Annotated in this window: 102 protein-coding genes, 1 tRNA gene and 2 pseudogenes (1 of these 105 running past the window's edge); 39 read left to right on the top strand and 66 right to left on the bottom strand. The window is 67.8% G+C overall.

Annotated elements, in window-relative coordinates; genetic code table 11:
* Positions 1-111, bottom strand: the 5' end (the start) of a protein-coding gene (locus AB0J95_RS31320) for an NACHT domain-containing protein (RefSeq protein WP_364765787.1). It extends 2,439 nt beyond the left edge of the window; the window shows 111 of its 2,550 coding nt (coding positions 1-111); its start codon is at positions 109-111; the stop codon falls past the left edge of the window.
* A 283-nt stretch (positions 112-394) separates the two neighbouring features.
* Here AB0J95_RS31320 and AB0J95_RS31315 point away from each other — a divergent pair.
* Together AB0J95_RS31315 and AB0J95_RS31310 are read left to right on the top strand one after the other, a co-directional pair.
* Positions 395-1,479 (top strand): annotated as a pseudogene (locus AB0J95_RS31315) (IS701 family transposase); the annotation flags it as partial.
* A gap of 246 nt (positions 1,480-1,725) precedes the next feature.
* Positions 1,726-2,820, top strand: a complete 1,095-nt coding sequence (locus AB0J95_RS31310; protein ID WP_364765785.1) for an IS630 family transposase — start codon at positions 1,726-1,728, stop codon at positions 2,818-2,820.
* Between the two features lie 2 nt (positions 2,821-2,822).
* Here AB0J95_RS31310 and AB0J95_RS31305 read toward each other — a convergent pair.
* A pseudogene (locus AB0J95_RS31305) lies at positions 2,823-3,017 on the bottom strand (transposase); the annotation flags it as partial.
* Between the two features lie 184 nt (positions 3,018-3,201).
* Between AB0J95_RS31305 and AB0J95_RS31300 the strand changes: the two are divergent.
* Positions 3,202-3,414, top strand: a complete 213-nt coding sequence (locus AB0J95_RS31300) for a hypothetical protein (protein ID WP_364765784.1) — start codon at positions 3,202-3,204, stop codon at positions 3,412-3,414.
* A gap of 141 nt (positions 3,415-3,555) precedes the next feature.
* Here AB0J95_RS31300 and AB0J95_RS31295 read toward each other — a convergent pair whose 3' ends face one another.
* On the bottom strand, positions 3,556-4,149 hold the full coding sequence (locus AB0J95_RS31295) for a hypothetical protein (RefSeq protein ID WP_364766270.1): 594 nt from the start codon (positions 4,147-4,149) through the stop codon (positions 3,556-3,558).
* On the opposite strand from AB0J95_RS31295, the gene AB0J95_RS31290 reads away from it, so the two are divergent.
* The 3 genes from AB0J95_RS31290 (at position 4,048) to AB0J95_RS31280 (ending at position 5,613) form a co-directional block, all read left to right on the top strand.
* Positions 4,048-4,284, top strand: a complete 237-nt coding sequence (locus AB0J95_RS31290) for an integrase core domain-containing protein (RefSeq protein ID WP_364766248.1) — start codon at positions 4,048-4,050, stop codon at positions 4,282-4,284. The two genes, AB0J95_RS31295 and AB0J95_RS31290, sit on opposite strands and share 102 nt — an antisense overlap.
* Positions 4,285-4,412: 128 nt before the next feature.
* Complete coding sequence (locus tag AB0J95_RS31285; RefSeq protein WP_364765783.1) at positions 4,413-5,288, top strand: site-specific integrase; 876 nt, start codon at positions 4,413-4,415, stop codon at positions 5,286-5,288.
* A 58-nt stretch (positions 5,289-5,346) separates the two neighbouring features.
* Positions 5,347-5,613: a tyrosine-type recombinase/integrase gene (locus AB0J95_RS31280; RefSeq protein ID WP_364765782.1), complete on the top strand. Its 267-nt coding sequence runs from the start codon at positions 5,347-5,349 to the stop codon at positions 5,611-5,613.
* A gap of 143 nt (positions 5,614-5,756) precedes the next feature.
* Here AB0J95_RS31280 and AB0J95_RS31275 read toward each other — a convergent pair.
* Positions 5,757-5,830: transfer RNA gene (locus AB0J95_RS31275), tRNA-Pro, on the bottom strand.
* Between the two features lie 681 nt (positions 5,831-6,511).
* On the opposite strand from AB0J95_RS31275, the gene AB0J95_RS31270 reads away from it, so the two are divergent.
* From AB0J95_RS31270 to AB0J95_RS31260, 3 genes are all read left to right on the top strand, one after another.
* Positions 6,512-8,776, top strand: a complete 2,265-nt coding sequence (locus AB0J95_RS31270) for an Orn/Lys/Arg decarboxylase N-terminal domain-containing protein (protein ID WP_364765780.1) — start codon at positions 6,512-6,514, stop codon at positions 8,774-8,776.
* Between the two features lie 93 nt (positions 8,777-8,869).
* Positions 8,870-9,226 carry an STAS domain-containing protein gene (locus AB0J95_RS31265; RefSeq protein ID WP_364765778.1) on the top strand — a complete coding sequence of 119 codons (357 nt, stop codon included), beginning with the start codon at positions 8,870-8,872 and terminating at the stop codon, positions 9,224-9,226.
* A 190-nt stretch (positions 9,227-9,416) separates the two neighbouring features.
* On the top strand, positions 9,417-10,388 hold the full coding sequence (locus AB0J95_RS31260) for a winged helix-turn-helix domain-containing protein (RefSeq protein ID WP_364765776.1): 972 nt from the start codon (positions 9,417-9,419) through the stop codon (positions 10,386-10,388).
* Positions 10,389-10,440: 52 nt separating this feature from the next.
* On the opposite strand, the gene AB0J95_RS31255 is transcribed toward AB0J95_RS31260, so the two are convergent.
* On the bottom strand, positions 10,441-10,755 hold the full coding sequence (locus tag AB0J95_RS31255) for a hypothetical protein (protein ID WP_364765774.1): 315 nt from the start codon (positions 10,753-10,755) through the stop codon (positions 10,441-10,443).
* A gap of 72 nt (positions 10,756-10,827) precedes the next feature.
* On the opposite strand from AB0J95_RS31255, the gene AB0J95_RS31250 reads away from it, so the two are divergent.
* Complete coding sequence (locus tag AB0J95_RS31250) at positions 10,828-12,240, top strand: phospholipase D family protein (RefSeq protein ID WP_364765772.1); 1,413 nt, start codon at positions 10,828-10,830, stop codon at positions 12,238-12,240.
* Between the two features lie 32 nt (positions 12,241-12,272).
* Here the strand turns inward: AB0J95_RS31250 and AB0J95_RS31245 are convergent, their stop codons facing one another.
* From AB0J95_RS31245 to AB0J95_RS31230, 4 genes are all read right to left on the bottom strand, one after another.
* Complete coding sequence (locus AB0J95_RS31245; protein ID WP_364765770.1) at positions 12,273-13,451, bottom strand: substrate-binding domain-containing protein; 1,179 nt, start codon at positions 13,449-13,451, stop codon at positions 12,273-12,275.
* Positions 13,448-13,858 carry a hypothetical protein gene (locus AB0J95_RS31240; RefSeq protein ID WP_364765767.1) on the bottom strand — a complete coding sequence of 137 codons (411 nt, stop codon included), beginning with the start codon at positions 13,856-13,858 and terminating at the stop codon, positions 13,448-13,450. Before AB0J95_RS31240 ends, AB0J95_RS31245 begins: the two co-directional genes overlap by 4 nt.
* The gene (locus AB0J95_RS31235; RefSeq protein WP_364765764.1) at positions 13,845-14,342 is read right to left on the bottom strand and encodes a DUF6313 family protein; all 498 of its coding nucleotides are present in this window, start codon (positions 14,340-14,342) and stop codon (positions 13,845-13,847) included. The genes AB0J95_RS31240 and AB0J95_RS31235 overlap by 14 nt, the downstream gene beginning before the upstream one ends.
* A 101-nt stretch (positions 14,343-14,443) precedes the next feature.
* Positions 14,444-15,046 (bottom strand): TetR/AcrR family transcriptional regulator, encoded by a 603-nt coding sequence (locus AB0J95_RS31230; RefSeq protein WP_364765761.1) that lies wholly within the window; start codon positions 15,044-15,046, stop codon positions 14,444-14,446.
* 48 nt (positions 15,047-15,094) lie between these two features.
* Here AB0J95_RS31230 and AB0J95_RS31225 point away from each other — a divergent pair, with 48 nt between their 5' ends.
* Positions 15,095-16,561, top strand: a complete 1,467-nt coding sequence (locus tag AB0J95_RS31225) for an FAD-dependent monooxygenase (protein ID WP_364765758.1) — start codon at positions 15,095-15,097, stop codon at positions 16,559-16,561.
* Positions 16,562-16,594: 33 nt separating this feature from the next.
* On the opposite strand, the gene AB0J95_RS31220 is transcribed toward AB0J95_RS31225, so the two are convergent.
* Positions 16,595-18,625, bottom strand: a complete 2,031-nt coding sequence (locus tag AB0J95_RS31220; RefSeq protein WP_364765755.1) for a serine/threonine-protein kinase — start codon at positions 18,623-18,625, stop codon at positions 16,595-16,597.
* Positions 18,626-18,735: 110 nt separating this feature from the next.
* Here AB0J95_RS31220 and AB0J95_RS31215 point away from each other — a divergent pair, with 110 nt between their 5' ends.
* The 3 genes from AB0J95_RS31215 to AB0J95_RS31205 are packed head-to-tail and all read left to right on the top strand — an operon-like array spanning position 18,736 to position 21,211.
* On the top strand, positions 18,736-19,710 hold the full coding sequence (locus AB0J95_RS31215) for an ABC transporter substrate-binding protein (RefSeq protein WP_364765752.1): 975 nt from the start codon (positions 18,736-18,738) through the stop codon (positions 19,708-19,710).
* Positions 19,711-19,724: 14 nt separating this feature from the next.
* Positions 19,725-20,456: an ABC transporter ATP-binding protein gene (locus AB0J95_RS31210; RefSeq protein ID WP_364765749.1), complete on the top strand. Its 732-nt coding sequence runs from the start codon at positions 19,725-19,727 to the stop codon at positions 20,454-20,456.
* Positions 20,453-21,211 (top strand): ABC transporter permease, encoded by a 759-nt coding sequence (locus AB0J95_RS31205; protein WP_364765746.1) that lies wholly within the window; start codon positions 20,453-20,455, stop codon positions 21,209-21,211. Before AB0J95_RS31210 ends, AB0J95_RS31205 begins: the two co-directional genes overlap by 4 nt.
* Positions 21,212-21,230: 19 nt before the next feature.
* Here AB0J95_RS31205 and AB0J95_RS31200 read toward each other — a convergent pair whose 3' ends face one another.
* Entirely contained in the window at positions 21,231-23,537 is a 2,307-nt protein-coding gene (locus AB0J95_RS31200) for a hypothetical protein (RefSeq protein ID WP_364765743.1), read from the bottom strand.
* Positions 23,528-24,106 (bottom strand): DUF2238 domain-containing protein, encoded by a 579-nt coding sequence (locus AB0J95_RS31195; protein ID WP_364765740.1) that lies wholly within the window; start codon positions 24,104-24,106, stop codon positions 23,528-23,530. Before AB0J95_RS31195 ends, AB0J95_RS31200 begins: the two co-directional genes overlap by 10 nt.
* A gap of 160 nt (positions 24,107-24,266) precedes the next feature.
* On the opposite strand from AB0J95_RS31195, the gene AB0J95_RS31190 reads away from it, so the two are divergent.
* Complete coding sequence (locus AB0J95_RS31190; protein ID WP_364765737.1) at positions 24,267-24,851, top strand: TetR/AcrR family transcriptional regulator; 585 nt, start codon at positions 24,267-24,269, stop codon at positions 24,849-24,851.
* Here AB0J95_RS31190 and AB0J95_RS31185 read toward each other — a convergent pair.
* The 4 genes from AB0J95_RS31185 to AB0J95_RS31170 form a co-directional block, all read right to left on the bottom strand.
* The gene (locus AB0J95_RS31185) at positions 24,848-25,636 is read right to left on the bottom strand and encodes an enoyl-CoA hydratase/isomerase family protein (protein WP_364765734.1); all 789 of its coding nucleotides are present in this window, start codon (positions 25,634-25,636) and stop codon (positions 24,848-24,850) included. The two genes, AB0J95_RS31190 and AB0J95_RS31185, sit on opposite strands and share 4 nt — an antisense overlap.
* Before the next feature lie 14 nt (positions 25,637-25,650).
* Entirely contained in the window at positions 25,651-26,637 is a 987-nt protein-coding gene (locus tag AB0J95_RS31180) for a zinc-dependent alcohol dehydrogenase family protein (protein WP_364765731.1), read from the bottom strand.
* A gap of 74 nt (positions 26,638-26,711) precedes the next feature.
* Positions 26,712-27,281: a hypothetical protein gene (locus AB0J95_RS31175; RefSeq protein ID WP_364765728.1), complete on the bottom strand. Its 570-nt coding sequence runs from the start codon at positions 27,279-27,281 to the stop codon at positions 26,712-26,714.
* A 76-nt stretch (positions 27,282-27,357) separates the two neighbouring features.
* The gene (locus tag AB0J95_RS31170) at positions 27,358-27,954 is read right to left on the bottom strand and encodes a hypothetical protein (protein ID WP_364765725.1); all 597 of its coding nucleotides are present in this window, start codon (positions 27,952-27,954) and stop codon (positions 27,358-27,360) included.
* Between the two features lie 219 nt (positions 27,955-28,173).
* Between AB0J95_RS31170 and AB0J95_RS31165 the strand changes: the two genes are divergently transcribed.
* The 4 genes from AB0J95_RS31165 (at position 28,174) to AB0J95_RS31150 (ending at position 31,580) form a co-directional block, all read left to right on the top strand.
* Complete coding sequence (locus tag AB0J95_RS31165) at positions 28,174-28,446, top strand: hypothetical protein (RefSeq protein WP_364765722.1); 273 nt, start codon at positions 28,174-28,176, stop codon at positions 28,444-28,446.
* Positions 28,447-28,520: 74 nt separating this feature from the next.
* Positions 28,521-28,694, top strand: coding sequence for an FxSxx-COOH cyclophane-containing RiPP peptide (gene fxsA / locus AB0J95_RS31160; protein WP_364765719.1), 174 nt, complete (start codon positions 28,521-28,523; stop codon positions 28,692-28,694).
* Positions 28,695-28,701: 7 nt separating this feature from the next.
* Complete coding sequence (locus tag AB0J95_RS31155; protein WP_364765716.1) at positions 28,702-29,829, top strand: FxsB family cyclophane-forming radical SAM/SPASM peptide maturase; 1,128 nt, start codon at positions 28,702-28,704, stop codon at positions 29,827-29,829.
* Complete coding sequence (locus AB0J95_RS31150) at positions 29,826-31,580, top strand: HEXXH motif domain-containing protein (protein WP_364765713.1); 1,755 nt, start codon at positions 29,826-29,828, stop codon at positions 31,578-31,580. The genes AB0J95_RS31155 and AB0J95_RS31150 overlap by 4 nt, the downstream gene beginning before the upstream one ends.
* Here AB0J95_RS31150 and fxsT (AB0J95_RS31145) read toward each other — a convergent pair.
* Positions 31,538-34,759: an FxSxx-COOH system tetratricopeptide repeat protein gene (gene fxsT / locus AB0J95_RS31145; protein ID WP_364765710.1), complete on the bottom strand. Its 3,222-nt coding sequence runs from the start codon at positions 34,757-34,759 to the stop codon at positions 31,538-31,540. The genes AB0J95_RS31150 and fxsT (AB0J95_RS31145) overlap by 43 nt on opposite strands.
* Before the next feature lie 176 nt (positions 34,760-34,935).
* Entirely contained in the window at positions 34,936-35,595 is a 660-nt protein-coding gene (locus AB0J95_RS31140) for a hypothetical protein (RefSeq protein ID WP_364765707.1), read from the bottom strand.
* A 197-nt stretch (positions 35,596-35,792) separates the two neighbouring features.
* On the opposite strand from AB0J95_RS31140, the gene fxsT (AB0J95_RS31135) reads away from it, so the two are divergent.
* On the top strand, positions 35,793-38,477 hold the full coding sequence (gene fxsT, locus AB0J95_RS31135; protein ID WP_364765704.1) for an FxSxx-COOH system tetratricopeptide repeat protein: 2,685 nt from the start codon (positions 35,793-35,795) through the stop codon (positions 38,475-38,477).
* Here the strand turns inward: fxsT (AB0J95_RS31135) and AB0J95_RS31130 are convergent.
* On the bottom strand, positions 38,474-39,715 hold the full coding sequence (locus AB0J95_RS31130; protein ID WP_364765701.1) for a DUF1479 domain-containing protein: 1,242 nt from the start codon (positions 39,713-39,715) through the stop codon (positions 38,474-38,476). The genes fxsT (AB0J95_RS31135) and AB0J95_RS31130 overlap by 4 nt on opposite strands.
* A gap of 86 nt (positions 39,716-39,801) precedes the next feature.
* Here AB0J95_RS31130 and AB0J95_RS31125 point away from each other — a divergent pair, with 86 nt between their 5' ends.
* Positions 39,802-40,896 (top strand): ROK family transcriptional regulator, encoded by a 1,095-nt coding sequence (locus AB0J95_RS31125; RefSeq protein ID WP_364765698.1) that lies wholly within the window; start codon positions 39,802-39,804, stop codon positions 40,894-40,896.
* On the opposite strand, the gene AB0J95_RS31120 is transcribed toward AB0J95_RS31125, so the two are convergent.
* The 13 genes from AB0J95_RS31120 to AB0J95_RS31060 all read right to left on the bottom strand — a co-directional run bounded on the left by AB0J95_RS31120 (position 40,874) and on the right by AB0J95_RS31060 (position 56,895).
* Positions 40,874-42,817 (bottom strand): Ca2+-dependent phosphoinositide-specific phospholipase C, encoded by a 1,944-nt coding sequence (locus AB0J95_RS31120; protein WP_364765695.1) that lies wholly within the window; start codon positions 42,815-42,817, stop codon positions 40,874-40,876. The genes AB0J95_RS31125 and AB0J95_RS31120 overlap by 23 nt on opposite strands.
* Before the next feature lie 67 nt (positions 42,818-42,884).
* Positions 42,885-43,310 carry a hypothetical protein gene (locus AB0J95_RS31115; protein WP_364765692.1) on the bottom strand — a complete coding sequence of 142 codons (426 nt, stop codon included), beginning with the start codon at positions 43,308-43,310 and terminating at the stop codon, positions 42,885-42,887.
* Between the two features lie 87 nt (positions 43,311-43,397).
* Positions 43,398-46,094 (bottom strand): AAA family ATPase, encoded by a 2,697-nt coding sequence (locus tag AB0J95_RS31110; protein ID WP_364765690.1) that lies wholly within the window; start codon positions 46,092-46,094, stop codon positions 43,398-43,400.
* A complete protein-coding gene (locus AB0J95_RS31105; RefSeq protein ID WP_364765687.1) occupies positions 46,045-48,147 on the bottom strand; it encodes a LuxR C-terminal-related transcriptional regulator in 2,103 nt (700 codons plus the stop codon). Before AB0J95_RS31105 ends, AB0J95_RS31110 begins: the two co-directional genes overlap by 50 nt.
* Positions 48,148-48,253: 106 nt before the next feature.
* Positions 48,254-48,445: a (4Fe-4S)-binding protein gene (locus AB0J95_RS31100; protein WP_364765684.1), complete on the bottom strand. Its 192-nt coding sequence runs from the start codon at positions 48,443-48,445 to the stop codon at positions 48,254-48,256.
* Complete coding sequence (locus AB0J95_RS31095) at positions 48,438-49,613, bottom strand: cytochrome P450 (RefSeq protein ID WP_364765681.1); 1,176 nt, start codon at positions 49,611-49,613, stop codon at positions 48,438-48,440. Before AB0J95_RS31095 ends, AB0J95_RS31100 begins: the two co-directional genes overlap by 8 nt.
* Positions 49,614-49,621: 8 nt before the next feature.
* Complete coding sequence (locus tag AB0J95_RS31090) at positions 49,622-50,764, bottom strand: glycosyltransferase (RefSeq protein WP_364765678.1); 1,143 nt, start codon at positions 50,762-50,764, stop codon at positions 49,622-49,624.
* Complete coding sequence (locus AB0J95_RS31085) at positions 50,761-51,111, bottom strand: hypothetical protein (RefSeq protein WP_364765675.1); 351 nt, start codon at positions 51,109-51,111, stop codon at positions 50,761-50,763. The genes AB0J95_RS31090 and AB0J95_RS31085 overlap by 4 nt, the downstream gene beginning before the upstream one ends.
* Positions 51,108-51,836 (bottom strand): class I SAM-dependent methyltransferase, encoded by a 729-nt coding sequence (locus AB0J95_RS31080; RefSeq protein WP_364765672.1) that lies wholly within the window; start codon positions 51,834-51,836, stop codon positions 51,108-51,110. Before AB0J95_RS31080 ends, AB0J95_RS31085 begins: the two co-directional genes overlap by 4 nt.
* A gap of 9 nt (positions 51,837-51,845) precedes the next feature.
* Positions 51,846-53,336 carry an FAD-binding protein gene (locus AB0J95_RS31075; RefSeq protein ID WP_364765669.1) on the bottom strand — a complete coding sequence of 497 codons (1,491 nt, stop codon included), beginning with the start codon at positions 53,334-53,336 and terminating at the stop codon, positions 51,846-51,848.
* On the bottom strand, positions 53,333-54,019 hold the full coding sequence (locus AB0J95_RS31070; protein WP_364765666.1) for an antibiotic biosynthesis monooxygenase: 687 nt from the start codon (positions 54,017-54,019) through the stop codon (positions 53,333-53,335). The genes AB0J95_RS31075 and AB0J95_RS31070 overlap by 4 nt, the downstream gene beginning before the upstream one ends.
* Before the next feature lie 8 nt (positions 54,020-54,027).
* A complete protein-coding gene (locus AB0J95_RS31065; protein ID WP_364765663.1) occupies positions 54,028-55,065 on the bottom strand; it encodes a methyltransferase in 1,038 nt (345 codons plus the stop codon).
* A 198-nt stretch (positions 55,066-55,263) separates the two neighbouring features.
* The gene (locus tag AB0J95_RS31060) at positions 55,264-56,895 is read right to left on the bottom strand and encodes an MFS transporter (RefSeq protein ID WP_364765660.1); all 1,632 of its coding nucleotides are present in this window, start codon (positions 56,893-56,895) and stop codon (positions 55,264-55,266) included.
* 163 nt (positions 56,896-57,058) lie between these two features.
* Between AB0J95_RS31060 and AB0J95_RS31055 the strand changes: the two genes are divergently transcribed.
* Positions 57,059-58,063 carry a WYL domain-containing protein gene (locus AB0J95_RS31055; RefSeq protein WP_364765657.1) on the top strand — a complete coding sequence of 335 codons (1,005 nt, stop codon included), beginning with the start codon at positions 57,059-57,061 and terminating at the stop codon, positions 58,061-58,063.
* Here the strand turns inward: AB0J95_RS31055 and AB0J95_RS31050 are convergent.
* From AB0J95_RS31050 to AB0J95_RS30985, 14 genes are all read right to left on the bottom strand, one after another.
* The gene (locus AB0J95_RS31050) at positions 58,042-59,013 is read right to left on the bottom strand and encodes an NAD-dependent epimerase/dehydratase family protein (RefSeq protein WP_364765654.1); all 972 of its coding nucleotides are present in this window, start codon (positions 59,011-59,013) and stop codon (positions 58,042-58,044) included. The genes AB0J95_RS31055 and AB0J95_RS31050 overlap by 22 nt on opposite strands.
* 27 nt (positions 59,014-59,040) lie before the next feature.
* A complete protein-coding gene (locus tag AB0J95_RS31045; protein WP_364765651.1) occupies positions 59,041-61,038 on the bottom strand; it encodes an NB-ARC domain-containing protein in 1,998 nt (665 codons plus the stop codon).
* Positions 61,039-61,274: 236 nt separating this feature from the next.
* Complete coding sequence (locus AB0J95_RS31040; protein WP_364765648.1) at positions 61,275-62,234, bottom strand: acyltransferase domain-containing protein; 960 nt, start codon at positions 62,232-62,234, stop codon at positions 61,275-61,277.
* Positions 62,235-62,238: 4 nt separating this feature from the next.
* Entirely contained in the window at positions 62,239-63,171 is a 933-nt protein-coding gene (gene fabD, locus AB0J95_RS31035; protein WP_364765645.1) for an ACP S-malonyltransferase, read from the bottom strand.
* A complete protein-coding gene (locus tag AB0J95_RS31030) occupies positions 63,168-64,283 on the bottom strand; it encodes an FAD-dependent monooxygenase (protein WP_364765642.1) in 1,116 nt (371 codons plus the stop codon). Before AB0J95_RS31030 ends, fabD begins: the two co-directional genes overlap by 4 nt.
* Positions 64,280-65,236, bottom strand: a complete 957-nt coding sequence (locus AB0J95_RS31025; RefSeq protein ID WP_364765639.1) for an SRPBCC family protein — start codon at positions 65,234-65,236, stop codon at positions 64,280-64,282. The genes AB0J95_RS31030 and AB0J95_RS31025 overlap by 4 nt, the downstream gene beginning before the upstream one ends.
* A 3-nt stretch (positions 65,237-65,239) precedes the next feature.
* The gene (locus AB0J95_RS31020) at positions 65,240-66,019 is read right to left on the bottom strand and encodes an SDR family NAD(P)-dependent oxidoreductase (protein WP_364765636.1); all 780 of its coding nucleotides are present in this window, start codon (positions 66,017-66,019) and stop codon (positions 65,240-65,242) included.
* Positions 66,016-66,303, bottom strand: a complete 288-nt coding sequence (locus AB0J95_RS31015; RefSeq protein WP_364765633.1) for an acyl carrier protein — start codon at positions 66,301-66,303, stop codon at positions 66,016-66,018. The genes AB0J95_RS31020 and AB0J95_RS31015 overlap by 4 nt, the downstream gene beginning before the upstream one ends.
* A 14-nt stretch (positions 66,304-66,317) precedes the next feature.
* Complete coding sequence (locus tag AB0J95_RS31010) at positions 66,318-67,475, bottom strand: ketosynthase chain-length factor (RefSeq protein WP_364765631.1); 1,158 nt, start codon at positions 67,473-67,475, stop codon at positions 66,318-66,320.
* On the bottom strand, positions 67,472-68,731 hold the full coding sequence (locus tag AB0J95_RS31005; protein ID WP_364765630.1) for a beta-ketoacyl-[acyl-carrier-protein] synthase family protein: 1,260 nt from the start codon (positions 68,729-68,731) through the stop codon (positions 67,472-67,474). Before AB0J95_RS31005 ends, AB0J95_RS31010 begins: the two co-directional genes overlap by 4 nt.
* Positions 68,728-69,054, bottom strand: a complete 327-nt coding sequence (locus AB0J95_RS31000; protein ID WP_364765628.1) for a TcmI family type II polyketide cyclase — start codon at positions 69,052-69,054, stop codon at positions 68,728-68,730. The genes AB0J95_RS31005 and AB0J95_RS31000 overlap by 4 nt, the downstream gene beginning before the upstream one ends.
* Before the next feature lie 22 nt (positions 69,055-69,076).
* Positions 69,077-70,528, bottom strand: coding sequence for an FAD-dependent monooxygenase (locus tag AB0J95_RS30995; protein ID WP_364765626.1), 1,452 nt, complete (start codon positions 70,526-70,528; stop codon positions 69,077-69,079).
* Between the two features lie 181 nt (positions 70,529-70,709).
* Positions 70,710-71,330: an NAD(P)H-dependent oxidoreductase gene (locus AB0J95_RS30990; protein WP_364765624.1), complete on the bottom strand. Its 621-nt coding sequence runs from the start codon at positions 71,328-71,330 to the stop codon at positions 70,710-70,712.
* 19 nt (positions 71,331-71,349) lie between these two features.
* Positions 71,350-73,614 (bottom strand): ATP-binding cassette domain-containing protein, encoded by a 2,265-nt coding sequence (locus AB0J95_RS30985; protein ID WP_364766245.1) that lies wholly within the window; start codon positions 73,612-73,614, stop codon positions 71,350-71,352.
* 271 nt (positions 73,615-73,885) lie between these two features.
* Here AB0J95_RS30985 and AB0J95_RS30980 point away from each other — a divergent pair, with 271 nt between their 5' ends.
* The 4 genes from AB0J95_RS30980 to AB0J95_RS30965 are packed head-to-tail and all read left to right on the top strand — an operon-like array spanning position 73,886 to position 76,940.
* On the top strand, positions 73,886-74,920 hold the full coding sequence (locus AB0J95_RS30980; protein ID WP_364765622.1) for a hypothetical protein: 1,035 nt from the start codon (positions 73,886-73,888) through the stop codon (positions 74,918-74,920).
* A gap of 9 nt (positions 74,921-74,929) precedes the next feature.
* Positions 74,930-75,547 (top strand): NAD(P)H-binding protein, encoded by a 618-nt coding sequence (locus tag AB0J95_RS30975; protein WP_364765619.1) that lies wholly within the window; start codon positions 74,930-74,932, stop codon positions 75,545-75,547.
* Between the two features lie 14 nt (positions 75,548-75,561).
* Entirely contained in the window at positions 75,562-76,311 is a 750-nt protein-coding gene (locus AB0J95_RS30970) for an SDR family NAD(P)-dependent oxidoreductase (protein ID WP_364765616.1), read from the top strand.
* Positions 76,312-76,328: 17 nt separating this feature from the next.
* On the top strand, positions 76,329-76,940 hold the full coding sequence (locus tag AB0J95_RS30965) for a DUF1080 domain-containing protein (protein WP_364765613.1): 612 nt from the start codon (positions 76,329-76,331) through the stop codon (positions 76,938-76,940).
* Here the strand turns inward: AB0J95_RS30965 and AB0J95_RS30960 are convergent, their stop codons facing one another.
* The 4 genes from AB0J95_RS30960 to AB0J95_RS30945 form a co-directional block, all read right to left on the bottom strand.
* Positions 76,941-79,043 carry an NPCBM/NEW2 domain-containing protein gene (locus tag AB0J95_RS30960; protein ID WP_364765610.1) on the bottom strand — a complete coding sequence of 701 codons (2,103 nt, stop codon included), beginning with the start codon at positions 79,041-79,043 and terminating at the stop codon, positions 76,941-76,943. It abuts the gene before it with no gap.
* Positions 79,044-79,176: 133 nt separating this feature from the next.
* Positions 79,177-79,398 carry a hypothetical protein gene (locus tag AB0J95_RS30955; protein ID WP_364765607.1) on the bottom strand — a complete coding sequence of 74 codons (222 nt, stop codon included), beginning with the start codon at positions 79,396-79,398 and terminating at the stop codon, positions 79,177-79,179.
* A 60-nt stretch (positions 79,399-79,458) separates the two neighbouring features.
* Positions 79,459-79,773, bottom strand: coding sequence for a hypothetical protein (locus tag AB0J95_RS30950; protein WP_364765604.1), 315 nt, complete (start codon positions 79,771-79,773; stop codon positions 79,459-79,461).
* A gap of 31 nt (positions 79,774-79,804) precedes the next feature.
* Positions 79,805-80,230, bottom strand: a complete 426-nt coding sequence (locus AB0J95_RS30945) for a PPOX class F420-dependent oxidoreductase (protein WP_364765601.1) — start codon at positions 80,228-80,230, stop codon at positions 79,805-79,807.
* A 135-nt stretch (positions 80,231-80,365) separates the two neighbouring features.
* Between AB0J95_RS30945 and AB0J95_RS30940 the strand changes: the two genes are divergently transcribed.
* Positions 80,366-83,110, top strand: a complete 2,745-nt coding sequence (locus tag AB0J95_RS30940; protein WP_364765598.1) for a beta-mannosidase — start codon at positions 80,366-80,368, stop codon at positions 83,108-83,110.
* Here AB0J95_RS30940 and AB0J95_RS30935 read toward each other — a convergent pair.
* On the bottom strand, positions 83,096-83,461 hold the full coding sequence (locus tag AB0J95_RS30935; RefSeq protein WP_364765595.1) for a VOC family protein: 366 nt from the start codon (positions 83,459-83,461) through the stop codon (positions 83,096-83,098). The genes AB0J95_RS30940 and AB0J95_RS30935 overlap by 15 nt on opposite strands.
* 386 nt (positions 83,462-83,847) lie before the next feature.
* Between AB0J95_RS30935 and AB0J95_RS30930 the strand changes: the two genes are divergently transcribed.
* On the top strand, positions 83,848-84,261 hold the full coding sequence (locus tag AB0J95_RS30930) for a hypothetical protein (RefSeq protein WP_364765589.1): 414 nt from the start codon (positions 83,848-83,850) through the stop codon (positions 84,259-84,261).
* A gap of 94 nt (positions 84,262-84,355) precedes the next feature.
* The gene (locus tag AB0J95_RS30925; RefSeq protein WP_364765586.1) at positions 84,356-87,115 is read left to right on the top strand and encodes an RICIN domain-containing protein; all 2,760 of its coding nucleotides are present in this window, start codon (positions 84,356-84,358) and stop codon (positions 87,113-87,115) included.
* A gap of 43 nt (positions 87,116-87,158) precedes the next feature.
* Here AB0J95_RS30925 and AB0J95_RS30920 read toward each other — a convergent pair whose 3' ends face one another.
* The 6 genes from AB0J95_RS30920 to AB0J95_RS30895 all read right to left on the bottom strand — a co-directional run bounded on the left by AB0J95_RS30920 (position 87,159) and on the right by AB0J95_RS30895 (position 94,089).
* Positions 87,159-88,280, bottom strand: a complete 1,122-nt coding sequence (locus AB0J95_RS30920; protein WP_364765583.1) for an endonuclease — start codon at positions 88,278-88,280, stop codon at positions 87,159-87,161.
* A gap of 87 nt (positions 88,281-88,367) precedes the next feature.
* Positions 88,368-89,117: a type 1 glutamine amidotransferase domain-containing protein gene (locus AB0J95_RS30915; RefSeq protein ID WP_364765580.1), complete on the bottom strand. Its 750-nt coding sequence runs from the start codon at positions 89,115-89,117 to the stop codon at positions 88,368-88,370.
* A 74-nt stretch (positions 89,118-89,191) separates the two neighbouring features.
* Positions 89,192-91,576 (bottom strand): DUF6185 family protein, encoded by a 2,385-nt coding sequence (locus AB0J95_RS30910; protein WP_364765577.1) that lies wholly within the window; start codon positions 91,574-91,576, stop codon positions 89,192-89,194.
* Positions 91,577-91,649: 73 nt separating this feature from the next.
* Entirely contained in the window at positions 91,650-92,105 is a 456-nt protein-coding gene (locus AB0J95_RS30905; protein ID WP_364765574.1) for a pyridoxamine 5'-phosphate oxidase family protein, read from the bottom strand.
* Between the two features lie 64 nt (positions 92,106-92,169).
* Positions 92,170-93,186, bottom strand: a complete 1,017-nt coding sequence (locus tag AB0J95_RS30900) for a hypothetical protein (protein WP_364765571.1) — start codon at positions 93,184-93,186, stop codon at positions 92,170-92,172.
* Between the two features lie 72 nt (positions 93,187-93,258).
* Positions 93,259-94,089, bottom strand: a complete 831-nt coding sequence (locus AB0J95_RS30895) for an alpha/beta fold hydrolase (protein WP_364765568.1) — start codon at positions 94,087-94,089, stop codon at positions 93,259-93,261.
* A 73-nt stretch (positions 94,090-94,162) separates the two neighbouring features.
* Between AB0J95_RS30895 and AB0J95_RS30890 the strand changes: the two genes are divergently transcribed.
* The 3 genes from AB0J95_RS30890 (at position 94,163) to AB0J95_RS30880 (ending at position 98,876) form a co-directional block, all read left to right on the top strand.
* Positions 94,163-94,729: a TetR family transcriptional regulator C-terminal domain-containing protein gene (locus tag AB0J95_RS30890; RefSeq protein ID WP_364765565.1), complete on the top strand. Its 567-nt coding sequence runs from the start codon at positions 94,163-94,165 to the stop codon at positions 94,727-94,729.
* A gap of 75 nt (positions 94,730-94,804) precedes the next feature.
* Positions 94,805-95,737: a hypothetical protein gene (locus AB0J95_RS30885; RefSeq protein WP_364765562.1), complete on the top strand. Its 933-nt coding sequence runs from the start codon at positions 94,805-94,807 to the stop codon at positions 95,735-95,737.
* Positions 95,738-95,882: 145 nt separating this feature from the next.
* Positions 95,883-98,876: a family 16 glycoside hydrolase gene (locus AB0J95_RS30880; protein ID WP_364765559.1), complete on the top strand. Its 2,994-nt coding sequence runs from the start codon at positions 95,883-95,885 to the stop codon at positions 98,874-98,876.
* 80 nt (positions 98,877-98,956) lie between these two features.
* Here the strand turns inward: AB0J95_RS30880 and AB0J95_RS30875 are convergent, their stop codons facing one another.
* The gene (locus AB0J95_RS30875) at positions 98,957-99,898 is read right to left on the bottom strand and encodes a helix-turn-helix domain-containing protein (RefSeq protein WP_364765556.1); all 942 of its coding nucleotides are present in this window, start codon (positions 99,896-99,898) and stop codon (positions 98,957-98,959) included.
* A gap of 169 nt (positions 99,899-100,067) precedes the next feature.
* Between AB0J95_RS30875 and AB0J95_RS30870 the strand changes: the two genes are divergently transcribed.
* The 3 genes from AB0J95_RS30870 to AB0J95_RS30860 all read left to right on the top strand — a co-directional run bounded on the left by AB0J95_RS30870 (position 100,068) and on the right by AB0J95_RS30860 (position 103,506).
* Complete coding sequence (locus AB0J95_RS30870) at positions 100,068-100,658, top strand: DJ-1/PfpI family protein (RefSeq protein ID WP_364765554.1); 591 nt, start codon at positions 100,068-100,070, stop codon at positions 100,656-100,658.
* Positions 100,655-101,071 (top strand): hypothetical protein, encoded by a 417-nt coding sequence (locus AB0J95_RS30865; protein WP_364765551.1) that lies wholly within the window; start codon positions 100,655-100,657, stop codon positions 101,069-101,071. Before AB0J95_RS30870 ends, AB0J95_RS30865 begins: the two co-directional genes overlap by 4 nt.
* 131 nt (positions 101,072-101,202) lie before the next feature.
* Complete coding sequence (locus AB0J95_RS30860; protein WP_364765548.1) at positions 101,203-103,506, top strand: chitobiase/beta-hexosaminidase C-terminal domain-containing protein; 2,304 nt, start codon at positions 101,203-101,205, stop codon at positions 103,504-103,506.
* Here AB0J95_RS30860 and AB0J95_RS30855 read toward each other — a convergent pair.
* Complete coding sequence (locus tag AB0J95_RS30855; protein ID WP_364765545.1) at positions 103,503-104,396, bottom strand: SDR family NAD(P)-dependent oxidoreductase; 894 nt, start codon at positions 104,394-104,396, stop codon at positions 103,503-103,505. The two genes, AB0J95_RS30860 and AB0J95_RS30855, sit on opposite strands and share 4 nt — an antisense overlap.
* Before the next feature lie 32 nt (positions 104,397-104,428).
* Between AB0J95_RS30855 and AB0J95_RS30850 the strand changes: the two genes are divergently transcribed.
* Genes AB0J95_RS30850 through AB0J95_RS30840 form a run of 3 tightly spaced genes read left to right on the top strand, consistent with a single transcriptional unit; the run spans position 104,429 to position 106,857 of the window.
* Entirely contained in the window at positions 104,429-105,121 is a 693-nt protein-coding gene (locus AB0J95_RS30850; protein ID WP_364765542.1) for a hypothetical protein, read from the top strand.
* Between the two features lie 27 nt (positions 105,122-105,148).
* Positions 105,149-106,006, top strand: coding sequence for a hypothetical protein (locus tag AB0J95_RS30845; protein ID WP_364765539.1), 858 nt, complete (start codon positions 105,149-105,151; stop codon positions 106,004-106,006).
* Between the two features lie 20 nt (positions 106,007-106,026).
* Positions 106,027-106,857 (top strand): alpha/beta hydrolase, encoded by an 831-nt coding sequence (locus AB0J95_RS30840; RefSeq protein WP_364765536.1) that lies wholly within the window; start codon positions 106,027-106,029, stop codon positions 106,855-106,857.
* On the opposite strand, the gene AB0J95_RS30835 is transcribed toward AB0J95_RS30840, so the two are convergent.
* The 7 genes from AB0J95_RS30835 to AB0J95_RS30805 all read right to left on the bottom strand — a co-directional run bounded on the left by AB0J95_RS30835 (position 106,833) and on the right by AB0J95_RS30805 (position 114,593).
* Complete coding sequence (locus tag AB0J95_RS30835; RefSeq protein ID WP_364765533.1) at positions 106,833-107,813, bottom strand: class I SAM-dependent methyltransferase; 981 nt, start codon at positions 107,811-107,813, stop codon at positions 106,833-106,835. The genes AB0J95_RS30840 and AB0J95_RS30835 overlap by 25 nt on opposite strands.
* A gap of 61 nt (positions 107,814-107,874) precedes the next feature.
* A complete protein-coding gene (locus tag AB0J95_RS30830; protein ID WP_364765530.1) occupies positions 107,875-109,104 on the bottom strand; it encodes a class I SAM-dependent methyltransferase in 1,230 nt (409 codons plus the stop codon).
* A 66-nt stretch (positions 109,105-109,170) separates the two neighbouring features.
* A complete protein-coding gene (locus AB0J95_RS30825) occupies positions 109,171-110,166 on the bottom strand; it encodes a Gfo/Idh/MocA family oxidoreductase (RefSeq protein ID WP_364765528.1) in 996 nt (331 codons plus the stop codon).
* 47 nt (positions 110,167-110,213) lie between these two features.
* Entirely contained in the window at positions 110,214-110,873 is a 660-nt protein-coding gene (locus AB0J95_RS30820) for a dTDP-4-dehydrorhamnose 3,5-epimerase family protein (RefSeq protein WP_364765525.1), read from the bottom strand.
* Between the two features lie 32 nt (positions 110,874-110,905).
* Positions 110,906-112,030, bottom strand: a complete 1,125-nt coding sequence (locus AB0J95_RS30815; RefSeq protein WP_364765522.1) for a nucleotide disphospho-sugar-binding domain-containing protein — start codon at positions 112,028-112,030, stop codon at positions 110,906-110,908.
* A gap of 13 nt (positions 112,031-112,043) precedes the next feature.
* The gene (locus AB0J95_RS30810; RefSeq protein ID WP_364765519.1) at positions 112,044-113,453 is read right to left on the bottom strand and encodes an NDP-hexose 2,3-dehydratase family protein; all 1,410 of its coding nucleotides are present in this window, start codon (positions 113,451-113,453) and stop codon (positions 112,044-112,046) included.
* A 30-nt stretch (positions 113,454-113,483) separates the two neighbouring features.
* Complete coding sequence (locus AB0J95_RS30805) at positions 113,484-114,593, bottom strand: DegT/DnrJ/EryC1/StrS family aminotransferase (protein WP_364765516.1); 1,110 nt, start codon at positions 114,591-114,593, stop codon at positions 113,484-113,486.
* 251 nt (positions 114,594-114,844) lie between these two features.
* On the opposite strand from AB0J95_RS30805, the gene AB0J95_RS30800 reads away from it, so the two are divergent.
* A complete protein-coding gene (locus tag AB0J95_RS30800) occupies positions 114,845-115,213 on the top strand; it encodes a hypothetical protein (protein ID WP_364765513.1) in 369 nt (122 codons plus the stop codon).
* The last annotated feature ends 130 nt before the right edge of the window (positions 115,214-115,343 follow it).

Genomic DNA, 115,343 nt, shown 5'->3' with positions numbered 1-115,343 from the left:
GGCAACCTCCAACACGCGGTACAGCCCGTCTCGCACCGCCACCTGGTGCCGGTTGGTCCGGCGGCGATCGGAGAACCCTTCGATATCCACCACGAGAATCGTCCGATGCACCGCTGGACTGCATTGTGTTGTCTCGGCTGCCATCTGGCCTCGCTCGGTCAGCGCCCGTTCGTTGCGCTCGACCTTCGGCCGCGCTGTACAGCAGACGGAAGGGGCGCGGAGGTTATCCGTACAAGGCCGTACGGGACAACGGCTGGGCCCAAACCCAGAAGCCACTTGTGACGACCGTAGTCCCAGGGGCGGATCAGGTCGACTAGTACTCCAGCCGCACTTAGTGATCTTCATCGTGTAACTTGTCGATCTTGTGGTGACCGATGAGGATCTTGACGCCTGGGTGGACGGGCTGGAGGAGTTGTTCGCGGGGGTGGCGGGCCGGTTCTACCGGGTCGAACCTCGCGGCGGGCGCGCGCTTACGTGCGTGGTCTGCTCGCTCCGCTGGCGGGCAAGAACGGATGGACGCTGGCCGAGGCTGCCGGTGACCTCATCCCGGACGGGATGCAGCGCCTGCTCAACGCCGCCACCTGGGACGCCGAGGGTATCCGTGACGACGTGCGCGCTTACGCGGTCACACATCTGAGCGAGCGCGATGGGGTGCTGATCGTCGATGAGACCGGATTTCTGAAGAAGGGTACGAAATCCGCTGGAGTGCAACGCCAGTACTCCGGCACCGCCGGCCGCATCGAGAACTGCCAACTCGGCGTGTTTTGCGCTTACGCCACAAGCAAAGGCCGTACGCTGATCGACCGGGAGCTGTACCTGCCCAAGTCCTGGACCGGTGATCGGGAACGGTGCGGCGAAGCGGGGGTACCTGACGAGATCGAGTTCGCGACCAAACCCGTTCTGGCGCAGCGGATGCTCGCGCGGGCGCTGGACGCCGGGGTCCCGGCGAGCTGGGTCACCGCCGACGAAGCCTATGGCGGGGACTCGAAATTCCGCCGCTAGCTGGAGGATCGGCGGATCGGCTATGTCGTGGCGGTGCCAGCCAATCAGACCATCCCCGCGGTGGCCGGCGCCATCCCGGGCCGACGTGCTGGTCACGCACGCGCCCGGCGAGGCGTGGAAACGCCGCAGTTGCGGCGAGGGCGCCAAAGGACCACGGGTGTTCGACTGGGCGGTGGCCGAGTTACCGACCTATCCCGACACCACGCCACCCGTGTGGGGACGTTGGTTGCTGGCGCGTCGTTCCCTGACCCGCAACAGCAGGTCCGAGCACGAGATCGCCTACTACTTGTGTTGCGCCCCGCAGGAACGACCGATGATGATCTCATTCGGGTCGCCGGGACCCGCTGGGCGATCGAGGACTGTTTTCAGACCGCCAAGACCGAAGTCAGCCTGGACCATTACCAGGTCCGCCGCTACGACGCCTGGTACCGGCACATCACCCTGGCCATGCTCGCGCACACCTATCTGGCGGTGACCGCGGCGATTGCCCCAAAAGCCCTGGCAGCGGCCTCATCCCCATCACGCTGGGCGAGGTCAACCGTCTCCTGGCACACCTGATCACCACACCGTTCGATCGCGTCGTGACCTGGGCCTGGTCCCGGTGGCGTCGACGCCACCAGTACCGCGCCCAACAAGCCCACTACCAGCGCAGACAGGCCAGCTACTACGAAGTGCGGCTGGAGTACTAGTGTCCTGAGTCGTTGATTCATTGTATGGTCGGGTATGGGTAGTCGTGGACCGGCGTTGCCGCAGCTGGTTTTGTCCGATGTGGAGCGTCAGACGCTGGAAGGGTGGTCGCGTCGGCGTTCCACAGCTCAGGCATTGGCGTTGCGGGCGCGCATCGTGCTGGCGTGCGCCGAGGGCTTGTCCAACATGGATGTGGTGCGACAGTTAAGGGTCTCGCCGCCCACGGTGGGCAAATGGCGTCGCCGGTTTGTCGAACACCGCCTGGACGGGTTGGCTGATGAACCGCGGCCGGGCGCTGCACGCACGATCACCGACGAACACGTCGAGCGAGTGATCACCGCTACGCTGGAACAGGCACCGCCCAACAACGACTCGCACTGGTCCACCCGCTCGATGGCCACCGCGATGGGCATGTCCCAATCGGCGATCTCCCGGATCTGGCGGGCGTTCGAACTCAAACCCCACCTGGTACAGACCTGGAAACTCTCCACCGACCCCTGGTTTGTTGACAAGGTCCGCGACGTCGTCGGGCTCTATCTCGACCCGCCGGCCACAGCGATGGTGCTGTGCGTGGACGAGAAGTCCGGCATGCAGGCACTCGACCGCACCGCTCCTACCCTGCCGATCATGCCCACCACCCCGGCCCGCCGAACGCACGACTACGTGCGACACGGCACCACCAGCCTGTTCGCCGCCCTGGATATCGCTACCGGCACGGTCATCAGCCAGCACCAACGGCGGCATCGCCATCAGGAATTCCTGCGATTCCTCAAGACCATCGACGCCAACACACCACCCGAGCTGGATCTGCACCTGGTCTGCGACAACTACGCCACCTACAAGACCCCCGAGATCAAGACCTGGCTGATCCGCCATCCTCGCTTCCACCTGCACTTCACCCCCACCAGCGGTTCCTGGCTCAACCTGGTCGAACGCTGGTTCGCCGAGCTGACCAACCGCAAACTCCGCCGCTCGGCACACCGCAGCATCGCCGAGCTCGAAACCGACGTGAACGCCTGGGTCGCCGCGTGGAACGACAACCCGAAACCGTTCGTGTGGACCAAAACCGCCGACGAGATCCTCGACAACCTCGCCCGCTACTGCCAACGAATCAACGACTCAAGACACTAGGTGTCCTGAGGGAATCCGGTGTCATCGATCACCAGCGCCCGCGGGTCGACGAACTCACGCGCCCACACCGCCAACCGTCGCCGCACCTCGACGTGGTCCCACGTGGACGTGCTCACGAACTGCTGCAACTGCTGGTGATCAACCCCGAGCCGCTCGGCCATCGGCTGCATCGACTTACGCTTGCCTTCCAGTATCAGGGCATCGCCAACGCCCGACCACTACAACCGTCGCCAGAACGATCACCGATCCAACCCAGATCACCCAGCTCGACATCCGCCGACAACCACGGTTGGGAGGAATCCTCAACCAGTACCTGTGCCGCTCGAAAACCCGTCTCGCCTGGTCAGACACCTGAGTGAAGTCCGTTGGGATCATGCAGCAGTGATCGTGTCGCTGCTGTACCAACTGACTCGACGACTACTGTCGGTCCCTGCGGTGCTGTTGCGCCGTGACTTCGCCAGGGACGCCGAACTGCTCGTGCTCCGGCACGAGAACGCCGTCCTCCGCCGCCAGATCACCGGCCAAGTCCGGTACCAGCCAGCAGATCGGTTCTGGTTCGCCGCGCTGTCCTCGCTGCTCCCCCGACGCCGCTGACACGAGATCTTCCCCGTCCAACCCGCAACAATCCTGGCCTGGCACCGCAGGTTCATCGCCGCGAAGTGGAACTACAGTGCCCGCCGACGCCCCACCGGACGGCCATCTACCCACTCGACGATCAAGAAGCTCGTCCTTGACCTAGCCCACGACAATCCGCGTTGGGGACATAGAAGGATCCAAGGTGAGCTGGCCGGTCTCGGCCACAAGATCGCTGCGTCGACGGTATGGGAGATCCTGAACTCGGCCGGTATCGGTCCCGCTCCACGCCGAGCCGGTCCCACATGGAAACAGTTCCTGGCCAGTCAGGCCCGCGGCATCATCGCGGCGGACTTCTTCCACATCGACACCGCGCTCGGCAAACGCCTCTACGCCCTGATCTTCCTCGAACATGGCACACGGCGGCTGCACGTCGCGGGTGTCACCGCCCATCCGACCCAGGACTGGACGACACAACAGGCCCGCAACCTCGCTACAGATATCGATGGAGGGCTCGGCAAGCTCCGGTTTCTGCTTCGCGATCGAGACACGAAGTACTCGGCGGCCTTCGACGCTGTCTTCCAAGCAGAGGACATGGAGATCCTGACCAGCGCACCGCAGGCGCCGAAGATGAACGCGCACTGCGAACGGGTCATCAGGACCCTCCGCAATGAGGTATGCGACCACGTTCTCATCCTTGACGAGGCACACGCTCGTGAGGTACTCGTCGAGTACCAGCGGCACTACAACCAGCACCGGCCACACCAGGCCCGACAACAGCGACCACCCGAACCTCACCAACCTGAACAAGCACAAGCATTCAACACCCGTCAGTTGCTACGCACCCGCGTCCTCGACGGACTCATCAACGAGTACCGGTACGCGGCTTGACGTGCAGCAATGACTTTTCGAGCGGTACAGCCACCGTTCGTCCAGATCTCAGAGCGGGTGGTCATCTACTTGGCGGTAGATGTTGAGCAGTGGGTCATGAGCCGACGGACCGATCCAGGTGAGGCAGCATGACTGACAAGAAGGTCAACCTGCCGATCGGCGTGTCCATCTCGTGCGACATCGAACATCGGCCCGATCGGACGCTCCCGTACCGCGCTCGGGTCCGGTGGGTCGACCCCGCGACCAAGAAACGTCCGTCCAAATCGGAGGCATTTGAGTCAGAGGACGATGCCAAGGCGTGGATTGATCGCATGCAACGCGCTGCGGCTCACGGCGTTAGTCCAGCGACGGCGACGATGACCCTCGCCGACTACGGCAACGCGAACATGCCTTTGGCGCTGCGAGGGCTGGAGCCGAAGACGACGGATCCGTACATGGCTGGTGGGCGCAAGCGTGCTGTGCCAACGCTCGGGCACCTGGCGGTCACCATGATCACGAATGGAGTGGTCGACCGGGCGGTGCACAGCTGGATCGCGGACGAATGCAGCCGATCGACGGTCAAGAACACAATTGCTGTCCTGGTGCGGGTCATGGAACAGGCGGTGCGAGACGAGATCATCGACCGCAACCCGGCGAGAGTCACTGGGTGGCAACGGGAGTACAAGCGGGCTGAGGACGAACTGGATGACCCGCGTTCGCTCGCGCTGCCTGATTGGTACACGCTCACTCGGCTCGCTGACGCTCTCGTCGCCCGATCCGCTGACAACTACGCTGGTTGGGGCGATGTCGTGTTGTTCGCGGGCTGCACGGCGGCCCGGATCGGGGAGGTGTCCGGCTGTCGGGTCAAGGACATCGACACGAACGAGTGGACCTGGAACGTCCGGCGGCAGACCACACCGTCGCCTGGTGGCCTGGTCGACAAGGGCACCAAAGGCAAGCGAGCGAGAACCGTGCCGCTGATTGAGGACATTCGCGAACTGGTTCAGCGTCGAATTCGGCTGTGAATCGCGAACCGGACGCACGCCTATTCACCGGTCCTCGGGTGGCCGAATCACGACGGCCGTGCTGCGCGACGCGACACATTGGGACGAGGTGGTGGGCAAGCTCGGGTACGAACACCTGCGTCGGCATGACCTCCGGCACACCGGGTTGACGTGGAAGGCCGACGCGAGCGTACCCGTGCACCACCTGCGCAAGATCACAGGCCACGGGTCGCTCACCACGACCCAGCGCTACCTGCACCCCGACAAGCAGGCAGTCACCGACGCGGGCGACCTGCTGACCAAGCACCTGCGGTCCCCACGCAGGGCCAACCTGAAGGCCGTCTGATGTCTCACACCGTCTTACGCGTCGTGGTCCCCATGTGGTCCCCAGCGAGCGGCGGTGATGATCTTGTCCATGATCGTTCAGCTGAACAAAAGAAGCCCTCTGACCTGGTGTTTAAGCCAAGTCAGAGGGCTTCCGAGCAACCGTCGGGACGACAGGATTTGAACCTGCGACCCCTTGACCCCCAGTCAAGTGCGCTACCAAACTGCGCCACGTCCCGGTTGAGGTGCTGGAACGAAGTTTAGCGTATGGGGTCGAGGGGATTTGAGTGGGGTGCGCAGGGGGCGGGGGCAGATGGGTCTGCGGCTGGGGCGGGGCGGCGCGCATGCAGGTGGGGTGGGTGGCGGTGTTGGGTTTGAGGGCGGGTGGGGTGGGGCTGGGTTTTGTGAGCGGGGTGGGATGGACATGTGTGCTGGTTTTCGGAGGGATGACATGTGCATGGCCGAGGTCTGACTGGTGAGGGCGAAAGGGGCCGTGTCGGGCCAAACGGTGGTCACGGTGGGGTCCGCGGGGATTGGTGGGGCGAGGACTTGGGGGGTGGGTTCGGGGGTGTCTGATCGTCGGGGGTCGGCGTTGTGGGCGCGGGGGGCTGTGGGTATATGGCGCGTCTCATGGGGGTGAGGGTGGTGGTGGCTTGGCTTGGTTTGTTCGGGTGGGGGGCCGCTGGGAGGTTTTGTCACCGGCTGGGTTTTGTCTGGGTAGGACGGGGTGTGGGTATGGGTCCGGGCGGATACCACGGTGGTGTCCACTGTGGTCGGGGGATCACCCGTTTGGACGGGGACAATCACCCGTTGGGCCGCTGGCGCTTATCAGCCCTTTGCCCGATCGACGTTAGCCCGGACGGCGCTCTATACCTGGGAGACTAGGAGGTATCTCCGCGGGTTCGGGGAGGAGCGGTCGGGTGTCCACCATTCTCTTGGCTCTCAACGACATCGCCGATGGGTCGGTGATGGCCGGTCAGCTTGAGCGGATCTGCGCGCGGCTGGCTGAGGACGGACATGGTGTTGTGCGGGCTGGGACTGATGATGACGCGTTGGCGCTGGTGCAGACGCGTGCTGATCTGACCGCGGCGTTGGTGAGCTGGGATCTCACCGATGACGACGGCGTCCTGGCACGGCCGGCCGAGGGGGTTTTGACGGCGCTGTTGAAGAGGTTCACGCGGTTGCCGGTGTTCCTGGTGACCTCTGCGGCTTCTGTGGACGATTTGCCTTTGTGGGTATCGCAAGTGGTGTGTGGGTATGTGTGGTTGCTGGAGGACACACCGGATTTCATCGCGGGGCGGATCGGGGTCGCCGCGCGCCGGTACCAGGACGAGCTGTTGCCGCCGTTCTTCCGGGAACTACGGCGGTTTGACGACACGCACGAGTACTCCTGGCACACCCCGGCGCACGCTGGGGGTGTGGCGTTCCTGAAGTCGCCGGTCGGCCGCGCGTTGTTCGACTACTACGGGGAACGGTTGTTCCGCACCGACTTGTCGATCTCGGTGGCCGAACTGGGGTCCCTGTTCGAGCACACCGGGCCGATCGGCGAGGCCGAACGCAACGCGGCACGGATCTTCGGCGCCGACCTGACGTACTTCGTGCTGCACGGCGACTCCACCGCCGACCGCCTCGCCCTGCACGCCAGCATCGCCGACGGCGAACTGGTGCTCGTGGACCGCAACTGCCACAAGGCGATCTACCACGGACTCACCCTGACCGGCGGCCGCCCGGCCTATCTCGTGCCCACCCGCAACGGTTATGGCCTGATGGGCCCGATCCCGCCCGCGGCGATGACCCGGGACGCCATCGCCGGCCGCACCAAGGACGAAAACCCGGTGTACGCCGTGATCACCAACTCCACGTACGACGGGCTCTGTTACGACGCCGTGCGGGTCGCCGAACTGCTGGGCCCCAGCGTTCCCCGGCTGCACCTGGACGAGGCCTGGTTCGCCTACGCCCATTTCCACCCGCTCTACGCCCGCCGCTACGGGATGTCCGTGGGCGTTGTGCCCGACGAGATCCGGCCGACCGTGCTGACCACCCAGTCCACCCACAAGTTGCTGGCGGCGATCTCGCAGAGCGCCATGCTGCACGTGAAGAACTCGCCCCGCTCACCGGTGGACCACCGGCAGTTCAACGAGACCTTCATGATGCACGCGACCACGTCGCCGATGTACCCGATGATCGCCGGGCTCGACGTGGCCGCGGGCATGATGGACGGGCCGGGCGGCCAGTGGCTCACCGACGAGGCGATCACCGAGGCCATCCGGTTCCGGCAGGCGGTGGCGCGCCTCGGCCGCCGGATCGCCGCCGCGGGAGACCGGCCGCCGTGGTTCTTCGGTACCTGGCAGCCGGACGAGGTCACCGACCCGCACTCCGGCCAGCGGTATCCGTTCGCCGACGCCCCGTTGGAGCTGCTGCGCACCGAACCCTCCTGCTGGACCTTGGAACCCGGCGCGGACTGGCACGGCTTCCCCGGTATGGAACCGGGTTACTGCCTGCTCGACCCGATCAAGGTCAGCGTCACCTGCCCCGGCACCGACGCCAGGGGGACCCCGGGCGAGATGGGCGTCCCGGCCCGGATCCTCACCGCCTACCTGGAGACCCGGGGCATCGTCGTGGAGAAGACCGACGCCTACACATGTTTGATTCTTTTCTCGATGGGCATCACCAAAGGCAAGTGGGGCACCCTCATCGACGGCCTGCTGGACTTCAAGTCCCTCTACGACAACGACATCGCCCTCGCCGAGGTGCTCCCCCAGCTGGTCCGGCAGTTCCCTGGCCGGTACACCGGCCTGACGCTGCGCCAGCTGTGCGACCAGATGCACGGCCGGCTCCGGGCCGGTGAGCTGATTCCGTTGCTCGAGGCGGCGTTCACCCATCCGCCGCGGCCGGATCTCACGCCAGCGCAGACCTACCAACGGCTCTTGCGCGGCGGCACCGAACCCGTTCGGCTCAGCGAACTGGCCGATCGAACCGTCGCCACGCAGGTCGTCACGACCCCGCCCGGTATCCCGGTCCTGATGCCCGGCGAGAATGCGGGCGCACACGACGATCCGACCCTTCGCTACCTGCGCGCGCTGGAGGACTTCGACCGGAACTTCCCCGGTTTTCCCAGCGAGACCCATGGTGTCGCGCGAGACAACGACGGCGACTACTGGATCACCTGCCTACGTCGCGCTTAGGTCCACAGTGGACTGAACAATCGGTTCCGTGAACATCCCATTTCGGGTGTATTTTCGAGATTGGATGTCGGCGAGCGGAACGGGGACCGGACGATGACTGGGCAAGGCGCGGACACACGTCTGGACTGCCAGCTGGAGCAGCGGGCGCACGCGATCGTCGTATCGGTGACCGGGGCGGTCGACCTGACCACACAAGGGATCTTCGCGGACGCGGTGGCCGACGCGTTACGGGAGCGGGCGACCGTCGTGATCATCGACCTGGCCGAGGTGACGTTCATGTCCTCCCCCGGGCTGGCCGTCCTCGTGGACGCGCACGAGAACGCGATGCGCGCCCACAAGGTCGTTCATGTCGCGATCGGCACCGGGGTGGTCAAGCGGTCGATCGAGGTCACCGGCCTTGGCGAGATCTTGTCCCTGGTCCCCGACGTGCAGACGGCGTTGGACCGCTAGGGCGCCGACGGTGCACGCGGTCGGCTCGGCCTCGTAGAGCTGGATATTGTGTTGGCACTGAGGCATTTGGCCAGTGCCAGGTGGATCCTTGATCTGCCCCTGGCACGGGCCTAGCATCCACAACTGGGCCGGGCCTGGGGGAAAACGGGCCGGGACTGGGACTGTTCCTCTGACCCGTACTGGTGGCGTCGTGTTACGTGTCTATTTCACTCCGGAAGACCTGGCGAGAACGAGAATCAGCCAGGCACCGCAGCCGATGTGGGAGCTGGTGCTGAGCCTGCACCGGCTGCGGCGGCGGGATGACGGGATGGTGTTCGACGAGTGGCGCCGGGCCGCTCTGCCCAAAGTGCCGTCGTCCACGCGGATGCTCACCGACCTGGTCCCGCATTTCGGCTACTACGCGGACTTTCTCACGCCGATGCCGACTGTGCCGTCGGTCACCGCGGGCGTCTCGGTGCTGCTCGGCACGGCCAAACGCCAGCTGCGCACCGACGTCGCAACGCTCGCGCAGGCCCGCGGGTTGCCTTCGTGGACCACGAATCTGAGTGAGGGCGAACCGGACACCCTGCGCCGCTTGGGTCAGGCGGTCGACCAGTACTTCGCCGCGTGCCTTTCGCCGAGCTGGGCGCAGGTCCGGGCCGCGGTGGACCGGGAACGCGCCCAGCAGGCCGAGATGCTGGCCACCAGCGGCCTGGCCGCGGTGCTGCAGAACCTGCACCCCACCGCACGCTGGCAGTATCCCGTACTGGAGATGGCCTATCCGGTGGACCGGGAGCTGCACCTGCGGGGCCGTGGCCTGCACCTGGTGCCGTCGTTCTTCTGTCTCGGTACACCAACGACTTTCCGGGACGACGCGTTCGAACCCGTGCTGGTATACCCGATCCGGCACGAGGTGGGCTGGTCGCGCACCAGCGACGACGCGAGCAGGCCGCTGGCCGCGCTACTCGGCCCGACCCGGGCCAAAGTGCTCGAAGCCATCGGTGAGAGTCCGTGCACCACAAGCGATCTGGCCCGGCGGGCGGCGACGACGCTGCCGACCGCCAGCAGGCAGACCGCGGTACTGCGGCAGGCCGGGCTGATCAGCAGCCGGCGGGATGGCCAGTCCGTGGTGCATTCGCTTACCCCTCAAGGGCGTTGCCTGCTGGACGATCCGGCGCGCTGAGCGGGTAAGGACCCGGGCGTCTCTCCAAGGGTGCCCGTGGGGCGAAACAGGCTCAGGCTCGCCAGTCCTCGCGCCAGTCCGGGTGGGCATCGTAGACCGAGGCGACGAGCTTGAGGGTGTCCTTGTCCCGCATGGTGGAGGCCTCGCCGCGGAGCAGGGCGAGCTTGTCACGGAACGGAACGGGGATCCGTTCCTCGGGGTTCTCGACCGGGTCGGCGGCGATCAACAGGCCGACGCCGTCGTCGGTGGGCATGATCCGGATGCGGCCACGGCGTTCGGCCTCGTCGAGCAGGGGCAGTTCCCCGCGATCGAAACGCTGTTCGTCCTCGGCGAGGCGGGCCAGGACGAAGCCGGTGAGATCATCCATGCCCGCAGGATGCCCGCCCCGCCGCGCTCCTACACCGTTTGACGAGCCGGGTTTGCGGTAACCATGTCTGGTATGGGCTTTCTTGACCGGATCGACGATCGGCTCGGGGACGGACTCGAACACGTACTGTGCGCACACCATGCGCGCCGGTTACGCCGGTTGGGCTGGGGTGATGTGCTGTCACAGCCTGCGACGGGGTGGTTCACCCCGCATGCCCCGGTCCGGGCCGGCTGCAAGGTCAAGGTGCTCATCGACGGCGAAGAGGCGTTGCGGGAGATGGTCGAGGCCATCCGGGGTGCGCGGTCGCACGTGCATCTCGCCGGGTGGCACATGAGCCCCGAGTTCAGGCCTACGCGCGGTCACGACGCCGTGACGCTCCGAGATCTGTTGGCGGAGATGGCGGAACGCGTGGATGTGCGGGTGTTGATGTGGGCGGGGCCGCCGGTGCCCGCGTTCGAGCCGACCCGTGGGCGGGCGCGCCAGGCGTGTCAGGAGTTCATGCGGGACAGCCGGGTGCGATGCGTACTCGACGCGCGCGAGCGAACCCTGCACTGCCACCACGAGAAGCTGCTGATCGTCGACGACTCGATCGCGTTCGTCGGGGGCATGGACCTCACCGCGCTGGAAGGCGACCGGCACGACAACCCTTCGCATCCCGCCGACCGGCCGATCGGCTGGCACGACCTGACGATGCGCGTCGAAGGACCGGTGGTCGCCGATGTGGCGGACCACTTCCGGCTCCGCTGGGCCGAAGTGGCGGGTGAGAACCTCCCGGCGCCGCGCACACCCGATACCGCGGGTCCCTCTACTGTCCAATTTGTACGGACAGTCCCCGAGAAGACCTACCGGTTCGCGCCACGGGGCGAGTTCGGCGTGCTGGACGCCTACCTGCGCGCGCTGCGGTCCGCCGAAAACCTGGTCTACCTGGAAAACCAGTTCCTCTGGTCACCGGAGATCGCCGACGTGCTGATCAGCAAGCTGGCCGACCCGCCGCATGACCGCTTCCGGGTCGTGCTCGTGTTGCCCCGCAAACCCAGCAACGGTGCCGACACCACCAGGGGCCAGCTCGGCCGCCTGCTCGACGCGGACGACGGGAACGGCCGCCTGCTGGCCGTCACGCTGACCTCGCACGGCGCCGACAGCGCGGTGCCGGTCTACGTCCATGCCAAACTGGGCATCGTCGACGACACCTGGCTGACCGTGGGTTCGGCCAACCTCAACGAGCACTCCCTGTTCAACGACACCGAGGCCAACCTGATCACCAACGATCCCGGCCAGGCCCGGGACGCCCGGCTGCGGCTGTGGTCCGAACACCTCCAGCGCCCGGTGTCCGAAATAGACGGAGATCCGGCCGACGTCGTCGACCGCCTGTGGCGTCCCTTCGCCGAAACCCATGACCAGCACCGGCTCACCTTGCTGCCCGGCGTGTCCCGCCGGGCAGGCCGGTTGCAAGGCCCGCTGCGCGGCCTGCTCGTCGACGGGTAGCGGGTCACCGCCGCGAGCAGAGATCCTCGACATCACCGACGCAGCCGTAGTACCCGAAACCCGCCATCCTGCTGCGACCTTCGGCGGTCAGCAGGTAGTCGCGGAACGCGTCGGGCAGGGATCCCCGGTTCGGGGCGGCTGTAGGTGTAGACGTATTCGACGGTCCAGAACTGGTAGCCCGCGCGGATGTCCTCGAGGGTGGGGTTGCGGTGTTCGAGGGTGATCTTCTTGACGCCGGTGGCCTGTTCGACGTCGGAGACGTCGGCGTAGCCGATCGAGTCGTCCAATGTGGATACCCGGTCGATGAGGTCGGCGGTCGAGCCCAGCTCGCAGACGATCGGCTGGCGGTCGGTGAACTCGGGACGGCGGTCGCGGCAGGAGTCCGAGGTGGCCCCGGCCTGACGGACGGGCGAACCCGGCGCACCCAGGACATACTGCTCCAGAGTTCGGCGGGTGCCGGAGGTGGTCGAACGGCCAACCACCCGGATTTCGCCCGTGTCACTGGGGTTTCCGGTGACGTCGCTCCAGATCCGCGCCGAGCCGGTGAAGATGCGCCGCGCGTCCACAAGCGACAGTGTGTCGATCGGCACGTTGTCGCTGACCACGAACGTGAACGGGACGATCGCCAGCGGCTCGGGCACCAGCTGGGGGAACTCGTCGAACCGGCCGTCGGCGAGCGCCAGCTGTCTGGCCTGGCTCCCGGCGTCGACGAGCCGCTGCAGCCCCTCCCGGCTACCGGGTGTCCGCACCTTGATGGACGCGGCCGGGCAGTACGCGCCGTACGCGCCCGCCAGATCCGTTGCGGCGCGGCCGAAAGCGCTCGACCCCTCGGCGGTCAGCGCTCCCGGAACGCACGCGATGCCCTGCGGCAGCTTGGTGAACGGCGTGACATTGTTGAGCAGCAACACCACCGCGAACGCTCCAGCGCAGATCGCGGTCAGGCCACCCCAGAACAACGTGTCCGGCCGGATCCGCTCACGGCCCTGGCGGGTGGTGATCTGGCCGTCCCGCAGCTCGCCGTCCACCTCGACCTTCTGCTTCACGTCCGCGAGGGTCCCGGACAGCACGATCACGAGTTTGAAGGAGTGCCCGGGTTCGAGGCCGATCATCGGCAGCTTCACCAGGTCGTCATCGATGGCGATGTCCGGCAGCCCACGCATCACCCGTTGCAGCTCGGACGGCTCGAAGTCGGTGGCGTCGACCGAGATCACCTTCCGGCCGGGAACCTCAGCGAAAGCGGCGACACGTAGTCCTCGCCGCCGATCAGCGTGCCGCCGGTGTTCTTGACCCGCACCACCACGACCCCGGCGTCCGGCACCGCGTCGTGTTCCCCTTCCAGCCGAACGGTCTCCCCGATGTCCACGCCGAGCGCGACCGTCAAGGCGATCCGCGGGCTTCGACGGCGGCGTGGCGCGGCATGGTTGACCACCGTGTCCGACACCCGCCGGGCGCCCGGCGAAGTCGACGGGTCGGCCTGTTTCGCCCGGCTGATCCGTTGCCCCGCCAGCTTCGACTGCTCGTCGATCCACTCGACGCTCTGCTCGGGATAGGCCCTCTCGTGCAGGTCCCGGGTGAGCTCCTGAATGGTCCTCGGCATCTTCCCCTCAGGCGTGGACATCGGCGTCACCTCCTTGCGCCGCATGGCATAACGGGCACCGGCCGGACATCCCGTCCAGCACGTACGAGGCCTCCAGCACCGCTTCCCACATGACCTGCCTCGGTCCGCGGCCGCGGTCGGCCTCGCCGACGTTCAGGAACCGCTCGACGATGATCTCCCAGTGGTCCTGGGCGAGCTTCCAGTCGCCGTCGTGCCGCATCACGAACCGGATCGCGAAGTAGTGCGGGATCTCGAACCCGTGCCGCCCGTACTGCAGCCGGTCGAGCAACGGGATCGGCCCGATCCGCCGCACCAGGGACCGTCCGCGCAGGCGCCGGATGTTCCGGTTGTCCGTCACCTCGGTGACCACGTAACCGGCCACCGCACCCGCGAATCCGGTCACCACCAGCCATCCGGCGATCGACAAGGGCAGCGCCAGCGCGGGACTCGCCGTATCCCACGGCGACTCCCGCCTGGGCGAATCGACATCACCCGGTTCGCTCACATCCCCGTCCCTCGCAACCATGCCTGCCGCGAGGATATGTCTCACCTGCCGGGACCGGTCCCGTGTTCACTTTCACGACACCAGGAATTCCGGTTGTCCACTCAGGACATTCCGTCGGCCACCCGGTCGAAGGCGACGTTCAGTGCGGCGAGGTACTCCGCGGTCACGGTGTCCGCGTCGGCACCGGCGAGCATGCGGCGGATGCCGAACGGGTAGGTGGCGCGGATGATGCCGAAGGCGATGGCGGCGGTGAGCTCGGGGGTGGGGTCGTCGCTGGTGGTGGCGATGATCGCGGTGAGGGTGGTTTGCAGCTCGTCGACGGCTTCGCGGGCGCGGGCGACGAGGGCGGGCGAGTTGATCACCGTCTGCCAGAACACCGGGAAGTTGTCCCGGAAGCCGCCGAGCGGGTGCCGCTCCTCGGCGAGATCGATCAGCAGGCGCCGGATGGCCCGCAGCGGCGACTCCCCCGGCTCACGGTCGCGGACCGCGGCGGTCAGCAGCTCCTCGGCCTGCGGGGCGCGGTCGAAGAAGATGTCCTCCTTGCGCGGGAAGTAGTTGAACACCGTCACCTTCGACACGCCCGCGGCCTCGGCGATCTCGGCGATGGTGACGTTGTCGAACCCACGCGTCATGAACATCAGCGTGCCGTGGTCGGCGATCCGCTGCCTGGTCTCCGCCTTCTTCCGTTCCCGCAGTGAGGTCACCGTCATAACTATACCCGACTAAATTTTGAGTCGGGTATAGTTTTTGCCATGGACTACGACGTGATCATCTCTGGGGCCGGTCCAGTCGGTCTGATGCTTGCCTGTGAACTGAGGCTTCGTGGGGTTTCCGTGGCCGTGCTGGAGCGGCTCGAGGAGCCCGACCTAACGGTGAAGGCGGGGGCGATCAACATCCCCACCGTCGAGGCGTTCTACCGGCGCGGCCTGGTGCCCGCGCTCACCGAGGCGCAGCAGGCGGCGCTGAGCCGGTTCGGGGCGGGCGGACCACCGGCGGGGGCGCCTAGGTTCGTCGGCCACTTCGGCGCGATCTGGCTGACCGGCGACAAGCTGGATGAGTCCGATGTGGACTTCAACGGGCGCGGCGCAGCGGGCACTGTTGGTCTCGTTGCCCAGCAACAGATCGAGGCCATCCTCGGCAAGCACGCCGAGGAGCTGGGCGTGCACGTGCGGCGCGGCACTGAGCTGACCGGGTTCGACGAGGACGACACCGGGATCACCGTGCACGCAGGCGAAACACACCTGCGGGCGGGCTGGCTGGTCGGGTGCGACGGCGGGCGCAGCCTGGTGCGCAAGCTGGCCGGGTTCGAGTTCCCGGGCACCGGCCCGGAGATCACCGGCCACCAGGCGATGGCCGTGATGACCGGCCGGGAGAACCTGAAGCTGGGCTGGAACAGCACGCCCACCGGCATCTACGCGCACGGCCCGATGCCCGAGCGGATCCTCACCGTCGAGTTCGATGGCCCGCCCGCCGACCGGGACGCCGAGATCACCAAGGAGGAACTGGAGAAGAGCATCCTCGCGGTGTCCGGTGTGGACGTGAAGGTCACCGAGATCAAGTCGGCCACCAGGTTCACCGACAACGCTCGCCAGGCCACCACCTACCGGATCGGCCGCGTCCTGCTCGCCGGGGACGCCGCCCACGTGCACTCCCCCTTCGGCGGCCAGGGCCTGAACCTCGGCATCGGCGACGCGGTCAACCTCGGCTGGAAGCTCGCCGCGACCGTCCAGGGCTGGGCCCCGCCCGGCCTGCTGGACAGCTACACCACCGAACGCCACCCGATCGGCGCCTGGGTGCTGGACTGGACCCGCGCCCAGATCGCCATCATGCGGCCCGACCCGTACGCCCAGGCCCTGCGCGCCATCATGACGGACCTGGCCGGCACCACCACCGGCACGACGTACTTCGCCAAGAAGATCTCCGGCGTCTGGCAGCACTACGACCTGCCCGGCGACCACCCGCTGATCGGCCGGACCGTCCCCGGCCTCACTCTGGCCGACGGCACCCACCCCGCCGACCTGATGCACTCCGGTTCGGGCCTGTTGCTGGACCTCGGCCAGCTGCCGTCCCATGTGGACATTCCTGCCGAACGGGTGCGCAAGGTCGAGACCACCTGCGCGGAGGACCTGCCCGGGTTGCTGATCCGTCCGGACGGGGTCGTGGTGTGGGCCGGGGGCGAAGGCCTCGACGAAGCCCTGGCCACCTGGTTCGGCTGCTGAGCGGTTCACAACGCAGGCCCTGCGACTGACGAGTCAGCCGGCGATGTTCCAGATCCGGATGACCTTGTCGTCGCCCGCGCTGGCGAGGCGCTTTCCGCTGGGGTCGAACACAACCGTGTTCACCTTGGCGGCCGAGCCGACCAGGATGGCGCGCAGGTGTTTGCCGGCCACGTCCCACAGGTGGATGACATTGCCCAGGCCCCAGGCGGCGATCGTCTTGCCGTCCGGGCTGAACAGCACGTCGGTGGTGGTGATGTCCTCGACCCGGTCGAACACCGCTTTGCTCTGGCCGGTGGCGACATCGTAGATCTGCAGGGTGTTCTTGCCGTCGGCGTCCGGGACCGCGAGCGATTTCCCGTCGGGGCTGAAGGACACGTCGCTGCCGGTCGCGTCCTTGATCGTGCGGACCGTGCGGCCGGTCGCCGGGTCGGACAGCCGGATGTCGGCTTCCTTGTCGCAGTTGGCAAGCAGCGTGCCGTCCGGGCTGAAGGTCACGTTGCGGAAGCCGCCGCCGTCCGGAATGCCGATCTTGACCTGGCGGCTCGCCACGTCCCACACCTTGGTCGTGCCGCCGTGCGTGGCACCCGCGATCAGCTTGCCGTCGGGGCTGAAGGCCAAGGACTTCATGATGGAACCGCTGTCCGTCAACGCACCGATCAGCTGGCGGTCGGCGACGTTCCACAACCTGGTGCTGTCGCCGAGGAAGTTGCCACCGACGGCCAGGAGCTTGCCGTCGGGGCTGAACGCGACGACATCCGCGGAGGCGCCGCCGGTTCCGGGCGGACCGGTGAGCGTGGCGATCTGCTTGCCGCTCGACGTGTCCCACAACCGGGCCATCGGCTTTTCGCTCAGGTCGTCGTCGCCGCTGGCCAGCAGCTTGCCGTCCGGGCTGAACGACACCGAGGTGACGCGGTGCTCGTGTCCGGTCAGCTGGATGTGGTCGGTGATCTCGGCCGGCTTTCCGGGGTCGGTGGCCGCGCCCGTGTCGCTGGGCTCGGTCTCCCGGCTGGGCTTGGTGGTGGCGTTCGCCTTCTGGGAAGCCGGGTTCGTGCTGGCGGTGTTGGTGGACGCCGGGTTCTGCTGGTCGTCCTTGGAAGAGATCAACCATGCCGCCACGCCGATCGCGGCGAGCGCGCCACCACCGGCGGCGAGCAACATCGTGCGCCTGCGGACATTGCCTTTACTGGCGTCCGGGTACGCGACCGGCGCAGGCCCAACGGGGTACGCGCCGACCCGTTGTGTCTCAAGGTCGATGCCGGGGCTGGACAGCGCGACGGCGGCCTGTTCGGCGGTCGGGCGCCGGGCCGGGTCCTTGCTGAGCAGCGCGGTGATCACGCCGGAGAGGCGTCCGGCGCGCTGTGGTGGCGGTGGATCCGTGGTGAGCAGGGCCGACAGCGTCGCCATGACGTCGGCGCCTTCGAACGGCGGACGCCCTTCCACCGCCGTGTAAAGCGTGGCGCCCAACGACCACAGGTCGGACGCGGGCGTGCTGGCCGACGTGCTCGCCTGTTCCGGGGCCATGTACTGGGGTGATCCGACGACGGTGCCGGACACGGTCAGCTGGACCTCGCCGATCAGCCGGGCGATGCCGAAGTCGGTGATCACCACCCGGTCCTCGGCCAGCAACACGTTGGCGGGCTTGAGATCCCGGTGCACGATCCCGGCCTGGTGGGCCACCCGCAGGGCGTCCAGGATCTGCGTGCCGATCCGCGCGACCTGTTCGACCTGCAGACCGCCGTACGTCTGGATCGCGTCGGCCAGCGAGCCGCCGCGGACGAACTCCATCACGATCATCGGGGCGCCGTTGAACTCGACCACGTCGTGCACGGTGACGATGCCAGGGTGGCTCAGCCGGCCCGCGGCGCGCGCCTCGCGGATGGCGCGTTCGCTCAGCGAGGCCCGCTGCTGGTCGTCCAGGCCGGGTGGGAACAGCAGCTCCTTGATCGCCACCTCGCGGTCGATCAGCTCGTCGTGACCGAGCCAGACCCGGCCCATCCCGCCGGCGCCGATCACCCGCACCAGACGGTATCGCTGGGCAACAAGCATTCCCGGTGACTCGGTCATGGGGGCGCAGTGTAGGTCCGATTGGGCAGCGATCCGGCAAATCTCCCCTTTGTCTGCCCCATCAGGCTGCTCTAGTTTGGAAAAAAGTAACCAAGGGGGAGGAGACGCTCGTGAGAATCCGCCCAGTCGCCGCCGTCCTGCTGACCGCCGCCATCCTGGGCGGTTGTACAAGTACGCCACAGGGCAGCCCACGGGACAAGGTCTCGTACCTGACCTCGTTCAACACGTTCGGCCGCGACGCGTACGCCTACGTGGCCCTGGACAAGGGTTACTTCACCGACGCGGGCATCGACGTCACCATCACGCCCGGCACCGCGACCGTCGACGTTCTCAAGCTGGTCGCGGGCGGCCGGGCCGATTTCGGGGTCGGCGACTTCACCGCGACCGCGATCACGGTCGCCAAGGAGAAACTGCCGGTCACCGCCGTCGCCATGGTGCACCAGAAGTCCCTCGCCGCCATCGTCACGCTGGCCGACCGCGGCATCAGCAAACCCACGGACCTCCAGGGAAAGCAGATCGGCGACCAACCCGGCTCCACGAACCAGCTGATGTTCCCGGTGTACGCCAAAGCGGCCGGCATCGACCCGAACCAGGTCAAGTTCGTGCCGTCCGCTCCCCCTGCCCTGCCGCAACTTCTGGCCTCGGGCCAGGTCGACGCGATCGGCCAGTTCGTGGTCGGGACACCCCTCATCGAGAAGGCGGCACAAGGCCGCAAGACCTTCGTCCTGCCCTACGGCGACCTGATCCCCGAGCTGTACGGCAACGCCCTGGTCACCTCCAAGGACCTCGCCGCCAAGAACCCCGAGCTGGTCAAACGTTTCCGCGACGCCCTCCTCAAAGGACTGCGGTACTCCATTGACCACCCGGATGAAACCGGCCAGATCCTCCGCGAGTACCAACCCACCCAAGACCCGGCCGTAGCGGCAGCCGAAGTCAAACTGATGGCGCCCTACGTCCGCCCCGTCGGCGTCATCGACGAACTCCGCGTTTCCACGACCATCCAGCTGCTCATCTCCGCCGAGGCCATCCGCGCGGGCTCAGTGTCCGCACCGGACCTCGTATCGTTCGAACTGGCCCCCAAGTGATCGAACTTTCGGGCGTGACCAAGGTGTTCGACGGCAGGCGGCGGGCCGACCCTCTCGTCGCCTTGGACGGGATCGATCTCACCGTTGACACCAATGAGTTCGTGACGTTGATCGGCCGCTCCGGTTGCGGGAAGTCAACACTGCTGAGGCTGATCGCGGGCCTCCTGCCACCATCCGCGGGATCCGTTCTCGTGGACGGCGTCCCGGTGACCGGGCCACGCCGGGACGTGTCGTTCATGTTCCAGCAACCGGCGTTGCTGCCATGGCGGTCGGTGCTGGCCAACGTGTTGCTCCCGATCGAGATCTTCGGTCTGGACCAACGCAGCTACAAGAACCACGCCATCGAACTCCTGGATCTCGTTGGCATGAAGGGATTCGAGAAGCGGCTGCCGCGGGAGCTGTCCGGCGGCATGCGGCAACGGGTGTCGTTGTGCCGGTCGCTGATCCAGAGCCCCACGGTGATGCTCATGGACGAGCCGTTCTCGGCATTGGACGCCCTCACCCGCACCGAGCTTTCCGAGGAGCTGCAACGGGTTCATCGCGAACTCGAGACCACGGTCGTGTTCGTCACGCACTCCATCGACGAGGCGGTGCTGCTGGCCGACCGGGTCGTCGTGCTCAGCCCCCGCCCCGGCCGGGTCCGGTCGATCGTGGACGTTTCGGTTCCTCGGCCGCGGGTCCCGGGCGTCGAGGTCGCCAAGGTCGCCGATGAGCTGCACGAGTTGTTCAGGGGCGTGCACGGGTGAACCGGATCCTGTTGCCGCTCCTGGGAATCATGGCCGTCATCGCCCTGTGGTGGCTGGCCACGATCGTGTTCGCCATCCCCAAGTTCCTTCTCCCCAGCCCCCAGGACGTATTCGAGACCTACCAGGGCCAGCAGGCGTTCCTGTGGGAGCAGACCTGGGTCACCGTAACCGAAACCGTCCAAGGCTTCGCCTTGTCGATCGTGGTCGGCGTGCCGGTGGCGCTGTTGATCGTGTGGTCGACCATCCTCGAACGCATGATCTACCCGCTGCTGCTGGCCGTGAACGCGGTACCGAAGATCGCCATCGCGCCGATCCTCGTGGTGTGGCTGGGATTCGGCCAGCTGCCCAAGGTGATCCTGGTGCTGCTGGTGTGCTTCTTCCCCGTCGTGATCTCCACGGCCTCGGGGATGAAGTCGACACCCACCGAGTTGGTGGAGTTGCTGCGGTCACTGGCTTGTTCGCGGCGGCAGGAGTTCTTCAAGTTGCGGTTGCGGTGGGCACTGCCTCAGATCTTCGTGGGCCTCAAGGTCGCCATCTCCCTGGCGGTCATCGGCGCCGTCATCGCCGAGTTCGTCGGCGCCAGCGCGGGCCTGGGCTACGTCATCGTGCAGTCGGGCGCCGCCGCTGACACCTCTCTGGCATTTGCCGCCATGGTTCTGCTGGGAGTGATCAGCGTCGTGTTGTTCTACGGGCTAGTTGCAGTAGAGCGGTTCACATTGCCCTGGACAGAGGAAACAACGCAGGCGGACAATTGACACGCAAGTGCGGGGCACGCTATTCGGGGCTCAATTCTGCTGTCGCCACAACCGATTGGTTGTCGTCCGTGCGGGTGTAGTGGAGGCCGGTGGGGGTTTTCGTCAGCTCGACGGTCGCGGTACCGACACAGCGGACGTCTGTGGAGGGGCGGCGGGTCTCGCGGAAGGTGGCCTTGTCCGGGGTGGAGTCGGTGAGTTCCCACTGGCCATCGCAGCCGAAGCCGGGATAGAACACGTTGGCGCGCTGCTCGATCAGCTTGGTGGGCGTCAGTTCGACGTGAACTCGGTATTCCTTGGGGTGGGCCGGGTCGGTCACCGGTTGGGTGGAGTTCCAGGTGCGCGCGAACCCTGGTGGGAGGCCGGGGCTGCACTTGGTGTCGGTGAACGCCGTTTCGAGGTTGTGTTTGTCGATGGGACCGGTTTTGCCGGAGGTGAGGTCGAAGGCGGTGCGTTTGCCCCAATGACCGTGGTAGGTGTACCACGGCTGCTCTTTGACGCTCACAACGTCACGAGAGGTATTCCAGGCGAAGCCCTTGCCAGTCTCGTCCGTGCCCCACTGGGTGCCGTCGTAGACCGAGTACGTGCTCTCGCGCCCATAGGAACCATGCCCGCCCTTGGCGGAGAACACCACGGGATGGCCATCGGCGGTCTCAAGGTTGCCCCAGTCGAGCCGGCACGCGGGCGCCTCATGCTTCCAGAACGCGACCCCAGTCGGCTTCCCATCGGTCACCTGCACGGCAATGCGCTCCCAGTCGCCCTCATGGCTGCCGGGCGGATACGTGTCATTGCCGTAGAAGAACCAGTACAGATAGGCGCCGCGCCGACCGTCCCCGCCGTCGAGGTACTGCCAGTACACCGGCGCGTTCACCTGACGGTCGGCGCCAGGTTTGTCGCCGTGCAAGGCGTTGTCGTCGATATCGAGGTACCAGCCCGTGCCCTGGCCGACCGGCTGGTCCGTCTGGACCTTCTTGCCACCCTCGTCGTGCAGGCAGAAGCCGTCCTCGCCGGGCGTGACCACCGACGTGTGCTTGTACTCACCGCGTCCGAGTTTGGTCTCATCGAGCTGGGTGGCCACGGGGTCCCCGTCGCGGCAAACGTTCGCACCGTGGTCGAACCACAGTGCTGACTTGTGCACAAAGTCCACTGTGGACATCGGGAAGTCCGGCTCGTCCGGATGCAGCCACACCATCGGCGCCAGCCGGACGGCCATGTCCTGGTCGCCGGTGTTCGGTGGTGCGGCAGAACGCTGCGGAGGTGTCCACACGTTGCGGACATCGCGATCCAGCACGGTCCGCTGCCCCTTCTCCACCAGACCGAGCGGACTCCCCTTACCGTTGCTCTGCACGGAGTGCTCGACCGTGGAGCCGCCACCGATGTCACGTACCGACTCGTACTTCCGTGAGTCGACCTGACTCCACGCGGACCCATCGAACTTCCAAGGAGTGTGCGGCACCTTCTCGGCACACCTGTCATTCGGACGCAATGGATCAGAACTGGTGCAGGTCCACGTCCAAGCCGTGACATGCAGACTGCCGTCCGCCGCCCACCACAAATGGTCGCGCCCGCTGTTCCAGGCGTCCGCGGCCACCTCAGGAGACGTGGCGCGCAAGGGTTTGTCGTCGGTCTCCACCTGCTGCCCAGATGTGGTCGGATCGAACCAGTACACCGACGCCACCCCAGTCGAGGCACCAGTGGACCCGTTCACGGCGTACGCGAAAGCCTGTCTCCCCTGCCAGTTCCGCGGAGTGAAAGCCGCATCCACCACGCCAATCGCGCTACCCACCTTCGTCCGAGACCCATTCGCCGGATCAAGAACGACCACATCGGTCTCATCCCTCGCGCCCGTCGCCGTGATCAGGAACAGCACCACCCGATCCCCAGCGCCATCCACCCGGCTCATCTTGTGATCAAGCGGAACCTTGGGCCCAGGCCGCAAAGTGGCCGCGTCAAAGACCGCGACCTCCTGATCCCCATAGTTGCCAGCGAAAACCCTGCCCGCCGCCACCGCGATACTCGTGCACTTACACGCAGCCCTAGCCACAGCCCCACTCTTGGCGTCCACGGACACCAGCTCCGTCGAGGTCGCCGCCACGAACCGTGACCCGTCGGCGGCCCACTCCCCATCACTGACCACCTCGGCCGGTACCTGCGCGACCTGTGACGCTCCACGCATCACCCGCAACCCCGACCCCGTGGCGTACGAGTACACCGGCTGAGCCGGACTGTCCACAGGAGGCGGCGCGGCAGGTGGTGGCGGCTTCGGATCGCAAGCGACCACCCCGCCCAGCACCAGCACAACGCCCAGCAAACGACCTGTCAGCCCCACGGTGACCTCCCTGATTCCGAGAGGCTAACAACCGATGCCCGCCGCCGCCTGCCGATCGCCTGAACCACGACCGCGACCACCGCCCCGACCAGGGCAAGTGTCATGTCCTTCTGCGCATCCCACACATCCCCCTGCTGCCCGTTGTACGCCTCCACCATGTCGGGCGCGAGCGTCATCGCCACGCCCCATTCGAGCAGTTCATACGCCGCACTGGTGGCCAGCACCACCTCCAGGGACCGCAACGGCTTCCACCGCAGCATCATCGTGAGACACAAGCCATAGGTGAAATGCACCAGCCGATCGAAGTGGTTCCGGTGCCACCCGAACACATCCGACAGCCGGAACCCGAACAATGCCTGCGTCCACTCGTCATAAGGCACGTACGAGTACATCCACCGAGCCGCGATGGTGTGCACCCCAAGGAACACCAGCGCCCACACCCACACGCGCAACGGCAGCCCATACCGACGGTGAACCCAGCCCAACGCCACCAGAGCGACCACAGTCAGCGAACTGTGCAGAGCCTGCTCAACGGGCCACGGCGGATCCCACCAAGTGAGCGCGGCCACGATTGCGAACAAACCCCAAGCCCAAAGATGCCCCCGTGTCATCCACCCAGCGTGGCGAGCGCGCGTCGCGGCCAGGTCTCGGTTGACCGCACGGTTACCGAACCGGTACTCGACAGTGCCGACTAGACCGATTCGTCTAACGAGGGGGTATCCTGGGAACATGAACGCTCAGGCCACGCTGCCGCACCGGGAGCGCCTGCTCCGCGAAGGAACCAAGCTGTTGTACGCCAACGGCTTTCATGGGACCACTGTGGACAAGATCCTGGCCGAGACCGGCATCCCGAAGGGGTCGTTCTACCACCACTTCGGGTCCAAGGAGGCGTTCGCGCTGGCCGCGCTGGAGCGGTACATGCAGTTCCAGCACGAGTTGCTGGACCAGTGGGCCAACCGGGACGATCTGAGCACCGCGGACGCGATCGTCGGCTACTTCCAGGACATGGCGACCCGGTTCGTGCGGTCCAAGTACATGCGCGCGTGCCTGCTGGGCAAGCTCGCCACTGAGACCGCCGCGGGGTCGCCGGTGTTCCGCAAGGCGTTGGCCGGGTACATCGACGACTGGAAGCGCCGGCTCGTCGAACGCTTGCAGCAGGCGGGTGATATCCGCACGGATATCAGCGTCGAGCAGATCGCGGACTCGGTGCTGACGCTGATCCAGGGTGTGTTCGTGATCGCGCTCGCCGCCCGAGACCAGGGAGCCCTGGACTCGACGGCGGCGACCTTGCGGCTGGTGGTGGCGGGCGGCTAGGCGCCGACGAACTTGGTGTGCTCGCGGAACGTGCGGGCACCGTGCTCCATCAGGGCCGCGACCCCGGACTGCATGTCCATGGTGTCGAACAGATCCACGACGTGATCGAGCAGGAACGCGTCCGCCGCGCGGACTCCGCTGGTCGCGGTGATCCGGATCAACGCCTTGGCGGCGGCATGCGCCCGAGTCGGCCCCTCGGCGAGGTTCCGGGCGAATGTCAACGTGTGCTCGTCGAACTGGTCGGTGGGTACGACCTGGTCCACAATGCCCCACTCGGCGAACTTCGCCGCGTCGTACAGGGCCGCGCTGAAGCAGATGCTCCGCGCCCGCGCCACTCCCGCCCGCTGCGCAAGGCGTTGCGCCCCGCCCAGCAACGTCGACGTCCCGATGCTCGCTTCGGTCTGCCCCAGCTGGGTTCCCTCGGCGGCGATGATCAGGTCACAGGCCAGCGCCAGTTCCAAGCCACCGGCGAGGCAAAGTCCTTGCACAGCGGCGACTGTGGGTATCGGCGCGTCTTCCAGTTGCTGCACAACGGGAATCATGCGCCGGAACCAGCTGCGTGCCTGAGCCGACGTCGTGCCGTGGAACATCCGCACGTTGGCGCCGCCGGAGAAGTACGAGCCGTCGGCCCGCAGCAGGACAGCCCTGGCCGGGCCGGACAACGCCTCGTCAACGACGGCGGCGAACTGCTCGATCAACTCCTCGCCCACCAGGTTCAGTGGCGGGTCGGCCAGGGTGATCACCGCGAGTGACCCGTCGAGGTCGAGCTTTACCTTGCCGGACATGGCGGATTCTCCGATCAGCCGAAGGTGAACAGGATCTTCCCGGCGGTCTTGCCGGCCATCGCGTGCCGGAACGCGTCGCGGTAGCCGGCCAGCCGGTAGGTCGCCTCGATCGGCACCCGCAGCTCGCCGGACGCGACCAGAGCGCCCAGCCGGTCGTACATCTCGTCGATCTCGGCCCGCGGCGCCTCGCGCATCCAGTGCATCAGCCAGAAACCGGTCACGCTGATCCGCTTGAAGATCAGGTCCACCGCCAGGACAGCGGGATTGCGGCTGGGGATGCCCGCGTACGTCACGACTTTGCTGCCAGGCTTGAGGAAGTTCGCGACCCGGGACAGCGCCGGACCACCGGCGGCGTCCAGCAGCAGGCTCAGCTTGTCCTTGCCCAGCGCCGTCGCGATCTTCTTGCGAAGCTCGTCGTCATCCTCGAGCAGCACGACATCGCCGCCCGCGGCGGTCACCACGTCGGCGGCCTCGGGCCGGCGGACGATGTTGAGCGTGTGCAGGCCCTGTCGTTTGGCCAACGCGATCACGTACTGGCCCACTGCGGAATTGGCCGCGTTCTGGGCGATCCAGTCCCCCGGCTTCAGCGGTTCGAGGCGCAGCATCACGTCCGCGGTCGCCGGGTTGACCGCGAGCATGGCCTGCTGCAGCAGATCGCCGTCCTCGCTGACCGGGACCACGTTGCGCTGCTTGACGACAACGCGATCCGCCCACGTACCTTGTTCGTACGTGGGCATGATCATCACTCGGCGGCCGGTCAGCTCCGGCGGGACCTCGCTGCCGCATTCCACCACCCGGCCGACACCCTCACCGCCGAGCGGCGAGGGCAGTTCGGGTCGCACCCCGTAGAAGCCGCGGACCAGCAGCAGGTCCGACGCGTTCAGCACCGCCGCCTGCATCTCGACCAGCACCTCGTCCGGTCCCACCGCAAGCCCGGGATCATCGAGCAGCTCGACCGACTCCAGCGGGTCCCCAAAGGACGTGACAACCAGGCGCGGCATGGACAACTCCAGACGACGGCGTCGCAAGGCCAACGGACCTCACTAGACTAAGTCGTCTAGACCGAACCGTCAACTCAGGGCGTGTACCGCTCGCTGACCTTGGCGATGTGGTCGGTACCGTCCACCTTGATCTCGGCGACGAGCATGATGCCGTCCTTGAGCGACTTCAGCAGGACGTCCTTGGAGCACGGCGCGGTCCCGTTGCCCTTGCTGTCGGCGGACATCTCGTTCGACAGGCAGAGGGTCCCCACGCTCAGCACGGTCACGTTCGAGGCCAGCGGCAACCGGTGTACGCCCGTGTCACCAGGGACATCGACGTAGTGCCCGTTGTTGGGGCCGCCCGGCTGCCACTTGGTCAGCTTGAACTGGACCATGTCCACTTTGGCGTCATAGCCGGTCAGCCACACGGTCTGGGTGGTGTCCGGGAAGCGGGCCTCTGACTTGTCCACTGTGGACGAGTTGCTCGCGTCGACGGCGTCCCCGGAAGGCGTTCTCGCCGGCAGCTGCGGTACCTGCGCGGGCGTGGTCACCGTGCTGGTCGCGGGCGGCGGTGCGCTCGCGTTCTGGCTGGTACAGGCCGAAAGCAGCGTCCCCGCACCGAGTGCGATGCCGGCGGTGACGAGCTTGATGAACCTGGCACCCATTTCCTTCTCCCCCTTGCGTTCGTCTTGGTCTCTACAAACTCCAGACGTACAGCGCGGAAGGGGGTTGCTCGGGTGCTCAGAGGCAGGGCGGCCGGTACCCGTCGATCTCCAGGCCGCGGAACTCCAGCTTGTTCGCGGTCTTGCCGACGAACACCAGGCCACGGGCCTCGGGAAGCGCGGAAGCGAACGAGTACGTCGGCGTGCCCAGCTCAGGCAGCGACGTCCATTTCCTCGGCGAGAAGCTGAAGAACTTCCGGACCATCTTGCCGCCGGTGGACGGCACCAGCGTCAGCCATTTGTCCCCACCGCTCCAGTGCGACGCCGGGCGAAGCTGGACGTAGAGGTCTGCGGTGGCGCTGTAGGTCATCCAGAACCCCGACGACCGCGACAGATCCGCCTGCGCCTCGAACTTGTTGCCCAGCCAGACGACCGCCACATGCCACTCGGCGTTCAGGAACGTCACCTTGGCCGCGTACCTGTTGCCCTCACGGACGAGCAGGCTCCCGGTCGCCGGGACGGTCGTGCCTTCGCCGCTGGCCAGCCACTGCTGCAAACGGTCGATCGACGGCGTCGCGCATTCACAGCCCCGCTGGACGGTATCCGCCTGTGCGACCGTCCCCAGCCCGAGCACCAACACGGAAGCGATCGCGGCGAATACCGAACGTGAGCGCATGCCGGGAACGTAGCACACCCCGGCACCTGTTTGTCTAGACCAATCCCTGGTCCTGGTTCCCGATGGCGACCTCGACCGCGGGCAGCTTGGTCCTGGTCTCGGTGAGCACCGCGCGCACAAGTCCGGTTCGGTCTCCCACACGGCGAAAGCACGCCGAAAGCACCACTTTCGGGCAACTGGGGATCCCGGCCGAGATCGGCCTCGACGCCCCTCGCGGCGATGATCGAGGCCCAGGCCCGCCACCTCGTGGACCGCATCCACCACGTCCGCCGCACACGCGCCCGGTCCATCGAGGTCCGCCCGGAGACCCAGGCCCGCTTCACCGGCTGGGTCCGCGACCGGATGGCCGCCACCGTCTGGCAGTCCGGCGGCTGCCGCAGCTGGTACCAGGACCCCCGCACCGGCCACAACACCCTGCTCTGGCCGGACACCACCATCGTCTTCCTGCGCCGCACCCGCAGCCTTCGCCGTCCGGATTTCGTGCTGCGCTGAGACGTGGGAAACCGGCTCGCCAGGAAGTATGGTCTAGGAGAGTTCCGATTGGCCCTAGGGCGAGGGGGTTGAAAGTGGACGACTCCGCGGCCGCGCCGGAGAGCGACCTGGTCGATCTCACCGGTCTGCTGCTCGAAGCGCTGCCTTCGCTGGGTGACGCGCCACTGGCCCATTCGATCCGGCGGGTGCTGGCCGAGAGCCGGAGCACCACCGGGACCGTGGTGTCCGGGTTCGAGTCGAACATCTGACCCGGGAATGGTGCCGATCACGGACTACGTGCTGAAAGTCGCCAGCCGGTGCAACCTGGCCTGCGACTACTGCTACGTGTACACGATGGCCGACCAGAGCTGGCGGTCCCGTCCGGTCCTGATCGCCCCGGAGACCGCTCTCACCGCGGCACGGCGCATCGCCGAGCACGCCGCCGAACACCGCCAGCCGGTGACAACGGTTGTCCTGCACGGCGGGGAACCGCTGCTCGCCGGGGTCGGCCTGCTCGACGAGATCGCGTCGATCCTGCGCCGGGAGCTGGGCGGGGTCACTGGTCTGGATCTGCGGATCCAGACGAACGGCGTGCTGCTGGACGAGTCGTTCCGCGACCTGTTCGCCCGGCACGACATGCGGGTCGGGGTCAGCCTGGACGGCGGCCAGGCCCAGCACGACCTGCATCGCTTCCTGCCCAACGGACAGGGCAGCCACGCCGCGGTGGTGCGGGCGATCCGGTTGCTCGACCGGGCGAACTACGCCGGGCTGTTGTGCGTGGTCGACGTGGACAGTGACCCGGTCCAGACCTATGAGGCGCTGCTCGCCCTCGATCCGCCGATTGTGGACTTCCTGCTGCCGCACGGGAACTGGTCCGCGCCGCCGCCACGCCGCGCGGCCGGTGACCCGCGCACGCCTTACGCGGACTGGCTGATCGCGGTGTTCGACCGGTGGTACGGCGTGCGCAGCCAGGAGACCAACGTCCGGCTGTTCCAGGAGATCATCAACCTGGTGCTGGGTGGGCGAAGCCGGACCGAGCAGGTGGGCGCGAGCCCGGTCGCGTACCTCGTGATCGACACCGACGGGTCCTACCAGCAGGACGACTCGCTCAAGTCGGCCCGGGCCGGGGAACCGGAGACCGGACTGACCGTGTTCGGCCATCCGGTCGACGAAGTGCTCCGCCATCCGGCCGTAGCGGCGCGGCAGCAAGGGATCGGCGCGCTCGCGGGCGAATGCCAGCGGTGTCCCCTGGTGCGGGTGTGCGGTGGCGGCGACTACCCGCACCGGTTCCGGGAGGACACCGGGTTCGGCAACCCCTCGGTGTACTGCCCGGACCTGCAACGGCTGATCCGCCACATCGCCGCCCGGGTCCGGGCCGACGTCCTCGCCGGAGCCGGCCGTTGACCACCACCCACACCCTGCCCAGCGGGCTGGTCGAGTCGATGAGCGGAGCGGGTTCCCGCGCGGAGACGGATTTGTTGCGCGGCGGTCAGCTGAGCAAGCGGCTGGTGCAGCTGCGCGCGATCCTCGACCTGGCCGGGCAGGACGCTCCCGAGGACGCGCAGATCGCCGGTCTGCGGGAGAGTTTCGCGGCCCTGGCGGCGATCCAGCGGCGCGCCCCGGACGTGGTCGCCGGCTTGTTGAGCGGTCCGCAGGCCGGGGCGTGGGCCGCGCGGTGCCTGCATCGGCTGGCCGGTTCCCCGTCCCGGACGCCATTGTGGATCCACCTGGCACACCTCGGATCCATCGCGCTCGCGGCGGCCGTCCGGTCCGGAGTGGACATCGATGTGCTGGTCCCGGTACGCACGGGCAAGGTGAGCCTCCCCACCCTGGGACTGGCCACAGTAGACAGTGGGGGGCCGTGGGCTCTGGCCCGGGCCGCACCCGGCGATCCGGTGCGGCTGGATGGCGCGAAACCCTTGGACTGGCAACCGGTCCGCGCCCTTGAGACAGACGCTGTCACCGTGTACGTCGACGACGCCGACGCGTACTGGACCTGTTTCGGTCTTCCGGTGCGCTACCAGGTGCCTGGACCGGAGATCGACCGCTGGCGGCGGCACCTGGACGGCGCCCTGGCGGTGCTGGCCGAACGGCACCCGGACCGGCTGGCAGCCGTGACGTCCGCGCTCCAGTGCCTGGTCCCGGTCGACCAGCAAGGCCGGTTCGCCGGGGTGAGTGCCAGTTCCGCGCAGGCGCCCGGCGCCGTGGCGCTGACCGAGCCGGCCGGCCCGCAACGGTTCGCCGCCACCCTGGTCCACGAGATCCAGCACTTCCGGCTCAGTGCCCTGCACGATCTGGTTCCCGTGCACCAGATGGAGACCGGACCGCGGGTCTACTCACCGTGGCGCAACGACCCGAGGGGCCTGCCGGGGCTGCTGCACGGAACCTACGCTTTCCTTGGGGTCGCGGACTTCTGGAGCCGCGAGTGGCCGGGAGCGGGTCGAGCGGCCGAGCTGATGTACGCCAGAACCCTCAGGCAACTGTGGATCGCGCGCCGGATCCTGGCGACCGCGAGCGCGCTCACCCCGGCCGGGACGGCGTTGGCCGAAGCAGTCGGCGAACAGATCGACCGCCTGCCGGAAACCGGCCTCAGCGCTGACATCCGCAGGCTGGCCGGCGACCTGACCGCGCATCACCTGGCGCTCTGGCGGTTGCGGTACGCCGAGCCCGACCCCGCCGAGGTCGCCGCCGTGGCCGACGCCTGGGAACGCGGGGAAACCGTTGCGCCGCAGGGCGATCCGCTCTACCACACGACCGCGGAGTCGGCACCGGGCGGCGACAGCCCGTTGTTCCGGCTGGCCACCGAATGGGTCGAGGACCCGGCGACGCTCACCGGCCTGGCCGCCGACCCGGTCGCGTTCGCCGCACACTGCCCGGGCGCGAACCCGGGCGATCTTGCCTTGCTGGCAGGCGATTACCGGAAGGTGCAGGCCGAGCGGCTGGCTGACATCGCCGCGGGAACAACGGACGAGACGGGTTGGGCGTCCTTGTCGGTCGCCCATGCCAGGCTCTGCGCGGACCCGGACCGATCGCCCCTCGCCGTCCGGCCCGAACTGGTCCGGGCGGCGAGGGACGATCGGCGGTACCTGCCGTTGCGGGACATGGTGTCTCGCTACATCACCGGAACCTCCACATCGGACTCCATCCGGCGGTAGACGCCCGCGTTCATGGTCTCCGGGTGGTCGGTGCCCAGCTGCACGCCGAGCTGGTCGAGGGTCTCCCGGCGCAACCGGTTGGCCTCCCTCAGCTCGCCCAGCTTCTCCAGGTCCAGCGACAGGTTCGCGGCACAGGTCAGCGTGTTCACATGGTGTTCGCCGCGGACCAGGCGGGACCGTTCCAGGGTCTGCCGGCCGAGATCGATCGCCTCCTGCAGGCGCCCGTCCGTGGCCAGGTTGTTCGCCTTGGTGTGCGCGGCGCACAGCGTGTGCGGATGGCTGTCACCGAGCGAAAGGGTCAACGCGGCCAGCGCCTCGTCGGTCAGCGCGGCCGCCTCGGGGTTGCGGCCGAGCAACCGCAGCACGATGGCGACGTTGACCTGACAGGCGTGGGTGAACGGGTGCGACTGCCCGAGCACCTCACGGTAGGCGGTGAGCGCGCTTTGGCCATGCTCCAGCGCCTTCGCCAGGTTCCCGGTCACCCGGTAGGCGTTGCTCAACGTCAGCATCGCGGACAGCGTGTGCTCGTGGTGCCTGCCGAACTTCCGGCGGCAGTTGTCCAGCAGCTTCACGCTGGCCTCCAGCGCGGCCTCGTGATGCCCGGCCTTGCGCAGCAGGATCGCCAGGTTGCGCTTCGCCACCAGCACGTAGTTGTGGTTCTTCGGCAGCTTCTGCTCGTACACCGGCATCTTCTGCTGCGCGAGCTCGAGGGCGCTGTGGAACTGGCCCAGCCCGTAGAGGTCCCGGATCAGGCAGTTGTAGGAGATCAGGGTCCTGGGGTGGTCGTCGCCGAACATGTCCCGGCGGATGTCGACGTTGGCCTGGTCGAGCCGCAGTGCGGTGCGGAAGTCGCCGAGGATGCGGTGGTCGACCGCCAGGTTCGTCATGGCGCGCAGCGTGTTGGGGTCCCGCTCACCGAGCAGCGAGCGGTAGGACTCCAGGGTCTGCTCGTCGAGCCGGAACGCCGCGTGCAGCTCACCGGCCAGCCGCAGGTCCGCCGCCAGCAGGTTGGCCGTCTCCAACGTGTGCTCGTGGTCCGGGCCCAGCTCCGGCGAGGCGTTCATCCGCTCCAGCGTCGCCTGGTTGAGCCGCTTGGCCTCGTGGTACCGGCCGAGCATGCGCAGTGCGTTGGCCACGTGCCGGGTGGCCACCAGGGTCAGCACGTCGTCCGGGCCGCACCCGGCCCGCCATGAGGCCACTGTGGACTGTCCAAGGTCGACACTGCCCTGGTAGTCGCCGATCGCGAACAGGTACCGGATCTGGTCCAGCACCACCTGCCGCACGTCCTGCTCCAGCGAGTAGATCAGCCCGGAGGGCACCACGTGCGGGGCGATCTGGGCATGCTGGGTCCAGGTGGCCGACTCGTCCGGGTCCCGCGGGTTGGCGCCGGCCAGCAACGCGTGCGCGGACTGCTGCAGCGCGGTGCGTTCCTCGGTCGGGATGTTGTCCCGCAGCACGGCCCGGATCAGGGCGTGGATCCGGATGAAGTCGCGCCCGACGTCCAGCTGGATCAGCGCGAACCGGCCGAGGTCGCGCACCGCGCGGCGCAGCAGGATGTCGTCCTTGAGCTCCGCGACCGGCAGGGCGTTGCGGCCCCTGGACAGCAGGGGGATGGAAATCGGCTGCGAGGAAAGGAAAGTGCACAGCTTCAGCAGCGCGGCGGCGGCCGGTGAGCTTTCCTGGACGCTCTTGTAGGCCAGCTCCAGTGCGGCGGCCACCGAGCGCGGGTAGTTGGCCGGCGCGCCCTCGTCCATGATGACCCGAGGGCTCTTCTCCAACGCCCGCAGGTAGTCCGCGAGCGGCATGCCGGTCTGTTCGTGCACGGCGATGGCCTGTTCGAGGGCGAGCGGCAGGTGCCCCAGCTGCTCGGCCAGGGTCAGCGCCTCCTCCTCGGTGAGCTCCGGCCAGCGCTTGGCGAGCAGCTCGACGCTCTCCTCGGGGGCGAACACGTCGATCTCGATCGCGTTGGGCATCCCCGACCAGCTGCGGCTGCGCGAGGTCACCAGCACATGCCCGGGGCCGCTGGGCAGATACCGTTGCACCACCGACGGTTCCGGGGCGTTGTCGTAGATCAGCAGCCACTTCTCGTGCGGTGCGCCCAGCCGCAGCGCGTCCAGCACGCCGTCCACGATCTCCTGGACGTCCTCGCTCTCCGCCGTGCCGAGCCGTCGCGCGAGCGAGGACAGCGAGCGCCGGATCGACTGCTCGTCATCGCCCTGGATCCACCAGACCAGCTCGTAGTCGTACTGGTTGCGGTGGGCGTACTCGACGGCCAGCTGGCTCTTGCCGATCCCGCCGAGGCCGTGCAGCGGCTGCGGGACCAGCGTGGACTGGGAATGCCGGTGCAGCGATTCGTGGATGTGCCCGAGCAGGTCGGCGCGACCGGTGAAGTTGCTGTTGCGCGGCGGGACCCCGCCCCACACGCGGGGACGTACTCGTAGAGCGCGCGCGGACTCGTCGCTCCGGACATCGGGCGCGCTCACGTCGCCCCCTTCGGTTTCGGCATGGGCGGAACCTTCTGCTTGCGCCTCGGCCGCCGGACCAGGCGGGGTCGTCGAGGCCGTCTGAAGCGACTTACAGAGCCGGCGCACCTGCGCGGTCAGCCCGAGCCGCTGGGCAAGGTCATCTGTCAGGCGGTGCAGTTCCACGGCCGCGTCCCGCTCGAGGTGGTGGCCGACCACCTCGAGGAAGTGGATCACGGCCAGTGGGTCCGGCTGTGCGCGGAGCCACTGGTAGGTGTCTGTCGCCGTTCCGGGATCGGCCGGCGACAGCGAGCGGTAAGGCGTGAACGAATCATGCCGCAAGGCGATCTCGACGGCCTCCCGGGGCACAAGATCAAGAAGCCCGGAGACCTGCTCTTCGAGCCGGTCGTCCACCTCGCCCTGGAACAGCTCCGCCACCAGCGTCTCCAGCCGCCGCCACTGGGGCGTCTCGGCGCCGACGAACTTGAGCACGCTGACCAGCTCCGGCATGGCACCCAGCCGGATGCACTGGTCGACGATGACCCAGTTGTTGTTCTGCGCGCCGAGCGCGGCCGGGTCGAACGCGTCGCCGTACTCCTCGTGCAGCTGCTGGAGAACCTGCTGGCGCTGGTAGGAGTCGGTCAGCGCGGGCACGGAGTTGACCGCGTCCATCAGGCGCCGTTTGTCACCGATGGACAGCCCTCGACGCGGAACCACCGACGGCTCCGTCCGCCCGGTCTCGCCCGTCACCACACACCTCGCCCGTGGACCGATGCCACCATGCCGCCTACCCGTTCAGGCGAGGCCCGGCGCTTCGGATAGGAAGCTACTAGTAATCTTCAGTTGCGTACATGGAAGTTACGTACACCTGACCGGATGAGTTCAGTTCAAATCTAGTCGGCCACGATGAGAACATCACGGTCTCGGTCACCATGAGGTGTGTCCGTCACACCAATGGGTGAGCCTTGGCAGACATACCCCCAGTATGTCCTCCCCTTGATCTTGGCACGAATGGCGCGGAACCGGCCGGGTGACAGACCGTGGAACCCGGTGAGCACGATGTCGGTGAACAACTGCCGGGAGATGACCAGAACGAGATCCGTGGAATCGTTACCGGCCAGTGCTTGCTTCACCGGCGAGGAGTCCAGCAACCGGCAGGCCACGATCGGGGCGTCGCCGACCGGGCCGAGCTCGCCGCCCGCGAGGGGACCGTGGTGCATCGCGACGCGCAGCCGGAAATGAGGCTGCGCCAAGGCGTTCGAGCGCAGATCGCGCAGACCGTCTGCCAGCAGCTGGGTGTAGCGCGCCACCACCCAGGCCACATCGGTATCCGTTGGCAGTACAGCGAGTTCGCCGTCGCCACGGGGCTGGACGTACCAGCCCGACCGGGACAGCCCGGCACCGGCCGCCGCCTGCTCCATCAGCACGCCGAGCTGTGCCTGCGCGCTCGCCTGGTCGAGGATTCCCATCTTGCTGAAACCCTCGATGTCAACGGCGACCACGAGTCCATAACGCAGTTCGCCGCTTTTCGGTAAGGTCCTCCCGCTGCCCACGCCAACAATTGTCACTTCCCGCCCGGCGCGGGCGGCCGTACCGCGACAGCCCCGGACGATTCTTGACGTAAGTTGCTGTCAGGCGTTGTCGGCCGCACAACCGCCTGACATAATTTGACGGTATCTGACATGTCCCGCGTTTGGACGTGACCATGGCACCTGGCGTTCCGAGACCGGAAGGCCTGGCGCCTGGCCCGGTGCGTGACCTCGTCCACGCCCTGCACGACCTCTACCGCGATGCCGGGATCCCGAGCATGCGGATGATCAGCATCGCTGTGCGCCACCGCCCCGGCATGCCCGACACGGTGAGCCACGAGACCGTCGGCCAGATGCTCCGTGGGGAGAGTGTGCCCGGCTGGTCGAAGTTCGAGTGTGTCGTGCGGTACATGGCGGGCAAGAGCGTGCACGCCCCGGACGTGGAGGCGGAGGTCGAGCGGTTCCACCAGCTCTGGCTGGCCGCGGTCTCCCCCGGCACGGCGGAGACCACGCAACCGCAGGAAACCCGTTCCCTGCCGTCGCCGTCGATGGACCTGTCCGGTGAGCTGCCGCCGCGCAACGTCTGGTTCGTCGGCCGCGAACACCTGGTCCGGACCATTCATGAGGTGCTGCGCACCGGCGCGCCGGTCGTGACGGTCACCGGGATCGGCGGGGTGGGCAAGACCCAGTTGGCCATCGAGTACCTGCACCGCTATCGCGACCAGTACGACCTGGTCTGGTGGGTGCCCGCGGAGAACCCGTCGCAGCTGCGTACTTCCCTTGCGCTGCTGGGCAACCGGCTGGGTCTGCCGCGCAGCGAGGACGCCCAGCACCCGCCCCGGCAGGTGGTGGCCGCGCTGGCCCGCAGTTCGCTGCGCTGGCTGCTGGTGTTCGACGACGCCGGGTCCCCCGGCTCGATGCCCTCGTTGCGGGACCTCGGGTCCGGCCGGGTCCTGCTCACCTCGCGCGACCCGGACTGGGCCGATCATGGCTCGGTGCTTGAGGTCGGGGTGTTCGACCGGGCCGAAAGCGTCCGGCTGCTGGCCGACCGGGCCGACGTGACCAGGTCGGACGCGGAGCGCGTGGCCGCCCGGCTCGGTGACCTTCCCCTTGCGGTGGAACAGGTCGCCTGGCACCTGGCGACCGGCGTCCCGGTCGCCAGCTACCTCGACGACCTCGACAAGCAGCTGCACGCGATCCTGGACGACGACCGGACCAAGGCGGCCGGCTATCCGGCGACCGTGCCCGGGTTCCTCCATGTCGCGTTCACCCGGCTGGCCGAGTCCGCTCCGGCCGCCGCGCAGTTGCTGGAGTTGTTCGCCTGGCTGGGCGCCGAGCCGCTGTCGCTCACGTTGTTGCGCAGTGGCAGGCAGGGCGCGGTCACGGCCACGCTGCGCGAAGCCCTGCGGCATGCGCCCACGCTCAACCAGGCCGTGCGCGATCTGCGCCGGCACGGGCTGGTGGTGTTGATCGAGGGCGAACCGGAGCGGATCGGCGTGCACGCCGTCTTCCAGCGAGTTCTGCAGGACTGGCTCGGCGAGACCAGGCTGGCCCGCGGGCGCGCGAACGTGCAGGCGATCCTGGCCGCTGCCAACCCGGGCGAGCCCGACGACTCCCGGTTCTGGGGCCACTACGCGGAAGTGGGGCCGCACATCATCGCCGCCGACCTGGCCAACGCCGAGGACTTCGAGGCCCGCCGGGTCGTGCTCGACCAGGTCCGCTACCTCTACCGGATCGGCCACTACCAGCAGAGCGCGGACCTCGGCCGCCAGCTGATCAGCTCGGTCAACGGCACCAACGCATCCGAGGCGGACCACCACGTGTACGTGTTGGCGCGGCACCATCTGGGCAACGCGATGCGCATGCAAGGCCGGTACTCGGCCGCCCGGCAGGTCACCCTGGAGGCGTTGGAGCACCTGGGCAACCACCCCGAGTTCGGGCCGGAACTGGACTACACGGCGGATCTGGACAAGAACCGCGGTGCCGATCTGCGCATCTTCGGCCGGTACGACAACGCGCTGACCGTCGACGAGGCCAGCCTGCACCGCCAGCAACGCAACGACATCAACGACCAGGACAAGATCCGCACGATCCGCAACAACATCGCGGTGTCCCTCCGGCTGCTCGGCCGGTTCGCCGAGGCTCGGGCGATCGACAGCGAGATCGTCCGGCAGTGGACGGACGCCCGCGGCCCGTCGGACCCGCGAACCCTGTTCGCCCGCTGCAACCTCGCGCGCGACCTGTACGGATTGGGGCGCTACGCCGAGACATTGAGCGAGGTCCGCGCGGTTCTGCCGGTCTATCAGACGGTCGTCGGTGCGCATCATCACGGCGTGCTGCTGGCCGTGCGGACCGAAGTGATGGCCTTGCGCAAGCTGGGGCGGATCGGCGAAGCACTCCCGCGCGCCCAGCAGAACCGCGACGACCTGTCGATCTGGTTCGGCGAGCACCACGAGTACACGCTGGCCGCCGGGATCTCACTGATCAACACCTGGCTCGCGTCGGGTGATCTCGGTGCGGCGACCGTGGAGATGCCCAAGCTGCTGGACAGGTGCACGCGGATCTTCGGCGAGGACCACCCGATGACGTTGGCCGTGCTGGTCAACTCCGCGTCCGTGTTGCGTGCGTTCGGTGACGTGGCCGGTGCGCGTCGCCGCGACGAGGACGCATCCGCCGCCCTGACCGGGATTCTCGGCGCGGATCACCCGTACACGTTGTGCGCGGACCACAATCTGGCTGTGGATCTAGCCAGACTGGGTGAAGAGGCCAAAGCGCTGGCCATGGCCGCGTCCGTGCTCGAGCGATCCCGGGCCACCCGCGGCGAGGACCACCCCGACACATTGGCCTGCGCTGCCGCACAGGACGGCCGGTGGGTCGAGTGCGACATCGAGCCGCCGCCGACCTAGATCCCCATGCCGCGGCGGCCGGTGTCGTTGAGGTCGGACTCGGGAAAACGGCCGGCCCAGTCGCGTTCGTAATGCTCCGGCGGGAAGTCGGAGGGGCTCGAGCCGGTGCGGAACGCGTCGCGGACCTGGTGGGCATAGCGTTCGTTGCGTGGACACCAAGGGGCGGCGGGGATGTACATGACGTTGCCCCAGCCTTGTTGGTCGGTGACGGGGGCGACGCTGTGGATCATGTCGCAGTGCCACCAGACGGAGTCGCCCGCGTGGATGTCGGGAATGCCTGTGAGGGCTCGGAGGAGCTCGGGGTGCCACTTCTCGGTGGCCGGGAAGACCTGGTTGACGGTGACGCCGCACATGTCGTCGTCGGGGACGTCGGTGAGCAGTGGGCGCAACATCAGCAACGCCATGGCTTCGGGGATCGGAACGGTGTGCAGGACGCCCTGGTCACGGTCCATATCGGACAGTGCGGTCCAGCCCTGGAAGGTGCGGAACGCCGAACACATCGTCGATCCCGGGTACTGCGGGCCGGTGGTGCGGTGGGCGGCGTCCCAGGGGTCGTAGGCCTCGACGTTGCCGTCGAACAGGTGGCGGAACGCGGTCTGGTACTCGCGGGTCATCCACAGGTCGAGCGTGCCGGGATCGAGGTGGGTGCCCAGGCCGCCGGAGTTCGTGCCGGGCGGACGGCGGCGGATGCGGTCGGGATACAGCGCGCCGCGGTCCGGGTCGAACCACTGGACGCCGTCGGACTCGTTGCGCCACAAGGAGTTCAGGAACGACTGGACGCGGGCCATCCGGTCGCTCTGCCGCGCCTGCATCTGCGCCCGCGACCAGTAGATCGGGTAGATCTCCGGCTTGGAGTCGACGGTGCCGAAGAAGTCGTCGCCGGGACCGCGGTAGGTCTCGAAGAAGTGGTTGCGCTCGACGTAGTCCATGATCCCGGCGTCCCAGGCCAGCGCCTGTTCGCGGGGGAAGTGGCCGCGGACCACCAGGCAGCCGCGCCGCTTGAGCTTGGCCAGCTGAGCCGGGGTGACCGTGCCGTTCTCGATGTCGGCGTACTCGATCACCGGCCAGACCTCCGGGTCCGCGTCGATCTCGGCGACCCGGTCGGCGATCCGCCGCGAGACGACCGCGAACACCTCGTCGACGCTCCGGCCGGACGACTCGATCCGGTCCCGCAACGCGGCCTTGACCTCGCGGATCGCCGCAGGCAGGTCGGTGGGCGTGGTCTGCCAGACAGGCATCCGGACTCCTTCAGTAAGGTCTCCTAACTGGTTCGACGATAGCGAGTCGGCCGGATCCAGGCAAGACTCCTAACTAGAATGCCCCCGTGTCCTTCAAACCCAGCCTGGACCTGCTCCGGTCGATCACCGACGAGCACGTGCTGCGGGCGCTGATGCGGTCCGGGCGGGCCACCCGCGCCCAGGTCGCCGCGGAGACCGGCATCTCCAAGCCGACGATCTCGGAGAGCGTGCGGCGGCTGGTCGAGGCGGGCCTGCTGGTGGACACCGGCGAGCGCACGACCGGCCGCGGCGGGGTGGGTTCCTACTACACGCTCGCGGACGACATCGGCGTGGCGATGGTCGTTGCCATCGCCCCGACCGGGGTCCGCGGCGAACTCGTCGACGCGTTCGGCTCGGTGGTCGCCTCGGCCTCCGCGCCGGTGGGCCGTCCCGCGGTGGAAAGCGGTGTCGCCGAGGCGGTTGTGCGGGTGGGCCGCGACCTCGCCGCCGGGAACGTGCGGACCGCGGTCGTCAGCGCGGCGGATCCGGTCGATCGCCGGACCGGCGGTCTCGTGCACCTGCCGGACGCACCATTCCTGGTCGGCACGCTCGACCCGGTGGCGCTGCTGCGGCCCTTCGTCGACGGCCAGGTGTTGGTGGACAACGACGTCAACTGGTCCGCGCGCACCGAACACGAATCGGGCTGCGCGCAAGGCATTCGCGACTTCGTCTACTTGCATCTGGGCGAGGGATTGGGGTTCGCGGTGGTCAGCGACGGTGAGGTGCGGCGCGGCTATCGGGGCGTGGCGGGCGAGATCGCCCACGTGTTCACCACCGGACCGGACGGCACCGCCATGCCGCTCACCGAGGTGTTCGCGGTTCTCGGCCTGCACCGGCCGGGCACCGCGGCGATCGACGTCGACGCGCTGCGAGCCACCGGCCCAGACATCCAGAACGTCATTGTCCGTGCGGTGGCGGGCGCTTTGACGGCCGCAGTGTCTATCGTGGACCCAGAGATCGCCGTGATCGGTGGCGAATGGGGCCCGGGCCTGGCGCCGGACATCGACGCCGCCATGGCCCGGACCCCACGGCCGGTCACCGTGACCTCCGCGCAGGTCACCGACCCCGCGATGACCGGCGCCCGCAGTCACGCCATCGAGCGGCTCCGCTCGGCCATCGTCACGGCGCGGACAGATCCGTGACCGTTGCGCCAGCGGGGATTCCGCGACCCGGCAGGTCGGCCACCGTGATCTCGCGCATCGACCCGTCCGGCCACAGGTTGGTTCCACGCCGCAGCCCGGCGTAGAGGACATCGCCCAGTGCGCTCAGACCCTGTGTGGTCAACGGGGTGTCGAGCTCCTGGTTCGCGATCTCGTGCCAGTCAGGGGTTCCGGTCGTGGTGAGCCGGCCCGCGGAGTACACCCGCACGGTGGATCCGTTGCCGCGGTTGTCAATCGACATCGCGATCATGCTGCCGATGCACACCCAGGAAACGCCGTCGGAGTTGGGATCCTGGTCACTACGGCACGGGCCGTAGCGGGGAGCGAGCAGCTTGGTGTCGAGGATGATCTTGCCGTGACTGGCGGCCCTGATGTAGAGACCCACGCTCTCCTGGTAGAAACTGGGTCCCGGCTGGGTGGTCTTCTGCCGTCCAATTTGGATCCAGCTCGACCCGTCCGCCGACGCGGCCCGCAGGCTGCCGTCGCCGCCGTCCTGAGCGCGGCGGGCGTAGTTCGTGCAGCTGCTCTGGTTGTCCACACCCGGTGCCGGGCAGGTCTTGAGCACGTCCTTGACGAACACGCCCCAGTTGGTCTCCTTGCCCCACGTGTCGCCATTCCGCGTCGTGGACACGGTCGTCTCCAGCCACCGCTTGGACGTCGCAGGCGCGTTGTCGTACACGTAAGGCCAGTACGCCGGTGAAGGTCCAGTGTGGACGTACAGCTTCGAACCCGGCTCACGGACCGCCACACCATCGCGGCGCTGGAGCCGTTGCGACGCATCGGCGTTCCCGAGGAAATGCCATGGGTAGTCGGTCTGGACGAACTGGTACCCGGCATCGATCCGGCCGTCCTGACATTGCCACGAGTAGGCATCGCAGCCCGGGCGATAGTCGTAGCTGTCGGTGCCACGGACAACCCCGTTGTGCTGCAGGAAGGTCGCGGCCCTGGCGGAGCCGTTCGGGCCGATGTCCTCCAGCTGCCAGAACACCGACGCCTGGAATGCCGCCTGCCGGGCGGCGGCGTCGATCGGCGGCGACGGGTCGAAGTCGCTGATGTCACGAACGCAGAACTGATCCGTCGGACGCCCGGCGGAGTCCAGGCCGAAGACCCGGGTCCCGTTCGCGGCGACATCCGAACGTGACGGCGTGAGCCAGCTCGCCGTGCAGGTGGGGTCGACCTCGAACACCGACTGCATCGGGAAAGCCGCCCGGTGCGCCGGATCGGTGGTGGCGTACCGGACCCAGTCGGCCCCGCCGGTGCTCCAGTTGCCGATCACGTTGACGATGAACTTGCCGCGCAGCTGGTCCACGGTCGGCCAGCCCTTGGAGTCCATGCAGGACACCATTGTGCTGTCCGGGGTGCACCGGGACAGGAAGTCGGCCGGGGTGTACAGCGACGAGCCCAGCGTCTGGCGGAGGGTGTCGTCGAGCTGGTCGATCGTGTGGGTGTCGTTGAACTGCGCGTTGACCGGGATACCCGGGAAGGTCGCACCCGTGTGGGGCACGACGTTCTTGAGCTCGATCATGATGTTGACGGCCTCGTGCCGCGGCACCGCGTACTGGAAGTTGCGCAGCAGCTGCAGGCAGTCGTCGAGGTACCGGCAGGTGAAGTCCTCGGAATCCGAGGTGTGGTAGACCTTCCAGCGCCCGGCCGGCGCGCCCTCGGAGTGGATGTCCAGCTCCAGGCCGCGGATGTGCTCGTGCAGCAGCTGGTCGGACAGCAGCTCCTGGGTGCCGCTGGCGAAGAAGTCGGCCTTGTCGGACCGGTTGACCCAGTACGAGTTGTGCGTCGCGACGCCGTAGACCTCGTTGTACCGCGGGAACTGCTCGGCCGTCGCCTGCGGGGCCGCGGCGAACGCGCTGGCCACCAGCGCGGCGACGAGCCCGGCGACCCGGATCCGCATCGATGCTCCTTTCCTGGCCAGGAAAAACGGGCCTGAGCTGGGGGGATGCTCAGGCCCGTCACCCGCACTAGTACTTCTTGCAGTGCAGGTCGTAGTGGTCGGGGCTCCACGGGAAGCCGCCCACGTAGTAGGTCGGCCGCTCGTTGGACTTGCTGCACGAGAAGTTCCACCAGTCGTGGATGGTCTGCTGGTGGATGGTGTTGCCCAGCGGGTCCATCCTGATCAGCGCGGAGACCGTCGAGGTGCCGGCCGGCACGGTCAGGATCGTCTGGCTGCCCTCCCACTGGGTGCCCGACCAGACGTGGCCGATCAGGTTGTTGTTCACGTCGTAGGCCCAGATGTCGGCGTACGCCGGGTAGTGGCCGTTCTGGTAGAACGTGATGTCCACCGGCACGGTGGAGCTGGACGCGGCGGACGCCGAGCCGGCTCCGACGGTCAGCACACCGAGGGCGGCGACGAGACCCGCGAGCAGCCCGGCCATTCTCATCCGCATGGAGTGGTTCCCCTCTCTCGGAACAACTTCTGTCATGGTGACGAGAGAGACGATCTCGCGGGACCCCGCCGCTTAACATGGGGGAGATTACGTATCTTGGGCCAGCCGGCCGGCCACCGCGGCCCGCGAGGTCACCCCGAACTTGGCGAAGATCCTGGTCAGGTGGTTCTCCACGGTGCGGGGGCTGATCGCGAGCTGGGTGGCGATCTGCTGGTTGGTCCGTCCGGCCGCGACCAGGCCGGCGATCTCACGTTCCCGGTTGGTCAGCCCGCAACCGTTGGACCGTGGCCGCGCCGCCGCCACCTTGCGCTGATCGGCCACGACCTCGGCGTGCATCCGGATCGCGCCGCGTTCGGCCAGCAATGCCTTGGCGCGCCGAAGCTCCTCTTCGGCGTCGTCGATCCTTCCCGCGCCTGCCAGGGCAGCGGCAAGCACCCGGCGGTGATCCGCTTCCACGACACCGGCTCCGATGGCGACCACGTACTCCAGAGCGAACGTGGCGAAGTCGATGGCGCTCCCGTAGTCGCCCATGGCGACTTGCAAGCGCGCCTGGGAGATCGCGTGGGTGTATTTGGCGCCGAACACCGCTTCCATTGCCTGGCTTCGGTCTGCCCATCCGGTGGCCGCTTCGATGTTGCCGCGCGCGAGTTCGGCCTGGACGAGCACGTCGTACCAGGGCGCCCGCATCCCCGGCGCGTAGGTGGACAGCTCTGGGCCTCCCCCGGCCGCCAGCAACTGCTCGACGCAGCCAGCTGGGTCGCCTTCAGCCAGCATCACCTTGGCCAGCACGGCTTCGGCGAACCCGGACCACAGGAACACCGTGTCCGGGCGCTTCTGGATCGCCTCCAGGGCATACGCCTTGGCAGCGGCCAGGTCCCCACGCATGTAGGCCGCTTCCGCTTGACAGCCCAACGCCAGCGGAATCGTCTCCAGATCGTTCAGTGCCCGTGCGAACTCGGTCGCGTCGGCCGCGTGGTCGCCCGCCTCAGCCAGCCTGCCGAGCCAGATCTCCGCGCCGGCCAGCCCAGTCAGCAATGATGCCAACGTGATGTGCTGCCCGGTCCGGCGGGCGATCGTGACGCCTCGGGCGAAGTGGCGCCGTCCGTCCTCGAACCGGTGCACCGCGACCTCTGCCCACGCCAGGCCCACGACGGGCAGGTGCGCGGCCAGATCCCGGTCGGTGATGCCGTCCAGCAACGGAACCGCGTAGTCGAGCTGGGCTTGTGCGACCGAGAAATCGCCCGCGTAGGCATGGCCCAACGCCATCAAGGCGGCCGCACCGGCGCCGACGATGGCCAGATCTGCCCGCCCTTCCGCGCTTTGCCGCGCCTGCACGATCCAGTCCAGCGACTCCAGCAACCTCCCCGCCCGGGCGTACGCCTCGGCAAGAGCCGCCTTCAGCAATCCCGCGCCCAGGCAGTCCTCGTCCACCTGGCTCAATGCCTTGTGCAGCAACGCGGCCGCGGCGTCCAGGTTGCCCAGCGAGCGTTCCATGGTGGCGCACAACGTGACCGCGCCCGCGTACAGGTTGTGGTCGGCGACGAGGTCGTTGAGGACTGACTTCGCGAGGTCGCGGCTGCGGGCGAAGTCGCCGGTCGCGCCGATCGCGGCGGCCTGCCGCAGGATGAGCCCGGCCCGCTTCGGCCCGGCGGGCACCAGGTCGGCCGCGACCTCGAACCAGTGTCCGGCCAGGGCCGGAACCGTGGCCAGGACGTGCTCGGCGGCTTCGACCAGGATGGTGACCGCGTCCTCATCGCCGGGCCGGGCGGCTCGTTCGACGTGGTGGGCCCGAGCGGTCGCGTCCGCACCTCGTTCGCGCAGGTGACCGGCGGCCCTGGCGTGTCCTTCGCGCCGGGCTGCGGCATCGACCGTGTGGTAGACCGCGTTGCGCAGCAGGGGATGCCGGAACCGGAACCGGCGAGCCCCATCCGGTCGCACCAGATCACACCGCGCCAGCTCGTCCAAGCCACTCAACACCGTGGGGACCGGAACTCTCGCAACCGCCGAAAGCAGCTCGGGGTCGAACGTGTCACCGGCGATCGCGGCCGCGCGCGCGAGCCCTTGCTCCGAAGTGGACAATGCTGCCAGTTCACCCCGCAGGGCCGTCGAACCGTCGGTGTTCGACGCGTCTCGCAGCAAAATGCCCAAGTAGAACGGGTTTCCACCGCTGCCGTGGTGGAGTTCCGCCCGGCGAGGCGCGCTTGTGCCCGCCGGGATCAGCTCGTCCATCTCGGCCGGGGACAGCGGTGGCAGGTCGATGACGACCGGCACCCGGGCGAGCGTCCCCAGCAGACTGATCGGCGCCTGTCGTTCCCTGAGCGCCAGCGCGAACAGAATCGGCGCCGGCGGCGGGTGCCGCAGCAGGTAGTCGATCAGGCCGATCGAACCGTCGTCGGCCCAGTGCAGGTCGTCCAATACCACCAACAGACCCCGCTCCGGCGTGAGGTCGCCGAGCAGGCTGGTGACCTCACGGTAGAGCCGGTGGCTGTCACTGTCCACATCGGACGTTGGTGGCCGCCAGGCCGGGGCCAGTGCGTCAGCGAAGACACCGAACGGAACCTCCTCGAACTCGGCCGCCCGGCCGGCCATCGTTGTGCAGCCGAGGGTTGCGGCGTAGTCCGCCAGGTCCTCGAGCAGCCGGGTCTTGCCAATACCAGGTTCCCCAGTGACCAGCACCACCCGCGGGTGACCGCGCTGGGCTTCGGCCAGCAGCGCCCGCAGCCGCCGCAGCTGCTCACCCCGGCCGACCGCCGGTGAGCTGGGCGGCGACGGCGGCGCGGCCACGGACCCCGAGCTTGCGAAGGACTTTGGCGACATGGATCTCCACTGTGCGAGGGCTGAGCACGAGCAACTCCGCGATCTCACGGTTCGAACGGCCGAGGCCGACCAGCTCGGCGACCTCACGTTCCCGTTTGCTGAGGCGGGTATCGGGTTTGACGGCGTCGAGCAGACCCCGGGCCTGTTCCTCGGCCAGCGGCCACCCGGCGACCGCGAACCCTTCGACGGCACGCTTGGCGAGCAGCACGCCTTCCTCGGAATCGCCCTTGGCCAGCGCGATCCGGGCGCCCGCCAGGTCGGCATACGCTGTGGCGCCGGGCAAGTCGAACACCTCGGCGCGGTCGGCCCACCACTGGGCCCGGTCGAGCCGCCCCAGCGCCACCTCGGCCCCAACAGCAAGGGCACACCAGCGCGGTTCCCGGGTGAGTTCGTGGTCGACGAGGCCGTTCATGGCCCGGGACATGCCATCCGCGTCACCACCGGCGAGCAACACCCATCCTGACACGGCTTTCCCCAGCGCTGAGTCGGCCAGGTCCGCATGTCGTTGCGCTGCCTTGAGATCACGGTGCCAGATCGCGATCTCAGCGAGCAGCGCATGATTCTCGTGTGCGTGCGCCGCGGCTTCCTCCAAGCGGCCCAACCGGATCAACGCCGAAGCCGCTATGGCGTGCAGCTCGGGGTTGCGTCCGATGCCGAGGCCGCGCAGCGCCGTGCACAGGGCGTTCTCGTCCTCTTCGAGGGCGAAGGCGGAGCGCGCGACCTGTTCGGCGACGTGCGGCTCGTCGATCCAGCCCGCGAAGCCGAGGTGGTTCCTGGCCTGTTCGACGCGACCCGCGTTGAGTTCGCGCATCGCGAGGGCGCTGTGGGCCCGGCACCGGTCGCCGGGGTTCGTCGTCACCTCCAGCACCCGATAAGCCAGCCGCCCGGCCTGGTCCCACTGTCTGTTGTGGACGTACAGGACAGCGAGATCGGCCGCCGCCCCGATCGCGTCGGGATCGCGGCGAAGCTCGGCTTCCAGCAGGGCCCGCGCCTCGTCATGCCGGCCCAGGGCCCGTTCGGCGATCGCGCCGAGCCGGACCACGCCCGACGGCTCGGGCGCCTCGTGCAGCAGGTCCCGGCACCGGGCGAACTGTCCGGACCGTACGAGTGCCGTGCCCAGACCGGTCATCAGGTCCTGACGGGTTTTGTCGTTGGCCACCAACCGGATCGCGGCTTCGTACCACCGCGCCGCGCGGACCGGTTCCTCGGTGCGCGCGGCCTTCGCCAGCAGCGCGACCGCGTCCTCGTCACCAGGTTCGGCGGTGTGCTCCACATGCCACGCCAGTTCGCACGGCGAAGCACCACGTTCGGACAATACCGCCAAAGCCCGCGCATGAGCCGCCAGCCGCCAGCCCACACCCGCTGTGCGATAAACGGTCCAGCGCACAACCGGATGCCGGAACCGCAGCGAACTCCCATCCGCGCGAACCAGGTCACACGCAACCAATTCCGCCAGCTCAGCGCAGTCGCCACCGGCAACAGCGGAAACGAGCGGAGCGTCGAAGCGCTCACCCGCGACCGACGCGGCCTGCGCGACAAGCAAAGCATCAGGTGAAAGCGCGGCCACCTCGGCGAACAACGGCCCGCGCGTCACCTCAGCGCCGGGGCCCGCCTCGGCCAGCATCCGCAGATACCCGGGATTGCCGCCGCTGGCCTCGAACAGATCCGCCCGCCCCAGCTTCCGCACATCCGCAGCGGTCAACGGCGCGAGGTCGAGCCGGGTGCGTTCACCACGCAGCCCGTTCAGCACCAACGAATCCAGCTGTCTTGGCCGATAACCCACGGCCAGCACCTGGTAGACGTCCGGACACACGCCACCCAGATGCAGGTCGTCGACCACTTCCACATGCACCCGCCCGGCCCGCGCCCGCACCTCCGCGAGCAGCCGGGTCTTGCCCATCCCCGGATCCCCTGCCACCTCAAGAACCTGCCGCACGCCCCCAGCTGCGGCCGCGAGCACCTCATCGACTCGCGCCAGCTCCGTGCGCCTGCCCACGAATGGCCAAGCGCCAGCCCCCATCCGACCCCCTCCCCGACGACTACCCCGTTGGTGATCTTCACACCACGCGCCACACGCAACAAACACAGAGCAGCGCCGGGAAGGGAACCGGTCCGCAAAGGACCTTCTAAACCACCGGCACGACCAGGGAAAGTGCGCCCATCGGGCAGGACCTGACCCGCCGCTGGATGTCCTCGGTGTCCGGTTCACCAACGACGACCTGGCGGTCGCGCGACTGGAAGATCCGGGTGGACAGTCCTTCGCACTGCTGGTGCAGCTCGCATCGACGGGCGTCGATCCGGACCACCACGTCAGCCATGCAGGGTCACGTCCAGCCGCTCGATGCCGCGGATGGTGTTGTGCAGCCGCCAGGTGGGCTCGCCGACCTCGATCCGGTCGACGTGCCGGATCAGCGACTCCAGCAGGCTTTGGCCCTCCAGCCGCGACAACGCCTGCCCGACGCACGCGTGGATGCCGTGCCCGAAGCCGACGTGCTGCGCCACCCCCGGCCGGTCGATCGTGAACGTCTCCGGGTCGTCCCAGAACCGCTCGTCCCTGTTCGCCGAACCGAACAGCAGCAGCACCCGCGAGCCCTTCGGCAGCGGCGCGCCGCCCAGCTCGGTGTCCTCGGCGACGTACCGGGTGAACCCGCGCAGCGGCGACTCGATCCGGATGATCTCGTTGAACGCCGACGGGATCAGCGACGGGTTCTCGCGCAGCCGCTGCCACTGCTCCTTGTGCGTACCCAGCAGCCACAACATGCTGGACAACGCGCTCACCGAGGTGTCCATCGAGGGCGCGAGGAAGTCGCCGAGCAGGCCGGGCAGCAGCTTGTCCTCGATCTTGCCCTCGCGGGCGTCCGCCACCAGCTCGGCGCCCCAGCTGCCCGCACGCAGGTTGCCCGGCTGCGACATGCGGTGCAGGAACTCGTGCATCTCGCCGAGCAGCGGCAGCCCGGACCGGGTGCGGTCGTTCATCGGACCGAACGCGTTGAACCCGGCGCTGGCCCAGTGCAGCAGCCGCTCCTTGCCCTCGTCCTCGGGCCAGCCGAGCAGGTCGGGCACCACGCCGAGCGGGAACGCCACCGCGAAGTCCTGGACGGCGTCGAAGGACTGCTTCGCCACCAGCTCCTTCACCAGCCGGTCCGCCCAGGAGGTGACGTAACCGGTGATGTCGGCCATCGCGCGCGGCTTGAGGTGCCGGGCGACCAGGCCGCGGACGTACGCGTGGTCCGGCGGGTCGCTGGTGAAGCTGCTGCCCTTCTGGGCCCTGTTCAGGGTGTCCGTCAGGCCCACGCCCTCACCGGAGACGAACGTGCCGTGGCGGTGCAGGGCCGAGTACACCTCCTCGTAGCGGGCCGCGCAGTGCACCTGGTGCGAGGTCAGGTACACAACCGGCGCCGCCTCGCGCAACGACCGGTACAGCGGGTACGGGTCGGTGATCGACGAGTCGGTGTACGGGTCCAGGTCGCTCTCGGGGATGGTCATCGTCGCCACTAGTTCACCTTTCGCGCGACTAGGTCTTCGATCAGCGCAACCATGTCCACGGCGGTCGGCGCGGTGGCGGCCTGGCCGGCCAGCTCGCGTGCCTTGGTGGCGTACGAGGAGTCGCCGAGCATCTCCTTGACCACCTGGGCGATCGCCTCCGGCGTGCCCTCCTCGCGGTACAGCGTCCGCGCGCAGCCGTAGTCGGTGAGCCGCCGCAGGGTCGGGACGAACGCCTCGAACGGGTTAAGGATCAGCTGCGGGGTGGCGGTGTTGATGGCGTTGACCGCGGTCAGGCCGCCCGCCGGGTGGATGATCAGCTCACAGGTCGGCAGGATGACCTCCAGGGGGATCCAGCCGGCCCGCACCTGCGGGAAGCGCTCCCGCAGCTGCTTGCCCTGGTCGTCACCGATCGCGACGACCACCTCGACACCGACGTCGAGCAGACGCTCCACAATGGACGTCACCCGGTCCATCGCGCCCGGGAAGGCGAACCGGAAGCTGCCCAGGGTCAGGCAGACCCGGCCGATGTCGGGCGCCCGCAACATCCACGGTTCGATCGGGCGCTGCTTGTTGTGCGGCGTCCAGCGCATGAACGTGCCGGCCTTGCTGTTCAGCCCGGGCGGGCAGATGTCGATCTGCAGCGCCGGTCCGGGCAGCTCGGTGGCACTGATCCTGGCCAGCTGCTCGGCCAGTTCCTCGTGCAGGTAGTCCTCGTAGCCGTGGATGTCGAACAGGTCCCAGGACTGGCGGACGAAGGGAATGCCGAGGTACTTCGCCGCGGCCTCGACGCCGTGCGCCTGGCTGCCGCCGATCAGCACGTCAGCGCCCCAGAGCTTGCTGATCTCGACCAGATCGTCGAACACGTAGCTGCCCTGACGGCCGAACCAGTGCCCCAGGTAAGGCATCTCCAGCTCCGGCCGGACCGGATACTCGATCGCGGGCCGGGTTCCGGTGGCCGCCTTGATGCTCTCGGTCGTATGCCCTAACGCGACCGGGATCGACGGCAGGCCGACACTCGTGACGGCGGCGGACAGTTCCTCGAAGGATGCGACCAGGATCTCGTGCCCGGCGGCACGTAAGGCCGAGGCGAGCGGGCCGATGGCGAACGCGCTGGCCGGGCTCGTCCCGGCGGCGTAGAACAGGGCCTTCATGACGCGGCGCCTTGCAGCCGGTCCTTGTCGCGCTCGGCGAAGTAGGCCTCCTTGAGCCCCACGGCCTCGAAGTCGATGGCCGCGAGACCGGCGGTGATCAGGTGGCTGGACCGCAACGCCCGCACCAGGTCGAGGTAGTTCTCCATGTCCTCGAACTCCAGGACGAAGAAGCTCTCCGGTTCGCGGCCGTACCTGATCGCCCGCACCGGGCTCACTTGCCCGCCCTGCTTGACGAACGCGCCGATGGCCGGGAAGACATGTTCGTGCTCGACGGCGATGCGCTCGTCGAGCGACAAGGCGTACCAGGGCGTCATGTAGTTGACGACGATGACGGCGGTGAACTTCATGACTGCGGCTCCGATCGCAGGACGGCGTGCAGGTGCCAGATCTTGGACACGACGTTCCCGGCCTCGTCCACCATCTGCTCGTCGAGGTTGACGCTGGGGGCGTCCACCTCGAAGGTGCGCGGGTCGACCATCTTGGCGACCGCCTCGGGCGGCAGCGAGCTGTGGTACCGGGTGGCCTCGATCGTCCTGATGTCCCATTCCGGGCTGAAGATCGCGCGCAGCTCGGGTTCCGAGTAGCGGCGCGGTCCGGGGTAGTCGGGGGTGAGCTCCTTGGCGAACGTGAACAGGTGCAACTCGGCGCCACTGTCGCAAATAGACCTGAGCAGCTCGGTGTAGCGCGGCGCCTCCTCGACCGGGAGGGTGTGGAAGAACGCGCTGTCCAGGACGACGTCGTACTTCGTGCCCGCGGTCGCCAGCGAGAACGCGTCCGCGACCCGGAAGTCGACCTTGACGCCGTGAAGGTCCGCCTTCTTGCGCCCGGTCTCGACGGCGACCTCGGAGATGTCCACCGCGGACACTTCAAGCCCCTTGGCGGCCAGGTAAAGCGCGTTGTCGCCGAGGCCGCAGCCGAGGTCGAGGACATGCCCACGGAACCCGCCGTCGTCACAGATCGCGCGGATGGCCGGCTGCGGGCCCCCGATATTCCACGGCATCAGGGGACCCATCTTCTCCCCGTCCTGGTACAGCTTCTCGAACGGGATCTTCTCGGTGCTGCCGGTGGTCATCGGTTCCTCTCAGGGTGCGATGGACATGCTGTGGTGGAAGGTGTTCAGCGGATCCCAGGTCCGTTTCGCCGTCTGCAGCCGCGCGTAGTTGTCCTTGTAGTACAGGTGCTGCCAGGGCTGGTCCGACCGGTTGTGCGCGGGATCGGTGAGATCGAGGTCCGGGTAGTTGATGTAGCAGCCGTCGGTGGCGCCACCGGTGACCGGCACTCCCCCGGTCCCGGCGAAGAACTCCTCGTACAGACCGCGGAGCCAGCCGAGGTGCAGACCGTCCAGTTCGGACTCCAGCCAGCCGCAGAACCAGGAGGACTTCGCGATCGAGTCCCGTTGCGGGCTGGCGGTTTCCGACGAGGCGCGCCGGTTGATCTCGCCGCCGTAGCTGTTGAGCATCACATACGAGGCGAAGCCCGGGTAGTCCGAGTTCAAATGGCGGTACAGCACGGAAAGCTGGTCGTCGGTGGGCGTCGTGCGGTGGTAGGCGGACTTGGACGCCGTCCGGGCGCCCATGACGTCGCCGCAGTCGGCCTGGCTCATGTAGCGGGTCCCGGTCAGCCAGCTCATCACGCCGCCCCGCGCAATCCCCATGACCGGCAGCCCTTCGGTCAGCCCGGCGACGAACTGCTCGAGGATCCGGCCATCGGGATCCACGTCGGCGTCCTGCTGGACCATCAGCTCCAGCACCTGAGCGCTCTTGTGCTTGACGAAGAACGTGGCGAACAGCGAGGACTCCGGCGTTCCCGGCGCGGAGTGGCGTTCGTGCCACTCGAAGAACCGACGGATCACAGTGACGAAGGACGACTCGTCGAACATCGCCCACGGGTACACGACCTTCTTGACGTGTAGCCGGCTTGCCGCCCGAGGCAGGCCGATCTCCTCCGTGGCAAGGTGTTGCGGGCTGCGGAACTCGTACGCGGTGACCACACCGAAGTTGCCGCCACCACCGCCGGTGTGCGCCCAGAACAGATCGCCGAGTTCGCCGGTGTCGTCGGCGGTCGCGGTGACGAGACGGACATTGCGCGAGTCATCAACAACGGCAACCTCGACGGCTCGCAGGTGATCCACCGCCAGCCCCAGCTGACGGGACAACGGGCCATAGCCGCCACCGGCGACGAGTCCGCCCATGCCGACCGCGGAACAGGCGCCCAGCGGCAAAGCCGCGTTCCACCGACGGAACAACGCCTTCTGGACCTGGTCGACCGTCGCCCCAGCGCCGACCCGCACGCCGCCGTCGGAGAGGGAGACGGTGTTGAGGTTGTGCATGTCGAGCACGAGATCCCGCTGCGGCGCACCGACGAAGTTCTGTCCACAGTGGCCGCCCGACCGGCAGGCGACACCAAGCCCGTCGGTGACGGCTTTCCGCAGGGCGTGCACGACCTCGTCCGCGGTGGACGGAATGACGAACTCGTTCGGTTCGACCGCGAACCGGTGGTTGTCCGAGTGGGAAAGCTCGATGTACCGGGGATCCTTGCGGCCGATCGTGACCGGTTCGAAGATCTGGGTCACGACTGGTAGCCCTCCTGGGCGCGGGAGAAGACGACGTCGTAGGTGTTCGACTCGCGCGAGGTCAGCATGGCCTTGCCACGCTCGCGCATCTGCCGGTCGTGCGAGGGCCGCTGGTCCTCGGGCATCGTGTGGAACGCCTGGTAGGACGCGGCATCGTCCCACTGCGCGTAGTTGACGACCATGTCGCCGTCGAGACCGCGGAGGATGCTGTGCGAGCGGTACCCGGGCACCTGGCGCATCCACTCGTCCGGCTTGGCCAGCAGCGAAACGAGGTCGCTCTGGTCGGTCTTGTCGCAGCCCATCAGCACGATCACGGTGAAGTCGCCACCGTCCGGCCCGATCTCGGTGCGGTCGCCGCCGTCCCTGGTCTGGACCGACACCACCTCGGTCTTCAGCAGGTACACCGAAGTGGTCAGATCGGTGAAGTAGGGCACCGTGTTGTGCGCGAAGTTCTCGCCCTCGTAGCGCTCCTGCAGGTCGTTGATCGAACGCCACTGGATGTAGTTGGCGGCGCAGGGTTTCTCGATCCCGGCGTGCAGTGTGGACGATCGCCAGCCCGGGTAGTTCGCGTTGGCGATGATCCCCCGCATGGCGTCCAGCAGGGTCGCCTGCTTCTCCGCGTCGGTGGTGTTGAACAGGTTGAAGACGGTCAGCGAACCGTTCTCCGGCTTGATGATCGGCATGGCTCCTCCTACGCCGTTTTCTTTCCCTGGACGACCGACTGCAGCCCGGCGCGGGTGACCCCGACCAGCTCGATGCCGACCTCCGCCATCAGCGACCGGAACTCGCCGACGGTGCGCTGCTTTCCCTCGCACAGCACGAGCATGTCCATGTCCATCAACGAGATGGCCCGGTCGGCCAGGTCGTCCAGGCCGGCCACCGCCTCCACGACCGCGAGGTGGGCGCCCCTGTGCATCGCCGCCGCGATGTTCTTGAAGATCAGCCGCGAACGGGTGTCGTCCCAGTCATGGAGCACATTGGACACCAGGTACAGGTCGCTGCCCGCGGGCACGCTGTCGAAGAACGAGCCGCCCTTGACCGTCACCCGGTCGGCCACGCCCGCCTCGGACAGCTCCGGGTACGCCCGCGAGACCACGTCCGGCTGGTCGAACAGGACACCCGTCATGCCGGGATACTGCTGCAGCACAGCGGAAAGCAGCGCACCGCGGCCACCGCCCACGTCGGTGACACTGGCGAACGGCGAGAAGTCGAACGCCTCGACCACCGGCCGGATGATCCGCTTGGACAGCTCGGTCATGGCCGAGTTGAACACCGCCGCGGTGTCCGGGTTGGAGTCCAGGAACTCCCAGACACCCGAACCGTGCATGGCGGCGAACGGCGAACGGCCGGTCCGCACAGCGGTCGGCAGGTGCGCCCACGTCGCCCGCTCGGCTGTGGAACCGGCCCACCGCGCGAAGTTGCGCATCGAGTCGTCGTCGTCGGTGGCGAGCGCGCGGCCGAGTTCGGTCAGCGCCAAGGTGTTGTCCCCGGTCTGCTGCATCAGGCCGACCGCGGTGCCCGCCCGGAAGAACCGGCCGGCGATATCGCGCTCCAGCCCGAGCCGGACCGCGAGCTGCGCGGGCGAAAGGTCACCGGCGCTGAGCGCGTCGGCCACGCCGAGCTCCGCGAACGTGCTGACGACACCGGCGCGCCAGCTTCCCATCAACAGGTCCAGCAGCTGAAAACTGACCGGCGGCGACTGCGGAGGCAGCGCTGCCCTGCTTGTCATGGTCATGGTGTCCCTTCGTCTGGTTGCGTGCATGGAGGTGAGGCACCGCTGCGTGGGCAGTTCGTTCGCCCTCTACTCTCCTTGCCGCGACGGCATTCGAGCTAGGTATCCCGATGGGATGGTCCGGGGACATCGTCGGCGGACACACGTGGAGGGACGGGCGAACGCGCCCGTCCCTCCACGGTCTGGCGAACCGGCTCAGAGCGTCGGCTGAGCCTGTTCGGCGGGTTGTTCGTTGCCCCACTGCCGCGCTTTGGGATCCGGCTTGGGAATGAGGAAGGTCGCCAGCATGCCGAGGACCAGCAACGCGGCACAGGTGAACCCGTTGATCTGCACGCCATGCGACATCGCGTCCCGCGCGGCGTCGGCCGCGGCCGAGGTCTGCGGGTTCTGGCTCAGCCCCGCGATCATCGACCCCGCGCTGTCCGACACGGCCGACGACAACTTCTCCGCGTCGGCCGGCGATGTTCCTTGCCCGACAAGCCGATCCGACAGGTCGCCGGCCAGCGCGCCGAAGAACGTCGACGTCAGCACCGCGATGCCCAACGCGGAACCGAGCTGGCGCGCGGCACTCTGGATACCGGACCCCTGACCGGCGCTCCACGGCGGCACATCGGCCAGCACCACGTTGGTGACCTGTGCGGTGGCGAAGCCGACGCCCATGCCGTACAGGAACAACGCGATCCCGATCACCCACCACTGCGAGTCGCTGCTGGACAGCAGGCCGAACATGAGCAGCGCCGCGGCCTCCAGCGTCAGTCCGATCCGGACCAACGCCACCGGGCCGGTCTTCTGCGCCATGCCGAAGCTGGCCCCGCTGGCGAAGAAGCTGCCGACCGCCACGATGAAGACCATCAGTCCGGTCTGGATCGTCGAGTAACCCAGCGCGAACTGCAGCCACAGCGGCAACACGGCGAGGATGCCGAACTCGGCCAGCGCGATGATCAGCGTCGCGATGTTGCCGGTGCTGAAGGACTTGATCGAGAACAGCGACGTGTCCATCAGCGGTGCGGTGCCCTCCTTGCGGCTCAACCTGATCTGCAGCACCAGGAACAGGACCAGGCAGACCACGGAGACCAGCAGCGCCACCGGGATGACGGACAGGCCGGACTCGCTGAACGGGCCGAAGCTCTTGCGCGCGTCCCACCAGCCGTAGCTGCGGCCTTCGATCAGGCTGAACGCCAGCAGCCCCAGCCCCAGAATCGAGAGCACGCCACCGAGCCAGTCCAGCCGCGCGGGCTGGCGGGGCGACTTGGGCAGGTACTTCATCACGCCGAGGAGGATCAGCACCACGAACACGATGTTGATGCCGAACGTCCAGCGCCACGAGTACTCGCTGAGCCAGCCGCCCAGCAGCGGTCCCACCGCGGCTGCGGCGCCGATGGTGGATCCCCAGACGGCGAACGCCTTTCCGCGGTCGGGGCCCTGGAAGCTCATGTTGAGCAAGGACAACGATGTCGGCATCACGATCGCGCCGCCGATGCCCTGCGCGAAGCGGCTGAGGACCAGGATCTCACCGGTTGGCGACAACGCCGCGGCGATGCTCGCCACCCCGAAGATCACCGTCCCGATCATGAACAGCCTGCGTGCGCCGATGATGTCCGACAGACGACCCATCACCAGCAGCAGCGCGGCCAGGATGATCGCGTAGGACTCCTGGATCCACTGTGCTCCGAAAGCCGAGATCCTCAGGTCGTCGATGATCGGCGGCATCACCACGTTGACGATGGTGAAGTCCACGACCACCAGTGAGACGCCCAGTGAGATGGCCGTCAGGCCCATCCACGCGTCCCGGCCGGCCGGCGCGGGCCGAGTTGGTGCTCCGGACACTGCTTTCCCTCCGTTCGATCACGTGTGGCCACTCCCGGCAGGGGGTGACCGGGAGTGGCACTCGGGTGCGGGGGCGCGACTCGCCCCCGGCCCTCGTGGCACGATGTCAGAAGAAGAGGTCGTATCCTGTCCGCTTCTCACGTCAATCCGGGGGGAAGATCCGGTGATCGCGAACCGAACGCTCGAACTGCTCAGCCTGCTGCAGGCCCAGAAGGAGTGGACCGGCAACGATCTCGCGCGCCGGCTCGGCGTGTCGCCGAGGACCGTGCGGCGCGATGTGAACCGGTTGCGCGAGCTGGGTTATCCGGTGTCCGCGACCAAAGGTCCCGGCGGCTACTACCGTTTGTCCCGGGGCACGCATCTGCCGCCGTTGATCGTCGACGACGAGCAGGCCGTTGCCATCGCGCTGGCACTGCAGACGGCCCCGGCCACGGTCACCGGAATGGGTGACGCCACAAAGCGTGCGTTGAACTCCATCAGCGAACTGCTGCCGCCGCACCTGTCCCGGCGCCTGGCCACGTTCTCGGTCGAACAGATCGAGAACGCGTGGGAACTGGCGCCGCCACAGGTCGATCCGGCTCTGCTGGCGCAGCTGAGCGCCGCGGCGCAGGGACGCGACCTGGTCCGGTTCAGCTACACGTCGAGCAGCCCGCGGCTGGCCGGGGCTGGTGAGGTGGTGGTCGAACCACATCGCCTGGTGGTCTGGTCCGGTCGCTGGTACCTGGTGGGCTACGACCAGCGCGGGAAGTCCTGGCACGCCTACCGGCTGGACCGCATCTCCGACCTGGCATCGACCAGCTGGGGCTTCAGCCAGCGGGACATGCCGGACAAGGACATCACCCGGTTCGTGCAGAACCAGCCGGACCGCGGCGACGCCGCCGACTCGTGGCCGTGCTACGGCACGGTCCTGATGGAGTGCCCGGCGCATCTGGTGGCCAAGTGGGCGCCGGGGATCGCGAGCTTCGAGGCCGTCGACGAGCGGCTGACCCGGATCCACATGGGAGCGTGGTCATGGGCGGCGCTGATCGGCTTCCTGGTGACGTTCGCGTGTCCGTTCAAAGTGGAGGGTCCGCCGGAGCTCGCCGACGCCGCCCGCCGGATCACCAAGCGGGTCGACGTCGAGGTGCCGGCCAAGCGGCGGAAGGGTCAGCCGAGCGCGAGCCGGTGACGCAGGTCGGCCCGGACGGCCCGCATCCCTTCCTCGATGCCGAGGAAGGGCGAGGACCCCAGATCGGTCCAGACCCGGGACTCGGCCGTGAGGTCCACATTGGCCGCACCGGGAGCGTCCTCGTGCACGATCGACACCGGGCGGTCGAACAGCCGCTCCGCCATGGTGAGCAGCCCCTCGATGCGGAACGGCCGGCCGCTGGCGAAGATCTTGCAGACGTAGGGATCGCCGCCCGCGGTCCGCACCCGCGCCGCTTCCACCGCGGCCACGGCCATTCGGGCGCAGTCCCGCGCGTAGATGTAGTCGCGGGTGGTCTCCAGCGGGGCCCTGAGCGGCAACGGTTCCCCGGTCAGCTGCGCCTTGACGATCGCGCTCACCAGGCCCTGGTTCTTGGTCAGGTTCTGCCCTGGCCCGTAGAGGTTCGTGATCCGCGCGGCCACCGCGGGCAGGCCGCGCGACCGGGCCAGGGCACTGAGCTCTTCTTCGAGCCGGAGTTTGGCCTCGCCGTAGGGATTCACGGGAACCGCCGGGGAGAACTCGGTGAACGGCGCGGTATCCGAGCCCGCGTACGCGCCGCCCGCCGACGAGGCGAAGAAGATCGCGCCCTTCGACGGCCCGCCCCCGTCGCCGATGCCCGCCAGCAACCGGCTCAGCTGACGGCGTTCCCGCTCGACCTGGTCGGCCCCGGTGTGGAACACCGCCAGCCCGGCACACCAGTACAGGTTCCAGTTTCCCTGCTGCGCGGCCAGAAAGCGGCCGAGCGAGGACAGCTGCTCACCCGCCCGCGCGTGGTCGGGCCAGTCGATCCGGACCCGCTCGCTCAGCCGGCCGCCCAGCACCTCGCAGACGTGCCGGCCGAGCAGGCCGCCCCCGCCGACGACGAACTGGCTGGCCGGCATGGATCTCTGCTGCGGGACGCGGACAAGTTCGTCGTACAGCACGGCGGACATCGGTCCGGCTCCTTCCGGTGGCGAACGTCAGCACACGGCACAGGCAGCGGCGGTGTGCTCACTGGCAATGCCCAGCAACCGGTCCCGCACCAACGGATCCGGGTGCTCGTCGGCGGCCTCCAGGGCGAGGTCCCACACCACTTCCTGCTGCCTGGTGTCCAGCAGCAGCCGCACCAGGCCCTCCCAGGCCAGGCACAGGTCGACGAACTCCGCGCCCAGATCCAGCCGCTTGGCCAGTTCCCCGGACCGGGTCAGGGTGCTGAGCACGACGTGACCGTCCGGACCGCGCGACGGGCTGATCCGGCTGGCGCCCACCAGCCCGTTCGAGGCCTTGTAGTGGCGCAGGGCGGCCTGCACGACCCGGCGCTGCTCCTCGTACCCGATCGTCTCCTGGGCCTGCAGGTGCGCGGCGTGCAGGAGCAACGGGTGGATCCGGTACGCGCCGGAGTGCGTGCGCTGCACCAAAGCCCGGTCGGCGAACCGCCGGTAGGCCCGCCGCGCCCAGTCGGCCGACACCCCGAGCGAGGCCGCGATCGAGGCCTCGTCCAGCTCGGGACAGGGCAACAGGGACAGCCGAAGGTACCGGTCGCGGTCGAAGTCCTCCAGGCTGGTCAGCGACGTCATCAGCCGGCCGACCAGGCTGCGCCCGGGCACCTCCAGCTCGTGCAGGGCGGTCGCCGATGAGGCCAGCCGGTCGCTCAGCTCGCGGAAGTCCACGTAGTCCCGGGTCGAGATCCGAGCCGCCGCCAACCGAAGCGCGAGCGGCAGGTTGGCGCACTGCTGGACCAGTGCACGGGCATCGCGTGCCTGGCTGCCGGTGAACCGCTGGTGCACCATCCGGCTGAGCATCTCCAGGCACTCGTCCTCGTCCGGCACCTCGAGCGAGATGTGCTGTGCGCCATCGATTCCGTTGAGGATGATCCGGGAGGTGAGGATGCAGGCGCTGGTACCCGACGGGGGTATCAGTGGTTCGACCTGTTCGATGGCACGCGCGTCATCGAGAACGATGAGCAGCTTCAGCCCGGAGGTGACGCTTCGCCACTGCGCCAGGCGGCCCTGCTCGGACGACGGGATGTCCTCGTCCGCGATGCCCATCTGCCGCAACAGAACGCCGAGGGCACTGGACACGCTCGCGGTCGTGGCGCACGAGAACCCGTCCAGGGAAACGAAAAGCTGGCCGTCCGGGTAGTGCTGGGCCAGCTGGTGGGCCACGTGCACGGCCATCGCCGTCTTGCCGACGCCGCCCATGCCGTGAATCGTCGCGACCGCGGGCTGAACGGCTCCCGCGCGCGACAACATCGCCCGCAGCGCACCGATCTCGCGGTCGCGGCCGCTGAAGTCGTGCAGATCCCTTGGCAGGCACCGCGGCCCGACCGGTGAACCGGGACGGTCCGGCGGCGCCGGGGCATCGATCACCGGCACGTCCGGGGCCGTGATCACCGAACCCGCGTGCACCGGCCGCCCGTGGATCTTGGCCGCCGCGTGCAGGATCGAGGTCAGCTCGTCGGACCGGCCGCGTTCCCGGAACGCCGGCAGAGCCTTGTTCAGCAGCACCCGGTGCTGCTCGACCAGCTCGAAGATCTGGCGCTCCTCGCTCTGCGGCTCCGAGCCCTCACACGGGCGGCCGCGCCAGAGCGCGAGCGCGGAGTAGGCGGCCGACAGGTCCGCGTCGGTCGCCAGCGACCCGGCCATCACCTGGTCGAACAGCCTGCAGAACTCCGACACGTCGGACTGCTCCGGCGTCAGCCGCAACATGTAGCCGTCCTGCGAGGTCTCCACCAGGTCCCAGCCCTCGTCCAGGCTCAGCCGCAGCGCGGAGATCATCTTGCGCACCTGGTGGCTCGCGCTCGGCGGCCGCTGCCGCCCCCACGCGGCGTCCAGCAGTCCCTCCATCGCCACCGAGCGTTCCGGCTTGAGGGCGAGGTAGGAGACGACGGTCCGATATTTGCGCCCGCTCAGCTGGACAAGGGCGTCATCACTCCGCACCCGGAGCGGGCCCAGCACGTCAAAGCGGATGGCACTCATGCAACTTCCCCCAGAAGTCCGTCCCCGGACGCGATTGATCAGCGGCAAAAGTAAAATTGAATAAGGTCCCTATCGAATCATCGGGAAAACGAGATCACGATCTCACCGCGGCACGCCTGCGGCGCTGCGACGGGCCACCAGACGGCAACTGCCTGAACAGGTCCACACACCCACCCCCATGGGTTCGGATCACACCTCAGTCACACTATCACCGAGGACCTGCTTTGTCAGGAGTTTCAATTCCCGGCCACCACCTCACTCCGGATCCGGGTCCACTGTTCGATCCCGCGCAGGTGCCGTGGCATCGTCGTCACCACAGTGGACAACCCGGTACGCACCGACGGCAGCCGCTTGGCGGCCATACTCAGCACGGTTCCCGGGCCGATCTCGACGAATTTCCGGGCCTCGCCGCCGAGCGTGCCGCGAAGGGCACGCCAGAATTCCACCTTTTCGGCCATCTGCCTGGTCCAGAACGAAGCGGGCAAAGCATCCCGGCCATCCACCGGGGCGGCCGAGTAGGCCGAGACCATCGGTATTCGGGGTACCGACAAAGCGGTTGAGCGCTTGACCAGAAACGCCTCGAACTCACCCGCGGCCGGCCGCAGGAGTGGTGAGTGGAATGGTTCGCTCGACGCCACCCGCATACACGAAATCCCGGCGGATCGCAGCCGGTTCACCATGGTCACGATCTCATCCTCGGCACAGCTCACCACGCATTGGTCGTCCGCGTTCTCCGCCGCGATGACGGCCTGCCCGCTGAGCAGTTCGCCGACGAGAGCCGCCGGCGCCCGGCAGCCGATCATCCCGCCGCGCGGCGCCAGGTCGAGCAGCCGCGCCCGTTCGGCCAGCAACGCCCCGGCCAGCTCGAGATCGAAGACCCCGGCGAGCGTGGCCGCCGCCAGCTCCCCCACGCTGTGCCCGACCAGCGTCACATCGGCATCGCCCAGTTCGTCCAGCCAGACCACCCCGGCGGCGTAGTCGATCCCGAACAGCAGTGGCTGCGCGAAGGATCCGCGGCTGAGCTCCGCCGTGGTCCCGTTGAGCCACACCTCGCGCAGGCGTTCGGCACCGGGACCGAACGCCCGCAGGAAGTCCTCGAACGCCCGGCTGAACCGCGGATCCGAGTAGTAGAGCGCGGCCCCCATCGCGGTGAACTGCGAACCCTGACCAGGCAACATGAGCACGACAGAGGTCATCGGGTCACCAGCCCACCACGCCGGCCGTGAACGACGCCAGATCGTTGGCGCGGAACGTCCGAACCGCGGGCAGCGCCCGGTTCACGAACCCGGACAGCACCTTTCCCGGCCCCAGCTCCCAGGTCTGCGACACCAGCCGCCGGCGCAGTTCGGCCATCACGTCCACCCACCGGACCCGGTGCACCAGCTGGTCGCCGAGCTGATGCTTGATCTGCGCGCCACTCCGGTAGGCCTCGGCGGTCGAACTGGACAACAGAGTCACCTTCGGCTTCTGGAAACCGAAGCGGCGCAGGTAGTCCACGAAGTCCGGGGTCGCGCTGCCCATCAGGCTGGAATGAGCCGGGCCGCCGATGCGCAGCACGGTCACGCGGACGTCGGTCATCGCGTCGAAGTGCTTGATCAGTTGGTCGATGGCGTTGGACTGGCCGGACACCACGGCCTGCAGCGGCTCATTGTGGTTGGCCACCTCGACCACCTCGCCGGTGTCCTCGCGCACCTGGTCGCAGATCCGCTCGACCTGCTCGATCCGGCAGCCGATGATGGCCGCCATCTTGCCGTCCACCCGCTGCTGCACCTGCGCCATCAGCACGCCACGGCGGTGGACGATCTGCAGAACCTCCTGCCAGGTCAGCACATCCGCCGCGGCCAGCGCCGAGTACTCGCCCAGGCTGTGGCCCGCGATGACGTCCGGGACGGCGCCGTGTTCCCTCGCCGCGACCAACGCCGAGTAGCTGCACATGAAAACGGCGGGCTGGGTGACCGTCATGTGCCGCAGCCGCTCGACCGGTCCGTCCGCGCACAGCCGGGTGAGCGGGAAGCCGAGGATCTCGTCCGCCTCCCGCCACAGCGGCTCGATCAGGCGTGGGTGGAGTTCTCGCAGGTAGGTTCCCATGCCTACCTTCTGCGTTCCCTGGCCGGGGAACAGGAACGCCTTCACCGCGCCACCTCCCGTTCGAGGACGTCGAAGCCCGCTATGCCGTCGGCGATCCGCCGCCGGTAGGTCTCGTCGGTGGTCAGCTGCTGGGCGATCCGGTCCTTGTCCCGGGCGGTCGCCTCGTCGGTGTCGAACAGCAGGCGCGCCTGCGTTCGCAACCGCTCCGCGACCACCCGCAACTGGGCCGAGCGCTCCTCCTGGTAGTCGAGAGGCGCTCCCGCAAGGTGGTCCAGCACCTTCCGGCCCAGCGCATCAGCGTCCATAATGGACGTGTTCAGGGCCTGGCCACCGATGGGGATGAACGGATGCGCCGCGTCCCCGCACAGCACGACCCGGTCACCCACCAACCGGCTGGCCACCCGCGTGTCATCGCCGAACGTCCGCAGCCACGACGGCTCGACGGGCAGGTCCTCACCGGTGGCATCCCGCCAGGCGGCCCGCAGACCTTCGGGTGTGCACACTTCACCCGGGGTCCACTGTGGATCGTGGATCATCACCCGCGTCACCTCGGGGCTGAGCGGTGCGGCGGTGACGGTGTACCGCCCGCGCCGTTCGAACCGGCGCCCGGGGACCTCGGCGCCGAGCAGGTCGGCCTGGACCAGGACACGAGTGGGCGGGGCGCCTTCGAACCCGATGCCCAGCAGCGACCGGACCGTGCTCGCCTGCCCGTCCGCCGCGACGACCAGCGACGCGGCGAAGGCACCCTCAGCGGTCTCGGCGATGCATCGCTGTCCCTGCCGGCGAAGCGAGGAGACACGCTCTCCATAGTGGACTCGGACACCTCGCTTCCGCGCCCAGCCGGTCAAGGTCCCGACCAGCTCCGGCTGCGGGCACCGCCAGACACCGGCCCATTCCGAGTCCACTTGAGACAGGTCGATGGGCAGGCCCGCGTAGTGCCCATGCGTGGCCCGCGGCAGTTCCCGGCCGAAGCCGACACCATGAGCGGCGAAGATCTCCATGGCCCGGGCGTGCAGAGTGGACGCCCGGGTCTGCGGGTTGGGCACCTCACGCGATTCCAGGACGGTGACCCGGGCGCCCGCGCCGGCGAGGATTCCCGCCAGCAGAAGGCCACTGGGCCCGGCACCGGCCACCAGCACATCCACTGTGTCACTCATCGTTGTGGCACATCGGCTTTGGCCCAGCGCACGGCGGCTTCCAGGGTACGCAGGCTGTTGTTCCCCAGGTTGCGCCGGGCGAGTTCCTTGGCGTCCGCGATGGTCGCCTTGTCCCCCAGCACCTTCCCGACCGCGTCCGCGTTGATCGCGACCGTGTGCCGGGAGGTCACCCGCCACTGTTCCCCGACCGGGCCGATCGTCCACGACCCGGTGTGCAGGGCCAGCAACGCGGGCAGCGTCACCTGCTTGTACAGCAGCCGCGCCGGGCTCTGCGAAATCCGGTAGGACTCCGTGACATGCGTGTCCCCGTCCGGGGTCCGGGTGCGCATCCGGAGGAACTGCAGGCCGTCGGAGAACTCCTTCATCTCCGCCTCGGCCACGTGGTCCAGCCGGCCCGCCCACAGCTCGCCGCGGTCCAGGAAGGAGAACAACAACACCGGATCGGCCGTGGTGTCGACCGAGTCCTCGAAGGTGAACGGCCCCAGCTCACCGTCCGCCCGTTCGCAGGCGGCCTTCAACGCGCCGAGCTCCTTGGTGCTGTTGGTGTCCACCGCGGCCGAGATCCAGTCGAGCGACGCCGGTGCGTCGTCGACCGCCCGGTAGGTGTGCAGCAACTGGACTTCACAGCTGTCGCCGGACTTCGGCAGCACCTTCCACTCGCCCGACATCTCGGCGACGGGCGGTGCGGTGACGGTCTGGGCGAACCGGATGGTCCGCGCCACCGGGTCCAGGTGCCGCTCGGACACCCAGGACTTGGGTTCACCGTTGGCGGTGGCCCACAACCGGATCGTCTGCGTGTCCCGGTCGCGGGACAGCTCCGCGCTGTGGATGGTCGGCTCGAAGATCTCCGACCACTGAGCCACGTTCTCCAGGCGGCGGTACACATCGTCGGCGCCGCAGCCGATGGTGGTGGTGTGCAGGTCTACGCGTGGCCGGTCGGTCACGTGGATCATCTCCTAGAAGTTGCCGAGGCCGCCGCACACGTTGAGTGCCTGAGCCGTGATCGAGGCCGCGCCTTCGGTGGTGAGGTACTCGACCATCGAGGCGACCTCGTCCGGGGTGCTGTACCGGCCGAGCGGGATCTTGGCCTCGAACGCGGTCAGGACCTCCGCCTCGGTGGTCTCCCACGCGTGCGCATAGCCCTGCCGGACCCGCACCGCCATCGGGGTTTCCACATATCCGGGGCAGACCGCGTTCACCGTGATCCCCTCGGGCGCGAGTTCCTTGCCCACGGCCTTGGTGAACCCGACGACGCCGTGCTTGGACGCGGAGTAAGGCGCGGCCAGCAGCACGCCCTGCTTGCCCGCTGTGGACGCGATGTTGATGACGCGGCCCTGCCCGACCTCCCGGATCCCGCCGCGCGCCAGGACTTCGCGGGTGACGTAGAAGACGCTGTCCAGGTTGGTGCGCAACACATCCCGCCACAGCTCGTCGGTCAGCTCCGACGTCTTGCCGCCACCGCTGCGGCCCGCGTTGTTGACCAGGATCCCGATCGGCCCGTTGGCCGCCACCGCCTGCGCGACGAGATCCCTCACCTGCTGCGGATCGCTCACGTCGGCGGTCAACGCCGTGACGGGAACGCCCTGATCGGCCAGTTCCTTGGCCGCGGTGCGCAGCCTTTCACCGTCCCGGCCGCAGATCGTCACGGTGTGACCGGCCGTCCCGAGCCGTTGCGCGACGGACTTGCCGATACCGCTGGACCCGCCGGTCACCAGGGCATGCCGGACGACGGTCATGATGCCTGCCTCCGCCGCTCCAGGGCCTCGTTGACGGCGTCCAGCAGCTGCTGGGGCGTGTCGAGGTCCATGAAGATCGAGTCGTCGATGTCCACGTCGTTCTCCCGGCTGAGCCGCAGGCCGGTCTCCAGCACGGCCAGCGAGTCGTAGCCTAAGTCCGCGAACGCCGAGGTACCCAGGTCCCGGTCGAGGTCGACGCCTTCGTCCACACCGGACCCTTCCTCCAGGGCCCGCTTCAGATCCGCCATGGTGATGCGGGTGACCACCGCGTCTCCTTTGTTCACTGCCTCTCCTCTGGTCATGCCCCGACGATCAGGGCCGAGTTGAATCCGCCGATGCCCCTGGCCAGCACCAGGGCATTGGTGATGCGCCGCCTGGTCGCCGTCGTGCACACGTTGAGCCCCAAGGACTTGTCGGGCTCGACGTTGACGGTCGGCGGGATGGTCTGGTCGCGGATGGCGAGCAGGGCCATGGCGACGTCCAGCGCGGCCGTTCCGCAGCCCATCCGGCCGGTCGCCGCCTTGGGCGCGGTGACCGGGATCGAGCCACGGCCGAAGATCTCGCCGATGGCTTCGGCTTCGGCCTGGTCCGCCGCCCGGGTTCCGGCCGCGTCGGCGAACACGACGTCGATGTCCTGGGGCCGCAGCTCTGCTCGACCCAGTGCCAGACGGATCGCCTGGCTCAGGCGGTCTTCGCCAATGGTCGCGCCATGGCCGCGGATCACGCCGTAGCGACCGTCGCTTGTGGACTGCAGTACGAGGTGGGCGCCGCCTTCACCGTTGACCCACCCGTTGGCGCGCTCGTCGAACGGCAGGTACGCGGTCGTGGCGTCCTCGGACTTCGACAGCTCACCGGTGGACGCGTGCGCGACGCGTCCCCACGGGCACATTGTGCTGTCCACAGCGCCGGTCAGGACGACCTTGCTCCCCCGCCGCAGCCTACGAGCCGCGAAGGCGATCGCGTCCAGGCCACCGGCGTCATCGGCCACGATCACCCCGCTGTGTCCCTGACTGCCGTGCCGGATCGAGATCTGCCCGGTGTTCACGGCGTAGAACCACGCGTAGGACTGGTGGGTGCTGACGTACTTGGGCCCCTTCGACCACAGGTTCTGCAGTTCCTTCTGACCGAACGCGTAACCACCCGCGGTGGACGCGGTCAGCACGCCGATGTCGAACGGATCCAGCCGCCCCAGGTCGATCTCGCTGTCGTCGAACGCGCCCGCGGCGGCCACCAACGACATCTGGGTCATCCGGTCGGTGGCGGGCAGCAGGCGGCGGGGCAGCCCTTCGGGGGTGAAGGTGTGCACCTCACCGCTGATCGGGTTGTCGTAGGTGGTCGAGTCGAACGACCGGGTCGGCGCCAGGCCGCTATAGCCGTCCAGGACGGCCTTCCAGTGCTCCTCGCGGGACAGGCCGAGGGGCGAGATGATGTCGATGCCACTGATGTTGGCGGTCATGAGCTCTTCTCCGGGTCGGCCAGGACCATCGCGCTCTGGAACCCGCCGAACCCGCTGCCGGTGGTCAGCACCCGGTCGGTGCGCCGGCTGCGGGCGTGCACCGGGACGTAGTCCAGGTCCAGCTCGGGGTCCGGCCGGGTCAGGTTCGCCGTCGGCGGGATCATGTTGTGCCGCAACGCCAGCGCGCACGCGGCGATCTCCAGCGAGCCGATCGCGCCCAGCGAGTGCCCGATCATCGACTTGATCGAGCTGATCGGCACGTGGTGGGCGGCCTCGCCGAGGGACACCTTCAGCGCGGCGGTCTCGTGCCGGTCGTTCTGTTTCGTCCCGCTGCCATGGGCGTTGACGTAGTCCAGCTCGTGTGGGTCCATCTTGGACTGGAACAGCGCCGCGGTCACGGCTTCGGCGAGCTCGCGGCCGTCGTCCTTGAGGCCGGTCATGTGATAGGCGTTGCAACGGCTGGCATATCCGGTGATCTCGCCGTAGACGCGGGCGCCCCGGCGTTCGACGGACTCCTCCGACTCGATCACGAACATCGCGCTGCCCTCGCCGAGGACGAACCCGCCCCGCGTGACGTCGAACGGGCGTGACGCGGACTCCGGCGTGTCGTTGTAGGTCGACGTGGCCTTGATCGTGTCGAAGCAGGCGACCGTGATCGGCGAGATCGGTGCGTCGGTCGCGCCGCAGATGACCGAGTCGAGAACCCCGTCCTGGACCAGTTCCCACGCCGTGCCAACGGCATCGATCCCGGACGTGCACCCGGTCGACACGACTCCGCTCTGGCCGGTCACCTGGGCGTCCCGCGCGATCTCGCCGGCGAAGGAGCTGGGCACGAAGTAGGAGTACAGCTCGGTGGGCGCGTCCGGGATCACGTCCCAGAGCACGCCGTCCTTGCTGACCTGCCGGTAGACCTCTTCGAGCTTCGTGGTCGCACCGACCGCGGACCCCACGATCACCCCGGTGCGTTCCGGCGGCGAGGTTCCCGCCCAACCGGAGTCCACAATGGCCTCACGGGCGGCGACCAACGCGAACTGGGCCGCGCGGTCGAGTTCCTTGGCCTGTGGTTCGGTCAGCCCGGCCGCCTCGGCGTCGAAGTCGACCTCGGCCGCCACCTGGGAGCGGAACGGCTCCGGGTCGCACAGGCTGAGCCTGCGCGTGGCGGTTCGCCCTTGTGTCAACAGATCCCAGTAGTTGTCCCGGCCGACGCCGCCGGGCGCCACGACACCGACGCCGGTGATGAAGACGCGGCGGCTCACTGGCCGGACTTCCAGTGGTAGAAGCGCTCCGCGATGGCGTCCTTGGGCGACTGCCAGTCCGGCGCGTAGGCCTCGATGTACGGCCTGAGGTCGGCGCTGACCTGGATGAACCGCGGGTCGGACTTGGCGTCCTCGACGGTTTCCGTGCCGTTGGGCGTCTCGAAGTCCTGCAGGTGGAAGTACAGGCCGCGGTAGCGGAACAGCTCGCGGCGGCGGGTGCCCATCCGCTGGGGCATGTCGGTCGCGTCGAACGCGGTGAAGATGTCCGACACCGCCTCGGCGTGACCGGGCTGCATCCTGGCGACGATGAGAGTGCTGAACAACGGTCTTGTCCCCCTTCGGTGGTTATGCGGCGGTGGGTTCGCCGAGCCAGCGGGTCAGGGCGGCGCTCAGCCCGTCACCGCGCTCGCCCGCCCAGGCGATGTGGCCGTCCGGCCGGACGAACAGGTTCTGGTCGTGCGGTTTCGGTGCCTGCGCGCGAACTACGCGCAGCCGGTGCCGCCACGGCTCCACGGCCGCTGGTACCGGCTCGTCGGAGTTCAGCAGGACCAGCAATGCTTCTCCGTGCCGCAGTTCTTCGAGCACGTCCGCGCCGTCCGCGTCGAACGTGTCCGGTGGCAGCCGTTCGCCGACCGGCCTCGGCAGGCCCAGGTCGTAACGGATGTCCAGGCCGCTCACCGAGTCGGCCAGCCGGGTCGACACCTCCGGGATGTCCAGCAGCCGCTTGATGGTCTCCCGCAACGGATCCACCTCGGGACCCCGCAGGAACAGCTGCCCCTGGGCGGCGGTGTTGCGCAGCAGCTCCAGGCCGACCGGGTAGCGCTCGGCGTGGTAGGTGTCCAACAAGGACTCCGGTGCGTGACCCTGGCTGACCAGGGCCAGCTTCCAGCCGAGGTTCACCGCGTCCTGAATGGACACGTTCATACCCTGTCCGCCGGCTGGGAGATGCGTGTGCGCACTGTCCCCGGCCAGCAGGGCCCGGCCCGAACGATAAGAGTCCACTATGGATGACGCGTCCGAGAACGAGCTGGCCCACAGGCATTCGCCGTCCGCCAGTGGTTTGCCTACGACGTTCTCGTACGCTGCCTTGATCTCAGCGTGGGTGACCGGGGTGCCCTGCGGCCGCATCGGCTGGGTGAAGTCGCAGACGATGACCCGTTCGGTCCCGTCCCCCAGAGGCGCCGACATCACCATCCCTTTCTCGTGCTTGACGCCGAACGGCTCGTTCGGCAGACCGCAGCCGCGCAGGTCGCCGAGCAGCATCTGCACGGAGGCGGGCGTGCGCCGGACCGGCATGCCGATCGCCTCGCGCACAACGCTCGCCGCGCCGTCACAGCCGACCACGTAGTCCGCTTCGACGACCTGGCGGCCGTCCGGCCCGGCCAGCTCGCAGCGGTACCCCTGCCCGGTCGGTGTCATCGACTCCAGCCGCCACGGCCGCCGCACCTGGACCCCCAGTTCGGCCAGCCAGGCCCCCAGTGCCTGCTCGGTCTTCGACTGCGGGTACTGGTTGGCCGGCCGCATCGTGCTGGACAGGCGGGCGCCGTCGATGTTCAGCCCGGCGAAGTGCACGCCCGGCACCTGGACCAGACCCTCGAAGCGGTCCAGGATGCCGCGCTGCCGGAGGATCTCCAGCGTCCGCACGGTGAACCCCAGTGCCCGCGACTGTCCACTTGGGCCGGACAGCGCGTCGACCGTCAGCGGCGGGCTGCCGTGCAACGCCAGCTCGGCACTGAGCATCAGGCCGGTCGGGCCGGCCCCGACCACGAGAACCGGTACGTGCGAGTTCGACGTCATACCGTTCACACTGCCCTGCGAACAGCTTCCCCAGTAGGGCATCGACGGTGAGGACGAGGGGATATCCGTGCTATCCCAAGGGAACCTCGTCGTTCCCGAGCACGAGCACACCGAAAGGACGCGCGGTCCAAGTCCACCCTGGACACCGCGACGCCCGTTCTGGTGCTCGCATGGGACAGCTCTAAGCCGACCGCACGACCTCGGCCCGCAGCGGGGTGAGCGCGCCCGACCAGGCGATGACCTCGTCGAGCATCGTGGTCAGCGCCTCTTCCTGCCCGTTCCCGGGAACGAAGACCCCGGGCGAGGTCGGGTCGGTCATGTCGAACCCGGTGTAGTCGAAGTCGGTGAACACCGACAGCACGACCTGGCTGCGCACCGTGGCGACCTTCACCTCGGCGAGCGTCAGCCGCAGGTGTTCGACCGCACGCGTTCCCCCGTGAACGCCGTAGCTGACGAACCCGGCGGCCTTGTCATTCCATTCCGCGAACAAATAGTCGATCGCGTTCTTCACCGATGCGGGCATCGAGTGGTTGTACTCCGGCGTGACGAACACGAACCCGTCGTACGAACCGATCGTCCGCGACCAGCGCTCGGTCTCCGCGTTGCGGTACTGGCCGAACTTCGCGGGCACCGGCTCATCGAGCAACGGCAGCGCGTAGTCGGCCAGGTCGACCAATTCGAACATCGCGTCACCGAGCATCGCGGCGGCATGCCGTTGTGCTGTTTCCACGACCCACTTGGCGACGGTCTCCCCGCGCCGGCCGGGCCTTGTACTGCCGAGAATGACGGCGATCCTGGTCATTCGGTCCGCTCCCTTGTTCTCATTTCGATTCAACGCCCCGCAGGTGCTCCGCGAGGTGACGCCCGGTCACCGAAGTCGCGTGCCGGGCCAGGTCCCCGGGCAGCCCGGCGAAAACGAGATCCCCGCCCGCGGCACCCGGTCCGGGCCCCAGATCGATCACCCAGTCGGCCTGCGCGATCACATCGAGATCGTGTTCCACGACAACGACAGTGCTGCCCTTGGTGACGAGCTGGTCGAGCAGGCCGATCAGGCGGCCCACATCCTGCCGGTGCAGACCCGCGGTCGGTTCGTCGACAACATAGAAATCCGATGGCGAGGCCAGTTCGACGGCGAGCTTCAACCGCTGCCGTTCGCCACCGGACAGCGTCGACAGTGGCTGGCCCAACGCGATGTAGCCGAGCCCGGCATTGTCCAGACTCGTCAATACCTCGTTGATCGCCTTCTCGGTGAAGAACTCGCGGGCCGAATTCACCGGCAGGGCGAGGACTTCGGCGATGTTCAGGCCGCGCAACCGGTGGACGAGCACCTCGGGGTGGTACCGCGAGCCGCCGCATTCCTCACACGGCGATTCCATCGTGTCGCCCCGGCCGAGTTCGGTGATCTTGACACCGGTGCCGCCACACTCCGTGCAGCCACCGGCCGAATTCGCCGAGAACAGCGCGGAACTGACGCCCGTGGCGCGGGCGAAGGCCTTGCGAATGGGATCGAGAATGCCCGTCCAGCTCGCCGGTGTGCTGCGCCTGCTGCCGCGCGGCAGGCTCTGGTCGACGATCACACAGGACTCCAGCCGGGACGGCAGCACGCCCCGGGTCAGTGAGCTCTTGCCCGCTCCCGCGACGCCGCTGACCGCGACCAGAACGCCGAGCGGGATCTCAACGGTGATATCGCGGAGGTTGTGCAGGCCGGCCTTGTCAACCCGCAGCCATCCCGTGGGTTGCCGGGCGGTGCGCAGCTGTGGCACGGCGCTCAGCGCTTTTGCCGTGGCGCCGCCGGAGTCGGCGAGCCCACTCGGCGGCCCGGCATAGATGATCGTGCCGCCGTGGGTCCCGGCGCCGGGTCCAAGATCGACGACCGCGTCGGCGACCGTCAGGACCTGCGGGTCGTGCTCGACGACGAGCACGGTGTTGCCCTTGTCCCGCAGGCTCGCCATCACCTTGAGCACCCGGTCGACGTCGTCCGCGTGCAGGCCGGTGGTCGGCTCGTCGAAGATGTAGGTCAGGTCGGTCAGCGCGGAACCCAGGTGCCGCACCATTTTCACCCGTTGCGACTCGCCGCCGGACAGGGTCCCGGCCCGGCGGTGCAGGTTCAGGTAGCCCAGCCCGAGTTCGACCATGGCGGACAATGCCGTGCGCAGGCCGTCGACCAGACCGGCCATGGCGGGGTCGTTCCACTTGTGCATGAGGTCGAGCAGGTCGCCGATCTCCATGCTTGTGCACTCGGCGATGCCCACGTCACAGACCTTGACCGATCGTGCCTCCGCGGAAAGCCTGCTCCCGCCGCAGTCCGCGCACTGCGAAGTGGTCGAGATGCGTTCGACGGCGGCCCGCACGTGGGGTTGCAGCGACTCGGGTTCCTTGGTCAGGTACAGGCGGCGCAGCTTGGGCAATAGGCCTTCGTAGGTGACCTTGAGCGAGCGGCTGTCGGTCTTCGCGTGTTCCAGGTGCAGCAGCTTGTCCCACTGCTCGTCGTCGAACTTCGCCAGCGGGACATCGGGATCGAAGAACCCGGAGTTGACGAAGATGGACCAGAACCCGGAACCGACGGCGAAGGTCGGGAACAGCAGGGCGCCGTCGTTCAGCGACAGCCTCCGGTCCACCAGCTGGTCGATGTCCACCTCGGTGACCACACCGGTCCCCGAACAGGCCGGACACATACCTGCGGGATCGTTGAAGGAGAACCGGCTCGGCGACCCGATGTGCGGGGTTCCGTGGCGGGAAAAGAGTTGCCGCAGCATGCCGTACGTGTCGGTAGCGGTACCGACCGTCGACCGCGGGTCCGCGCCCAGCCGTTTCTGGTCGACCGTCACCACAGCGGACAGGTTGCGCAGGCTGTCGACGTCCGGCCGGACCGTCTGCGGCAGCAGGCCCTGGATGAACGTCGGCTGGGTCTCGTTGAGCAGTCGCTGCGACTCGGCCGCGATCGTGCCGAGGACCAGGGAACTCTTGCCCGACCCGGACACTCCGGTGAACACCGTGAGCGCGCCCTTGCGCACGTCGACCGAGACGTCACGCAGGTTGTTGGTGCGCGCGCCGCGCACCTCGATGTGGCCGCTGGTGTGGGACAGGCGATCGGTGACGTGTCCATTGTGGACGTCACGGGCGGAGCTCAACGGTCCTCCTGGGTGCTGTCTCGGTGATCGGGGCAGCCGCAGGTTATGTGGAGTAGAGGTCAGCGCCTGACCTCTACTCGCCGAGTTTTGACCATCGCCCGATCGAGTGCACTCCGATCGCCGGGCCTGCCGGAACCCCACGAGCCGTGATTACAGTGAGTCGCGGGTTTTCACTGAGAGTTCAGTGGTACCCGGTCGCATATCCCTTTCCCCCAAGGAGATTCCGATGCCCCCAACCGCGGTTCACTTCAACGGCGGGGTAAACCTGCCGGACGCCACGACAGTCCTGCGCACCCTCGCCGAACGCGTGCCGCACGGTGTGCACCGGTTGCCGGACGGGGAGACCGGCGAGCGCGCGAACTGGATCGGTTACCAGCTCCCGCGGTTGCTCGAGACACCCGGCCTGGAACGGGTCGGCGCCGAGGCACCGTCCGGCACATACGGCGCCGGGCCGAAGGTCAGGGTCGCCGCCGGGACCGATCCGGACGCGATCAGCTGGCCGGATCCGGGTTATGCCAGGGAATACTCATCGTCGTACGCGAAGTTCGCGCAGCTGCGCGCCGATGGGGTCGTGCCCGCGGATGTGCGTTTCCAGGTCGAGTATCCGACGGCGCTCGCCGTGAGCTACCTGTTCGACGACGGTGACCGGGACCGCATCACGCCTTCGTACGAGCGCGCGCTGTTGGCCGACCTCGACCGCTTGCTGGCCGTTATTCCGCACGACGAAATCGCGGTGCAGTGGGACGCCGCCGTCGAGACCGTGCTGGCCGATCAGACACCAGCTCTGCTGGACACGATGGCCGCCCGGCTCGTGCGTGGCCTCGATCACGTCCCGTCCGACGTGCCCGCCGGAATACACCTGTGCTACGGCGATTTCGGGCACAAACACATGGTCGAGCCGGAAAGCCTGGCCACACAGGTGGAACTCGCCAATGCGGTCACCTCGACGGCCGGCCGGCCACCGGCTTGGCTGTCGTTCACGGTACCGCAGGATCGCAGCGACTCCTCGTACTTCGCGCCGCTGTCCGAGCTGCGTACCGCACCGGGGACCGAGCTGTACTTCGCGCTGGTGCCGTACTTCCCCGACAGACAGCCAGAAGGCACCACCGACGCGCAGGTCAGGCTGATCGACCAGTACCTGCCGTCCGCAACGTGGGGTATCTGCACCGAATGCGGGATGGCCAGGGCCGACCGCGCCGACGTGCCCCGGCTGATCGATCTGCACCGCGAGATCCTGGCCAGCTACGGCGAAGTCTGCTAGTCGTCGTATATGAAGCTGATTGTCTTCGGTGCGACGGGCCGCACCGGCGCGCTTGTGGTGAGCCAGGCTTTGTCGTTGGGACACGACGTCACCGCCGTTGTGCGCTCCCCAGCCAAGCTGCAGGGTTCCGCCGCGCATGTGGTTCAGGCGGACGTGACCGACCCGCAAGCCCTCGGCGAGGTGCTGCCCGGGCACGATGCGGCGATCTCCGCACTGGGCGCGAGCGGCAACAAGTCGGCGGGCATCGCCTCGGCCGCCACCCGCGCGATCCTCACCGCCGGGTGTCCTCGGTTCATCGCGGTCAGCGCAGTCCCGGTCGACCCAACGCCCAATGGCGAGCCCTTTCTGGTCAGGCGTGTCGTCACTCCGTTGCTGCGCACGGTCTTACGTGACGTCTACGCCGACCTCGAACGGATGGAGGCCCTCATTTCGGCCTCGGACGGGGACTGGACCATTGTCCGGCCACCCCGCCTGACCAACAAACCTTTGACAGAGCGCTATCGCCGCACAATCGGCCACAACGTGCCCAACAGCAGCGCCATCTCCCGGGCAGACCTGGCCCACGCCCTGATCGGGATGATCAATGACCCCGCCACGGTCCGCCAGGTCGTCGGCGTGTCGTACTGAGCTACTCTCCAGGCATGCCAACCGCTTTGATCACCGGCGCCACCGCGGGAATCGGCGCGCAGTTCGCCGAACACCTCTCCGGCAGCCACGACCTGGTCCTGGTCGCGCGGGACGCCGGGCGTCTCGCGGAAACCGCCACCCGGCTCGGTGCTCGCGCCACTGTGGAGGTGCTGAGCGCGGATCTCGCCACCGAGGACGGGATCGCAGCGGTTTGCCGCCGTGCGGCTTCGGGTGCGGATCTGGTGATCAACAACGCCGGGTTCGGTCAGAGCGGTACCTTCCTTACGTCAGACCTCGACGAGGAGGTGGCGATGCTGCGGGTGCACTGCGAAGCCGTTCTGCGGATCACCCGGGCCGCGCTCGATCCGATGATCTCCCGCGGCCGGGGCGGGGTCATCAACGTCGCTTCGGTGGCCGCGTTCTTCTCACGCGGCACGTACAGCGCGTCGAAGGCGTGGGTGGTGACCTTCAGCGACAGCGTGCGGCAGCAAGTATCTGGCAGCGGCGTACACGTGATGGCGTTGTGCCCCGGATGGGTTCGGACCGAGTTCCACGAACGGTCCGGAATGGACACCTCTGGCATTCCGCCGTTCATGTGGCTTTCTGCCGAACGACTGGTGACCGAGGCGCTGCGGGACTTTCAGCGCGGGGTTCCCATCAGCGTGCCGGGCGCTGCCTACAAAGGAGCGATCGCGCTCAGCCGGTTGCTCCCCCGCCGTCTGGTCACCGCCCTTTCCGCCCGAGCAGGCAGCAAACACTCCTAGATGTGGAGGCGACGACCATGGTTCTGCCAAGAAGCCTGAGCGTTGTGGCCGCGCTTGTGGTCGTGGCGTGCAGCGGTCCTGAGCCTGCGCAAGGGGATGGCTATACCGTGCTGTACAACGGGTCTACCGAGGGGTGGGCTCAGGCGGGGCCGGGCGGGTTCGAGAATGGTGATGGGGTGCTGGCGTCTTCGGGCGGGATGGGGTTGTTCTGGTACTCGGCCAAGGAGTTCGCGAAATACTCGCTGAAGGTCGACTGGCGGATGGAGGGCGACAGTAACTCAGGCGTGTTCATCGGGTTTCCGGCGAGCAATGACCCTGTGTCCGCTGTGGACAAAGGCTACGAGGTGCAGATCGACGCCACCGATGCGCCGGACAAGACCACGGGCGCGATCTATGGCTTCCAGGGCCCGGATGTCGCCAAGCGAGACAGTGCGGTCCACCCGCCCGGGGAGTGGAACACGTTCGAGCTGGTCGTCGAAGGCCAGCACCTGCAGGTGTTCCTGAACGACACGAAGATCAACGACTTCACGAACACCGACCCGGCCCGCTCACTGGCGGGCCACATCGGCATTCAGAACCACAGTCCGGCCGATCATGTGTCGTTCAGGAACATCCGCGTCAAAACATAGTCAGTCGCAGCTCAGGCGCGGGTTCGCCCAGTCGCCGTGGTCGTAGTTGTTGCCGTCCGAAGTGGCGTGCACGCGCAACGACAACGAAGTGGGCCGGCTCAGCCCGACCCCGACGGTCGCCGTCTGCCCGGCTCGCAGCACCGGGCTGGTGTACACGCTCACGCCGTCTGCCACGATCTCGAAGGTGACGCTGGAGGTCGCGGCCACTTCGGCATCGACCCCGACGACGGCGTCGATCCCATGGCAGGCACCGTTCACCGGCACGACGATCTCGCTCTCTGCATGCGCCCCAACGCCCTTCGGGTACCGCACACCGCCGACCGTCAGCACAGTTCCGTCGAGCGCGGCGGTTTCACCGTTGCTCTGGTCGCGTTCGGCCGGACCCCAGCCGTTGGTGGACGAGGTCCAAGTGCGGTCGCTCACATCCGACCCGTTCGACGCCGCACTGCACGTGACCTTGGCGTCGGCCCAGTCGGCGTGGTCGTAGTCCGGGCCGTCCCGGCCGTCGGTGATCCGCAGTTCCAGATCGCGATATCCCTTGGTGGCAACGGCAACAGGCACAGCCGCGGCGCCGCCGTGCAGGACATCGGTGTACGCCAACAACTTCCCGTCACCGTAGACCTGGAACCGAACCCCACCCCGGGCACCGACCTCGGCGTCGATCCCGACCTTGGCCTCGAACAGCTGGCACGCCTTGCCGAGGTACACATGCACGGCCGAATCCGAGTGCCCGCCAATGCCCTTGGCAAAGGTCGTACCGCCGATGGTCAACGTCTTGCCATCGCCAGCCGCTGCCTCACCATTGCTGACGTTGCGCTCCGCCGGGCCCCAGCCGTTGGAAGAGGCCTGCCAAGCCATGTCGCTCACCTGGTAGGTCCCAGCGGCAGGCGCAGCCGCGGTCGTTCCTTGACGGGACACCCGGTACACCGCGACTCCATGCGCGGCAACGGAAGCGCTGATCGCGCCGGTGGTGTCGCTCTCCGCCTTGGACCACAGCTCCTTGAGGTGGTACGAACTCGACCCGCCCAGGCCGATCTCGGCCGCGGACGTGCTCACCGACGAGGTGGAGTTGTTGCGGTTGAACAGGACCGCCACGACCGAACCGTCAGCCATGGCCTTGCCCCAGATCTGCGTGCCATTGCCGTAGTCACGCAGCAGACGGCCTTGTGAGCCGCCGAAGTCCTGGTTCACCGCGATGATGTCGGCGTTGGTCAGGATCGTCCGGGTCGCCGAACTCATCGCGGCCAGGTCGTTGCCCGCGATCAGCGGCGAGTTGAGCAGGGACCACAGGCTGAAGTGCGAGCGGTACTCGGCGTCGGTCATACCGCCGTTGCCAACCTCCAGCATGTCCGGGTCGTTCCAGGCGCCCGGCCGCGCGAACGGCTCCAGGCCCTTCTGCTGGTCGAGCAGGCTGGTGACGCTGCCCCAGTTGTCCGAGATGTCGCCGGTGGAGCGCCACAGGTTGCCGCGCACAGTGGACCCGAACAGCCACGGATCTTCCTGGCCCCAGTTGCAGATGCTGTAGACGATGTCACGGCCGGTGGCCTGCAGCGCCCGGCCCATCGCCTCATACCGTTGCGGCGCCGAGAGTCCTTTGTGGTCTCCGCAGTTGTCGTACTTGAGGTAGTCGATGCCCCAGGACGCCCACAGGGTCGCGTCCTGCTGCTCGTGCCCGATCGACCCCGGCTGGGGGCCGACGCCGGACGGTCCGGTGCAGGTCCGGTCGCCCGCGCTGGAGTAGATGCCGAGCTTGAGGCCGAGGCCGTGCACGTAGTCGGCGATCGGCTTGATGCCGTTGGGGAACTTCGTCCTGTGCGGCACCAGGTTTCCGCTGGCATCGCGGTCGCGTTCGGCCCAGCAGTCGTCGATGTTGACGTACTTGTAGCCTGCGTCGCGCATCCCGGACGACACCAGGCCGTCCGCGGCGGAGCGGATCTTGGCCTCGTTGATGTCGCAGTTGAACTTGTTCCAGCTGTTCCACCCCATCGGCGGGGTCTTCGCGAGAGTGTTGGCGGGGACCCGCGCGGCCGCCGAGGCCTGCGGCGCGGCAACCGCGCCGAGAACCGTCACGAGCGCAGCGACGAGCCCGATCTTTTTGAGCATCACGGAAATTCCCTCTCCCTTTCTGCAGGGCGGCGAAGAGAGGCGTTCGCCCGAGTCTGCCAACTCCCAGAAAATCAGACGAGAACCAAACTGACTAAACAAGACCAAACACATTCGGCCAAACGGCCCAGTGTCAGCGTGGCGACGCCAGCCGGTCCCGCGGCGTGGCGTGCCGGAATTGGTAGATAAGTCCGGTCAGCACGCCGATCTCAGCGCCAGTCAGACCGCCAACCGGGAACCCGTTGTCAAGCGTGATGAGGTACCAGGCCGCCATCCCCACGGCGAACCCGAACGTCAGCCCGAGTACCAGCCCAGACACGATATTGCGCCGCCGCAGGTCGCTTGGTCCGGCCACGCTCTTGTGCTGGTCCGACTCGGCTGTTGTCCGGACGACCCACGCCAGCTCGCCGATCGCTCAGGGAGCCCGGCCGCGCCCGCTCGGGGACATCAGCACCAGCACGATCGCGCTCGCCAGCCACGCCAGCCCGGCGACCAAGCCGACGGCCAGGCCACCGAACAGCGCGACCGGCAACCCGACAATGAGCATGATGACCAGCAGGTTGGCGGCCACCGATAGAACGAACCGCGGCCTGCGGGGAATCCACGCCGGGATGGTCCACCAGGCGAGGTCGCGGGTGTCGCTGTCGCGCAGGCGCTGAGCGATGAAGGTGAGCGTGCGTTGGGCAGTAGCGGGTGACCACCCGCGCCCTGCGCGCCATACCCAACCCATCGCCGTCCACCCAGCACCTGGTTACCGCGCGCTAGCGGATCTTCGCGCCGTACACCCGGTCGACGGTCATGGTCATGAGCACGCGGCGGTCGGTCACCATCACCGACCGGTACTCGTCCCAGTCCGGGTGCTCCCCGGCGGCAACCCGGTAGTAGTCCACCAGCGCCTCGACCTCGGGGCCGTGCGGGTCGGTACCCGGGCCGGTGAGGGTCACCGACCCTTCGGCGGTGGCCCATGCCCAGCCATCCGAGCTGGTGACCTCGAGTGCCGCCCGCGGATCTCGCCGCAGGTTCGCGGTCTTCGCCCGCCCCTCGGTGATCGACACGTAGAGCACGCCTTTCTCCCGGTGGTAGAAGGGCATCACCGGGGACAGCTGCGGAAGGCCGTTCGCCTTGATGGTCGCGAGCACACCGAGACGGCTCTGCTCGAGCAGCGCGTGCGGGTCGAATTCGGTCATGCCGGGTATTTTGCCGGACACCGCGGCCACGGCGAGGAGGCCGTGATGTCTTGACTGGAGTCGGCACGAGGACTAGACCTGTTTTGTTTGTAAGGTTTCCTATTTATTCTGCGGCTCGGGAGACGGAGTGCTCTCATGAAGCGGTGGCTGGCGTTGGGTGCTGCGGTGACCCTCGGTATCGGCCTGATCTCCGGCCCCGCGTCCGCTGGGCACGACACGCAGCCGGATCTGGTGCGCGGCTGGAAGATCCAGTCGTCGGCGGTGGCGGGCAGTGACGGCGCGGCGATCTCCCAGCCCGGCTACTCCACCGCCGGGTGGCTGCCGATCTCACGGCCCGAGACGCTGATGGCCGGCCTGGTGGAGAACGGCCGCTACCCGGACATCTTCAAGTCCGACAACCTGTCGAAGGTCGCGACCGGCCAGTTCATGGTCAACTGGTGGTACCGCGACCAGCTGTGGCTGTGGCCCCGCCCGGGGCAGCACCAGTTCCTGGTGATGAACGGCGTGCTCGGCCGTGCGAACCTGTGGGTGAACGGCACAAAGGTGGCCGACCAGGCGCAGCTGCAGGGCGCCTACTCCCGCCTCGAATACGACGTGACGCCGTTGCTGAAGCCCGGCCCGAACGCGATCGCGCTGGATGTGTTCCGCAACGACACCAGCAACCGCACCGGCGTGCTGACCCTGGACATGGTCGACTGGAACCCGAAGTCGCCGGACAACTGGACCGGCCTGCAGTTCGCGCCCCAGCTGGTGTCCGACGGCGCCGTCTCGGTCCGCAACGCGCACGTGATCCAGAACAACGCCGCGGACCTGAGCAGCTCCGAGCTGACCGTCAAAGCCAACCTGCGCAACAACACCAGCACCGACCAGACCGTCGACCTCACCGGCGAGATCACCCGCCCGGGCACGTATCTCCCGGTCCGGCAATGGGTCACGATCCCGGCGAACACCACCAAAACGGTGTCCGCGACACCGGTGAAGGCAAGGCATCCCGCGATCTGGTGGCCGTACCAGATGGGCGACCAGCCCTTGTACCACCTCGATGTCCGAGCGTCGGTGCACGGTGACGTCACCGACCGCCAGCAGGAGGACTTCGGCATCCGGACCGTCACCTCCCGGCTCACACCCGTTGTGCCAGGCCAGACTTACGGCCCGGACGGGTACCGGCAGTACCTGATCAACGGCGTGCCGTTCGTGGTGCGCGGCGGCGGCTGGTCGCAGGACCTGTTCCTGCGTTACTCCGCGTGGAACGTGCACGACCAGCTGAGCTACATCCGCAACATGGGCCTGAACTCGATCCGGTTCGAGGGCAACTTCCCGCCGGACGACATGTTCCAGCAGATGGACCGGATGGGCATCCTGGCGATGCCCGGCTGGCAGTGCTGCGACAAATGGGAGCAGCGCTCCACGAGCTGGAGCGCCGACATCAAGGCCAGCGCCGCCAACCAGGCCGCGAACGTCGCCGCGTGGATGCGTGACCACCCCAGCGTGTTCACGTTCTTCCAGGGCAGCGACAACGAGCCCGACCCGGCCAAGGAAGCGATCTTCCTGGCCGCGTTCAAGGCCGCGGACTGGTCCACACCACAGGTCGCCTCCGCCGAGTACAAGGCATCCGCGCAGCTCGGCCCGGCCGGCGCCAAGGAAGGCCCGTACAACTACGCGCCACCAAGCTATTGGTGGGACAACGGCCCGGAGATGAACGAGGGCGGGGACTTCACCAACGCGGGCGGCGCGTTCGGCTTCGACACCGAGTCCAGCTCCGGCAACACGATCCCGACCCAGGACTCGCTGAACCGGTTCCTCACCCCAGCCGAGCAGGGCCAGGTCTGGGACATCAGCTCGACCAACGGCAAGGGCTCCGGCCCGCTCATCTTCCACACCAACAACTACAGCGACTACACCTCGGTCGGGAAGCTCGGCCGGTACAACACTCCACTGTGGAACCGGTACGGGCACTGGTCGGACATGGCTTCCTACCAACGGATCGCACAGGCCGGCGGGTACGAGGTGACCCGGGCGCAGTTCGAGGCCTACCTCGGGCACGCCAAGGACCCGGTCAACCCGAGCACGGGCCTGATCTACTGGCAGATGAACAAGGCCTGGCCGTCGCTGCAGTGGGAGCTGTACGGGTACGACCTCGACCAGCCCGGTGTGTTCTTCGGCGCGCAGCAGGCGAACGAGCCGGTGCACATCATGTACGCCTACGACGACGGCTCGATCAAGGTGACGAACCTGACCGGGCAACGGAAGTCCGGGCTGCGCGCGACCGTCGAGTTCATCGACCTCAACGGAACCGTCAAGGCCACGAACCGGGTCGACGTGCCCAGCCTGTCCACTCAGGACGTTCAGACGATCCTCAAGCCGGCCGTGCCCGCGGGCATCTCCTCGACGTACTTCCTCAAGCTCACCCTCACGCAGGGCAACAATGTGGTGAGCCGCAACGTGTACTGGCTGTCCACCAAGGCCGACCAGGTGGACTTCGCGCGGACCATCGGCGAAGGCAGCGGCGCGGAGTTCCAGCCCAACGGCTACGCGGACCTGACCGGCCTGCAAAGCCTTGCCCCGGCGCAGATCAGCACGCGCTCCTGGACCCACCAGGAAGGCGACAGCCTGGTGACCACCGTGACCATCCGCAACGTGTCCACCACCCCCACGGTCGGGTTCATGCTCCGCGCCGACGTGCGACGTGGATCCGACGGCCGTCCGCTCGCGGGCGACAACCAGGTACTCCCGATCCTGTGGAGCCAGAACGACATCACGCTGTGGCCCGGCGAGTCCCAGACGATCACCGCGCGCTACGACCGTTCCGCCCTGCACGGCTCCCGCCCGGTGGTGACCGTCTCCGGCTGGAACGTCAACCAGCAGTCACTCGATGGCTAGCGGGAAGTGCGGGTTTTCGATGACGCCGATCAGGGTGCCGTCCGGGGCCGTGACGACGGCGGTGCGGATGCCGCCGCCGTAGTCGGTGACGTCGGCGTGCTCGCGGCCGCCTGCCTCCAGCAGGGTCGCGACCGCCGCTTCGACGTCGTCCACGCCCCAGTACGTCACCGGGCCCGCGCCGCTTTCCGCGTACCCGTGGGGGTCCAGCGCGAGCTCGTAGCCGTTCACGCTGTAGCCGACATAGAACGGCTCGTCGAAGTACGGCTCGATGCCCAGGACGCGGGTCCACCACGCCTTCGCCGCCGCGAGATCGTCAACCGGGTACACAACCGTCCGCAACCCCTGAAACACCCGGCCATCCTGCCAGAGTGGGCGCCGCAGTGGCCCTGCCGGGCTCGAATGGGTATCTGACTAGGGAGTAGGCGCACTGGGCCGGTAAGACCACGTGGTTGCTCAAGCGGTTCGCGCGCATCTGTTGGCGCCACGCGGGATCGATGTGTGGATCACGTGCGAGGCCGCGCACGAGAACGCCTCGGTCCTGGACCAGGCCATCGGTTCGGCGCTGGACCACCCGGTGGCGTGCGCGCGGGATGTTCTGTCGGCTTTGGCCCGGTTCGCGCCGGTCGAGGTATGCCTGATCCTCGACGATGTGCACGAGATCCCTTGTGGGTCCCCAGGAGCAGCCTTGCTCGCCGAACTGGTCCGCCGTCTGCCTGCGACCGCGCATGTCGTCCTCTGTGGACGTTCGATGCCGGACCTGCCGCCGGGCGGCGGTCCTGCACGCCGAGGACTTCGCCGACCCCCGCATCGACATGTTGCTGGACCACGCCTGCCAGGAGTTCCCCGACACGGCTGTGCTCGCCCAGGCCGTGATCACCGCGCACTCCCGCGCCGACCTGCCCCGGCTGGCCGAGCCGAACGTGACCATCCCCGGTGCGGCCACGACGATCGTGGCGGGCAGCCCGGCGCAGTACACCACCACGGCCGGCGGCTCGTCCGCCGCGGCGATGTTGGTGGACAGGACACCGGCGGCGAGCAGGACCGCGCCGGTCAGCGCGGCGAGCCGGGTGCGTGAGTACATGTGCGACCTCCCTGATGGTGGGGCGCCCCCTCTGGCGACCACTCGGCATCAGCCTCCGCAGCGGGGTTAGCCAACCGCTAACCGGATTTACAACGTTGGCACAACGTTGTAACCACGCTACGATCGGCGTGCACCAGGACCTTCCCCGCACCTGGAGGCCGACAATGCCGTCGTTGTCCCGCCGCGCCCTGCTCAAAAGCACCGCTCTTGCCGCGGGCGCCACCCTGCTCACCAGCCAGACCGCGCATGCCGCGCCGAGACCGCCCGCGTACCAGCGGCTCAAACCCGGCGCGATCACCCCGTCCGGCTGGCTCGCCAACCAGCTCGACAAGCAGCTCAACGGCCTCAATGGCCGGTTCCAGGACGTCTCTGCGTATCTGAGGTTCGACTCCACCGGCTGGGTCCACCCGGAGCTCGACGGCTGGGAGGAACTGCCGTACTGGTTACGCGGGTACGGCGACCTCGGATACGTGACCGGCGATGCCCGGGTCCTCGCCGACACCGAACGGTGGATCAGCGCCGTGCTCGCCACGCAGGCGTCCGACGGCTACTTCGGCCCGGCGAACAAGCGAAGTTCGTTGGAAGGGCACGCGGATCTGTGGCCGCACATGCCGATGCTGCACGCCTTGCGCTCCTGGGCCGAATATCGGGGCGACGCCCGCATCGACAGCGCTCTCACTCGGTACTTCCGTTTCGTGGCAAAGCAACCGGACGCGGTGTTCGCCGACGGCTGGGGCGCGACCCGGTGGGGCGACACCCTCGACGTGCTCAACTGGTTGTACGGCCGGACCGGCGACCAGGCGCTGATCGACCTCACCCATCGGATCCACCAGCACTCGGCGAACTGGACCGGCAACATCGCGAGTCTGCACAACGTCAACTTCGCCCAAGGGTTCCGCGAACCGGCACAGTACTGGTTGGTGTCCGGCGATCCATTGCACCACGACTCGGTCTACCGCACCTACGACATGATCATGGCTTCGTACGGCCAGTTCCCGGGTGGCGGGTTCGCCGGGGACGAGAACGCGCGGCCCGGCTTCGGCGATCCCCGCCAGGGCTTCGAAACCTGCGGCGTGGTCGAGTTCATGGCCAGCCACGAGCTGCTCACCCGGATCACCGGCGACCCGGTGTGGGCGGACCGCACCGAGGAGCTGGCGTTCAACCTGCTGCCCGCCTGCCTTGACCCGCAAGGCAAAGTGACGCACTACGTGACCAGCGCGAACAGCGTGCAGCTGGACGACTTCGTCAAGACCCGCAGGCAGTACCAGAACGGGTTCGCCATGCAGGCGTACAAGCCGGGGATCCGCGAGTACCGGTGCTGCCCGCACAACTACGGCCAGGGCTGGCCGTACTACGTCGAGGAAATGTGGCACACCACCGCGGACGGTGCCATCGTGGCGTCGCTCTACGGTCCGTCGACGGTCACGGTCGGTACGACTCGGATCGTCGCGGAGACGAGTTATCCGTTCAGCGACACCATCACGTTCCGGTTCATCCTCCCCCAGCCGAAGTCTTTCCCGTTCACGGTAAGGATTCCCGGCTGGTGCGCGAACCCGCAGCTGACCATCAACGGCAGTGCAGCCTCCGCCCCGGCCGGTCCGAAATACGCTTCGGTCACCCGCACCTGGCGGAACGGAGACGTGGTCCGGCTGCGGCTCCCGATGAGCCCACGGACCCGGATCTGGCGGAACAACGCAGTGTCGTTGGACTATGGCGCATTGACGTTCTCGCTGCGGATCGACGAACGCTGGAACCGGTACGCGGGCACCGCGGACTGGCCGGAGTACGAGGTCAAACCGGGCTCCGCCTGGAACTATGGCCTACAACCCGGGCAGCAGTTCACCGTGTCCACCGGCGGCAACCTGAACGATCCCTTCACGCCTGCAACCGCGCCGATCCAGATCACCGCCCAGGCGCAGCAGATTCCGGATTGGACAGTCGACGGTGAAAACGTCGTCGGCACCATGAGCCCTGGTCCGGTGTCGGTGCCCACGCCCGTCCAGCCGGTCACGCTCGTGCCTATGGCCGCGGCCCGGCTGCGGATCACGGCGTTCCCGCAGACCGGCGGCTCGACCGGCTGGGGCACACCTGGGGTTCTGTGCCGGATCCAGAACAAGAACAGCGGCAAGGTCCTCGCCATCGACGGGGCGTCCACAGCGGACTCCGCGTCGATCGTGCAGTACGACGACAACGGCACGCGCGACCACCTGTGGCGGATCGTGGACCTGGGCAACGGCCAGGTCAAGGTCCGCAGCGAGCACTCCGGCAAAGTCCTTGGCGTGGCCGGGATGTCGACCGCGAACTCGGCCCAGGTGGTTCAGTTCACCGACAACGGCACGACCGATCACCGTTGGCAGTTGGTGGACAACGGCGATGGCTGGTTCCGGCTGCGGAACATCAACTCGGGCAAGGTCCTCGGCGTGGACCAGATGTCGAGCGCGACCTCCGCCCGGGTAGTGCAGTTCGACGACAACGGCACGGCCGACCATCTGTGGCGGATCATCCCGGACGGGATCGTCCGCATCCAGAACCTGAACTCCACCAAGGTCCTCGGTGTCGACGGGATGTCCACAGCGGACTCGGCCAACGTGGTCCAGTTCGCGGACAACGGCACCCCGGACCACAACTGGCAGTTCCTGCCGGATGCCGGCGGCTACTTCCGCATCCGGAATGTCAACTCCGGCAAGGTCCTGGGCATCGACCAGATGTCAACGGCGAACTCCGCACGCGCCGTCCAGTTCACCGACAACGGCACCGCCGACCACCGCTGGCGGCTGCGCCCGGACACGGACAACCTGTGGCGCCTGCAGAACGACAACTCGGGCAAGATGCTCGGCGTCGACCTGATGTCCTACAACGACTCCGCGCAGGTCGTCCAGTTCGACGACAACGGGACCGCCGACCACATCTGGCGTTTGCTGTGAGAACAGCGGTGGTTGCCGCTCGGCGGCAACCACCGCCGCACCGCTAGTTCCAGATGGCCGCGGCCCATTCGGGGTGGTCGATGAACGGGTTGCGGTTGTGCTGGTAGGTGTCGAAGATGACCTGGTTGCGGCGTTTTTCGAAGGTGTCCGGCGGGTCCTGGGCGTTCCACTGCAGCAGCACCGACTGGCGGCCGATGTTCGGCTTGGTGCCGTTGTTGACGCTGTTGTTCATCTCCAGGTTCGCGAAGCCGTCGCCGCCTTCGTAGCGGACCGCCATGTAGAAGATCATCCGCGCCACATCGCCCTTGACGGCGTTGCGGGGTTCGAACGAGTCGGAATCGGTGTGGCAGCCGGAACATTCGCTCACCACGGAACCGCCGTTGTCGAAGTCCTTGTTGCCGCGGGCCTCGTTGACGGACACGTCCTCGGGCCGGAGGTGGTGCAGGTCGGTGCCGGGGCCGGTGGCGGTGCCGAAGTCGCCGTGGGACTTGGCCCAGACGTGCTCGCGGTTCCAGTCGTTGGGGTTGCCGCCGTTGCTGGACTTGCTCTGCGAACGCCCGCTGTAGAGCAGGATCACGTTCGCGGAGTTGTTCGGGTCCTGGTCGGTGGCCTTGAGCGCGTCCCAGACCTGGTCGTAGGTGAGTTTGGTGTTGTTGCTGATGATCTGGTGCAGGGCGGTTTTCAGCGCTGCTCCGGTCTTGCCGGTGGCGTCGCGGTAGTAGTCGTCGCCGGGCGGCGGTGGCGTTGTCCCGCCGGCCAGGGCGAACGCGGTCGGCGAGGTCAGCCCGGGGTGCGAGAAGTAGGCGTTGAGCGGGCCGGTGACGTCGATCTGGGTACCCATCAGGCCGGGATGGGTCTGCAGGCCCCAGGTGGGCCGGAACGACGCGGTGATCTGGACGTAGATCATCCGGCTGGTGCTGGTCTCGCTCGCGGTGTCGGCGAGGGCCAGCGCGAAGTCGTTCGGGAAGTTCGACCGCACAACGGTGTTCGTCGCGGTCGGCTGTCCGACGACGTATCCCCGGACGGTGGCGGAACTTCCGTTTTGCTGCCCGATGGCCTGTGCGACCGTTATGGGCGTGGCCGCGGTGGCGGCGGGCGAGACGACTAACGAGGCCAGCAGGGCGAGCAGGGCGGCCAGGGGTAACCAGCGTGCAGGGCTGCGCATGGTCGGTGTCCTTTCCCCGATTTTGCGCAGGATCGCACGAAAAGCAGCCTATCGGGTGAACATCACGAGGCCGGATGCCGTTCGCACTTACCAGTTCTCGCCGAGCATGCCTTCGAACTGGGCGGCGAAGGTGTACGCATCCCCAGGCCACCGCGCGGAAAGGTAGTTGCCGTCGCGCACGACGAACGCCGGGCCGCTGTCCTGCCGGGTGTCGCGCTTGGTGGAGCGCGGGCCGCGCACGAACCGGCCGGCGGGGCCGAGAGCCGCGGTGACCTCATCCTGAACGTAGGCCGGATATGTCCGGTAGTACCGGCCAAGCCGCCACGCGGTCAGGTAGTACGCCGTGCGCTCCAGGTACTTGGGCAGGCAGGTCGACGTCCGGCCATTCAGCACACTGTTTCCGGTCGCCGGGTCGAGGGTCCGCGCCAGCACGATCGGCCCATGGCAGATCGCCCCCACCGGCCGCCCCAACCCCCAGAACTCCGCGACAACCCGCTGCAACTCCTCGGCCCCGAGATACTGCCGCATTCCCGGAGCATGCCCACCCGGCAACACCAACCCGGCAAAATCCGCCGGCTTCAGCTCGGCCCACCTCAGCGGCGCCCGGTACCCGGGATCCCCGGTCATGCTGCGGTAGAACTCCTTGGGTTCCTCCTCCGCGCCCAACTGTCCGAACAGGACACCCGTCAGCAACCGCGGATCGGCCTCCGGCGCCTGCCCACCCCGTTGCGTCGCGAACACCACCTCATGCCCGGCATCCGTGAGCACCCGCCACGGCACCGCCACCTCCGTGACGTCGAAATCCCGGTCCGGCAACGGAACAACCACACGCCCCACGACCATCGCCCCTTCACCGCTGAGATCCGCCGAGCCTACGCCGGTCATTCTGGTGACATCACCCGAATCGCCGGTCAGCCGCCCCCAACGAGTGACGTGAAGCCCTTGACCACGGCCTCCGCGAGGTCGGCTCCGGACCCGGTGCCGGCCTGCTGGACAAGCGCGATGACGGCGAGAGCCACCGGCGCCAGGTAGGTGATCATCTCCGTGTAGGTGCTCAACCCGGACAACTCACGCAACCGGTGCCAGCTGCCCCCGGCATCGTGCACCGTCTTCAGGTCGTACCAGGTTCCGAGCACTGCCAGGAACACGAACAGCTGCAGGAACCGGTAGAGCCACGGCACATCCGCGGGTGCCTCCAGCCACACATCGACGACTTCGGTGGTCAGCGCCGCGACCAGCCAGATCAGGGCGAGGACCGCGCCTTTGACGGCCCCGAGCCGGCCCGGCAGAACGGCGTACAACGCACCGAAGACGAAGGCGGCGACCACCCAGCGAAAGATCTCCGTGACCGCCGCCACGATCATGGCGAGCAGCCCGGAGCTCCACGCGAGGTTCTGCGGCAACGCCTGAACGAGGTTCCACAGGAAGAAGCCGACCGGCACGGTGGACAGCCAGATCCCCATTCTCGCAGCCGACTTCCCGTTGGCCCACCAAGAGCCATGGTGTCCTCGCCGGAGAAAGTCCGTGATCGTGGTGCGGTACTCATGCCGTCGCTGCCTGGCGTTGCCGGCCACCTCAAGGGTGAGCTGGGCGCTGGGCAGCGCCTTGTCGAGTTCGGTCAGCTCACGTTCACCGGCGGCTGCCCGCACGGCTCGCCGGAGGCTCTCCACCGGCGCTTCACCGGTGCCAGGCTCGGCCGAGAACCGTCGGCGCCACAGCACGACCTTGCGGGCCACCAACCACGTCACAAGCCAGCCGGGAAACGCCAGGACACCAACGAACACCGCGTCCGGGGCGGGAACGGCAAGCGCGAACAGGAAGGCCAGTCCGCCGACCGCGACCGCGGAAGGCAGCACCGCCACGCCACGCGCGTGCGGCGTCAGTTCCCGCAGCGTGACCCCGGCCAGAAGCAGAGCCGCCGCGAAGGTCACCGACGCTCCGATGGACCTGCTCGCCGAGGCCATTTCGGCCACGAACCGAAGGGTGCCGATCGGCTCACCCGCCACTGCCATGCCGGCCGACCGGCCGACGACATACAGGAGCGCGAACAGCAAGGCGAGGATCGCCGTTGTCAGCCCGGTCCGCTCGAACAGCCGTCCGCTGCCGTCGCGTTGGGCGGGCAGGCTGCCGATCGGCTGCAACTGCCGCGCCACAGCCACGATCCCCAGAACCGTGATGATCACAAGCGCGGACACCGGCAGGATGGACGCAGCCCATCCGGTCACCACCGGGATCAGCGCGGCGCCGAACAACACGGCGGACGCGCCCCACATCGCGCGGTCCGCCCACCGGGAACCAGCGGGAGTCAGCACGATGAACAACGCCCAGGCCAACACCGCCCAGAGTTCGGCGACACCCGGTCGCGAACCGAAGACCCCGGCCACACTGAACATCGCGATGCCGAACAGCAACGCCAGCGGTTGACGGACGACCACCCAGGTACCTGCCAGCCTGCGCAGGACCACCGCCGCACTGGCGAGCAGGACCAGGAGCATGACGCTGACCACCACCGCGGACCAGGCGATGTACAGCTCCACGTACCAGGAGGACGGCTCGAGTTCACCGTTGCGGATCTGCTGCTTGCCTTCCCAGGCCCACCGCGTCACCGATCCCGAACGTACCCACGTCGCGACGAACTCGCGCCAGGGCGGCGTTGCCCGCACCACCACGGTCGCAGGCGGCTGCTTCTCGAATGTCCACTCAAGGGAGACCATCTCCGCCTGACCTTCGCCGGTGCGCCGGGACGACTGTGGCGCAGGAACGGCCGACAAGTGCTCGTAGGCCACCGGCAGCCGCACAACGACGGTCGTTCTCGTTGCCGGGCGGCACAGCACATCCGCACCGTCCTCGGGACCGCACAGTGCGATCCCCAGCCGGATCCGGTTGTCCTCGAACCCGGTCTGGACCGTGCGGACATCATCGCCCGCCGGGTCGAGGTTGATGAACGGGACGCTGGACACCACCAGCGTGACCTTGGTCGTGCCATCGTCCTGCCGCTGCACGGCGCGGGTCGTGAGCTGCCCGGTCGAATGCCCGAAGCACGCCGCATAGCGTTCGGGCATCTCGACGAAATCGGCTCCCCGCGCCGCCCCCTTCGCCAGCGTGACCTCGATGTCTCCGGCCGCCTGCGCGACCCGGTCCGCAGTGGACACTGTGAAGGTCGCGTCGACCGAATCGACATCTCCCGCGGGACAGTCGGACACGGGCGCATCGCCGGGCACCCTCGTCGTGTAGCCACTGATGAACCCGCTGCTCAGACCGGCCACCGCGACCAGCAGCACAAGCCACATCCGCATGGCCCGGATATCGGTCCCGGCGCCCCGCCTGATACCCCGGCCACCCCGCGTACCACCGAACGGGAGTTTGTGACTACGGCGAGACGGGGATGCGGGTGTCGATGGTGGCGTCGGGGTCGAGGATGGAGTGTTCGGTGGCGGTGGCGCGGTAGAGGCGCAGGCGGGCGGAGCCGGTGACCCTGTCGAGGGTGAACTCGGAGAGTCCACTTCGGACCGAGGCCCGGTTGAACAGGGTGAGTGCGTCGTGGATTTCGGGGTCGGGCACCTGAGCGGCGGTGGCCATCATGTACACCGCCTGTCCCATCAGGGGTGTCGCGGTCGAGTCGAAGACCACGATCGACAACACCGGGCGCTCGGCGAGGTTGACGGAGTGGCGGGAGGTCGGCGCCGACACCCAGTAGAAGTCACGGTGGTTCTCGGTGGCGAACCACACCGGCGAGGCCCACGGCGTGCCGGAGGCGTCCGCGGTGGCCAAGGTCATGAACGAGTTCGCGTCCAGCACGGCGCGGGCAATCTCATCCCCAGTCATCCCCGCAGCATAAGCTCGTGAGTGGTTTCGGTCCTTCTGACAGCCGAAACCACTCACGAGGGGGTCAGCTGCAGCGCCAGACGGTGGGCTGGTCCTCGCCGTTCACCTTGCGGGAACCGGCGACCGAGCCGTCGTCACCGACGGCGTTGGCGACCGTGCCCGCGCCGAGGGTGGCCTCGTGCACGCCCAGGCGCCAGATCGCGCCCTGGCCGTTGGTGGCGATGCCCGCGCTCACGCCGTCACGGTTGATCGCCACGGCGCTCTGGCCGTTGGGCAGCTTGCGCGGCACACCATCGGTGTTCCAGAAGATGGCCTCCTCGACGTACTTGCCCGCGCTGTTCTTGTAGTACAGGCTGCCGACCACGCGACCGGCCGAGATGTCGTACCCGCGCAGGTCACCGGCCTGGCTGGGCTTGGCCAGCGCGGTGATCCGGCCCTCCTGCCACAGGAACGGCCGCTGCTCGGAAGGGCTGCGGTCGGCGGCGGTGTACAGGACGGTGCCGTCCTCGTCGAGGCCCTCGACGTTGGAGCTGACCGGCAGGCCGGCGAGCTCCGTGACGGTGTTGCCCCGCCAGCGAACGCCGATGATCACGCTCACGCCGTTGCGGGTGGTGCGGTAGCCGCCGACGATGTCGCCCTTGTCGTTGATGCCGCCGCGCGGGAAGGTGCTCGTCGCCCCGTCCGGTGTGGGCAGGCTCTCGGTTTTCGTTGCGTTGGTGCGGAAACCCGAGCTGGCGGGCGGAACACCGGGGCGGCCCAGCGAGGCCACGCCGACGATCGTGCCCGCGCGGTTCTGGTCGTACACCGACACCGACAGCAGCGACGACGAGGGACCGTAGTCGGTGATCTTGCCGTTCTTCCAGGCGACGACGTGCGTGGTGCGGTCGGAAAGCCTTACCGTACCGGCGAAACCCCCGGTGTTGTCGGTCGCGCTCGCCACACCGGAGACGCCGCCGGCGGGCAACGGCAGCGCGGCCGGCCGCCAGGTGCACGCCGCGGCGGCCGCTGACATGGTGCCCGGTCCGGCGATCATCGCCGTCGCGAGGGCAGCACCGGACAACAGCCGGAAAGTACGACTCATTACCATTCCTAACCCCAGGGAATTGGCTGACACAAAGAAAAACCGGGACACAACGCCCGGATTTCCAACGTATCACGTCCCGCCGGCGGGACACGGAAACCCGAGCTCGATCAGCCCCAGATCGTGCGCGGCGTCCACGATCTCGGCGTCAAGACCCAAGCGCCGCAACCGTTCCCGCACCTTGACGGCGTTGTGGATGGGACTGCGCCCGCCCAGCACGATCCGGGTGGGCACCGAGATCGACCGCAGCTGCTCATCGGAGATCTGGCCCACCATGAACGCCTTCGTCAGGAACCCCAACTGGGCGAACACAATCCGCCGGACCATCGGATCGGCGATCGCACCGAAGGTCGAACCCGGCTTGATCCGCCGCCGCACGAAACCGGGCAACAGCATCACCAGCAATCCGACGTGGATGTACAGCGCGGCTCGTATCCGGGCCGGGGCCAGCCCGGCGGGGTCGAGGGCGGTGATCCGGGATAGCCGCCACGGCATGCGAATGGCCTGGTTGAGCGCGAGCCAGCCACCGCGCGACAGGCCGACGAGATGCGCGTTGTCCAGGCCCAGCCCGGCCAGCACCTGATCGAGCCAGTCGGCCAGCGCCTGCGCGTCCTCGATCGGCGCGGTCTGCACGGTCCGGCCCGCCTCCCCGATCGAGTCCACCGCGAACACCTCGTGATCACGGCCGAGCTCGGCCACATGCCGTTGCCACATCAGGGAAGTGACGGCGAACCCGTGCAGCAGCACGAGCGGCTTGCCGGACCCGCTGCGCCGCACGTACGTCGGCCCGAACGAGGTCTCGACCGTCAGGTCCTCGTAGGGCAGTGGCCAGTCCAGCAGGGAGTCATACACCTGCTCGTAGCGCTGCCGGGCCTGCTCGCTGGCAAAACGGCTGATCGTCATCGGAGTCCCCCATCCGTTTTATCGTGCAGTTGCACTATAACCCAAAGTGAGCAGAGTGTGGCAGAGTTGGCCCGTGCCAAAGCGTGTGGATCATGAACAACGCCGTCGCGAGATCACCCACGCGCTGTGGCGGATCGCCACCGAGGACGGCCTCAAAGCCGTGACCCTGCGCCGGGTCGCGGCCGAGGCTGGCATCTCGATGAACCTGGTGCAGTACTACTTCAGCACCAAGGACCAGATGGTCCGCTACAGCCTGGACGAGATCATCAAGGTCGCCGTCGCGCAGATGACCAAGGAGATCGACGCCGCCAAAGAGACCGGTGATCCCCGCGCGATCCTGCGGGCGGCCATGGCCGGCATGCTCCCGGTCGACGAGGGCAGAAGGCAGACGTCCATCGTCTACTGCGCGTACATGCTCTACGCGGTGACCGACGAGGAGATCCGCGCCGTGGTCAGCGGCATCCCCCGCGCGCTCGCGCCCCAGCTCACGCCCCTGGTCCAGGCGCCCGATCCGCTGGCCGAGGTGGAAAGCCTGATCGCGCTGACGAGCGGGCTGGCCGTGGGTATCCTCGTCGCCTCGTACACGCCGGACGAGGCCCTGGGGTTCCTCGACTACCGGCTGGACCAGCTGTTCGGGTGAAGTTCCGACTTTGGTCGGAGCCGCGGGTACCCAAGTCGGTGGTTAGCCCGGGCCGATCATGGGCACGATCAAGACATGGCCTGGCGTCCTGTTGTCGCACTGCTGCTGGTTGCGCCGTACCTGGGTGAGGTGCTGTCGACCGCCACGTCCCCGTTGACCCTGCCGTTGCCGTGGAACCTCGCGATGTTCTCCGCGTTGTACGGCAGCGGAGCGCTGATCTGCCGGGAGGTGGCGTTCCGGTGGGGACTCGGGCTGCCAGGGCTGATCGTGCTCGGCATGGCGTACGGCGTGTTCGAGGAGGCGCTGGTCGACCGGTTCTGGTTCGACCCGGAGTACGCCCGGACGACCGGCGTCGGCACGTACGCCGAGGTCGGGCACACGAACCTGATCCTCGCCACACATCTGACGGCTTTCCATGCAGCGGTCAGTGTCTGCTCGTCGGTCCTGATCGCCACCTGGCTGTTTCCGCAGGACCGTGACCGTGCTTGGGTGCGTCCGCGCTGGTTGATCGTGGCCGGGCTCGCGATGCTGACCGTCCTGTTCATCACGTCCGAGGACTACTACCGCCCGCCGATCGGGCCGATCCTGGTGGCCATCGGGATCGGCATTCTCTTTGTGGTGCTGGCATTCCGCGTCCGGCGCGAGCCGGGGCCACTGTCGGACCGCCCGAGACCGCGGTTGCTCGGCCTGGTGGCGTTCCTCTGCGCAGGCTTCCATTTCGTGCTCGTCTACGCGATCCCGTCCACCGGCCTGCCGTGGCCGGTTGGACTCGCGATCACGTTGGTACCACTGGTGATCGGCGTCTTCCTGGTCCGCCGCTGGATCGCCGAGCCGCATGGGCGGGACGGGCTGTGGGTGGTCACCGGGATCATCGGGTTCTTCATCGCGCTCGACGCGTTCGTCGGAGCCAGTGGCCGGTACGATTTGATCATCGGCGCGGTGATCACCACGGTGGGCGTGATCTTGTTGCACCGCAGGGTCAAGGCCGTGTCGCACAGCCGGACTTAGTTCAGCAGGTTGCCGAATTCACGGTGTTGTTGCGCCATTAGAAGCAACTTCGGGATAGAAAGCGCATACTTTCGTTGACTGTGAACGAAAGTGTTCGTACCTTCGCGGAGCCGAGGCGATTCCCTGCTATATCCGAGGAGCGACGATGCTTCCGTATGCCTCCCCGCGCCGCCACCGTTCGCCCGGTCGGCTCCTGTCCCTGCTCACCATCCTGATCATGACCCTGCTCGGCCTCGCCGCGCCGGCGCGGGCCGCCATCCCGCCCCAGGAACCCGGGGTGACACTGCGGACCTACGACCTGCAGGTCGGCCTGGACCGGTTGTGCACGTTGAAGACCGGCCAGACGCCGAACGTCGACAAGCTGATGTCCACGATCAACTGGACCAGCACCGCCGACTTCGGCCTCAACGACTTCTTCTTCTCCGAGGTGATCGCGAACATCAACATCACCACCGCTGGCACCTACCAGTTCCGCCTGACCAGCGACGACGGTTCCCGGCTGCGGATCGACGACGCCATCGTGATCAACCACGACGGCCTGCACGCCGCCACCCCGATGACCGGCTCGGTCACCCTGACCACCGGTTATCACGCGTTGAAGATCGAGCAGTTCGACAACGCGGGCGACCAGCAGATCACCCTGGACTGGCAGCCACCCGGCTCGTCGGCGTTCACGCTGGTGCCGAACTCGGTGCTCAGCACGGATTCCGGAGTCGTGCGGGTGACCTCGCCGGGCCGCAAGGAATGCGTGGGCGGAACCGACTCGCCCGGCGACGGCCTGCCGCTGACCGGCGTCTATCCCGGGCTCACGCTGACCAACCTGCGCCCCAACGGTTTCCAGCCGCAGGTGACCGGGATGGACTGGCTGCCCGACGGCCGCCTGGCCATCGCGACCTGGGGCGGGTCGAACAACATCGCCGGTGAGGTCTACCTGATCAGCAACGCCACCGGCACAACGGATCCGTCCCGCGTGCAGACACAACGCATCGCCAGCGGCCTGAGAGAACCGATGGGCATCAAGTACGTCGACGGCAAGCTGTACGTGTCCGAGAAGAACCGGCTCGTGGAACTCAACGACACCAACGGCGACGGCGTGACCGACGTCTACCGCCAGGTCGCGACCTGGCCGTTCGACGGGAACTTCCACGAGTTCGCGTTCGGGTTGCTGTACAAGGACGGGTTCTTCTACATCAACCTGTCCGTGGCGATCGACCTCGGCGGCGCCACCACCAACCCGCAGCCGTCGGCGAACCGCGGCACGAGCATCAAGGTCGACAAGAACACTGGCGCTGTCACGTACATCGCCGGTGGCCTGCGTACACCGCACGGCATCGGCTGGGGCCCGGAAGGCGACATCTTCGTCACCGACAACCAGGGCGGCTGGCTGCCCGCGAACAAGCTCGTGCGGATCAAGCAGAACCGGTTCTTCAACCACTACACCAACCCGCCCGGCCTGTTCGACTCGCAGCCGGTGACGCAACCGGTGGTGTGGTTGCCGCACAACGAGATCGCCAACTCGCCCAGCAACCCGGTGCAGCTGCCGTCCGGCATCTTCGCCGGGCAGATGGTCTACGGCGACGTGACCTACGGCGGCCTGCAGCGGATCTACCTGGAGAAGGTCAACGGCGAGTACCAGGGCGCCGTTTTCCGCATGACCCAAGGGCTTGAGTCCGGGGTGAGCCGGATCAGCCTGGGCCCCGACGGCGCCATCTACACCGGCGGTATCGACGGCGGCGGCAACTGGGGCCAGCCCGGCAAGCTCGCATACGGCCTGCAGAAGGTGAGTTTCAACGGCACCAGCACCTTCGACATCCTGTCGATGAAGGCCGTGCAGGGCGGGTTCCAGCTGGAGTACACCCAGCCGTTGTCCGCCGCGACCATCCAGGACCTGGTCACGAAGTACCGGGTCTCGCAATGGCGTTACGTGCCAACGGTCGCGTACGGCGGGCCGAAGGTCGACGAGCAGTCGTTGCCGGTCAGCTCCGCCACGGTGTCGGCCGACCGCAAGACCGTCACGCTCCAGATCCCCGGCCTGTTGCCTGGGCGTGTGGTGTACGTGCGGTCGCCGCGGCCGTTCGCTGCCGAGTCCGGCTCGCAGTTGTGGAGCACGGAAGCCTGGTACACGTTGAACTCCATGGTCGGCGGTGTTCCCGCTGCGGTGACCTACGAAGCGGAACGTGCTGCTTTGAGCGGCGGAGCCGCGGTCAACACCGACCACCCCGGGTACAACGCGACCGGGTTCGTCGACGGCTACTGGAACAGCGGCGCCGCAACGACATTCTCGGTGAACGCGGCCACCGCGGGCGCGTACAACGTCGCATTGCGCTACTCCAACGGCCCCAACCCGTCGGCGGGGACCAAGTCCCTGAGCCTGTACGTGAACGGAACCAAGATCAGACAGGTTCGCCTGGCCAGCACGACCAACTGGGACACCTGGACGGTCCAGCCGGAGACGGTGGACCTGAACGCGGGTGCCAACACCATCGCGTACAAGTTCGACGCCGGCGACGCGGGCAACGTCAACCTGGACAACATCACTCTCACTGCCGTGCAACGGATCCAGCTGTTCAACGGGACCGATCTCTCGGCGTGGGAGAAACGAGCGGGCGGGGCCGCATCCTGGCCGGTGTCCGGCGGCTCGATGGAGTCCAACGGTGGCGACATCCGCACCAAGCAGAAGTTCGGCGACTTCCGGATGCACGTCGAGTGGCTCGAACCCAACTACCCACCCGACGTGACCGGGCAGGCGCGTGGCAACAGTGGTGTCTACTTGCAGGAACGGTACGAACTGCAAGTGCTTGACTCCTATGGGGACACCACGCTGGCCAACGACGAGGCCGGGGCCATCTACTCGAAGAAGGCACCCGACCGCAACATGGCCACGGCACCACAGACGTGGCAGACCTACGACATCACCTTCCGTGCTGCCCGTTATGACGCCGCTGGCGCGAAGACGGACAACGCGCGGGTGACCGTGGTGTGGAACGGAACCGTGGTGCACAACAACGCGGAAATCAACGGGCCCACCGGAGATGCCATCCCGGAGGATGTCTCACCCGGCCCGATCCGCCTGCAGGATCACGGCGATCCCGGTGAGAACCCGCGGTTCCGCAACATCTGGATCGAGCCCATCGCTTGATCCGCCGGGCGCTGCGAGAGTTCTCCCGGCTCTCGCAGCGCCCAGGGCGTGTCTGACGGGCCTCCTCCATCAGACACGCCCTATCCCTTGAAGGCCGCCCGATAGCTGTTCGGGCTGGTGCCCACCGTCCTTTTGAAACGATCGCGGAACGCCGTGGGCGAGCCGAAGCCGACCTGGCTCGCGATCCGGTCGACCGGGTGGTCGGTGGCTTCGAGCAGGTACTGAGCCTGGCGAATTCGTGCCTGCAGCAACCATTGCAGTGGTGTGGTCCCGGTCTGCTCGCGGAAGCGGCGGTTCAGAGTGCGGGTGCTCATACCCGCGGTGGCCGCGATGTCCTCCAGGGTCAGCTCCTTCGCCGCGTTGTCCTCCATCCAGGTCAACACCGGTTCGAGGACGGAGCCGCGAGGGGTGGGCGGCTGGTCGTGGACGATGAACTGCGCTTGCCCGCCTTCACGTTCCAACGGCATGACCGCGAGGCGGGCCGCGTCGGCCGCCACCGCTGATCCGTGGTCGCGGCGGATCATGTGCAGACACAGGTCCAGTCCCGCGGCGGCACCGGCCGACGTGAGGAACTGTCCATTGTCGACGTAGAGCACATCCGGGTCGACGTCGATCTCGGGATGGCGCCGCGCCAGAAGATCGGCCGCCATCCAATGGGTGGTCGCACGCAGCCCGTTGAGCAGCCCGGTGGCGGCGAAGACGAAGGCACCCGAGCAGATCGACGCGATCCGCGTGCCGTTGGCCGCCGCCTTTCGCAGCGCCTGGAGGGCTTCCCCGGGCACGGGCGCGGTGACGTCCGCGCAGCCGGGCAGGACGATCGTGTCGGCTTCAGCCAGCGCCTCCAGGCCAAACCTCGGCTGCAGGGTGAACGCTCCAGCGTCCACTGTGGACCCGACACCGGCGACCTTGAGGCGGTACGGGACACGACCGTCGGGCAGGCGGGTGCGGGTGAACGCCTCGATCGGGGTGGCCAGGTCGAACGGGATGACCTGGTCCAGGGCGAGCACGACCACTGTGTGCATGGCCGTATGGTACGAGCTTGCCAACCGGTTTCACCAGGGTATCTGAACATTTCCGCAGCTCAGATGTGTTGGCGAGAATCCGTTGGAGTGTGGCAATCCAGCCAGTTCTGCTCGGTGCCTGGCGCCGCTAGCGTCTGCGGCACCGCCAACTCCGAGAGGGCTGATCCGATTGCTTGCGCAGGTCGTGTTGTTCGACGGGTTCGACCCACTGGACGTCATCGCACCCTACGAGGTGCTGGCCTCCGGTGGCGTGGAGGTGGAGCTGGTGTCAGCCGAGGGGCCGCGCCGGGTGCCTGCCGGTTCGAACCTGCTGACCCTGGAGGCCACCGCCCGGCTTGATCCTTCGCGGGCGGGCATCGTCATCGTGCCGGGCGCGGCCGGGGATGTGGAGAACGAGATCCCCATGCTGCTCGCGGCCACCCTCGGCACGCCGTTGCCCGGTCTGCTCAAGGAAGCCCTCGACCGGGACGGGGTCACGGTCGCCACGGTTTGCGGGGGCTCACTCGTGTTGGCGATGGCCGGGCTGATCAAGGGCCGCCCCGCCACCACCCACCACCTCGGGCTGGACCCGTTGGCGGCCACCGGGGTCCTCGTCGTCGACGCACGTGTCGTCGACGACGGTGACCTTGTCACGGCTTCGAGCGTCACCTCTGGTCTGGACCTCGGGTTGTACCTGCTGGAGCGGGAAGTGAGTCCGCGCGTCGCACATGACGTGGAAACGTTGTTCCGGCACGAACGTCGTGGCGTAGTGTGGCGATGACCAAGTTCCTGCTCGCCGTCCATGTGCTGGCCGCCATTGTCGCCATCGGGCCGGTCGCCGTCGCGGCCAGCATGTTCCCCGCCGTCCTGCGGCGAGGGGATGTGGCCGTTCTCCGTTCGCTGAACCGGATCTGCCGGGTCTACGCGGCCGTCGGCGTGGCCGTGCCCTTCTTCGGGCTCGCCACCGCGGGCAGCCTCGGCGTGCTCGGTGACACCTGGCTGATCATCTCCATCGCGTTGACCGCGGTCGCGGCCGTGGTGCTCGTGCTGTTGGTTCTCCCCCAGCAGCACCGAATTCTCGCTGATGGCGTCGCCGTGGGCCGGTTGGCGATGTACACCGGGCTGTTCAACCTGCTCTGGGCCGCCGTCACGGTGCTGATGATCGTCCGCCCCGGCTCCACCACGGGCGCATAAAGCCCTTTACCAGCACTGTTCATCACCGGCGTGGTGTGAGAGCGCTTCCGTTCGGGCCGGTCACCCGGCTACCCTCTCTGTGAGAGCGCTCTCGCACCACGCTATGCCCCTGCCATGGAAGGTGATGATCCGTGCTTCGAAGTCAGCAACGTGGCTGGCGCGCCATTCTGGTCGCCTTAGCCGTCACGGCCGCGTCCGTGGTCCCCAGTGGTACCGCCCTGGCAGCGGACTACACCCAGAGTGCCACCCAGGTGAGTGCCAGCCAGGCCCAGATCTCGTTCACCCCGACCACCCCGGCGCTGTACGTGGACGTCCACTACACCGGCGTGCCGGGCCTGGGCCAGCAGAACGTCCGGATGACCAACAACAACGGGACCTGGCAGCACACCGTCGGCTCGCTGACCACCGGCACGGTCCTGGACTACTGGTTCACCTACGAGAAGAACGGGCCCCAGTTCGACACGCCCCACTTCACTTACACCCACGGTTCCGGCGCCGGCACGGTGGCCACGCCGACGTTCAGCCCACCCGGCGGTGTCTACTCCTCCGCGCAAACGGTAACGCTGTCAGACAGCACGCCCGGCGCGTCCATCCGGTACACAGTGGACGGATCGACGCCGACCGCTTCGTCTACTTTGTACACCGGGCCGATCTCGGTTCCCAGCACCAGGACCATCAACGCGATCGGCATCGCATCCGGCCTGGCGAACTCCCCGGTGGCCAGCGCCACATACACGATCGGCACGGCAGCCGGCTGCACGACCCAGCCGGATGTGCCCAACTTCGGGCCGAACGTCCGGATCTTCGACCCGGGCATGTCGGCCGGCACCATCCAGGGCCAGCTCGACGCCGACTTCAACGCCCAGAAGGACACCCTGACCGCGCAGTTCGCCGAGCGCCGGGTGGCGCATTTGTTCAAGCCGGGCAGCTACAGCGTCAACGACAACGTCGGCTTCTACACCTCGGTCGCGGGCCTTGGGCAGAACCCTGGTGACGTCGTCATCAACGGCCACATCACGGTCGACGCCTTCAACGCCTCCGACGCGGGCAACGCCACGCAGAACTTCTGGCGCTCAGCCGAGAACCTGGCGATCAACCCGGCCGGCGGCAACCGGTGGGCGGTAGCTCAGGCGGCCCCGTTCCGGCGCATCGACGTGCGCGGTGATCTCCAGCTGTACCCAGCCAGTTTCGGTTGGGCCAGCGGCGGTTACATCGCGGACAGCCGAGTTTCCGGCCTGACCGCGTCGATTTCGCAGCAGCAGTGGTACACGCGGGACACCAACTACGGCCGCTGGGACGGTGGCGTCTGGAACATGGTGTTCTCCGGGACGACCGGCGCTCCGGCGACCACATTCCCGACCCCGCCGGAGACCACCCTCGGCACCACGCCGATCTCACGGGACGTGCCGTACCTGTACATCGACGGTTCCGGCCGGTACCGCGTGTTCCTGCCTTCGTTGCGCACCAACGCCTCCGGCCCGAGCTGGGGCAGCGGCAGCACGCCGGGCTCGTCGCTGCCGATGAGCCAGTTCTACGTCGTGAAGGCCGGTGACACCGCGGCCACGATCAACGCCGCGCTGACCAGTGGCTGCAACCTGTTCTTCACGCCGGGCGTCTACCACCTGAACCAGACGCTGAACATCACCCGCGCCGGCACGGTCGTGCTCGGCGTCGGCTACCCCACGCTGATCCCGGACAACGGGGTCAACGCCATGCAGGTGTCCGATGTGGACGGCGTGCGGCTGAAGGGCCTGTTGTTCGACGCTGGGACGACCAACTCCGCGGCCCTGCTGACCGTGGGTCCGTCCGGTTCCTCGGCCAGCCACTCCGGCAACCCCACGACGGTCCAGGACGTGTTCTTCCGGATCGGCGGCTCGGTCGCCGGTAAGGCCAGCAACAGCCTGATCGTCAACAGCAACAACGTGATCATCGACCACATCTGGGCGTGGCGCGCCGACCACGGCAACGCGGGCACGGTCGGTTGGGGCGTCAACACCGCTGACACCGGTCTGTTGGTCAACGGCAACAACGTGTTGGCCACCGGCCTGTTCGTCGAGCACTACCAGAAGTACGAGGTGATCTGGAACGGCCAGAACGGCCGGACCATCTTCTTCCAGAACGAGATGCCCTACGACGTGCCCAACCAGGCGTCCTGGAACAGCCCGGCCGGGGTGAACGGTTACGCCGCCTACAAGGTCGGCGCGAACGTCACCAGTCACGAAGGCTGGGGACTGGGCAGCTACAACTACTTCAACGTCAACCCGTCCGTGAACGCCTACCACGCCTTCGAAGTACCGAACACCTCAGGCGTTCGCTTCCACAGTCTGCTCACGGTCTCCCTGAACTACCAGGGGACGATCACCCACGTCATCAACGACACCGGTGCGGTCACCCAGCCAGGAACCGTGCCGAGCAACGTGGTCAACTACCCCTAGAGCTTCCAACTGACGCCAGCCGCATCCGCTGACTGGGTCCAGAGTTCGGCAGCCACATCAGGATCGAGCATCGAGCCGGAGGGCCGTTCCAGCCTGGGACGGCCCTTCACCCTGAGAAACCGCGGACCCCACAGCTGACCGCCTTCGGCTTCGGGATCCAGCAAAGCACGGACCGCGGGCCACGCGCCCTTGTCCTTGCCCTGCAACAAAGGCGCTTTCAGCAGATCGGCAGCCGAGCGTTCGCTGGCCGTCGGCCGGGGCGGCGTCAGGCCGTCGAGTGCTCCGCCCGGGTGCGCGGCGAGGCTGACGATGGAGCTGCTCGCGGCGCGGAGGCGGCGGTCGAGTTCCAGCGCGAAAATGGTCTGTGCCAGCTTGGACTTCTTGTACGCGGCCTCACCTTCGAAGGGCGGGGTGAGTGACTCGAGATCGGACAGGTCCAAAGTGGCCGATCGGGCGACGAAGCTGCTCATGGTGACGATTCGCGCCCCATCGTTGAGCATTGGGTAAAGCACGGCCGCCAAAGCGAAGTGACCAAGATGGTTGGTGCCGTACATCAGTTCGTGGCCGTCGACGGTCTCCTGGCGCTCGCCTTCGGTGTACACCCCCGCGTTCAGCACGATCCCGTCGAGCCGGGTCACGGCAATCGCGCGGACGGCGGCGAGATCACCCAGATCCAACGTCAACGACCGGAGCCGGGCATCCGGGACCTGACCACGGATCGCCTGCATCGCCGTCTCGGCCTTCGCCGGCGAGCGGGCCGCCAGCACGACCTCGGCTCCAGCGCCCGCGAGCTGCTCGGCGACGAAGTAACCGATCCCCGCGTTCGCCCCCGTGACCAGGAAGGTCTTCCCCTGCTGCGCCGGAAGCCGGTGGACATCCCATCGAGTCATGCCTCCGTTCTACCAAGTTAGGATCTCGCCGCATGACCGGTCATGGGGTGTGGGGGAATGTCCACGAGGCGGCGGAAGGGCTGCCCGGACCCGACGTGCTGCGGTTGCGGTGTCAGGCGATCGCGATGCTCGACGCGGTGGTGTGCCCGGAGTCGTCCCATCGGTACTACAAGTACCGGAAGGACAACGGGCTCGCTTCGATGGACAACGGCAGCGGCGACTACTTCAACATCGCGTTCACCCAGGCCGGGGCGCTTGTGTACGGGTTCGACCACGAGTCCGACATGAGCCCGTGGGTGCAGGACGATCAGAGCGTCTGGCCCGGGGTGCTCGACGCGGTGCCGGACGCTTTCGCCGAGCAGCTGGCCGAACCGTTGCTGGCGGGCGCCGGGGAGTTCGACCCGCCGCTGGTGACCTTCTGCCTGTGGCGGCTGCACACCGATGACCGATGGCACGCTGGTGAGATCGAGTTTCCGCCGCTGTTCGGCACCCAGACCGATCCGGACGGCTCGGGAATGCTGCAGATCCTCGGCGGCGGCCCGGAAGCCTACGTGAGCTGGGCGGCGAGCTACTACGAGTCCCGGCCACCCATCGATCCAGAGGCCGTGGCCAGCGTTTATGCCCATGAGCCGCTCGACCAGCGAACGGTCACCCGCCTGTCGCCCGGCCGGGAGCTGGACAGCGTGCTGGGCGATGCCGAGGCAATCGGGTTCCCCCTGGCGTGACGTGGGTCCGCGGGGTAGAACCGATGTATGTCCGAGCGCGCGAGGCGCCGTGACCCGCATCTCGCGGTCAAGCGGGAGGTGCTGGTGCGGTACCTCGATGCTTGGACACCGGTGGCGCTGCGGTCGCAACGCGGTGCGACGTATGTGGAGTCCGGAGCCGCCGAGTTCGTTGTGGACGCGTTCCGGGTGTTCGGCGAGTCGGCCGACCGGATGGATGACGGCCATCATCTCGACATGGTGCTGGTCGGCCCCGCCGTGGAGCTGGGCGAACGGCCAGAAGGGCTGACCGTCCGGACACTCACCGACCCGGCTGATCTCAAGGTGACCGGGCCGGTGCTGGCCCACCTCGACGCCGTGGCCGAGGCGGATGCGTGGCGGCTGGTCGACCAGCTCGGCAAGGGCAAGGGCCGGGAGGTCCTGCTGAGCCTGCCCGCGGTCGAGCAGGCCGACGAGTACCGCGACCACCTGCACAGCAAGGGTCTGACCTGCACTGTCGCCGTCGAGTTGGTGGACGATGACGGCCACGCGGAGCTTCTGCTGTTCGCCACCGGGGACAGCAAGCACCTCGCGATCTTCAAGAACGAGCTGTGGGCCGCGGACGAGTTCGCCGGGATCCGTTACCGCGACCCACACGACACCGAACACGCCCTCGTCGACATCTCCCTGACCCCGCAGCTGCTGCCGCTGCGGCGAGTCCTGCTGGCCGAGCTGACCCGCCGCGGCCCGACCACCGTCGCCGACCTCCAGCAGCACACCCTGATGGAGACGATCTACCGCCCCGCCGACGCCGTGAACGCCTTGACCTCCGCGGCCGCCAAAGGCGCGATCACCAAGGAACCGGAGAAAGGGCGGCTCACCCCGAAGACGATCGTCAGCGCCGCCTGAAACCCGGCTACCGTGGGTCCATGGAACTCGATCAACGTTTCGAGTGGGAAGGCCGCCGGATCGCATGGGCGCGCAAGGGAACCGGCCCCGCCGTGGTGTTCTGCCACGGGACGCCGTTCTCTTCCCTGCTGTGGCAGCCCTTCGCCGAGGCCCTCGCCCGCGACTTCACCGTCTACCTCTGGGACATGCCGGGATACGGGCAGTCGTCGAAGGACGGTCGCCACCTGGTCGACTTCGGCGCCCAGGCAAGCGCTTTCGCCGCTCTGCTCGGCCACTGGGGCCTCACCGATCCGCACGTGATCGCGCACGACTTCGGCGGGGCCGTGTCGTTGCGGGCGCACCTGTTCGAGGCAGCGGCATACGCTTCGCTGATGCTGGTGGACGTTGTGGCGATTCCGCCGAGCGGATCGCCGTTCTTCCAGTTCGTGCAGGCGAACCCCGGTCTGCTCGACCAGTTGCCCGGCTACGTCCACCGCGCCATCGTGCGGGCCTACATCGCCAACGCGAGCGCGAAAGGCCTGTCAGACGACGTTCTCGACGCGCTGGTCGAGCCGTGGACCGGCGAGCAGGGCCAGCCCGCTTTCTACCGGCAGATCGTCCACTACGACGAGAAGTTCCTCCGCGACAACGAGTCCAGGCTGGATACCATCGCCATCCCGGTGCGCATCGTGTGGGGCGAACAGGACACGTGGATCCCCGTGGAGCGTGCGCACCGGCTGCGCGAGCTGATCCCGGACTCGACCCTCACCGTCGTGCCGTCCAGCAGCCACCTCATGCACTACGACCAGCCCGTGGCTCTCATGCACGAGCTGGCCGACTGGCTGCCTCAGGACATCGGCTCCAGCGCGTAGATGAACGAGTCGGCGGGTGTGTCCACTGTGTACATGTCCACCACTCGCCAGCCTGCCTCGGCGAAGACCCCGGCCCAGTCGTCGAGCGTGGGGATGGTGACGCCCATGAGGTCGTGCGCGGTCTCGAAGGCGAGGGTGAAGACGGGCTTGTCCACGTCGGGGATGTTCTGGGTCCGGGCGGTGTCGCCGAGCAGGAACCGGTGGACGTTCGGGAAAGCCTGCCGCAGCCGCCGCAGCGACTCGACGCAGTCCGCGCGCGGCCAGAAGTCGTGGCCCATCATGAAACACGTGAGCAGCTCGACCGAGGCGAACTGCGGATCGTCCACAAGGGACCGGGCGTCCCCCTCGACGAAGCTGAACCGGTCGCCGAGTCCCTCGTTGTGCACGAACTTCTCGGCCGCCCGCAAGGCGTCCCCGGCGATGTCGACGCCGACCCCTTGGACATCGGGGAACCGGGACGCGAGCTGGACCAGCCGGCCACCGCTCCCGCAGCCGAGGTCCGCGACCGCGGCCGGGGTGAAGTCCAAAGCGGACAGCGCACGGAAGAATGCCGGGTCGAAGCACTGGGCGTTGATCTCCCGGCACGCATAGGCGATCGCGGCCGCGTCCCGGCGGTAGAACTCACCGGACCGGTTGTCGTTGCGGACAACGCGCGGCATGTCGGAGAACAACGAGCCGCAGCCGATGGTCAGCCAGTGGAAGAACGCCTTGTGCTCCAGCACTTCCGAGAACAACGGTCCTGCCACCACCGAGTCCCCGGACACCTCGGCCACGGAAGCCGAAGCCAGAGCGGCGAACATGCCGCGGATCGAGGGCTGGTGCAGGTCGTTGCGTGAGCAGAACGACGGAATGTCCAGCCTGCCGCGTGCGGAAAGCTCGTCCAGCGCGCCCGTCTCCCACGCCGTGGCGATGGCGTACCCCGCGACCACCGAGTTGAACAGGCCGCTGACACTCATGAACTTCCCTTTCTCCAGAAGGAAAAGGGCCGCACGGAAGGGGTTCCGCGCGGCCCGTGCCTCAGACCAGGCGGACGTCGGGGACGTAGAGGATCCACTTGCCGCCCGCGTCGGCGAAAGCGGTCTCCTTGGCCATGATCTCCTCGGCGTGGTTCCACGCGAACAGCAGGGCGTAGTCCGGGTAGTCCGAGGTGAACGCGGACGGCTCACGCACGGGGATGTGCGTGCCCGGGGTGACCCGGCCCTGCTTGGCCGGGGTGGTGTCACAGACGAACTCGACCAGGTCCGGGCCGATGCCGGCCAGGTTGGTCACGGTCGCGCTCTTGGCCGTGGCACCGTAGGCGACCACGCGCTTGCCCTCGTCCTTGGCCTTGCGCAGCACGGCAAGCAGGTCGTCGCGGTTGCGCTCGACCTTGGCGCCGAACCCCCGCAGGGTGGCGATGTCGGTGAGGTTCTGGGCCTCCTCCTCGGCGAGCAGCTTGCGCATCGCCTCGGTGGGCTTGCGCTGTCCCTTGGGCGCCAACGTGTAGCGCACCTCGCCGCCGTGCACGGTGAGCCGCTCGGCGTCGACCAGCTCCAGGCCGTGCCGGGAGGCCATCTCCTGCACCGAACGCAGGGTGAAGAAGTAGAAGTGCTCGTCGTAGATCTGGTCGAACGACGTGCGCGCCACGATCTCGCCGAGGTACGGGTCCTCGAAGATGAACGCGCCGGTCGGCTTGAGCAGCGCGGCCACCCCGTCCAGGATCGAGTCCATGTAGGGGATGTGGCACAGCGTGTTCGCCGCGTAGATCACGTCCGCCGGGCCGTCCGCGGCCAGGATCTCGCGGGCGGTCGACTCCTCGAAGAACGACTTCCGCACGCGGACACCCTTGGACGCGGCCACATCCGCGACGCTCGCGGACGGCTCGACGCCCAGGTGCCGCACACCGGCGTCGGCGATCGTCTTGAGCATCACCCCGTCGTTGCAGCCCATCTCGACGACGAACGGGTCGTCCGCGGTGAGCTCGTTGGCCAGCAGGTACTTGGCCAGCGACTCGAAGTGGCTGCGCATGAACGTGGACCCCGAGGAGAAGTAGGGGTAGTCCTCATTGAACATGCGGTCCCGTGGCACCTCCTCCATCAACTGCACCATCGTGCAGGTGCCGCACAGCCCGACGGCGAGCCGGAAGAAGAACTCCTGGCTGAAGTCCGCGCTGGGCTTGAGGAAGGCGTCCGACAGCGGCTGGCGGCCGAAGTCGAAGAACTCGGTGACGGTGCCGCCGCACACGCGGCACTGAGAACTTGTCGACATGAGAGAAACTCCTACTATCCGGTTGGCACCACCGCATACGGACGGTGCGTGTACAGGTGATGTCAGTCAGATGGGAATGTTCACCGCGGCCAGTTCGATCTGTTCCATCAGGGCCGCCTGTTCCAGCGTGCCTTCGTGTTCCTGCCGCAGGTCTTCGCCGGTCCGCAGGGTCGCGACGAACCGGTCGATCACGTTGGCGAACTGGTGGTCCGCGTCGAGCACCAGCTCCTCGCGGTGGTCCTGGCGTTCGATCCGGACCACCGGCCGGTGGGTGTGCGGCGGGGTGAACGCCCAGTCGACCATCAGCCGCCCGGTGGAACCCGTGAGGCTGTAGGCGTTCTGGTACGAGTGCTCCATGCCGAAGGTCAGCTGCACCGGCACACCCTGTTCGGTGGCGAGCAGAACGCTGCCGGACATGACCACGTCCAGCTCGGCGTCCCGGCGGAACACCGCGCCGACGACCTGGAGCTTCTTGCCCAGCACGTGCAGGGCCGCGCGCACCGGGTAGCCGCCGAAGTCCAGGAACGGGCCGCCGCCGACGTCGAGCTGGTAGCGGATGTCGCCGGGCGGCTTGGGCGGGATGGTGAACTCGCCGCGGAACCCGCGCAGCTCACCGATCACCCCGTCGTCCAGCATCTTTCGCACGGCCGCGTGCTGGGAGTGGTGGAGGAACATGTAGTTCTCCATCAGCACCAGGCCGCGTGAGCGGGCCAGCTCGACCAGGCGGCTGGACTCCTTGTAGCTGTCGGTCATCGGCTTCTCGACCAGGACGTGCTTGCCCGCGTCCAGGCATCGCTCGACCCACTCGGCGTGCATCATCAGCGGCAGCGGGATGTAGACCGCGTCGACGTCCTCGCTCTCGACCACCGCCGCGTAGTCGCCCAGCGGGGTCCCACCGAACCGGTCGGTGAACTCGGTCGCGCGTCGCTTGTCCCGGCTGGCGATCGCGACCGTCTCGATCGCCGGGTTGTCGGCCATCGCCGGCAGCGTTCGGCGCCACGCGATGTCCGCGCAGCCTATGACCCCGAAACGCAGCCGCTGGACCGCTTGGTTACTCGTCATCGGCGCAACTCCGGTAGTTCAGTGGATGGGCAGCAGGACGGCGGTCGTCACTGGGCGGTCTCGACTCCCATGGGCCGGCGCGCTGGCAGGTTGTTCTTCAGTGCCTCGTAGTGCGCGAGGCATTCCTCGTAGGTGGGCAGGAGTCCCTGGGCCGCGGCCTCGTGCAGGCCGAGCGCCCCGGCGTCCTTTTCGGACATGATGGCCTCGCCGGTGAGCTTCCACGGGATGCCGATGTCCGGGTCCATCGGGTTGATCTCCAGCATCGTGCCGGGGATGTACTCCTCCGAGCACAGGTAGTTCATCCGGGCGCCGTCGGTCAGCGCGTGGAACGCGTGGCCGAGACCGTCGGCGAGGTACACCGCGATGCCGGAGTCCTCGTCCTGGTAGGTCACGTCGTACTGGCCGAACGTGGGCGAGCCGATCCGCAGGTCCACCGCCACGTCCATGACCGCGCCGCCGATGCAGGTGACCAGCTTGGCCTGGCCCGGCGGCAGCAGCGTGCCGTGGATGCCGCGCACGGTGTCGCGGCAGCTGACCGAGTAGTTCGCCTGCCCGACGACGAAGGGATACCCGATCACCTCGGACAGCTCATCGGACCGGAAACCCTCGTGGAAGCTGCCCCGGTGGTCCGGGTAGCGCTCCGGGATGAGCCGGTAGGCATTCGGGATCGTCATCTCGACGATCTTCAACGAGCCCGGCATACTCATCTACTCCCAACGTCTTTCGCGGTGATCCGTTGTCAGTCGGCCAGTTTCGCGAGCAGGTCCACGATCTCCACCGGGGACAGCTGCGCGGCGAGCTCGGACGCCGCCCGCGCGGCCTGCGTGCCGAAGCCGGGGTCGCTCAGCAGGGTCGCGCAGCGCTCGGCAACCAGCCGCGGGGTGAACTCGTCGAACGCCAGGCACATCCCGGCGCCCGCCTTCACCACGGCCTCGGCGTTCTCGAACTGGTCGTCCATGTGCGGCAGGACCAGCTGCGGGCAGCCCGCGTCCAGCGCGGTCAGGATGGTGCCCTGACCACCGTGGTTGATCATCAGGTCACAGGTCGGCAGCACCTGGCCCAGCGGCATCCGTCCGGCCACAGTGGACGAACGAGCCAGCTCCGGCCACTGGTCGAGCACCTGGTCGTCCACCGCGAGGTAGACCTCGAGGCCCAGCCCGGCCAGGCTGTCCAGCACCGGCGCCACCACCTCACGCACGCCCAGCGCCGCGATCCTCGGCAGCAGAGTGCCGAAGGTGACGCAAACCCGCGGCCGCTGCGGTGGTTGCAGCAGCCAGTCCGGCACGCGTGCCTCGCCGTTGTACGAAACACTGTGCACGCCTTGGTGATCGACAGCGTGCGGCAGGCGCATGCTGACCGGCCAAGGGTCCAGCGTCTCGATCGGCACCGGCAGCCCGTCGAACCCGGGCACGTCCGCGAGCGCTTCGGTGGCACCGGTCCGATACTCGGTGAGTTCCGGGATGCCCCAATGGAACTCCACGAACGGAACGTCATTGCGGGCCGCGGCCACCGGTCCGGCGAACTCGGCACGTTCGCTGACCACCAGGTCCGGGTGCCACGCCTCGACCACCCGCCGGGCCCCGGGCAGGGTCCGGCGGGCCATCCGGCCGAACGCCATTCCGTTGGCACGGCGGCGAACCGTCACGTCATCGGCCGGGACCGGTGGTTCTTCGGCGACCACGTCGACGAAGTCCATGGCCGGTCCCCAGGAGACGGCCGGCAGGCCGGCGCCCAGGACCGCGGGCACGAAGTTCTCGGTCGTGGCGACCAGCACCTCGTGCCCGGCGGCGCGAGCCGCCCAGGCCAGTGGCACCAAGGGAAAGAGGTGACCGCTCAACGGCGCGGTCGTGAACAGCAGTCGCACGGTTGCCCCTTTCTCAGCAGAGACTGTGGATGCAGGCCAGCAGGCTCCTGGCCTCGATGTTGAGATAGTGCCCGTGCCGCAACAGGTCGATCAGCTGCCGCATGGTCGTCCAGCAGAAGTTCGGCGGCACGTCCACCGGGAAGTCCTCCCCCGCCTCGATCAGCTGGTAGCGCGTCAAGGCGTGGTGGAACCGGCCGCCCTCCTCGGAGAGCATGTGGTCATAGTGCACAGTGGACTTGTCGGAGGTCAGCGCTGCACGCAGGAAGTCCTCCTTGACGTCCGTGATGTCGTGACCGGGCAACAGGTGCACGGTCGGGGCCATCTCCACCATGTCCATCAGGCCGTACTCCGGCCGCGCCTGCACGAGCAGGTGCAGCACGCCGTTGATCGGCTTGGCGATGAACGCCGCCCGCCCTTGTCCCCGTGGGAACAACAGCGGCTGGCGCCAGCTCTTCACCTCACGCGTCACCGAGTGCACGTCGACGCCGATGATCCGGAAGCTCTTGCCCTCGTCGTCGGCGATCTCGAACGCGTCCCGCGACCAGCCATCCACAGAGGACAGTGAGGTCAGCCGGGCCGACCAGTCACAGCGGGTCTTGGCCTCGGTGAACCAGCTGAGGATCTCGCCCGCCGTGTGCAGCGCGGGCACCGGCTCACCCTTGGACTGGTACTGGTACGACCGGATCAGCGCGTCCTTGAACGGCTCACCGGTCGGCACGCTCGACTCGTCCGGGATGGAGAACGGCATGCAGGACAACACCGTCCGGGCGTCCATGTTGACCAGGTTGTCCACCTGGGTCAGCTCGCCGATCTGCTGCAGGCTCAGCCAGCAGTAGTCCTCGTGCACCGGCACGTCCCCGGTCGCCAGCACCACCACGTTGCGGTTGCGCTTGCGCCAGAACCACGCGCCCTGCTCGGACTGCAGCACGTCCACCAGCACCTGGCCGCGGCCGGGACCGACGAAGTACTCCAGGTACCGCGTGCTGCTGCCGCGGTGCACCTGGGTGTAGTTGCTGCGGGTGGCCTGCACGGTCGGCGAGAGCTGGAGCGTGTTGATGTTGCCCGGCTCCATCTTGGCCTGCATCAGGCAGTGCAGCACCCCGTCGAACTCCTTGACCAGGATGCCGAGGATGCCGATCTCCGGCTGGTTGATGATCGGCTGCGCGAAGGTGGTCTCCGCGCCGCTGCGCACCTGCAGGCCCTCGATCGAGAAGAACCGCCCGCTCGCGTGGCCAAGGTTGCCCGTCTCGGGCGCGAAACCCCAGTTGGTCAGCTGGTCGAACGGGATCTGCTCGACCGCGAACTGCCCGCTCTCCAGCCGCTGCGACCACCAGTCGTGGAACTCGCTTGTGGACACGAGCGTGCCATCGGCCGTCCACGGCCTGAGGTTGAGCTCCTCATGGAGCACCGCAAGTCGCTTCATCTCGTGAGCCCTCCAGATGCCTCAACGTCTCTACAGCTTGGCCAGCACTCCGTGCAGCGCCTCGATCACGCGCTCCTGCTCCACATCGGACAGTGAGGCGTACATCGGCAGCGAGAAGATCTCGTGCGCGACCTGCTCGGTCACCGGCAGCGAACCCTCCCCGTAGCCCAGGTGCGCGAACCCCGACTGGGTGTGCACCGGCCACGGGTAGCTGATGTTCAGCGAGATGCCGTGTTCCTTCAGCGCGGCCATGATCTGGTCGCGCTTGGGGTGGCGGACGACGTACACGTAGTACACGTGGTCGTTGCCCGGGGCCAGCTTCGGCGTGACCAGGTCGGTGCCGGCGAAGGCCTCTTCGTAGCGGAACGCGATCTGCCTGCGCGAGGCGATGTAGTCGTCCAGCCGGGTCAGCTTGCGGCGCAGGATCTCGGCCTGCACCTCGTCGAGCCGGCTGTTGTAGCCGGGCGTGGAGACGACGTAGTAGACGTCCTCCATGCCGTAGTACCGCAACCGGCGCAGTTTCGCGTCGATCTCGGGGTCCGGGGTGATCGTCGCGCCACCGTCACCGTAGGCGCCCAGCACCTTGGTGGGGTAGAACGAGAACGCCGCGGCGTTGCCGAACGAGCCGGCGATTTGGCCGTGGTGCCGCGCGCCGTGAGCCTGCGCGCAGTCCTCGAGGATGGGCAGACCGTGCTTCTCGGCGATCTGCTTGAGCGGCGCCATGTCGACGCACTGCCCGTAGAGGTGCACCGGCAGCAGGCACTTGGTGCGATCGGTGATCGCGGCCTCCACCTGGTCCACCCGCATCAGGTAGGTGTCCGGGTCGATATCGACGAACACCGGCGTCGCGCCGGTCGCGTCGATCGCGAGCACCGTGGGCGCCGCCGTGTTCGAGACCGTGATCACCTCGTCGCCGCGGCCGACACCGAGAGCACGCAGACCGAGCACGATCGCGTTCGTCCCGTTGTCGACCCCGACACAGTGGTTCACGCCCTGATAGGCGGCGAACTCCTCCTCGAAAGACTTGACACTCGGGCCGAGTACCAGCTTGCCGGAACGGAACACCGTGTCGACCGCGTCGAGGATGTCATCCCGTTCTTTCTCGTACTCCGGCAAATAACCCCAGACGTATTGCGCCATGAGGGCAGGTCACCTCCAGAGGGTCAGCCGTTACCCAGTCAGTTCGGCTCGGACAAAGCATGCGAGCGGGTACCGAAGATCTTCCGGAAACGTACACGGCGGGATGGCCCGGGGATAAGACCGAACACACCCGCGCTGTCCCGCCGGCGGGACAGCGGTGCGCATTCGTTGACCGGAAAGCGGAAGCGTGACTAGCGTCGCGTCCGCAATCGAAGTAATTCACCGAATGAGCCGGAAGGGTCGTTCAAGACATGTACGACGACGAGAATCGCGCTGCCGAGGTCGACCTGACGGACGTCAACAAAGTCGAAGAGCTGGTGCGCGAAACCGCGAAGACCATCTGCGCCGAGCAGCCCGACATGCCCGAGCCGCAGTCGATGTCCGACATGGACTCCTTCTCGGTGGTCCAGATGCTGCTGGAGATCGAGAACGTCAGCGGCCGCAAGCTGCTGGAGAAGTTCGAGGACTACTCCTACGGCGAGGAGTTCCGCGACCTCGCGGAGCACATCGTGGCGATCGTGACGTGGGAGAACGCCAACCCGGACTGGGACCCCACGAGTGACGAGCCCTACGACCCGGAGGCAAAGGCCACAGCCTCCAGCGAGTCGACATCTGCCTAGTCGCCAGTTGGCGCTTGTCCCGAGCAGGGGCGGCGCCAATTTGGTGGTTGGGGCGGTTCGATTTTGTGCGGGGATCCCTGCGGCGCACGGGGCAGATCAAAGGGGGCAGGTCTGCGACCTGCCCCGCCGG

Origin of the sequence: Actinocrispum sp. NPDC049592, assembly GCF_040675465.1 — a bacterium.
GTDB lineage: Bacteria > Actinomycetota > Actinomycetes > Mycobacteriales > Pseudonocardiaceae > Kibdelosporangium.
This window is presented reverse-complemented; position numbering and strand designations above follow the sequence as displayed.

What these genes read in the sequence shown, in the direction of transcription:
- AB0J95_RS31225 (WP_364765758.1), top strand. Translation starts at nt 15,095, where the DNA reads ATGGACTACGACGTGATCATCTCTGGGGCCGGTCCAGTCGGTCTGATG.
- AB0J95_RS31250 (WP_364765772.1), top strand. Translation starts at nt 10,828, where the DNA reads ATGGGCTTTCTTGACCGGATCGACGATCGGCTCGGGGACGGACTCGAA.
- AB0J95_RS31040 (WP_364765648.1), bottom strand. Translation starts at nt 62,234, where the DNA reads ATGACCTCTGTCGTGCTCATGTTGCCTGGTCAGGGTTCGCAGTTCACC.
- AB0J95_RS30880 (WP_364765559.1), top strand. Translation starts at nt 95,883, where the DNA reads ATGCTTCCGTATGCCTCCCCGCGCCGCCACCGTTCGCCCGGTCGGCTC.
- AB0J95_RS31220 (WP_364765755.1), bottom strand. Translation starts at nt 18,625, where the DNA reads ATGACCGAGTCACCGGGAATGCTTGTTGCCCAGCGATACCGTCTGGTG.
- AB0J95_RS31180 (WP_364765731.1), bottom strand. Translation starts at nt 26,637, where the DNA reads ATGCCGCGCCTGGTTGTCACGTCCTTTGGGGACCCGCTGGAGTCGGTC.
- AB0J95_RS30875 (WP_364765556.1), bottom strand. Translation starts at nt 99,898, where the DNA reads ATGCACACAGTGGTCGTGCTCGCCCTGGACCAGGTCATCCCGTTCGAC.
- AB0J95_RS30810 (WP_364765519.1), bottom strand. Translation starts at nt 113,453, where the DNA reads ATGAAGCGACTTGCGGTGCTCCATGAGGAGCTCAACCTCAGGCCGTGG.
- AB0J95_RS31265 (WP_364765778.1), top strand. Translation starts at nt 8,870, where the DNA reads ATGACTGGGCAAGGCGCGGACACACGTCTGGACTGCCAGCTGGAGCAG.
- AB0J95_RS31100 (WP_364765684.1), bottom strand. Translation starts at nt 48,445, where the DNA reads ATGGCTGACGTGGTGGTCCGGATCGACGCCCGTCGATGCGAGCTGCAC.
- AB0J95_RS31050 (WP_364765654.1), bottom strand. Translation starts at nt 59,013, where the DNA reads ATGTCCGCCGTGCTGTACGACGAACTTGTCCGCGTCCCGCAGCAGAGA.
- AB0J95_RS31190 (WP_364765737.1), top strand. Translation starts at nt 24,267, where the DNA reads ATGAACGCTCAGGCCACGCTGCCGCACCGGGAGCGCCTGCTCCGCGAA.
- AB0J95_RS31065 (WP_364765663.1), bottom strand. Translation starts at nt 55,065, where the DNA reads ATGACAAGCAGGGCAGCGCTGCCTCCGCAGTCGCCGCCGGTCAGTTTT.
- AB0J95_RS30925 (WP_364765586.1), top strand. Translation starts at nt 84,356, where the DNA reads ATGCCGTCGTTGTCCCGCCGCGCCCTGCTCAAAAGCACCGCTCTTGCC.
- AB0J95_RS31240 (WP_364765767.1), bottom strand. Translation starts at nt 13,858, where the DNA reads ATGTCCACGCCTGAGGGGAAGATGCCGAGGACCATTCAGGAGCTCACC.
- AB0J95_RS30845 (WP_364765539.1), top strand. Translation starts at nt 105,149, where the DNA reads ATGTCCGAGCGCGCGAGGCGCCGTGACCCGCATCTCGCGGTCAAGCGG.
- AB0J95_RS31285 (WP_364765783.1), top strand. Translation starts at nt 4,413, where the DNA reads ATGACTGACAAGAAGGTCAACCTGCCGATCGGCGTGTCCATCTCGTGC.
- AB0J95_RS30905 (WP_364765574.1), bottom strand. Translation starts at nt 92,105, where the DNA reads ATGACTGGGGATGAGATTGCCCGCGCCGTGCTGGACGCGAACTCGTTC.
- AB0J95_RS30980 (WP_364765622.1), top strand. Translation starts at nt 73,886, where the DNA reads ATGCCCCCAACCGCGGTTCACTTCAACGGCGGGGTAAACCTGCCGGAC.
- AB0J95_RS31170 (WP_364765725.1), bottom strand. Translation starts at nt 27,954, where the DNA reads ATGCGCTCACGTTCGGTATTCGCCGCGATCGCTTCCGTGTTGGTGCTC.
- AB0J95_RS30835 (WP_364765533.1), bottom strand. Translation starts at nt 107,813, where the DNA reads ATGAGTGTCAGCGGCCTGTTCAACTCGGTGGTCGCGGGGTACGCCATC.
- AB0J95_RS31080 (WP_364765672.1), bottom strand. Translation starts at nt 51,836, where the DNA reads ATGACCACCGGCAGCACCGAGAAGATCCCGTTCGAGAAGCTGTACCAG.
- AB0J95_RS31105 (WP_364765687.1), bottom strand. Translation starts at nt 48,147, where the DNA reads ATGGGGGCTGGCGCTTGGCCATTCGTGGGCAGGCGCACGGAGCTGGCG.
- AB0J95_RS30820 (WP_364765525.1), bottom strand. Translation starts at nt 110,873, where the DNA reads ATGAGTATGCCGGGCTCGTTGAAGATCGTCGAGATGACGATCCCGAAT.
- AB0J95_RS30865 (WP_364765551.1), top strand. Translation starts at nt 100,655, where the DNA reads ATGACCAAGTTCCTGCTCGCCGTCCATGTGCTGGCCGCCATTGTCGCC.
- AB0J95_RS30995 (WP_364765626.1), bottom strand. Translation starts at nt 70,528, where the DNA reads ATGACGTCGAACTCGCACGTACCGGTTCTCGTGGTCGGGGCCGGCCCG.
- AB0J95_RS30840 (WP_364765536.1), top strand. Translation starts at nt 106,027, where the DNA reads ATGGAACTCGATCAACGTTTCGAGTGGGAAGGCCGCCGGATCGCATGG.
- AB0J95_RS31185 (WP_364765734.1), bottom strand. Translation starts at nt 25,636, where the DNA reads ATGTCCGGCAAGGTAAAGCTCGACCTCGACGGGTCACTCGCGGTGATC.
- AB0J95_RS31155 (WP_364765716.1), top strand. Translation starts at nt 28,702, where the DNA reads ATGGTGCCGATCACGGACTACGTGCTGAAAGTCGCCAGCCGGTGCAAC.
- AB0J95_RS31165 (WP_364765722.1), top strand. Translation starts at nt 28,174, where the DNA reads ATGATCGAGGCCCAGGCCCGCCACCTCGTGGACCGCATCCACCACGTC.
- AB0J95_RS31020 (WP_364765636.1), bottom strand. Translation starts at nt 66,019, where the DNA reads ATGACCGTCGTCCGGCATGCCCTGGTGACCGGCGGGTCCAGCGGTATC.
- AB0J95_RS30800 (WP_364765513.1), top strand. Translation starts at nt 114,845, where the DNA reads ATGTACGACGACGAGAATCGCGCTGCCGAGGTCGACCTGACGGACGTC.
- AB0J95_RS30970 (WP_364765616.1), top strand. Translation starts at nt 75,562, where the DNA reads ATGCCAACCGCTTTGATCACCGGCGCCACCGCGGGAATCGGCGCGCAG.
- AB0J95_RS30990 (WP_364765624.1), bottom strand. Translation starts at nt 71,330, where the DNA reads ATGACCAGGATCGCCGTCATTCTCGGCAGTACAAGGCCCGGCCGGCGC.
- AB0J95_RS30900 (WP_364765571.1), bottom strand. Translation starts at nt 93,186, where the DNA reads ATGAGTCGTACTTTCCGGCTGTTGTCCGGTGCTGCCCTCGCGACGGCG.
- AB0J95_RS31310 (WP_364765785.1), top strand. Translation starts at nt 1,726, where the DNA reads ATGGGTAGTCGTGGACCGGCGTTGCCGCAGCTGGTTTTGTCCGATGTG.
- AB0J95_RS30885 (WP_364765562.1), top strand. Translation starts at nt 94,805, where the DNA reads ATGGCCTGGCGTCCTGTTGTCGCACTGCTGCTGGTTGCGCCGTACCTG.
- AB0J95_RS31010 (WP_364765631.1), bottom strand. Translation starts at nt 67,475, where the DNA reads ATGACCGCCAACATCAGTGGCATCGACATCATCTCGCCCCTCGGCCTG.
- AB0J95_RS31025 (WP_364765639.1), bottom strand. Translation starts at nt 65,236, where the DNA reads ATGATCCACGTGACCGACCGGCCACGCGTAGACCTGCACACCACCACC.
- AB0J95_RS30825 (WP_364765528.1), bottom strand. Translation starts at nt 110,166, where the DNA reads ATGACGAGTAACCAAGCGGTCCAGCGGCTGCGTTTCGGGGTCATAGGC.
- AB0J95_RS30940 (WP_364765598.1), top strand. Translation starts at nt 80,366, where the DNA reads ATGAAGCGGTGGCTGGCGTTGGGTGCTGCGGTGACCCTCGGTATCGGC.
- AB0J95_RS31085 (WP_364765675.1), bottom strand. Translation starts at nt 51,111, where the DNA reads ATGAAGTTCACCGCCGTCATCGTCGTCAACTACATGACGCCCTGGTAC.
- AB0J95_RS30965 (WP_364765613.1), top strand. Translation starts at nt 76,329, where the DNA reads ATGGTTCTGCCAAGAAGCCTGAGCGTTGTGGCCGCGCTTGTGGTCGTG.
- AB0J95_RS31070 (WP_364765666.1), bottom strand. Translation starts at nt 54,019, where the DNA reads ATGCCGATCATCAAGCCGGAGAACGGTTCGCTGACCGTCTTCAACCTG.
- AB0J95_RS31095 (WP_364765681.1), bottom strand. Translation starts at nt 49,613, where the DNA reads ATGACCATCCCCGAGAGCGACCTGGACCCGTACACCGACTCGTCGATC.
- AB0J95_RS30805 (WP_364765516.1), bottom strand. Translation starts at nt 114,593, where the DNA reads ATGGCGCAATACGTCTGGGGTTATTTGCCGGAGTACGAGAAAGAACGG.
- AB0J95_RS31090 (WP_364765678.1), bottom strand. Translation starts at nt 50,764, where the DNA reads ATGAAGGCCCTGTTCTACGCCGCCGGGACGAGCCCGGCCAGCGCGTTC.
- AB0J95_RS31175 (WP_364765728.1), bottom strand. Translation starts at nt 27,281, where the DNA reads ATGGGTGCCAGGTTCATCAAGCTCGTCACCGCCGGCATCGCACTCGGT.
- AB0J95_RS30895 (WP_364765568.1), bottom strand. Translation starts at nt 94,089, where the DNA reads ATGACGATCAGCCGTTTTGCCAGCGAGCAGGCCCGGCAGCGCTACGAG.
- AB0J95_RS30855 (WP_364765545.1), bottom strand. Translation starts at nt 104,396, where the DNA reads ATGACTCGATGGGATGTCCACCGGCTTCCGGCGCAGCAGGGGAAGACC.
- AB0J95_RS31120 (WP_364765695.1), bottom strand. Translation starts at nt 42,817, where the DNA reads ATGCGGATCCGGGTCGCCGGGCTCGTCGCCGCGCTGGTGGCCAGCGCG.
- AB0J95_RS31045 (WP_364765651.1), bottom strand. Translation starts at nt 61,038, where the DNA reads ATGAGTGCCATCCGCTTTGACGTGCTGGGCCCGCTCCGGGTGCGGAGT.
- AB0J95_RS30830 (WP_364765530.1), bottom strand. Translation starts at nt 109,104, where the DNA reads ATGTCGACAAGTTCTCAGTGCCGCGTGTGCGGCGGCACCGTCACCGAG.
- AB0J95_RS30950 (WP_364765604.1), bottom strand. Translation starts at nt 79,773, where the DNA reads ATGGGTTGGGTATGGCGCGCAGGGCGCGGGTGGTCACCCGCTACTGCC.
- AB0J95_RS30960 (WP_364765610.1), bottom strand. Translation starts at nt 79,043, where the DNA reads ATGCTCAAAAAGATCGGGCTCGTCGCTGCGCTCGTGACGGTTCTCGGC.
- AB0J95_RS30910 (WP_364765577.1), bottom strand. Translation starts at nt 91,576, where the DNA reads ATGCGGATGTGGCTTGTGCTGCTGGTCGCGGTGGCCGGTCTGAGCAGC.
- AB0J95_RS30975 (WP_364765619.1), top strand. Translation starts at nt 74,930, where the DNA reads ATGAAGCTGATTGTCTTCGGTGCGACGGGCCGCACCGGCGCGCTTGTG.
- AB0J95_RS30920 (WP_364765583.1), bottom strand. Translation starts at nt 88,280, where the DNA reads ATGCGCAGCCCTGCACGCTGGTTACCCCTGGCCGCCCTGCTCGCCCTG.
- AB0J95_RS31030 (WP_364765642.1), bottom strand. Translation starts at nt 64,283, where the DNA reads ATGAGTGACACAGTGGATGTGCTGGTGGCCGGTGCCGGGCCCAGTGGC.
- AB0J95_RS30850 (WP_364765542.1), top strand. Translation starts at nt 104,429, where the DNA reads ATGACCGGTCATGGGGTGTGGGGGAATGTCCACGAGGCGGCGGAAGGG.
- AB0J95_RS31115 (WP_364765692.1), bottom strand. Translation starts at nt 43,310, where the DNA reads ATGCGGATGAGAATGGCCGGGCTGCTCGCGGGTCTCGTCGCCGCCCTC.
- AB0J95_RS31130 (WP_364765701.1), bottom strand. Translation starts at nt 39,715, where the DNA reads ATGCCTGTCTGGCAGACCACGCCCACCGACCTGCCTGCGGCGATCCGC.
- AB0J95_RS30945 (WP_364765601.1), bottom strand. Translation starts at nt 80,230, where the DNA reads ATGACCGAATTCGACCCGCACGCGCTGCTCGAGCAGAGCCGTCTCGGT.
- AB0J95_RS31255 (WP_364765774.1), bottom strand. Translation starts at nt 10,755, where the DNA reads ATGGATGATCTCACCGGCTTCGTCCTGGCCCGCCTCGCCGAGGACGAA.